The organism is Streptococcus parasanguinis (assembly GCF_047463195.1).
GTDB lineage: Bacteria > Bacillota > Bacilli > Lactobacillales > Streptococcaceae > Streptococcus > Streptococcus parasanguinis_R.
In genome coordinates, this window is sequence record NZ_JASHEI010000004.1 from 115,344 (window position 1) to 230,686 (window position 115,343).

Annotated in this window: 97 protein-coding genes, 1 pseudogene and 1 riboswitch (2 of these 99 cut by a window edge); of the genes and pseudogenes, 60 read left to right on the plus strand and 38 right to left on the minus strand. The window is 44.0% G+C overall.

What is annotated here, in order from left to right:
• The 4 genes in view from larD to larA are tightly spaced (at most 20 nt apart) and all read right to left on the minus strand, a layout consistent with a single transcriptional unit that may run on beyond the window.
• On the minus strand, positions 1-528 hold the 5' portion of the coding sequence (gene larD / locus QM870_RS04825; protein ID WP_024056458.1) for a D/L-lactic acid transporter LarD. It extends 186 nt beyond the left edge of the window; 528 of the gene's 714 nt are visible here — the first part of the coding sequence; it begins with the start codon at positions 526-528; the stop codon falls past the left edge of the window.
• 20 nt (positions 529-548) lie between these two features.
• The gene (gene larC, locus QM870_RS04830; RefSeq protein WP_414368843.1) at positions 549-1,850 is read right to left on the minus strand and encodes a nickel pincer cofactor biosynthesis protein LarC; all 1,302 of its coding nucleotides are present in this window, start codon (positions 1,848-1,850) and stop codon (positions 549-551) included.
• Entirely contained in the window at positions 1,850-2,617 is a 768-nt protein-coding gene (gene larB, locus QM870_RS04835) for a nickel pincer cofactor biosynthesis protein LarB (protein ID WP_023919185.1), read from the minus strand. The genes larC and larB overlap by 1 nt, the downstream gene beginning before the upstream one ends.
• A gap of 8 nt (positions 2,618-2,625) precedes the next feature.
• A complete protein-coding gene (larA, locus tag QM870_RS04840) occupies positions 2,626-3,900 on the minus strand; it encodes a nickel-dependent lactate racemase (protein WP_070594486.1) in 1,275 nt (424 codons plus the stop codon).
• 160 nt (positions 3,901-4,060) lie between these two features.
• Here larA and QM870_RS04845 point away from each other — a divergent pair, with 160 nt between their 5' ends.
• The 4 genes from QM870_RS04845 (at position 4,061) to QM870_RS04860 (ending at position 6,566) form a co-directional block, all read left to right on the plus strand.
• Positions 4,061-4,726, plus strand: a complete 666-nt coding sequence (locus tag QM870_RS04845) for a Crp/Fnr family transcriptional regulator (RefSeq protein ID WP_021153951.1) — start codon at positions 4,061-4,063, stop codon at positions 4,724-4,726.
• 1 nt (position 4,727) lies between these two features.
• On the plus strand, positions 4,728-5,576 hold the full coding sequence (larE, locus tag QM870_RS04850; protein WP_023919180.1) for an ATP-dependent sacrificial sulfur transferase LarE: 849 nt from the start codon (positions 4,728-4,730) through the stop codon (positions 5,574-5,576).
• 3 nt (positions 5,577-5,579) lie between these two features.
• Complete coding sequence (locus QM870_RS04855) at positions 5,580-6,104, plus strand: DUF924 family protein (RefSeq protein WP_049471959.1); 525 nt, start codon at positions 5,580-5,582, stop codon at positions 6,102-6,104.
• 162 nt (positions 6,105-6,266) lie between these two features.
• Positions 6,267-6,566: a YbaB/EbfC family nucleoid-associated protein gene (locus QM870_RS04860; RefSeq protein WP_021153902.1), complete on the plus strand. Its 300-nt coding sequence runs from the start codon at positions 6,267-6,269 to the stop codon at positions 6,564-6,566.
• A 207-nt stretch (positions 6,567-6,773) separates the two neighbouring features.
• On the opposite strand, the gene QM870_RS04865 is transcribed toward QM870_RS04860, so the two are convergent.
• The 3 genes from QM870_RS04865 to QM870_RS04875 form a co-directional block, all read right to left on the minus strand.
• Positions 6,774-7,367, minus strand: a complete 594-nt coding sequence (locus QM870_RS04865; protein WP_414368845.1) for a 3'-5' exonuclease — start codon at positions 7,365-7,367, stop codon at positions 6,774-6,776.
• Between the two features lie 53 nt (positions 7,368-7,420).
• Positions 7,421-7,915, minus strand: coding sequence for a DUF536 domain-containing protein (locus QM870_RS04870; protein ID WP_125826623.1), 495 nt, complete (start codon positions 7,913-7,915; stop codon positions 7,421-7,423).
• Positions 7,916-8,019: 104 nt separating this feature from the next.
• On the minus strand, positions 8,020-10,308 hold the full coding sequence (locus tag QM870_RS04875; protein ID WP_414368848.1) for a Xaa-Pro dipeptidyl-peptidase: 2,289 nt from the start codon (positions 10,306-10,308) through the stop codon (positions 8,020-8,022).
• Positions 10,309-10,409: 101 nt separating this feature from the next.
• On the opposite strand from QM870_RS04875, the gene QM870_RS04880 reads away from it, so the two are divergent.
• The 9 genes from QM870_RS04880 to QM870_RS04920 all read left to right on the plus strand — a co-directional run bounded on the left by QM870_RS04880 (position 10,410) and on the right by QM870_RS04920 (position 20,289).
• Positions 10,410-11,687: an HdeD family acid-resistance protein gene (locus tag QM870_RS04880; protein WP_023919173.1), complete on the plus strand. Its 1,278-nt coding sequence runs from the start codon at positions 10,410-10,412 to the stop codon at positions 11,685-11,687.
• A 106-nt stretch (positions 11,688-11,793) separates the two neighbouring features.
• Positions 11,794-12,561, plus strand: coding sequence for a CppA N-terminal domain-containing protein (locus QM870_RS04885; RefSeq protein ID WP_024055030.1), 768 nt, complete (start codon positions 11,794-11,796; stop codon positions 12,559-12,561).
• Between the two features lie 10 nt (positions 12,562-12,571).
• On the plus strand, positions 12,572-13,513 hold the full coding sequence (locus QM870_RS04890) for a serine hydrolase domain-containing protein (protein ID WP_037613944.1): 942 nt from the start codon (positions 12,572-12,574) through the stop codon (positions 13,511-13,513).
• A 172-nt stretch (positions 13,514-13,685) separates the two neighbouring features.
• Positions 13,686-14,564, plus strand: a complete 879-nt coding sequence (gene mvk, locus QM870_RS04895) for a mevalonate kinase (protein WP_049498558.1) — start codon at positions 13,686-13,688, stop codon at positions 14,562-14,564.
• Positions 14,546-15,496: a diphosphomevalonate decarboxylase gene (mvaD, locus tag QM870_RS04900; RefSeq protein ID WP_414368850.1), complete on the plus strand. Its 951-nt coding sequence runs from the start codon at positions 14,546-14,548 to the stop codon at positions 15,494-15,496. Before mvk ends, mvaD begins: the two co-directional genes overlap by 19 nt.
• Positions 15,486-16,493, plus strand: coding sequence for a phosphomevalonate kinase (locus tag QM870_RS04905; protein WP_414368852.1), 1,008 nt, complete (start codon positions 15,486-15,488; stop codon positions 16,491-16,493). Before mvaD ends, QM870_RS04905 begins: the two co-directional genes overlap by 11 nt.
• Complete coding sequence (gene fni, locus QM870_RS04910; RefSeq protein ID WP_414368854.1) at positions 16,490-17,494, plus strand: type 2 isopentenyl-diphosphate Delta-isomerase; 1,005 nt, start codon at positions 16,490-16,492, stop codon at positions 17,492-17,494. The genes QM870_RS04905 and fni overlap by 4 nt, the downstream gene beginning before the upstream one ends.
• Before the next feature lie 313 nt (positions 17,495-17,807).
• The gene (locus QM870_RS04915) at positions 17,808-19,469 is read left to right on the plus strand and encodes a C69 family dipeptidase (protein ID WP_414368856.1); all 1,662 of its coding nucleotides are present in this window, start codon (positions 17,808-17,810) and stop codon (positions 19,467-19,469) included.
• Complete coding sequence (locus tag QM870_RS04920) at positions 19,462-20,289, plus strand: PrsW family glutamic-type intramembrane protease (RefSeq protein WP_414368858.1); 828 nt, start codon at positions 19,462-19,464, stop codon at positions 20,287-20,289. Before QM870_RS04915 ends, QM870_RS04920 begins: the two co-directional genes overlap by 8 nt.
• 308 nt (positions 20,290-20,597) lie before the next feature.
• On the opposite strand, the gene QM870_RS04925 is transcribed toward QM870_RS04920, so the two are convergent.
• The 6 genes from QM870_RS04925 to pflB all read right to left on the minus strand — a co-directional run bounded on the left by QM870_RS04925 (position 20,598) and on the right by pflB (position 27,520).
• Entirely contained in the window at positions 20,598-21,860 is a 1,263-nt protein-coding gene (locus tag QM870_RS04925; RefSeq protein WP_070507060.1) for a hydroxymethylglutaryl-CoA reductase, degradative, read from the minus strand.
• Positions 21,860-23,032 (minus strand): hydroxymethylglutaryl-CoA synthase, encoded by a 1,173-nt coding sequence (locus tag QM870_RS04930; RefSeq protein WP_414368860.1) that lies wholly within the window; start codon positions 23,030-23,032, stop codon positions 21,860-21,862. Before QM870_RS04930 ends, QM870_RS04925 begins: the two co-directional genes overlap by 1 nt.
• Positions 23,033-23,218: 186 nt before the next feature.
• Positions 23,219-23,449, minus strand: a complete 231-nt coding sequence (locus QM870_RS04935) for a hypothetical protein (RefSeq protein WP_101770620.1) — start codon at positions 23,447-23,449, stop codon at positions 23,219-23,221.
• A 106-nt stretch (positions 23,450-23,555) separates the two neighbouring features.
• On the minus strand, positions 23,556-24,023 hold the full coding sequence (locus QM870_RS04940; RefSeq protein WP_003005049.1) for a threonine/serine exporter family protein: 468 nt from the start codon (positions 24,021-24,023) through the stop codon (positions 23,556-23,558).
• Between the two features lie 4 nt (positions 24,024-24,027).
• Positions 24,028-24,786: a threonine/serine exporter family protein gene (locus tag QM870_RS04945; RefSeq protein WP_023919150.1), complete on the minus strand. Its 759-nt coding sequence runs from the start codon at positions 24,784-24,786 to the stop codon at positions 24,028-24,030.
• Positions 24,787-25,204: 418 nt separating this feature from the next.
• A complete protein-coding gene (pflB, locus tag QM870_RS04950; RefSeq protein ID WP_003005386.1) occupies positions 25,205-27,520 on the minus strand; it encodes a formate C-acetyltransferase in 2,316 nt (771 codons plus the stop codon).
• Between the two features lie 259 nt (positions 27,521-27,779).
• Between pflB and dinB the strand changes: the two genes are divergently transcribed.
• Positions 27,780-28,886: a DNA polymerase IV gene (gene dinB, locus QM870_RS04955; RefSeq protein ID WP_342983319.1), complete on the plus strand. Its 1,107-nt coding sequence runs from the start codon at positions 27,780-27,782 to the stop codon at positions 28,884-28,886.
• 231 nt (positions 28,887-29,117) lie between these two features.
• Here the strand turns inward: dinB and recD2 are convergent, their stop codons facing one another.
• From recD2 to rnhC, 3 genes are all read right to left on the minus strand, one after another.
• Positions 29,118-31,550, minus strand: a complete 2,433-nt coding sequence (recD2, locus tag QM870_RS04960; protein WP_414368914.1) for an SF1B family DNA helicase RecD2 — start codon at positions 31,548-31,550, stop codon at positions 29,118-29,120.
• A gap of 67 nt (positions 31,551-31,617) precedes the next feature.
• Complete coding sequence (lepB, locus tag QM870_RS04965) at positions 31,618-32,268, minus strand: signal peptidase I (RefSeq protein ID WP_003008799.1); 651 nt, start codon at positions 32,266-32,268, stop codon at positions 31,618-31,620.
• A 3-nt stretch (positions 32,269-32,271) separates the two neighbouring features.
• On the minus strand, positions 32,272-33,171 hold the full coding sequence (rnhC, locus tag QM870_RS04970; RefSeq protein WP_118227825.1) for a ribonuclease HIII: 900 nt from the start codon (positions 33,169-33,171) through the stop codon (positions 32,272-32,274).
• Between the two features lie 136 nt (positions 33,172-33,307).
• On the opposite strand from rnhC, the gene QM870_RS04975 reads away from it, so the two are divergent.
• From QM870_RS04975 to QM870_RS04995, 5 genes are all read left to right on the plus strand, one after another.
• A complete protein-coding gene (locus QM870_RS04975; protein ID WP_003005477.1) occupies positions 33,308-33,598 on the plus strand; it encodes a hypothetical protein in 291 nt (96 codons plus the stop codon).
• A gap of 10 nt (positions 33,599-33,608) precedes the next feature.
• Complete coding sequence (locus QM870_RS04980; RefSeq protein WP_021153876.1) at positions 33,609-34,163, plus strand: CvpA family protein; 555 nt, start codon at positions 33,609-33,611, stop codon at positions 34,161-34,163.
• Positions 34,164-34,236: 73 nt separating this feature from the next.
• Entirely contained in the window at positions 34,237-36,576 is a 2,340-nt protein-coding gene (locus QM870_RS04985; protein ID WP_414368864.1) for an endonuclease MutS2, read from the plus strand.
• 381 nt (positions 36,577-36,957) lie between these two features.
• Positions 36,958-38,376 (plus strand): C69 family dipeptidase, encoded by a 1,419-nt coding sequence (locus QM870_RS04990; protein WP_195189344.1) that lies wholly within the window; start codon positions 36,958-36,960, stop codon positions 38,374-38,376.
• A 129-nt stretch (positions 38,377-38,505) separates the two neighbouring features.
• Positions 38,506-38,600: riboswitch (glycine riboswitch) on the plus strand.
• Between the two features lie 102 nt (positions 38,601-38,702).
• Positions 38,703-40,034, plus strand: coding sequence for an alanine/glycine:cation symporter family protein (locus QM870_RS04995; RefSeq protein WP_195189345.1), 1,332 nt, complete (start codon positions 38,703-38,705; stop codon positions 40,032-40,034).
• Between the two features lie 53 nt (positions 40,035-40,087).
• On the opposite strand, the gene sstT is transcribed toward QM870_RS04995, so the two are convergent.
• Positions 40,088-41,305 (minus strand): serine/threonine transporter SstT, encoded by a 1,218-nt coding sequence (gene sstT, locus QM870_RS05000; protein ID WP_195189346.1) that lies wholly within the window; start codon positions 41,303-41,305, stop codon positions 40,088-40,090.
• A 137-nt stretch (positions 41,306-41,442) separates the two neighbouring features.
• On the opposite strand from sstT, the gene QM870_RS05005 reads away from it, so the two are divergent.
• The 3 genes from QM870_RS05005 to QM870_RS05015 all read left to right on the plus strand — a co-directional run bounded on the left by QM870_RS05005 (position 41,443) and on the right by QM870_RS05015 (position 44,217).
• Positions 41,443-42,291 carry a mechanosensitive ion channel family protein gene (locus tag QM870_RS05005; RefSeq protein ID WP_195189347.1) on the plus strand — a complete coding sequence of 283 codons (849 nt, stop codon included), beginning with the start codon at positions 41,443-41,445 and terminating at the stop codon, positions 42,289-42,291.
• Between the two features lie 205 nt (positions 42,292-42,496).
• Positions 42,497-43,438: a hypothetical protein gene (locus tag QM870_RS05010; RefSeq protein WP_195189348.1), complete on the plus strand. Its 942-nt coding sequence runs from the start codon at positions 42,497-42,499 to the stop codon at positions 43,436-43,438.
• 8 nt (positions 43,439-43,446) lie between these two features.
• Positions 43,447-44,217 carry a hypothetical protein gene (locus QM870_RS05015; protein WP_195189349.1) on the plus strand — a complete coding sequence of 257 codons (771 nt, stop codon included), beginning with the start codon at positions 43,447-43,449 and terminating at the stop codon, positions 44,215-44,217.
• Positions 44,218-44,439: 222 nt separating this feature from the next.
• On the opposite strand, the gene QM870_RS05020 is transcribed toward QM870_RS05015, so the two are convergent.
• Together QM870_RS05020 and gdhA are read right to left on the minus strand one after the other, a co-directional pair.
• On the minus strand, positions 44,440-44,757 hold the full coding sequence (locus QM870_RS05020; protein WP_070659438.1) for a hypothetical protein: 318 nt from the start codon (positions 44,755-44,757) through the stop codon (positions 44,440-44,442).
• 281 nt (positions 44,758-45,038) lie between these two features.
• Complete coding sequence (gene gdhA, locus QM870_RS05025; protein WP_049485485.1) at positions 45,039-46,385, minus strand: NADP-specific glutamate dehydrogenase; 1,347 nt, start codon at positions 46,383-46,385, stop codon at positions 45,039-45,041.
• A 299-nt stretch (positions 46,386-46,684) separates the two neighbouring features.
• Between gdhA and QM870_RS05030 the strand changes: the two genes are divergently transcribed.
• From QM870_RS05030 to QM870_RS05100, 15 genes are all read left to right on the plus strand, one after another.
• Positions 46,685-47,620 carry a dihydroorotate oxidase gene (locus QM870_RS05030; protein WP_049474144.1) on the plus strand — a complete coding sequence of 312 codons (936 nt, stop codon included), beginning with the start codon at positions 46,685-46,687 and terminating at the stop codon, positions 47,618-47,620.
• Between the two features lie 124 nt (positions 47,621-47,744).
• Positions 47,745-48,101 carry a helicase BlpT gene (locus QM870_RS05035; protein WP_367998127.1) on the plus strand — a complete coding sequence of 119 codons (357 nt, stop codon included), beginning with the start codon at positions 47,745-47,747 and terminating at the stop codon, positions 48,099-48,101.
• 274 nt (positions 48,102-48,375) lie between these two features.
• Complete coding sequence (gene msrB / locus QM870_RS05040; protein WP_414368869.1) at positions 48,376-49,311, plus strand: peptide-methionine (R)-S-oxide reductase MsrB; 936 nt, start codon at positions 48,376-48,378, stop codon at positions 49,309-49,311.
• A 431-nt stretch (positions 49,312-49,742) separates the two neighbouring features.
• Complete coding sequence (locus QM870_RS05045) at positions 49,743-51,086, plus strand: CapA family protein (protein ID WP_155167305.1); 1,344 nt, start codon at positions 49,743-49,745, stop codon at positions 51,084-51,086.
• Between the two features lie 3 nt (positions 51,087-51,089).
• A complete protein-coding gene (locus tag QM870_RS05050) occupies positions 51,090-52,754 on the plus strand; it encodes a MutS-related protein (protein ID WP_155124638.1) in 1,665 nt (554 codons plus the stop codon).
• Positions 52,755-52,776: 22 nt separating this feature from the next.
• Complete coding sequence (locus QM870_RS05055) at positions 52,777-53,493, plus strand: DUF554 domain-containing protein (RefSeq protein WP_070675372.1); 717 nt, start codon at positions 52,777-52,779, stop codon at positions 53,491-53,493.
• A 310-nt stretch (positions 53,494-53,803) separates the two neighbouring features.
• Entirely contained in the window at positions 53,804-54,382 is a 579-nt protein-coding gene (locus tag QM870_RS05060; protein ID WP_023919112.1) for an HD domain-containing protein, read from the plus strand.
• 136 nt (positions 54,383-54,518) lie between these two features.
• Positions 54,519-55,367 carry an HAD family hydrolase gene (locus QM870_RS05065; protein WP_257738890.1) on the plus strand — a complete coding sequence of 283 codons (849 nt, stop codon included), beginning with the start codon at positions 54,519-54,521 and terminating at the stop codon, positions 55,365-55,367.
• Positions 55,368-56,000, plus strand: coding sequence for an SGNH/GDSL hydrolase family protein (locus tag QM870_RS05070; RefSeq protein WP_414368873.1), 633 nt, complete (start codon positions 55,368-55,370; stop codon positions 55,998-56,000). It abuts the gene before it with no gap.
• 420 nt (positions 56,001-56,420) lie between these two features.
• Complete coding sequence (locus QM870_RS05075; RefSeq protein WP_414368875.1) at positions 56,421-56,816, plus strand: CopY/TcrY family copper transport repressor; 396 nt, start codon at positions 56,421-56,423, stop codon at positions 56,814-56,816.
• Positions 56,817-56,834: 18 nt separating this feature from the next.
• Complete coding sequence (locus QM870_RS05080) at positions 56,835-57,206, plus strand: cupredoxin domain-containing protein (RefSeq protein WP_070675360.1); 372 nt, start codon at positions 56,835-56,837, stop codon at positions 57,204-57,206.
• A gap of 10 nt (positions 57,207-57,216) precedes the next feature.
• On the plus strand, positions 57,217-59,439 hold the full coding sequence (locus tag QM870_RS05085; RefSeq protein WP_070665605.1) for a heavy metal translocating P-type ATPase: 2,223 nt from the start codon (positions 57,217-57,219) through the stop codon (positions 59,437-59,439).
• Between the two features lie 348 nt (positions 59,440-59,787).
• Entirely contained in the window at positions 59,788-61,563 is a 1,776-nt protein-coding gene (spxB, locus tag QM870_RS05090; protein WP_223345297.1) for a pyruvate oxidase, read from the plus strand.
• Positions 61,564-61,671: 108 nt separating this feature from the next.
• Positions 61,672-62,019 carry a VOC family protein gene (locus QM870_RS05095; protein ID WP_023919094.1) on the plus strand — a complete coding sequence of 116 codons (348 nt, stop codon included), beginning with the start codon at positions 61,672-61,674 and terminating at the stop codon, positions 62,017-62,019.
• A gap of 188 nt (positions 62,020-62,207) precedes the next feature.
• Positions 62,208-63,647: a 6-phospho-beta-glucosidase gene (locus QM870_RS05100; protein ID WP_414368878.1), complete on the plus strand. Its 1,440-nt coding sequence runs from the start codon at positions 62,208-62,210 to the stop codon at positions 63,645-63,647.
• Between the two features lie 114 nt (positions 63,648-63,761).
• Here QM870_RS05100 and QM870_RS05105 read toward each other — a convergent pair whose 3' ends face one another.
• Positions 63,762-64,025 (minus strand): hypothetical protein, encoded by a 264-nt coding sequence (locus tag QM870_RS05105; RefSeq protein WP_414368880.1) that lies wholly within the window; start codon positions 64,023-64,025, stop codon positions 63,762-63,764.
• Positions 64,026-64,498: 473 nt separating this feature from the next.
• Here QM870_RS05105 and QM870_RS05110 point away from each other — a divergent pair, with 473 nt between their 5' ends.
• Together QM870_RS05110 and QM870_RS05115 are read left to right on the plus strand one after the other, a co-directional pair.
• Positions 64,499-65,188: a response regulator transcription factor gene (locus QM870_RS05110; protein ID WP_031574616.1), complete on the plus strand. Its 690-nt coding sequence runs from the start codon at positions 64,499-64,501 to the stop codon at positions 65,186-65,188.
• Positions 65,188-66,075, plus strand: coding sequence for a sensor histidine kinase (locus QM870_RS05115; protein ID WP_223345295.1), 888 nt, complete (start codon positions 65,188-65,190; stop codon positions 66,073-66,075). The genes QM870_RS05110 and QM870_RS05115 overlap by 1 nt, the downstream gene beginning before the upstream one ends.
• Positions 66,076-66,095: 20 nt before the next feature.
• On the opposite strand, the gene QM870_RS05120 is transcribed toward QM870_RS05115, so the two are convergent.
• The 4 genes from QM870_RS05120 to pabB form a co-directional block, all read right to left on the minus strand.
• A complete protein-coding gene (locus QM870_RS05120; protein ID WP_021153840.1) occupies positions 66,096-66,848 on the minus strand; it encodes an ABC transporter permease in 753 nt (250 codons plus the stop codon).
• A gap of 54 nt (positions 66,849-66,902) precedes the next feature.
• Positions 66,903-67,811 carry an ABC transporter ATP-binding protein gene (locus QM870_RS05125; RefSeq protein WP_070505273.1) on the minus strand — a complete coding sequence of 303 codons (909 nt, stop codon included), beginning with the start codon at positions 67,809-67,811 and terminating at the stop codon, positions 66,903-66,905.
• A gap of 285 nt (positions 67,812-68,096) precedes the next feature.
• Entirely contained in the window at positions 68,097-68,711 is a 615-nt protein-coding gene (locus tag QM870_RS05130) for an alpha/beta fold hydrolase (RefSeq protein WP_414368883.1), read from the minus strand.
• Positions 68,711-70,438 (minus strand): aminodeoxychorismate synthase component I, encoded by a 1,728-nt coding sequence (gene pabB, locus QM870_RS05135; RefSeq protein WP_272144834.1) that lies wholly within the window; start codon positions 70,436-70,438, stop codon positions 68,711-68,713. The genes QM870_RS05130 and pabB overlap by 1 nt, the downstream gene beginning before the upstream one ends.
• A gap of 118 nt (positions 70,439-70,556) precedes the next feature.
• Here pabB and QM870_RS05140 point away from each other — a divergent pair, with 118 nt between their 5' ends.
• The 6 genes from QM870_RS05140 to QM870_RS05165 all read left to right on the plus strand — a co-directional run bounded on the left by QM870_RS05140 (position 70,557) and on the right by QM870_RS05165 (position 80,642).
• The gene (locus QM870_RS05140; RefSeq protein WP_195623648.1) at positions 70,557-71,612 is read left to right on the plus strand and encodes an acyltransferase family protein; all 1,056 of its coding nucleotides are present in this window, start codon (positions 70,557-70,559) and stop codon (positions 71,610-71,612) included.
• Positions 71,613-71,914: 302 nt separating this feature from the next.
• The gene (locus tag QM870_RS05145) at positions 71,915-77,314 is read left to right on the plus strand and encodes a Cna B-type domain-containing protein (protein WP_414368885.1); all 5,400 of its coding nucleotides are present in this window, start codon (positions 71,915-71,917) and stop codon (positions 77,312-77,314) included.
• A 335-nt stretch (positions 77,315-77,649) separates the two neighbouring features.
• Entirely contained in the window at positions 77,650-78,252 is a 603-nt protein-coding gene (locus tag QM870_RS05150; RefSeq protein WP_414368887.1) for an ECF transporter S component, read from the plus strand.
• Positions 78,252-79,043 carry an energy-coupling factor transporter transmembrane component T gene (locus QM870_RS05155; RefSeq protein ID WP_171963570.1) on the plus strand — a complete coding sequence of 264 codons (792 nt, stop codon included), beginning with the start codon at positions 78,252-78,254 and terminating at the stop codon, positions 79,041-79,043. Before QM870_RS05150 ends, QM870_RS05155 begins: the two co-directional genes overlap by 1 nt.
• Positions 79,019-79,855, plus strand: coding sequence for an ABC transporter ATP-binding protein (locus tag QM870_RS05160; RefSeq protein WP_045759846.1), 837 nt, complete (start codon positions 79,019-79,021; stop codon positions 79,853-79,855). Before QM870_RS05155 ends, QM870_RS05160 begins: the two co-directional genes overlap by 25 nt.
• On the plus strand, positions 79,842-80,642 hold the full coding sequence (locus tag QM870_RS05165; protein WP_024054603.1) for an energy-coupling factor ABC transporter ATP-binding protein: 801 nt from the start codon (positions 79,842-79,844) through the stop codon (positions 80,640-80,642). Before QM870_RS05160 ends, QM870_RS05165 begins: the two co-directional genes overlap by 14 nt.
• 81 nt (positions 80,643-80,723) lie before the next feature.
• Here the strand turns inward: QM870_RS05165 and QM870_RS05170 are convergent, their stop codons facing one another.
• Positions 80,724-80,852, minus strand: a complete 129-nt coding sequence (locus QM870_RS05170; RefSeq protein ID WP_014713855.1) for a hypothetical protein — start codon at positions 80,850-80,852, stop codon at positions 80,724-80,726.
• Positions 80,853-80,866: 14 nt separating this feature from the next.
• Positions 80,867-81,028, minus strand: a complete 162-nt coding sequence (locus QM870_RS05175) for a hypothetical protein (RefSeq protein WP_001062367.1) — start codon at positions 81,026-81,028, stop codon at positions 80,867-80,869.
• A gap of 224 nt (positions 81,029-81,252) precedes the next feature.
• Here QM870_RS05175 and QM870_RS05180 point away from each other — a divergent pair, with 224 nt between their 5' ends.
• On the plus strand, positions 81,253-82,191 hold the full coding sequence (locus QM870_RS05180) for an AEC family transporter (RefSeq protein WP_049486440.1): 939 nt from the start codon (positions 81,253-81,255) through the stop codon (positions 82,189-82,191).
• Between the two features lie 49 nt (positions 82,192-82,240).
• On the opposite strand, the gene QM870_RS05185 is transcribed toward QM870_RS05180, so the two are convergent.
• Genes QM870_RS05185 through QM870_RS05195 form a run of 3 tightly spaced genes read right to left on the minus strand, consistent with a single transcriptional unit; the run spans position 82,241 to position 83,633 of the window.
• A complete protein-coding gene (locus QM870_RS05185) occupies positions 82,241-82,573 on the minus strand; it encodes a hypothetical protein (RefSeq protein WP_049522539.1) in 333 nt (110 codons plus the stop codon).
• Positions 82,574-82,607: 34 nt separating this feature from the next.
• Positions 82,608-83,078 carry an HXXEE domain-containing protein gene (locus tag QM870_RS05190; protein ID WP_414368890.1) on the minus strand — a complete coding sequence of 157 codons (471 nt, stop codon included), beginning with the start codon at positions 83,076-83,078 and terminating at the stop codon, positions 82,608-82,610.
• A gap of 15 nt (positions 83,079-83,093) precedes the next feature.
• Entirely contained in the window at positions 83,094-83,633 is a 540-nt protein-coding gene (locus QM870_RS05195) for a TetR/AcrR family transcriptional regulator (RefSeq protein ID WP_414368892.1), read from the minus strand.
• A gap of 282 nt (positions 83,634-83,915) precedes the next feature.
• Here QM870_RS05195 and QM870_RS05200 point away from each other — a divergent pair, with 282 nt between their 5' ends.
• Both QM870_RS05200 and QM870_RS05205 read left to right on the plus strand, forming a co-directional pair.
• Positions 83,916-84,821, plus strand: coding sequence for a cation diffusion facilitator family transporter (locus QM870_RS05200; protein ID WP_414368893.1), 906 nt, complete (start codon positions 83,916-83,918; stop codon positions 84,819-84,821).
• A 78-nt stretch (positions 84,822-84,899) separates the two neighbouring features.
• Entirely contained in the window at positions 84,900-85,937 is a 1,038-nt protein-coding gene (locus QM870_RS05205; protein ID WP_414368895.1) for a zinc-binding dehydrogenase, read from the plus strand.
• A gap of 55 nt (positions 85,938-85,992) precedes the next feature.
• On the opposite strand, the gene QM870_RS05210 is transcribed toward QM870_RS05205, so the two are convergent.
• From QM870_RS05210 to QM870_RS05225, 4 genes are all read right to left on the minus strand, one after another.
• Positions 85,993-88,707: a DEAD/DEAH box helicase family protein gene (locus tag QM870_RS05210; RefSeq protein ID WP_414368897.1), complete on the minus strand. Its 2,715-nt coding sequence runs from the start codon at positions 88,705-88,707 to the stop codon at positions 85,993-85,995.
• A 149-nt stretch (positions 88,708-88,856) separates the two neighbouring features.
• Entirely contained in the window at positions 88,857-90,275 is a 1,419-nt protein-coding gene (locus tag QM870_RS05215; protein ID WP_414368899.1) for a VWA domain-containing protein, read from the minus strand.
• A gap of 301 nt (positions 90,276-90,576) precedes the next feature.
• Positions 90,577-91,452 carry a LysR family transcriptional regulator gene (locus tag QM870_RS05220; protein ID WP_023919063.1) on the minus strand — a complete coding sequence of 292 codons (876 nt, stop codon included), beginning with the start codon at positions 91,450-91,452 and terminating at the stop codon, positions 90,577-90,579.
• A 111-nt stretch (positions 91,453-91,563) separates the two neighbouring features.
• Positions 91,564-91,914, minus strand: coding sequence for a helix-turn-helix domain-containing protein (locus QM870_RS05225; protein ID WP_023919061.1), 351 nt, complete (start codon positions 91,912-91,914; stop codon positions 91,564-91,566).
• Between the two features lie 392 nt (positions 91,915-92,306).
• On the opposite strand from QM870_RS05225, the gene QM870_RS05230 reads away from it, so the two are divergent.
• Positions 92,307-93,932, plus strand: coding sequence for a malolactic enzyme (locus QM870_RS05230; RefSeq protein ID WP_247919918.1), 1,626 nt, complete (start codon positions 92,307-92,309; stop codon positions 93,930-93,932).
• 83 nt (positions 93,933-94,015) lie between these two features.
• Entirely contained in the window at positions 94,016-94,963 is a 948-nt protein-coding gene (locus QM870_RS05235; RefSeq protein ID WP_023919058.1) for an AEC family transporter, read from the plus strand.
• Between the two features lie 90 nt (positions 94,964-95,053).
• Here the strand turns inward: QM870_RS05235 and QM870_RS05240 are convergent, their stop codons facing one another.
• Both QM870_RS05240 and QM870_RS05245 read right to left on the minus strand, forming a co-directional pair.
• Positions 95,054-95,863 carry a Cof-type HAD-IIB family hydrolase gene (locus QM870_RS05240; RefSeq protein WP_125826582.1) on the minus strand — a complete coding sequence of 270 codons (810 nt, stop codon included), beginning with the start codon at positions 95,861-95,863 and terminating at the stop codon, positions 95,054-95,056.
• Between the two features lie 12 nt (positions 95,864-95,875).
• Positions 95,876-96,619 carry a DeoR/GlpR family DNA-binding transcription regulator gene (locus QM870_RS05245; RefSeq protein WP_070449325.1) on the minus strand — a complete coding sequence of 248 codons (744 nt, stop codon included), beginning with the start codon at positions 96,617-96,619 and terminating at the stop codon, positions 95,876-95,878.
• Between the two features lie 177 nt (positions 96,620-96,796).
• Between QM870_RS05245 and QM870_RS05250 the strand changes: the two genes are divergently transcribed.
• From QM870_RS05250 to QM870_RS05295, 10 genes and pseudogenes are all read left to right on the plus strand, one after another.
• Positions 96,797-97,366, plus strand: a complete 570-nt coding sequence (locus QM870_RS05250; RefSeq protein ID WP_049474101.1) for a sugar O-acetyltransferase — start codon at positions 96,797-96,799, stop codon at positions 97,364-97,366.
• Positions 97,363-98,127 (plus strand): nucleoside phosphorylase, encoded by a 765-nt coding sequence (locus QM870_RS05255; protein ID WP_070466515.1) that lies wholly within the window; start codon positions 97,363-97,365, stop codon positions 98,125-98,127. Before QM870_RS05250 ends, QM870_RS05255 begins: the two co-directional genes overlap by 4 nt.
• Positions 98,128-98,158: 31 nt before the next feature.
• A complete protein-coding gene (locus tag QM870_RS05260; protein ID WP_070449318.1) occupies positions 98,159-99,541 on the plus strand; it encodes a TrkH family potassium uptake protein in 1,383 nt (460 codons plus the stop codon).
• A 9-nt stretch (positions 99,542-99,550) separates the two neighbouring features.
• The gene (locus tag QM870_RS05265) at positions 99,551-100,216 is read left to right on the plus strand and encodes a potassium channel family protein (RefSeq protein ID WP_023919047.1); all 666 of its coding nucleotides are present in this window, start codon (positions 99,551-99,553) and stop codon (positions 100,214-100,216) included.
• A 353-nt stretch (positions 100,217-100,569) separates the two neighbouring features.
• Positions 100,570-100,665, plus strand: a pseudogene (locus tag QM870_RS05270) (CPBP family intramembrane glutamate endopeptidase); the annotation flags it as partial.
• Positions 100,666-100,785: 120 nt separating this feature from the next.
• Positions 100,786-103,017: a glycoside hydrolase family 31 protein gene (locus tag QM870_RS05275; RefSeq protein ID WP_414368903.1), complete on the plus strand. Its 2,232-nt coding sequence runs from the start codon at positions 100,786-100,788 to the stop codon at positions 103,015-103,017.
• 68 nt (positions 103,018-103,085) lie between these two features.
• Positions 103,086-104,693, plus strand: a complete 1,608-nt coding sequence (locus QM870_RS05280; protein ID WP_414368905.1) for an alpha-glucosidase — start codon at positions 103,086-103,088, stop codon at positions 104,691-104,693.
• A 576-nt stretch (positions 104,694-105,269) separates the two neighbouring features.
• Positions 105,270-107,519, plus strand: a complete 2,250-nt coding sequence (gene metE, locus QM870_RS05285; RefSeq protein ID WP_251458379.1) for a 5-methyltetrahydropteroyltriglutamate--homocysteine S-methyltransferase — start codon at positions 105,270-105,272, stop codon at positions 107,517-107,519.
• Positions 107,520-107,632: 113 nt separating this feature from the next.
• Positions 107,633-108,508, plus strand: a complete 876-nt coding sequence (gene metF / locus QM870_RS05290; protein ID WP_003008657.1) for a methylenetetrahydrofolate reductase [NAD(P)H] — start codon at positions 107,633-107,635, stop codon at positions 108,506-108,508.
• A 132-nt stretch (positions 108,509-108,640) separates the two neighbouring features.
• Positions 108,641-111,577 carry an AAA family ATPase gene (locus QM870_RS05295; RefSeq protein WP_414368907.1) on the plus strand — a complete coding sequence of 979 codons (2,937 nt, stop codon included), beginning with the start codon at positions 108,641-108,643 and terminating at the stop codon, positions 111,575-111,577.
• 140 nt (positions 111,578-111,717) lie between these two features.
• Here QM870_RS05295 and hutG read toward each other — a convergent pair whose 3' ends face one another.
• The 3 genes from hutG to QM870_RS05310 form a co-directional block, all read right to left on the minus strand.
• A complete protein-coding gene (gene hutG, locus QM870_RS05300; RefSeq protein WP_024054987.1) occupies positions 111,718-112,710 on the minus strand; it encodes a formimidoylglutamase in 993 nt (330 codons plus the stop codon).
• Between the two features lie 83 nt (positions 112,711-112,793).
• Positions 112,794-114,335 (minus strand): histidine ammonia-lyase, encoded by a 1,542-nt coding sequence (gene hutH / locus QM870_RS05305; RefSeq protein WP_003013255.1) that lies wholly within the window; start codon positions 114,333-114,335, stop codon positions 112,794-112,796.
• Positions 114,336-114,550: 215 nt separating this feature from the next.
• On the minus strand, positions 114,551-115,343 hold the 3' portion of the coding sequence (locus QM870_RS05310) for an APC family permease (protein WP_031576513.1). It continues 551 nt past the right edge of the window; 793 of the gene's 1,344 nt are visible here — the last part of the coding sequence; the start codon falls outside the window, past its right edge; it ends in the stop codon at positions 114,551-114,553.

A 115,343-nucleotide genomic window follows, 5' to 3' on the forward strand; every position in this document is an offset into this window, starting at 1 on the left:
ACCAAGACCCATACCGATAGCCCAAACGATCAAACCAACAGTGAATGGAAGCATTGCTTCGTTGGCATGTTCAGCAGCCATGATAGATGTCAAGAAGATAAATGTTGCGAACGCTTCGACGAAGTAGTTACGTGGAAGGTTACGGCAGTTAGGGTTAGTTGAGAAGATGTTACGGATAGCAACACCATCAATTTGACCTTCAGAAATCTTGAAGTGGTCAGCATACATAAAGTAAGCAATCAAAGCTCCAAGGAAGGCACCGATCATTTCAGCGATTGCAATTGGGAAGAATTGAGCGATTGTCAATTTACCAAGAAGGACTTTCAACAAAGCCATAGCAGGGTTCATTGAAACGCCGCCAAAGACGAACAAGCAGACAGTGATACCGAATGCCCATGTAGTGATCGCGAATAAGTGTCCAGTTCCAGCATATTTTGTTTTCTTCAAAACGTCGTCACAGTGTACGCCAACCCCGAAGATAATCATCAAAGCTGTACTCATAACTTCTGCAAGTAATTGATGTGTCATGTTAATTAATGTCTCCTAAATTAATAAATGTATTTTTGTAATTGGTGATAAACTTCTTGAATCGGCAACTGCATCTCCGTAGCAATACGCTGACAGTCTTCGTATTCAAGTGTTTTTTTAGTGGTAGATCCGTACTGGTTAATTTTTACCGTAACGGGTCCAAATTCTGTATCGATTTGTTCAAATCGACGTTGCATGACCTTTCGGTCGACTTGTTGGTATCGAAAACCAATGGTACTGGTTTCTTTGAACAAGAGGGCTGAAAAATCTTCCAACTGACTTCCTTGAATCAAGAGAATCAACTCAAAGCCAGGGCGATTCTTTTTCATAACGACGCTACGATAGTAGACATCTAAAGCTCCAGTATCCAGGAAACGGTGGATAATATAACCGAGTTGCTCTGGTGTTTGATCATCAATCGTAGTGGTGATCTCAATAATTTGATCTTCCGTGCGATGAACAACAGTGGTGCTGTGAGAGGTGTCTTCTTTCAATAGCGAACCGCGTAAAGCATTGAATTTTCCAGTCTCTCTTTTACCAAATCCATATCCCACACTTTCGATGGAAAGGTGAGAGGGGATTGGTTCAAAGATTGGTGACAATGCTTTAAGGAGGGCTAACCCTGTCGGAGTAATCAACTCCGTTTTAACTGTGAAGTCTTGAGTAATCGGAATAGTCGTTCCTTTTCTCAACTGCATCACAGCGGGAACCGGAACAGGCATTTCTCCATGGGCAACTGAAATGGTCCCACTTCCCTCAGTGAGAGGAGTAGAGTAAACTGTATCGATACCGAGCGATTCCACTAGGATGAAAAAGCTAACGATGTCGACAATGGAGTCAATTGCACCAATTTCATGGAAATGAATCTGTTCGACAGGCATGTTATGCACAGCTGCTTCGGCCTTTGCGATATCAAGAAAGACTTCAAGACTTTTTTCTTTCACAAAAGGACTCAACTGTGAAGCGACAATCAAATCGTGGATATCCGCATAACTGCGAGCATCCGCGTGGGAATGGTGATGATGGTGTTCATGATCGTGATGGTGTTCGTGATCGTGATGATGTTCGTGATCGTGATCGTGATCGTGATCAAAATCACCTTCAATCCCCGTATCTTTCTCCCCGTGGTGAAGGTGAACATCGAAATCAGTTCCCCAAATTGCGCTTTTTGCGACGCGATGAACGTGGAGGTGGAAACCATCCACTCCCAGTTTCTCGAGTTCTGTGTGAAGAAGCTCGACATCTGCCCCAAGGTCCACAAGAAGACCATTGAGCATATCGCCACTTATTCCAGAAAAAGGTTCTAAAAATAGACTGGTCATCAGTTTTCCTTTCGATTGTGGTTGAGTCGATTGATCATACATGCTGAATAAGCTGCACCAAATCCGTTATCAATGTTGACGACCGTTACGCCAGAAGCGCAAGAGGTCAACATACTCATCAAGGTTGTTAGTCCTTGAAGGTTGCTTCCGTATCCAATGCTGGTCGGAACGGCAATAACGGGGACATCCACAAGGCCTCCTACGACACTGACAAGAGCTCCTTCCATACCGGCAATCACGATGATCACACTGGCTTTTTGGATCTCTTCTAAGCGATTGAAGAGGCGATGGATACCGGCGACTCCCACATCATAGATTCGGCGAACCGAATGGCCAAAGGTTTCTGCAGTGACTGCAGCTTCTTCTGCAACAGGAACATCACTTGTCCCTGCTGTGACGACCGCAATGTAGTGTTCAGGATCGGCTTCTTCCTTTTTAGAGTTGAGAACGAAGCAGCGGGCTTCTGGATAATAGTGGCCAGTCGGAAAGCGCTGAGAAAGAGCCTCTCCCTTTTGGAGAGAGACTCTTGTTGTGAGGATCGGCAATTCTTTTTGTGAAAGAAATTGCAGGATTCCTTCAATTTGCTCAACTGTCTTTCCTTCGCCGTATACGACTTCAGGGAAGCCGTTGCGACGTTGCCGGTCAGTATCAATTGCTGCATACCCTAGTTCTTTAACCCCGTTGATTTGCTCCAGCGCATCCTCTACTGAGAGATGACCTGCTTGCAAAGAACGGAGTGTCTGTTCTAGATTGGGTTGAAAATCCATGTTTGATTCTATTCAACAACGACAGAAAGTCCGTCGCGGATAACTGCTACTTTAGCATCTTTTCCTTCACGAGCAAAGGCTTTTTCAAGCGCTTCGTCAAATGAAGTTGCAAGTTCCATATGCATACCTGTGATCAATTCAGGATCTACAAGGTCAGATACAAAGATAACATGGTGGTGTACCAAAATACGTGCCAAGATTTGAGAAGTCCATTGGTCTGGGACAGTCTCTAAACGAGGTGTATTGATGGCTTGTTCCAAGAATTCTTTTGGATCTTCTACGTCAGCAAGGTTGCGATAGAAACCTTCTCCACCGTGACCATCTGCACATCCAGCCACCATGATGATTGTTCCGCCTTCTTTGTTAGAAGCTTCGGCTGCAGTCATCCCTTTAACAGCTTGGTAGATGTTTTGGTCAAGTGGGAAACCACCGTTTGTTGAAATTGTGATGTCGCTTTCGATCTTAGACACATGTGCCAAGTCTGCAACGAATTCACAACCAACTTTGTGGGCTTCAACCATGTCCCCAGCGAAAGATCCGATGATGTGTTTTTCGCCGTCCAATACAACGTTGACGATGAAGGCCAAGTTTGCAGTACGAGCAGCGTAAAGCATATCTTCGTGGATTGGGTTGTGGTCAAGGTTACCAGTACGTGCCTTATCAGAATTGATGAAGTCACCTGAGTGGTTCGCCATGATAGTCTTGTATGAAGCAATACCTGGAAGGACTGATTTACGTCCACCTGAGAATCCAGCAAAGAAGTGAGATTCGATGAATCCTTCTGCTATCAACAAGTCAGCTTCAGCAGCAATCTTGTTGATGATACAATCCCCACCTGAAGGAAGTTGACCGATTTTAACCATGTCATCGTCGTTTGTTGAAATGTGCATAACGATTTCTTCATTGTCAACGATTTCTTGGCCGTATTTGTTGATCAATTCTTCACGAGTTGAAGGACGGTGGAAACCAGTAGCAACCAAGATACGCACGCGTGCATCAGGGTTAACTGAGCGAATACGACGCAAAATGATTGGAGTGATGATGTGAGAAGGAACGGGACGAGTGTGGTCAGAACTGATCAACACGATGTCTTTTTTGCCTTTAGCAAGTTCTTCCAAAGTAGGGCTGCCGATAGGGTTGTCCATTGAACGTTCAACAGTTTCTTCTTCAGACAGTGGGTTATGGAAGTTTTCCGCCTTAGACTCTAACAATCCTGCAAAGTTTTCATCTGGAATCTTTGCAACAATCGATTTTTTGTCGTACGGTAATTTAATTTCTACCATTATTTGCGATCTCCTTTATTAATACTGATACTTATAGTATAATTCTTTTTAAAAAGAGGTGTGCATCAATTGATGTCAACAAATGTTAACTATATTATTTAAGAACAGGTGTATCATTAGTGTGATTTCAAGAAAGAGCAGATGGGGAGGAAAAACCGTCGTGAATTCAGAATTTTTAGTGAAATTTTTGGAAGAGAGGCGAACGCCGATCGTCAAGAAAAAATACCATAGTTACCTCTCCTATCGTGGGATCAAAGAGGATTACATCTACATCTTGAAAGAAGGTGTGGTCAAGACAAGTGTCATCATGCGTGATGGGCGTGAGTTTAACTTTTCCTATCTAAAAGCCATTGACATTGTCTCTTTGATTCGTGATGAGGTGTCCAACTATACAGACTCACCTTTCAATGTGCGAGTGGAGACAGAAGAAGCAAGTTTTTATCGTATTCCTCGGGTCAAGTTTTGGAATTTTGTCAAAGAGCATAAAGAGCTGCAGGACTATGTGAGGGACTATTATCGTAATAAACTGTCTGAAAGTATGGAGTCTCAGCAGTATATGATGATGAATGGTAAAAAAGGGGCGGTTTGTTTTCATTTGCAAAAACTAAGCAGTTTGTTTGGTGTGGAGCAAGAAGACGGCTTCTTGATTGATTTCAACATTACCAATGAAGATATTGCCGGTTTTTGTGGGATTTCGACGCGAAACAGTGTCAATCGCATTCTCAATGAATTAAAACGAGAAGGTGTTTTGGATATTCGACAGCAAAAGATCGTGATTTTGGATAATGAACGGATTGAAGAATTTATCGGAAGGGAGCTATTCTAAGATGGCAACAGAAGCACAAATCAGAAAAGAAAAAGAAGAAAAATTACAAGATATTTTACGAAAAATCGGAAAGGTAGCCGTTACCTATTCAGGTGGGATTGACAGCTCTTATCTCTTGAAGGTGGCCTTGGATACCTTGGGACCTGACAATGTTATTGCGGCCGTCGTGAACTCTGAGATGTTTTCAAATGAAGAATTCGATCTAGCGCTCGACTTGGCCGATCAGCTAGGAGCACCTGTGCTTGGACTGGAAATGAGAGAATTGAGTGATCCACGGATTGCTGCCAATACGCCCAATATTTGGTATTACACCAAACAATTGATGTACCAAACTATTAAGGATTCAGTTACAGAACTGGGCTTTAAGCAATTGGTAGACGGCAATATTATGGATGATATCGACGATTTTCGCCCTGGTATCAAGGCTCGGGACGAAGCGGGTGTCCGCAGTGTCTTGCAAGAAGCCGGCCTCTATAAGACAGAAATTCGTCAATTGGCCAAGGAAAGAGGGGTCTCCAATTGGAATAAGGTGCCATCTTGTAGCGTTGCCTCACGCTTCCCATACGGAGTGAAAATCACTTCAGAAAATGTACAACGGGTTTTTGAAGGGGAAGAGTTCCTTGTAGGACTTGGCTTTGAGCAAGTCCGTGTGCGTGTGCATGGAGACTTGGCGCGCATCGAAGTGGAAGAAGACCATCTGCTTAAAGCCATCCAACTGCATGACAAGATCAATGACTACATGAAAAAAATCGGATTTACCTATGTAGCCTTGGATTTGGCTGGATATAAGTACGGCCGGATGAATGATGCATTGGATGAAAAAACAAAAGAAAAAATTATGGCAGGTTAAGCAATGAAGGAAGTGATAAGGTTCTGGTTCGAAGAGTTGAAGCCAGAGGATTGGTTCAAAAAATCAGAAGCACTGGATCAAGAAATGCGGGAGCGCTTTGAGGAACTTTATTGGAAGGCCAGTCGTGGGGAATTGTTTCACTGGCGGGCTACGGCAGAAGGGCGTTTAGCAGAGATTTTGCTCTTGGACCAAATTCCTCGCAATATTTTTCGAGGGACTGCCCAAGCTTTTGCGACAGATTCCCTGGCCTTGGTCTTGGCCCAAGAAGGCCTAACACAAGCTCAAGAATTACCAGTTGTACAAAGAGGCTTTTTCTACATGCCCTTTATGCATTCGGAATCTTTAACCATTCATGAAGAAGCTCTGCGCCTATTTGATCAACCGGGCTTAGAAAAGCGTTTGAAGTATGAGAAGATGCACATGGACATTCTTCAACAATTTGGGCGTTATCCACATCGGAATGCCATCTTAGGACGGCCTTCGACCAAGGAAGAAGAGGAGTATTTGAAAGAACATTCTGGCTTTTAAGGGAAGATGAGGCCCACAGATTTCAAAACTCTTTTCTCTCTTCATGAAATTGCCTGAAACATCAGGCATGATGTCAGAGTTCCCTCACCTAGGCTTTTCCAAGCGTCTAAAAAATGGTATAATGAACTGTAAATTTCAGAAGTTGGAAGGAATGTAATTGCTATGATGAATATGCAAAATATGATGAAGCAAGCTCAAAAATTGCAAAAGCAAATGGAGCAAAGCCAAGCGGAGCTAGCTGCAACTCAATTTGTCGGAAAATCTGCTCAAGATTTGGTTGTCGCGACTCTTACAGGTGATAAGAAGGTCGTCTCCATTGATTTCAATGTTGCAGTGGTCGATCCTGAAGATACAGAAACTCTTTCTGATATGACGGTTCAAGCCATCAATGCTGCCATTGAAGAAATTGATGCTGCAACCAAGAAAAAACTCGGTGCTTTCGCAGGGAAATTACCATTTTAAGCAAAGGAAGTTTTCATTAACTCAAAAGAGGCTGGGACAAAAGTCCTAGCCTCTTAATTGTTTTTGGATTGTTGAGCAAGACGCAGTGGTTGAGTGGGCTCTACTACGCTGATTTCTTCAGCTTTTACAGCCCTACTCAACTGTGCGGAGGTGGGACGACGAAATCGAATTCTAACGAATTACCGATTTCTGTCCCACTCTCTCTTTTTATTCATCAAAAAATCCGGATAAGTCCAAGCCTCCGAAGGGGTTGGTGGAGAAGTTCTCTTGCTCGTCAAGGAGGGTGCGGCCTTGATCAAATTCGAGGAATTGTTCGTAGACAAGGGCTGTCATGCGGGCGTCCTCTAAGCTATCGTGTGATTTTCCTGCGACTCCTAAAAATTCTGCAACGGTGTGGAGTTGGAGATTTTTAATGCCATGAAGGTCAGATGGACGACGTTCGAAGGCTTGGTCAAAGACATCGACAGCGTACTGGTCTTCTAAATCCAAGCCATTTTCAAGTAGGATGGGAAGGTCGCTCTTTTTGGCATTGTATCCGATCAAGGGGCGGTCTCCAATGAAGGCCTTGAATTCGCCGAGGACCTGCTCGAGTTGTGGGGCATTTTGGATCTTGTCCTGGGTAATGCCAGTCAGGCCGTTAATAAAGCTTTTTAGAGGCTTATCGGTGTAGACGTAGGAGTCATAGTGGTCGACTTCTTTACCGTCCGTAAAACGCACGGCAGATACCTGGATGATCTGATAGGCACCTTCGTATTGGTTAAATTCGAGATCGAAGGCGATATAATCTTCTAATGTTTTCATGGGAAATCTCCTGTGGTAGAAAAGAAAAGGGACTGGTAGGATCCAGCCCCGGATTATCGACGGAAAACGCGTGCCCAGAAACCTTTGCTTTCTTGCTCTTGAACTTTTTCATTGGCTTGTTCGAGTTCAAGTTTCAAGGTATCGCGGTCGTTCATTGCTTGTAAAGTCAATTGTTGTTGTTGGTCCAATTGCTTGTCTTTTTCAGCAATTTGAACGTCTTTCACGCGCAACTGTTCATCTTTCTTAGCGAGTTGCTCGTCTTTGGCTTTGAGTTGCTCGTAGAGACGGACGATTTCAGAATTTTTTTCATCCACCAGAATTTCCATCAATTCGCGTTGCTTCACATCATCGCTGACTGGCTCATCTTCAAAAATAGTTTTTTTGTAGATTTCTTCGAGCTTGATCAAGCCACTACGGGTTACAACGGTAACCCCTTTTTCGTTTTTTTGTGTATCTTCTGGAGCCAGCGCCTTGACACGGTTATTGACCGCCTGGCGGCTGACTCCTAAAATTTCAGCAATTTCGCTGACAGTTTTTTCAATCGCCATAACTTCCTCTAATATCTTTTTCTATGAAATACTCTATTAGATAGTAACATAAGTAGGCTAAGCTGTCAAATGAAGCCGAGTAAGGGCAAGCCTTGAGACCACGATTAGCGGGTCTCTGTCATTTCAGGAAGATGGAGGCTGGATTGTGCTAAATCAATGGTCAGTTGGTAATCGGTTTGATCGCGCACAGTGATTTCAAAGTCTGTCGTGTAAAGGACCAGGCGAAGAGTTGTGCCTTTTTCGAGCTTGTAGATGGTTGGTTGGAGATCAAAGTCAAATTCCATCCACTCGCCTGGTGTTACGGCCTCAACCTCTAAGAGGTCATGCCGGTTTTGGAGGTTGAGATAACCTTTCGAAATCACTCGCTGGCCGGCTTCCTTGAATGGCAACTCGGTCAAGTTGTCTAGCATATGGTAGCGACCGTTATCCAGCGTACGGACCGATAAGACTGCAGGATAGGGTTGGAGGTATTTCTTGCTTCCAAGCTCTAAGAGTTGGGCTGAGAGAAGGCCTTTATTGGTGCTGGAGTGAAGTCGCAGGTGAAGGCGAGCTTTCCCGTTGAGGTGCAGGTCTTCTTCGATTGGAAGATCAATCGTCACCTGTTGCGCCTTGTCTTGATAGAGATCGCTTAAGAAGGTCGGATAAGCCTTGCCATAGCGCTCGTAATCTTTTGTCTCGTAGCGGTTTTGGATGACTTTTTCACCATCTCCGAGTAGGAAGGTCCGCTGACTTGTTTGATTGCCAAAATCATCCAAGGAAGTCCAACTTTGTTCTCCTGTATTGTCCTGCCAGATAACAGTAGGCAATTCATAGCTTGAAGCATAGCCCAGCAATTTTTTAGAGAGAAGGGCGTTCATGCTCTCACGGAAGTCAATGGATTGCCAGTTGTTGAGGTAGACATGGGCACCATTGTGGTAGAAGAGGTGTTTCTTGATGCTTGCTGGAAGGGCTTGGAACATGTTAAAGACGTGAAGTGGTTTGACGTTCCAGTCTTGGGAGCCATGGGTAAAGACCACCTCTGCCTTGACACGATTTGCGTTTAAGAGATAATTGCGATCGTGCCAGAATTGGTTGTAGTCTCCAGAAGCTCGGTCCAGTTCTTTTTTGACGCGATCAAGATCGGCTTGGTGGGCCGCATTGTGGTGTAAATAATCCCCACCTAAAAGGTTGCGCGAATAGGTTAATTCAGCAAGGGAATCGAAATCTTCACCTGGATAGCCACCAGGACTTGTCACGAGGCCGTTTTCGCGGTAGTAGTTGTACCAAGAAGAGATCCCAGCCTCTGCAATGATGACTTCAAGACCGTCCACACCTGTGGTTGCAAGACCGTTAGACATGGTTCCAAGGTAAGAGATCCCGGTGGTTGCGACCTTTCCATTAGACCAATCGGCCTTGACTTGACGCTTGCGTGTATGATCTGTAAAGGCCCGGCAACGGCCATTGAGCCAGTCGATGACATTCTTATAGGCTTCGATTTGTTGGTAATTTCCGTTGGTCATCAGCCCTTGCGAATCTTTTGTCCCCACTCCAGATACGTAAAGATTGGCGTAGCCGCGTGGAAGCAGGTAGTCATTGAGGGTATAGCTGGAGTTGATATGGGTCAGGAGCTCTTCGGCTTCCTCCACCTCTTCAGCTTGACCGACAGGTTCGACTACTGTTAATTGAGGTGTTTCTACTTGAATGGTATGAGGTTCTTTAACCTCGAGGTCGACATTCATATTGTAGAGGGCCTTGTCGCTGGCCTTGTCGTTAGTCCCTTGGTGGTAAGGGCTAGCGGTCATTACAGCTGGAATCTTGCCTTCGTAGCGAGGACGGATGATGCTGACCTTGACCAAGTCTGGCAAACCATCCTTATCGGTATCGACCCGGCTTTCGACATAAACGACCTCACGGATGGCATCCTGGCTCGTAAAGGTTGCGAGGCTCTTGCCATTAAAATAGTGATACTGGTTATCTTCAGGAATCAAGCCATCGCTGACCAACTGATCGATGAGTAAATTTCCTTTTACTGTTCGAGTATTGAGAAGGTGATAGAGGTTTTCTACCAAGTTTCCATACTCAATCGGAAATTGGACTTCTTTCAAGAAGCTATCCGTATCTTCAAAATCAATAAAATAGCGGAAACCGAGTAATTGGAGGGCTACTGTGTAAAAAATGTTCGGAGACCATTCGCAGTCAGATTGGATATACGTTAAAAAGTCTGTTTTAGAATCCACCACTAGGTTAGAGAGGGGATAATCTGTATCTTTATAGGTGAAGTAAACCTTGCGGACAAACCATTCAAACAGTTCTTTTTCTGGGAGGTGGGTGGGAAGGTCAAACCCAATTTCTTTTAGTTCCTTAAGAATGTCTTTTTGGTCAACAGATAGATAGCTATATTGATTGTATTTCATAGACTGCTCCTTTTATCAGTTTCTTTTTTCTTTACTTCTTATATTATACTTGATAAAATAGTATTTGTCTAAAGACCTTTCGTCTATAAGGAGAAGGAATATTGAAAAAAATATCTTTTGAACAAGTTGCAAGAAGACGGACCTTATTGTTTGGGGTTCTTGCCGTCATTTTTGGGATTCTCATTTTTCGAAACGGCGTTGGTTTCACCAAATTTTCCTTGGATCTATTAGCCATTTACTTTTTAGTTGATGGACTAGGAAGCTTTCTTCTTCGCTTTTTGTTACGTAGCAAGTCTATTTCCTATAGCCACTCTATTTGGTTTATTTTTCTTTCACTTGCGTTGATCTGGTTGAATCGACTGAGTAGTCTGCCCGTAAACTTAGTTGTGATTTGTTTAGGGGCATATCAGTTGGGGAGTGCCATTGTCTATGGGATCACATTTTGGCTTTATAAGGCCAATCGGGTAAAAGGAGGCTGGCTCTATTTATGGGATGCGCTTTTAAACGGTGGGCTTGGTCTAGCAACTGTCTTGGAACCTGGTTCAGATGGGCACTTCCAATTTATCCTCTTGGGGGCTTATCTGGTCTTGTTGGGGATTTCTAATATTCGAGATGGTATTTTATTTGACAAAGACCAACAAGGCCAAGAGTTAAAACGTCGCTTTCGTATTAGCCTACCGGTTATCTTTGCAGCCTTTATCCCTGCTAAGGAGTTAAAACGGTTTAACCAGTTTCTTCAAAAAGGGAGCTCGGCGGGACACACAGGCCCTTATCGATTGGTGAAAAAAGAAGAAGAGGCAAGGGAATTAGAAATTTTGGTTCATACTTCTGACAGCAACTTATTTGGAGCGATTGGGCATGTAGATATTTGTTATCAGGGGAAGGTCATTTCTTACGGAAGTTACGATCCCTTTTCAGAGCGTCTATTTGGGACGATTGGGGATGGCGTACTGTTTAAAGTGGATAAGGAACCATACATCGAACTATGTAAAAAAGAGAGTCAAAAGACGCTGTTTGGCTACAGCCTATCCCTTACCGAAGAAGAGAATCAGGCAGTAGAGAAGCGTCTAGCTGAAATTGATCAGTTGTTAGAACCTTGGGATCCACCTAGGAGGTTACTGGAAGACGGTCAGCCGACCTACGCTTACAAATTGAAATATGATTTAGGGGCTGAGCTATATAAATTTACTTCTTCGCGTTTTAAATCTTACTTTGTTCTGTCTACTAATTGCTGCCTGTTAGCAGATTCCATTGTGGGACAGGCAGGAACGGCTGTATTAGATGTGCGTGGAGTGATTGCACCAGGGACCTATCAGGATTACTTAGAATACGAATTTGAAGCTCCAAACGGGCGGGTCCATACACGAACAGTATACTAAAAAAAGAAAGACAGATTTTTATTTTTGAAAAATCTGTCTTTTTTGCACAAGATTTCTTGTAAAAAGCCAGAAAATCTTTTACAATAAAAAGTGCTTGGAGGAAAGTATGACAGCAAATCAGATCGTAAGAGTGATCCCAGTCTTGAAAGTGAATAACCGAAATGTCAATCAACGCTTTTATGAAGAGACATTGGGAATGAAAGTATTAGTGGAAGAAGGAGCTCTCCTATCTTTAGGAGATGCCTCAAAAGTAGAGAAAATTGTCTTAGAAGAGTCACCGAGTATGCGTTCGCGTAAGGTCGAAGGTCCAAAGAAATTGGGTCGCATCGTGGTGAAAGTGGCACAAGCTCAAGAAATTGATTATTTGTTGGCCCGCCAGCCAGAAACAAGCGCCCTTTACCAAGGAGCTAATGGTCGCGCCTTTGAAGTTGTGTCTCCTCAAGGAGATACCATTTTCGTGCATGCTGAAGAAAATCTTGAAAGCCTAGAACCGTTGGAGAAAGCGCCTCTTGTTGACGTGCCAGAAGATTTCAAAGGTTTGACCAGCTTTGATGTGGACTTTCTTGAGGTCAATGTGGCCGATTTTGCTGAGGCTGAGAAGTTCTATAGCAACTTGCCAGCTTTGGCCCACTTTATCCATTTGCAGGAAGCTCAAGGAGAAGATCTCCAAGTGGAGAACAAGGTGACTTGGGATTTGAGCATGATCAAGGTCGAATTGGCATCTTTTGATGTGGAAGTCGTGAAAGAACGCTTGGGAGAAACTGTCGATTTTGTGCACCGTAAGGGAACTTTCTTGATTGCCAAGGATCCAAGCCAGATTGAACTCTGGTTTGAAGCCAATCAAGATCAGGTCCATATTTCTTATGAAGAATAAGAATGGAGTGATGAGCGTGAATGCAATCATCGAAAAAATTACCGAACAAATCCAAGAAGGCATCTATCCAGGTGCCTCTCTTGCGCTTTACCGCAAGGGTCAGTGGAGTGAGCACTATCTGGGACTAGCGGATCCTGAAAAAGGAGAGTCAGTAGTGGCTGACCTGGTCTATGATTTGGCCAGTGTCAGTAAGGTCGTCGGAGTCGCTACCATCTGTGCTTTTTTGTATGCGAAAGGGGAGCTTCCGCTCGATCGTCCCTTTAAAGAGTTTTACCCGCGTTTTGCTCATGAGAAGACGACCATCCGGGAACTCTTGACCCATACTTCTGGGCTGGATCCTTTTATCCCCAACCGGGATCAATTGGATGCGAGACAGTTGAAAACAGCTCTTGAAAATTTGCAGTTGAAAGAAGACAAGAGTTTTCATTACACCGACGTCAATTTTCTTCTGCTGGGCTTTTGGTTAGAAGACAGGTTTCACCAGCCCTTGGATCGTTTATTTGAAGAGCTGATCTTTACACCTTGGAAGATGACAGAGACACGGTTTGGACCGGTCGAAAAGGCGGTGCCAACGGTCCGTGGCCTTGCTTCTGGAAGTGTTCATGATCCCAAAGCGAGAGTATTGGGCTGTCATGCGGGAAGTGCTGGACTTTTTTCAACTGTTGCTGATCTAGAGCGCTTCTTAGAGCATTATCTGAAGGATGATTTTGCGCGTGACTTGTCTCAGAATTTTGCGCGTGAAGAGGGCAAGACCCGCGCTCTCGGATGGAATCTAGAGGGTGACTGGTTGGATCATACGGGCTATACTGGAACCTTCATCATGTACAATCGAAAGAGGCAGGAAGCTGTGATCTTTTTGTCTAACCGGACCTATGAGAAGGACGAACGGGCCCAATGGATCTTAGACCGCAACTCTTTGATGGACTTGATCAAACAAGAATGTGAAAAATAGAAATGGATGGCTGGGATGACGGATCCCGGCCTTTTCTTGTCTGTCCATAAGAAGGAGCTCTTCTGGGTGATTCATTTTTGGACTCCGTCTTAGGTTGGATTTCCTTCAAAAGCATCGCTTTTTTGGCTGATTTATATTAAAATAGTAATGACCTTAGTAGAGCGAGATGAATATGCATAAAGAGATAGGCGTCGGAAAGGCGCATAGTAAAATTATCTTAATTGGAGAGCATGCGGTGGTTTATGGTTATCCGGCTATTGCCCTGCCACTCCATCATATCGAAGTGATCTGCCAGATCATCCCGGCAGACAGTCCATGGATTTTGTTTGAAGATGACACATTGTCCATGGCGGTTTTTGCGTCTCTTGAGCACCTCGGGATTCGTGAGGCCCGGATTCGCTGTCGGATTCAGTCTATGGTACCGGAAAAACGGGGGATGGGGTCCTCTGCGGCGGTCAGTATCGCAGCTATTCGTGCAGTTTTTGACTATTATCAAGAGGAGCTGGACGATGAGACCTTAGAAATCCTGGTCAATCGAGCAGAAACCATTGCCCATATGAATCCAAGCGGTCTGGATGCCAAGACTTGTCTGAGCGATCAAGCCATTAAATTCATCCGGAATGTCGGCTTTTACCCGCTGGAGCTGGGTATAAAAGCGAGTTTGGTGATTGCGGATACGGGGATTCACGGCAATACCCGTGAGGCGATTCAAAAGGTTGAAGCTAAAGGGCAGGAAGTTTTGTCCCATTTCCATGAGATTGGTCAGTTGACCCAGCAGGTGGAAGAGGCTCTAAAAATGAATGATCTAATGAGCCTAGGACAGGCTCTGACTACTTGTCATGACCACTTGAGAGCCGTAGGGGTCAGCTGTGAAAAAGCAGACCACCTGGTCGCCGTTGCCCTTGAAAATGGGGCCTTAGGTGCTAAAATGAGCGGAGGCGGCCTTGGAGGCTGTGTGATTGCCCTCGTCAAGGATTCTCGTGAAGCAGCAACCATTGCCCATGCATTAGAAAAAGAAGGAGCGCACCATACATGGATCGAAAACCTGTAAAGGCTAAGTCCTATGCCAATATCGCGATTATCAAATACTGGGGAAAAGAAGATGCCAAACAGATGGTCCCTTCGACCAGTTCGATTTCGTTGACCTTAGAGAATATGTATACAGAGACGAGTCTCTCTCCCTTACCAGCAGATGCGACTGCGCATGAATTTTACATCGATGGGGAATTCCAAAATCCAGCTGAGCAAGCCAAAATTGGAGCTGTGATTGATAGCTTGAAGCCAGCAGATGAAGCAGGATTTGTTCGGGTGGATACCAGCAACAACATGCCAACTGCAGCCGGTTTGTCCTCTAGCTCAAGCGGCCTCTCTGCTCTCGTCAAGGCTTGCAATCAGTACTATGATTTGGGCTTGAGTCAGGAGGAATTAGCTCAAAAAGCCAAGTTTGCTTCGGGTTCTTCTTCACGTTCTTTCTTTGGACCCTTAGCAGCTTGGGACAAAGAAAGTGGAGAAATTTATAAGGTCAAAACAGACCTAAAACTGGCTATGATCATGCTGGTCCTCAATGACAAGCAAAAGCCCGTTTCCAGCCGGGAAGGGATGAAACGTTGCATGGAGACCTCGACTAATTTCAAAGAATGGATCGAAGAGTCTCGACAAGATTACAAGGACATGCTGGACTATCTAGCTGGCAATGATTTTGAACGGGTCGGCCACTTGACAGAGCGCAATGCCCTTGCCATGCATGGAACGACCAGGACAGCCACTCCAGCCTTTAGCTACTTGACAGAAGAAAGCTACAAAGCCATGGATTTTGTCCGTGAGCTTCGCGCAACGGGCCATGCTTGTTACTTTACCATGGATGCAGGGCCAAATGTTAAAGTCCTCTGTCTAGAAGAAGACTTGGATCAGCTGGTGCCTTTATTTGACGCCCGCTATCGGACCATCGTATCTAAGACAAAGGACCCTCAAGATGAAGACTAAGTATCAGGTACAGACCGGAGGCAAGCTCTATCTAGCCGGAGAATACGCGGTGCTAACCCCTGGGTGTGGAGCCGTGATTCAGTTTATTCCCATTTATCTGTCAGCTACCATTCAAGAAGCTAACACTTACCAGTTGGTCTCAGATCTCTTTGGTTACAAGGTGGATTTGACCCCAAATAAGGACTACGCCTTGATTCAAGAGACTATCCAGCTCATGGAAGAATGGTTGAAAGATCAGGGAATAGCCCCGAAACCCCTTGATCTTCACCTTAGGGGGACACTGGGTGAAGAGGGGAAGAAGTATGGGATTGGTTCCAGCGGAAGTGTGGTTTTGCTCGTGATCAAGGCCATGGCCGCCCTGTATGAAATAAACCTAAGCCCCGATCTGCTTTTTCGACTAGCAGCAGTCGTCTTGGTGCAAAGAGGGGACAATGGTTCCATGGGCGATTTGGCTTGTATTGCCTACGAGGATTTGATTTATTACCAATCCTTTGATCGGGCTTGGTTGCATGAAGTCTTGACTTCCCAGCCTCTCTCACAAGTTTTAGACCTGGATTGGAACTACCAGATCCGAGTGATCCAGCCAGCCGTCTCTTATGATTTTTTGGTTGGTTGGACCAAGGAACCAGCGATTTCAAGTGATTTGATCCGCCAGATCAAGGGAGCGATCAAGGAAGCCTTTCTCAAGGAGAGTCAAACTGCAGTGAAAAATCTTGAAAAAGGTCTCCGTGAAGGAAACCAAAGGGAGATCGAGGCCAGTATCCAACGTGCAGATCAGAACCTAAAATCCTTAAACCATCTGATCTATACCCCGGCTCTAAAAGTCCTGCAGCAAGCGACAGATGGCCTAACGGCTTGCGCCAAATCTAGTGGCGCTGGAGGAGGCGACTGTGGGATTGCCCTTAGTTTTGACCCAGTTGAGACTCAGACCTTGATAGACCGCTGGAAGGAAAAGAATATTGAAGTCATTTACCAAGAAAGGATGGGAGATTCGTGAGCGAAAATCGAAAAGACCAGCATATTCGCTATGCTTTGGAGCAAAGCTCCTCCTATAATAGCTTTGATGAGATCGAGCTAATTCACCGTTCCCTCCCACTTGTGGATCTAGCGGAGATTGATCTAACGACCCATTTCTCAGGCCGTGATTGGGAGGTCCCTTTTTATATCAATGCCATGACAGGCGGGAGTGAACGGGCCAAAGAGATCAATCAAAAGTTGGCAGCAGTAGCCCAAGCCTGTGGGATTCTCTTTGTGACTGGTTCTTACAGTGCAGGGCTGAAGGATCCGAGCGATCAATCGTACGCTGTTAAAAAAGGCCATCCTCAGCTTCTGTTAGCGACCAATATTGGCCTCGATAAAGAGCCAGACTTGGGCTTGCGAACAGTGGAAGAACTACAACCTCTCTTTCTTCAAGTTCATGTGAATCTGATGCAAGAGTTACTCATGCCAGAAGGGGAGCGGATCTTTCATACTTGGAAAGACCATCTCCAGAGCTATGGGCAGGCCTTTCCTGTGCCGGTAGTCCTGAAAGAAGTCGGCTTTGGTATGGATCCTAAAACAGTTCAGCTGGCACTAGAGGCTGGGATTAAAACCATTGATATTTCTGGCCGTGGTGGCACTAGTTTTGCTTATATTGAGAATCGTCGTGGTGGCAATCGCGCTTATCTGGATGATTGGGGACAATCAACTGCGCAGTGTCTCTTACAGTTACAGGATCAGATGGATCAGGTTGAGATCCTCGCAAGTGGGGGCATCCGTCATCCCCTTGATATGGTCAAGGCCTTGGTCCTTGGAGCGCGAGGCGTAGGACTTTCCCGCGTTTTTCTTGAGATGGTAGAGACTAAGAGTATTGAAGAAGTAATCGCTATCGTCCAAGGCTGGAAAGAAGACCTCAGATTGCTCCTATGTGCGCTCGGTTGTCAGAACCTGAAAGAGCTCCGTGAAGTCGACTATCTCCTCTATGGAAAATTGTGGCAAGCAAATCAACAGAGAAAATGAAAGAGAGTGGGACAGAAATCGGTAATTCGTTAAAATTCGATTTCGTCGTCCCACCTCCGCACAGTTGAGTAGGGCTGTAAAAGCTGATGAAATCAGCGTAGTAGAGCCCACTCAACCACTGCGTCTTGCTCGACAATCCAAAAATAATTGAGAGGCTAGGACTTTTGTCCCAGCCTCTTCTTTTTTGAAAAAGTGTTTCCCTCAAAAATTCTGATAGTTTACGAATCGTTTACGGTTGGTGGAATCGCTTGCAAAACAGGATCGTAAAAGAGTATACTAAATAAGGAAAAACAATTTTAAAAAGGAGTTTAGGATGAAGAAGCACTATTTTCGCTCAGCTGTAGCAGCCTTGCTTCCGCTTTTGTTGATTGCTCAACCTGTTGAGGCCTGTACGGGGTTCATCATCGGGAAGAAACTGACGGCCGACGGCTCGACCTTGGTAGGGCGTACCGAAGATTTAGAGCCCAACCATAATAAAAATTTTGTGGTCAGAGAGCGCGTCTACAATAAAAAAGGTGCCATCTTTGAGGATGCTGCCAACGGTTTTCAATATCCCTTGCCAGAGATTAGCTATAAGTATACAGCGGTCCCAGATGTCACCCCAGATCAGGGAATTTTTGATGAAGCAGGATTCAATGAATATGGGGTTTCCATTTCTGCTACTGTGTCTGCTTCAGCAAATGACAAGATCCAAAAAGTGGATCCCTACGTCAAGGATGGCCTTGCAGAATCGGGCTTGACCAGTATCGTTCTCCCTAGTGTGAAAACCGCAAGAGAAGGGGTTGAACTCATTGCTAAAATTGTCGAAGAAAAAGGTGCTGCAGAAGGAAATATTGTGACCATTGCCGATAAAGAAGGCGTCTGGTATATGGAAATCCTATCTGGCCACCAATATGCGGCAATTCTCTTCCCAGAGGATCGGTTTGCTGTCTTTCCAAATACCTTCTTCTTAGGACATGTAGATCTGTCAGATACTGAACGCACGATCGCTTCAAAAGATCTTGAAAAAGTCGCCAAAGAAGCCAATAGCTATAAGGAAGTGGACGGAAAATTCCACGTTTCTCAATCCTATAATCCGCCTTTGCAAGAAGCAGATCGCTCACGGGTTTGGTCGGGAATCAAATCGCTAGACCCAAGCTCTCCTGTTAAATATGACGATGCGTCCTTTGACCTTCTTCATACAACCGATCGAAAATTAACCCTCCGCGATGCCATGAATCTGCAACGCAATCGTTTGGAAGGAACCAAATATAAACCACAGGATCAAATGGAGCTGGATGGAAAAGGCATTCCGAAAAAAGGAGAGTTTGATGCGGTTTATAAATACCCTATTTCCAATCCAAATGTCATGGAGGCCCATATTTTCCAACTGAAAGACGATGTCCCAGCGAGTGCGGGTGGAGGCACCATGTGGCTGTCGATGGGTAGTCCACGAAATGCTCCGTACCTACCCTACTATGGCAATATTCTCAACACCTATCAAGCCTACCAAGAATTAGGGGATCATTACAATGATCGCTCCTGGTATTGGACCATTTCAAGAATCAACGACCTTGTGGCCAAGTATCCAGATTTATTCGAAGATGGGGCGATTCGCACTGAAATGGAACGGTTGGAGTCTCAGTGGATGGTCGAACAAGATCTGAGTGATAAGGAACAAATTGCCCTTGCTTCTCAGCCTGAAGAAGCTAGTGAGAGAGCAACAGAGGAAAGCTTGGCGAGAGCTGAGAAAACCTTCGAACGCTTGCAAGAAATCAGAAAAGAAGCAGAACAAAAGGTAGCAGATGAACACGGAAAAAGTGCCCTGCAAGATCTAGATGACGAAGAAGATGCTGCTTATGAAGAAAAGATTGATCTCGTTGAATTTGACTATGATTACATTCTAGCAGCAGGCTTGTTCGGGGCAACCCTTCTAGCGATTGTGATCTACCTGATTCGCTCAAAGAAACAAAAGGGAGGAAAACAAGATGACTAAAATTCAAAGAGCCTCTATCTATCTTTTTCTACTGTTTGCAGGAATTGGCTTGGAGTTTGAACTCGGTCATCTTTCTCAACAAGAATTTAGCCAGACTGCAGGCAGAGACTTGGTCTTAAACTTGTCTGTTTTAGCTGCTATTATTATCCCCCTCTATCTCTTTTCAAAACGATTGGCCAAGCAGTTGACTGTCCCAACATATCTCTTATGGATTGCCATGTTTGGAGGAGCCTTCGTAGCAGGCTGGTTGAGCTTTTCAGGCAATAGCTTGATTGATATTATAAATAGCCATGTGATCAAGGATGCCACTGTCTTTAACAAGTGGACCGATGCTTTGACGGCCCCATTTTCAGAGGAATTCTTTAAGGCTCTGGTTGCCTTTTGGGTTGTCTTGATGGTTGGCAAGAAAGATCTAAAAGCGATTCTAATTGCAGGCTTGGGCTCTGGCTTTGGTTTTCAAATCATTGAGGATTTAGGATACGTTGCCCGCCAAACCAAAACCAGCCAATTAGCCGCGGTTACTGAGGCTATTAACCGGATCTCTGGTGGATTAGCTTCACACGCCCTCTATACGGCTGTTGTATCCGTTGGTGTCTTCCTCTTGTTGTCTCAAGTAACCCAGCAAAAGGAAAAACTCTTTGGGCTCTGGTGTGTTGTCTCGACAGTAGCCAATCACTTCTTATGGAACTCTCCGTTTTATGAAACAGACCATCGGATTAATCTTCTCGTCGGACTGCTCTTTGCCGTCCAAGTAGGGACCTTTATCGAAGTGGTGCTCTATACCAAGAAAAAGCCCGATCTGCCATTTTTAAAACAATAAGAAAATTTTTTCAAACACAAAAGAACTAAGACGTGGGTCTTAGTTCTCAAAGTGAAGATAAAATCATCTTAGAAACTTTCCTTAGGTGAAGACGGACGTCAGCGAACTTCGAAGAAGTTCCATGACTAATTATTGAGCCTAAGGTCTCAATAATTCCGAGTGCTAGAAACAAAAGTGTTTCTAGCACTTTTTTCACGGCGGAAAGTTTCATTATATTCTCGATTCATTTAAAAAATTAGAACTCATTTTTATTTCTTTGCAGAATCACTTGACCTAATTTACTAAAGAATTAGTTTGTCTTAGTTCTTTTATTTTCTCAATTCTTGTAAGAGTGTTTGTGCCTTCTCTAAGTTAAAGGGTTTGTTTTCAAGGAGTTGGCTGACCAATCGGGGAACTTCCTCTTCCTTTGCTCCTGCTAGAAGGGCTAGGGAGCGTGCTTGGAGTTTCATATGTCCTGCTTGAATTCCTGTGGTGACTAGGGCTTTGAGGGCCGCGAAATTCTGCGCCAAACCGAGCGACGCAATGATACCTGCTAATTCAATAGCAGAAGGCTCTCCTAGCAAACGGTTGCTGACTTGAACCGTTGGGTTGAGGCCAATCGAGCCTCCTTTTGTCGCAACCGGCATTGGTAGGGTGATCTCTCCATAGAGTTTTTTCTCTTCCGGCTGACTTGTCCAGTGACTCAAACCCTTGTAAGAACCACTTTGTGCAGCATAGGCATGGGCTCCTGCTTCGATGGCCCGCCAGTCATTGCCTGTCGCAAGGACTAGGGCATCAATCCCGTTAAAAATTCCCTTGTTATGAGTAGCCGCACGGTAAGGATCCACTTGAGCCAGTTGGCTAGCTAGCTCCATCCGGTGGGCAATCTCAATGGCTTCATCAGGATTTCGACTCAGTGCTTTAAAATCGATGGCACACCGTGCACTCACTAAAGAGCGAGTAGCCAAGTTGGATAAAATTGCCATCAAGGCCTGACCACCAGAGAGTTCCTGGATGCGATCGGTCAGAGCTTCCAGCATGGTGTTGAGCATATTGGCTCCCATGGCTTCTTTGGGATCGACGGCCAAGTAGACAATAAGAAAATCCCCCTTGTTTTCGACCCAAAGATCTCTCGCTCCACCTCCACGCTTAACGATAGAAGGATAGGCTTCATTAGCGAGCTGAAGAAGGGTTTTCTTGTCTTCTAGGATACGCTTGCTAGCAACTTCCATGTCTTCAACATCCGTCAGAGCAATCTCACCGATCATTTGGCGTTGGTACACCTGGGTGGTGAAACCGCCTGAATGTTGAATGAGCTTGGCCGCAAAGCTGGCAGCTGCTACCACGGAAGGCTCTTCTGTGACCATGGGAAGGACATAGTCACGACCATTGATCAGGAAATAAGGAGCAAGGCTAAAAGGCAAGTCAAAAGTCGACAAGACATTTTCTGTCAATTGATCTGCAATAGAAAGGGGAAGTCCCTTTTGTTCTTTTAAGATCTGTGCTTCATCCCAAGTTAAGAGGCCTTCCTTCAGTAAGGCCTCTATGCGTTCTGTGGGAGAAAGTTTTGCAAAACCTGGTAATCGTGCCATTATTTTTCTACTTTCTGGTAAGTGCGTTGGTGTTCCTTGATCTCTGTCAAAGCAAAAGTTTGATGCGTAGCAGGCTCAAACACTTGATTGCCACTAGGATCTAGATCTACTTCCTCATAAAAGAGTCGTTCGTAGTCAGCAACACTAAGAACCGTACGTTGGTCCAGTTTTTCCATGCGTTTGTGATCTAAGAGTTGCTCAAAACCAGGAACAAGGTTGGCACTAAAGATCTCAGCAACCGCTCCACTTCCATAGCTAAAGAGGGCGATTCGGTCCCCAGCTTTGAGTTGGGGGTCATTTTCCAGTAGTGACAGCAAGCCTAGGAAAAGAGATCCAGTGTAGATATTTCCCACGCGTTGGCTGTATAGAATCGATTGATCAAAGTTGTATTGTAATTGATCTTTTTTCTCTTCGGATACTGACTTATCCAGGATTTTTTTCAAGCCCTTGAGAGCTAATTTCGGATAAGGCAAGTGGAAGCAGACGGCCGCAAAGTCTGTCAAGGCAAGGCCAGTCCGTTTCTGGTATTCCGCCCAGGTTGTTTTCAGAGAATCTAGATATTGTTGCGTTGAATAAATCCCATTCACGAAGGGAGTTGTCGCGTAATTTGGACGCCAAAAATCCATGACATCGCGTGTTTGGGCAACATTATCATCGTTAAAAGATAGAATACGAGGATTTTGGCTGATCAGCATGGCAACCGCTCCGGCACCTTGTGTTGGTTCACCAGGAGTCCCAATTCCGTATTTAGCAATGTCACTGGCAATGACCAAAACCTTACTCTGAGGGAATTTTTCAACATGGAGTTTAGCATAATCCAAGGCAGCAGTCGCAGCATAGCAGGCTTCTTTCATCTCAAAAGAGCGGGCAAAAGGCTGGATATCTAGTAAGCCATGGACAAACACAGCAGCAGCCTTACTTTGGTCAATTCCAGATTCTGTCGCAAGAATCACCATGTCGATCGCTTCTTTATCTTCGTCTGTTAAAATATCATCTGCTGCAGTAGCAGCCAATGTGACGATGTCTTCTGTGATCGGTGCCACACTTTGTTCTTTTAAGAGAAGACCCTTGCTCAGTTTTTCGGGATCAGTATCACGAGCAGCAGCCAAATCTTCTAAACGCAAGACATAAGGGCTCGTCGCAAAACCAATCTTATCAATCCCAATTGTCATTCTTAACCTCTTTTTTATTTGATATCTACTAGTATATTTCGTTACTATTTTACCATATTTAAGGGTAAAACTCCCTTGAAAAAGCTAGATCAGCAAGGAAATCATTCTCGGGACCGATTTTGCAATGTTTCAAAGAAAAATAGAGAATCTATAAGAAAAAGCCATCCTCAGATGGCTTTTCAACTCTTATCCTTGCTTATCTTTTTTAGGATTGCTCATGATTCGTATGAAGAGTTCTTTGCATTTGTCTCTTAGAACTTTTTCGTAGAAGACGATTAAAGCGATGTACACAATCAGAAAGTTCAAGGTCAGATAGAACAAGTCAAATGAATTACGGGCATAGTAAGTCGCTGATTGATAGGAGGGGAAGGCTCCTAGGATCATCCAAGGAAGATACTTGATATACTTGTTTACCATCCTACAGCACCTCGCATCCTTTAAAGGATTTGTTATTTCACTATCATTGTACTACTTTTAAACAAAAATACAAGCGATTACATAGATAAGTTTTGAAAAACCAATGCTAGTTGGCATTGGTCATTTTTCTTTTTTGATGGCGTTGGTAAGAATGGTAGAGTTTCAAGACAACGGAGCCGCTAGCCATCCCGATGGAGATCACCAAGGCCAGAATAACCACCAGTGTCACGCTGGTTACTGCCTGGCGATATTGCCCACTGACAAAGAAGGAAGTGGTTCGATAGGAAATATATCCAGGAACCAATGGGGCTAGAATGGACAACATAAAGACCACGACAGGCGTCTTGAGAATAATACTTAAAATCTGACTGATACAGGAGCCGACAATGGCTGCGATAAAGGTTGCAACGATGACATTGGTAGGCCCTTTCAGGATATAGTAAAGTAGCCAGATGCCCATACCGAGGATTCCTCCAGGAATCAACATGGAGCGCTGCACATTTAGGACGATTAAAAAGGTGATGATGGCAATCAAACTGGCCACCGCTTGGATTAAAAATTCAGTTAGGTTCATCATTTTATTTCATAAGGACGAGGGCGACCGTTGTACCGGCACCAAGTGCAAGAGTAATGAGGAGAGTCTCAAAGAGTTTGCTCATCCCAGAATTGAGGTGGTAATTCATCAGATCTCGGACGGCATTGGTCATAGCGATTCCAGGAACGAAGGGCATGACACAGCCTGCGATAATGAGATCGGTATTGGAAGGAAAACCACTATAGCGCGTCCAGATATGGGCCAAAAAACCAAAGACAAAGGCGGCCGCAAAGGCAGTGGCAAAAGGAATGCGAACGTATTTCTCAACGACAAGAGAAAAAGCAAAGGCAAAGACAGTCGCAATACCCGCTCCAATCGCATCATAGAAATTTCCTCCAAACATGATGGAGAAGAAAGGAGCACTGAGGGTTGCCGCAATGGTCAACTGAAGATTGGTATAAGGAACTCGCTTCATTTTCAACTCGCTCAGGGCTTGGTAGGCTTGCTCGAGATCGATCTCTCCAGAGACGAGTTGACGAGAGATCTGATTGACATCACAGACCTTTTCGATATTGTAATTGGTCCGCAAGATCCGTTTCATGCGCGTGACATTGGCATTCTCAATTGAAAAGAAAATAGCGACTGGCATCGCTAAAACATTGCAATCGACGATTCCCTGTGAATGGGCGATCCGGATCATGGTATCTTCGACCCGGTGAATCTCAGAACCACTCTCTATCAGGAGGGTTCCAGCTAACATCAGGACGTCGATCACTTGGTTGATCTGTTTTGACTCTTCCATAATTTCCTTCTTACTAAATAATCTGTTTCTATTATAGCAAAAAAGGACGAGAGACAGAACTAAAATTTGACAATTCTAGTTTGTTTCTTATCCTTTCTGAATTCGTTTAGAATAGCTATTGTTTAGGCTTATCATTCGCTAACTCGGGTGGTGGTGCTGCACGGTGCTATCCTGGACTAGAAGGGTTGCTAAAAAGATCAGTGCAATCAGGATAAAGAGCCAAATAATAGCGAAAATAAATGTTAAAAACATAGGATCACCCCTTCTATATTATTTACAGCTCTACTATAACACTTGGAGAAAGCGCTGTCAAACTCTATATGGTAGGCTCTTAAACTCTTTCAAAATTCAGAATACTCTTGCGATGGGGATGAAAAAACCAGCCGTTTCCGACTGGTTTTTAAGACCTATTTGAATCTTAGTTCAAGGCATCATCCATTGAAAGAACTTCGTGGAAGACACGTTGTGTCAATTCAGTTTTTTGTTCTGGAGTGAGGTATTTAGTGTTTACACAGTATCCAGAGATACGAACGATAACGTCTTCACCTGACATGATCTTTTCGTAAACATCGTTCAAGTCCATAACGTTCAAGTTACAGTGTTGTCCACCGTTTTCGAAGTATCCATCAAGGATGGTTACCAAGTTATCAACTTGTTCGTCACGAGTTTTACCAAGAGCACGTGGTGATACTTGAGTAGTGAGTGAGATACCATCAGCTGCGTAACCAAAGTCAAGGCTAGCAAGTGAGTTCAAGTTTTGCAACCATCCACCTTTAGCTTTGTTAGATGGGTTAGCACCTGGTGAGAAGAATTCCAATTTAGACAAGTTCACAGAACCATCTTCGTTGAGGTATACCCCTTTGTGGACTGGTGAGTTACCAGTTTGTTTAGAGTAAGCAACGTTAGAAGTGATGGTAAGAAGTGAAACAGTTGCTTCAGCGTTCTTGTAAAGTTTGTGGCTGCGAAGACGAGTAGTGTAAGCTTCGATCAACCATTCTGCCAATTCGTTAGAACGTGGGTCATCTTCACCCCAACGTGGGTATTCACCGATTGTTTCGTAATCGTAGATGTAGCCATCTTCGTCACGGATTGGTTTAACAGTAGCGTATTTGATTGCTGACAAAGTATCAACAGTGTTAGCGAATCCACAGATACCGAATCCCATGTTAGCGCGTTGGTGAGTTGGCAAGAAGGCCATTTGAACAGCTTCGTAGTTGTACTTATCAGTCATGTAGTGGATGATGTTCAAAGCATCTACGTAAGTGTCTGTCAACCAGTCAAGAGATTTTTCGAAGTTTGCTTTAACAGATTCGAATTCAAGAACTTCGTCACGGATTGGATCGATGTCAAATACTTTATAGTCTTTATGAACATCGTCGTAACCACCGTTCAAACCAGTAAGAAGAGCTTTAAGAACGTTAACACGAGCACCGAAGTATTGGATGTTGTGGCGTTGTTCTTCATTTTCTGGGTCAAGTGGAGATACACAACATGAGATACAGCTCATTTCACCGTATCCGTCTTTCGCCATTGTTGTTACACCTTCGTATTGGATAGAAGAGTGTTTATGGCTCATGTGCATACAGTAGCGACGGAAGTTGTATGGCAATTTGTCAGTCCAAAGAACTGTCAAGTTTGGTTCTGGAGAGTTACCGATGTTGTCCAAAGTGTTCAAGAAACGGTAGTCCATCTTCGTAACACGGTGACGACCGTCGTTACCCATACCAGCCATTGATGTTGTGATGAAGGTTGGGTCACCTGAGTACAATTCGTCGTAAGCTTTTGTACGAGCAAATTTAACAGTACGCAATTTCATAACGAAATCATCAACGAATTCTTGGATTTCTGACTCAGTGTAAGTACCACGAGCTAAGTCACGTTCAGCGTAGATATCCAAAACGATTGGCACACGTCCAAGAGAAGTAGCAGCACCGTTGATCACACGGCAGACAGCCATGAAGGCGATGTTTGTCCATTGGATCGCTTCTTTTGTATCGAAGGCAGGACGACGTACGTCTACACCATAAAGGTCACCCAATTTAACAACTTCTTGAAGTGCTTGATATTGAAGGTTTACTTCTTCACGAAGACGGATTGATTCTTCATCGATTTCAGTAATAGAGTTCCAGTCGTTTGCTTTTTCAGCCATCAAGTAGTCGGCACCGTAAAGAGCAAGACGTGCATAAACCCCGATGATACGTCCACGAGAGTATGCATCTGGAAGACCAGTTACAGTGTGAGCGTGACGAGCGCGACGGATGTTAGAAGTGTAAGCGCGGAAGATACCGTCGTTTACAGTTGTAACGTATTTTGTGAAGATTTCATGAACTGCTGGATCTGGTTCGTATCCATTTTCTTTCAAAGTAGTTTCCGCCATACGGATACCACCACGAGGCATAAAGTTCAATTTGAACAATTCATCATTTTGGATACCGAAGATCACTTCGTTTTCTTTGTCGATATATCCAGCTGCGATATCAGCGATAGATGTTGGACGGTTATCGTATGGGAAACGAGTTTCTTCGTAATGAGCTTTTGTTTCTTCAACAATCTTCTTGATGTGAAGAGAACGTTCAGTTGGACCAGCTAGGAAGCTTTCATCTCCATCATAAGGTGTGTAGTTAGCTTGAACGAAGCGAGAAACGCTTGCTTTTTCTTTCCAATCTTCACCTTTGAAGCCTTCCCAGGCTTTGTCAAAAATATCTTGTGCTTCAACGACTGTTTTAACAACCATTTTTATTTTCCTCTATTGTCTTTCTAGCAACTATATCTGTTGCACTTACAATAGTAGTATACCATACAGAAACCGGTTACACAAAGACAAATTGCGAAAAATAGCAGATTCTTTTATAATACAGTTTCAACTCTTCTGCGATACTGTACTACATTTTTGAAAATGAACACGAATTTCCATCAATTTTCATGTTTTTAGGAAGGGCCGATTATTGCAATTCTAAAATTTTCTTCTTATAATAGAAAAAGGAGGGTGAAAAATGCTGATATTTCCATTAGTGAATGATACCAGTCGCAAGATTATTCATATTGATATGGATGCATTTTTTGCTGCCGTCGAAGAAAGAGATAACCCTAGTTTAAAGGGGAAGCCTGTCGTAATTGGCCAGGACCCACGTCAGTCAGGTGGGAGAGGTGTGGTCTCGACCTGTAACTATGAAGCACGGAAATATGGCATTCATTCGGCTATGAGTTCCAAGGAAGCGCTGGACCTTTGTCCCCAAGCGATTTTTATCTCTGGAAATTATGAAAAATACCGAGAAGTGGGCGAGCAGGTTCGTGAGATTTTCAAGCGCTATACAGATCTGATCGAGCCTATGAGTATTGATGAAGCCTATCTAGATGTGACGGAAAATAAAATCCAGAGTAAATCAGCTGTCAAAATCGCTCGCTTGATTCAGCATGCGATCTGGGAAGAGTTGCATCTCACAGCTTCAGCAGGTGTTTCTTATAATAAGTTTTTGGCAAAGATGGCGAGTGACTACCAAAAGCCCCGTGGTCTAACGGTGGTCTTGCCGGAGGACGCTGAAGATTTCCTGAGCCAGATGGACATTGCCAAATTTCACGGGGTAGGAAAGAAGACAGTGGAGCGACTGCATGAGATGGGGGTCTATACTGGAGCGGATCTTTTAGCTATCCCGGAGATGACCTTGATCGATCGGTTTGGGCGCTTTGGCTATGATCTCTTTCGTAAGGCGCGAGGGATTCACAATAGCCCTGTCAAGAGCCATCGTATCCGCAAGTCGATCGGAAAAGAGCGGACCTACCGCAAGCTCCTTTATGCTGAAGATGATATTTTAGAAGAAATTACCAATCTGTCCAGTAAGGTGGCCCAATCGCTGGAAAAACACGGCAAGCAAGGAAAGACCTTGGTCTTAAAAGTGCGCTATGGAGACTTCACCACCCTGACCAAGCGAATGACACTGACGGAGCCAACACGAGAGGCTGAGCGGATCAATCGTTCCGCTCGCCATATTTTTCAAGAAATTGAATCGACAAATACTGGAATCCGCCTCTTGGGTGTCACCATGACCAATTTCGTCGATCATACCGAGTTGCCTTTGGTGGAAGAAAAAGAAAACGACTAGTTTGTTCACTAGTCGCCTAAGATTTATGACAAAGTCATCTTAGAAACTTTCCTTAGGTGAGTACGGACGTCAGCGAACTTCTACGAAGTTCCATGACTTAGTTTTGAACCGAAAGTTTCAAAACTCCCGAGTGCTAGAAACCACAGTGTTTCTAGCACTTTTCTCACGGCGGAAAGTTTCAGTTGTATTTGAATGAGCCTTAAAAAATATATTATTTTAATTTTTGGGGTATCAATTAAGTTGTTTGACATCAAAAAAGGCTGCAATCTCTTCTTCAGTCAGTCCGATCATAGGAGAGATGGTGTGAAGATTGTCTTCTGTCAGTCGATAGACAGTCGGTTCATCAGGCTCAGCCTTCCTTTCAACAGTCCCTTCCTTGCTTCGTGTAGACTCGACTGTAGCAGAAGCGTTGGCAACGGCTGAAGAAGAGTCTTTGGTCGCCTCGCATCCGTCCAGGTCCTTGAAGCGCTCCACCAAGTAGGTCTTGCGCGCAGTACCGGTATTTTTAGTAGCGTAATCAAAGGCGCTGTATTCTCCTAAGAGGATCAGTTTGCTCTTGGAGCGCGTGATGGCGGTATAGATCAAATTGCGCTGCAACATCCGGTGGCTTTGATTGGTTATGGGTAAAATCACCACTGGAAACTCGCTCCCTTGAGACTTGTGAATACTCATGGCGTAAGCTAGGCGAATTTTGTACCATTCATTGCGCGGGTAGACGATTTCATTGCCATCAAATTGGATGGTCAATTCATCTTGCTTGGATTCCGTATATTTTCCTGATAGAAGATCGGTAATGTAGCCGATATCTCCGTTAAAGACATTGCTTTCTGCATCATTGACCAGATGGATGACCTTGTCTCCATCGCGGTATTGGCAGTCTGGCGTGTCAAAGACCACCTGATCTTTAACAGCTGGATTGAGAAGGTCTTGCATGAGCGTATTGATATTGTCAATGCCGGCCTGGCCCTTGTACATGGGTGCCAAGACTTGGATATCTCGAGCAGGGATTTGACTGCGAAGGGCAGCGGAAGTGATTTGTTCGATCATCTTAGGGATGTGTTCACTTCCGGCTTCGAAATAAGAGCGGTCAGCTTTTCGTTCTGTGAAATCTTGAGGAAGCTTGCCTTGGCGAATGTCTCCTGCTAGTGAGACAATGGTCGAGTCCTCACTCTGACGGAAAATATGTTCCAGTTTGGTCTGAGGGATGCTTGGGATCTGCAAGAGATCAGCCAAGACCTGACCAGGGCTGACGGAAGGTAATTGATCAGCATCTCCCACAATCAAGAGTTTGGTATCTGTTGCAATATTGCTGAGTAATTGATTAGCCAGCCAGGTATCGACCATAGAAAACTCGTCCACAATGATAAAGTCTGCGTCCAGATAGTCCTCTAAGTGGCTGGTGTCATCATCTCCTGTCATCCCCAAATGGCGGTGAATGGTGGCGCTCGGAAGTCCTGTCAGCTCATTCATGCGCCTAGCTGCCCGTCCCGTTGGAGCAGCCAAGAGGATCGGCAGGTCTTGTTTCTTGCGAAGATCCAGTTGGTGGAGTTGGGCATAGACACTGATCATCCCATTAATAACGGTAGTCTTTCCTGTCCCAGGACCCCCAGTGAGGATAAAGACCTTGTTTTGGATAGCCTGGTGAATGGCCTCTTTTTGAATGGCATCGTAGCGAATCCCCAGATCTTTTTCAACCGCCTCGATAGCCCGGTTGATTTTCTCGGCTTCAAATGAAGCTTGCTTTCCTTTTTCCAACAATCGACCAATATGGCTGCGAATGCCTTCCTCCGCAAAGAAGAGGCTGTTGTCAAAGATCTTGGTGTCCACATTTTGAACCTTGTCTTCCTCAATGAGGCGTCCTAATTCTTGGGCGACAGTGGAAGGATCCAATTCTATTGGCCGAGCTGATTCTAACAGGTCAATGGTATAGCGCAGGAGATCCTTGGCTTCGATATAGGTATTTCCAGTCTCGATAGAGTAGCTAAAGAGGCTGTGGATCAGACCCGCGCGGAAACGCTCAGGAGCGTCACTAGCAATGCCCAATTCTTCTGCCAATTGGTCCGCGATTTTAAAGCCCATGCCTTGGATATCTTCCACCAATTGGTAGGGCTGTTGCTCCACGATCTGGAGGGTTTCTTCTTTATAAAAGTCTTGGATCTGAAAGGCCAATTTATTGGGAATGCCATAGTTGGCTAGTTGGGCGAGAATGCGCTCTGTCCCGTAATTCTGACGGAGTTTTTCTACAAAAGCCAGGCGGTTTTTCTTGGAGAGGCCTGTGATTTCTTCTAATTTTTCAGGGGCCTCCAAAATTTTGTCAATGGTATCGTCCCCATAGAGGTCCACGATTTTTTGGGCTGTTTTGAGACCAATTCCTTTAAAGTGATCACTAGAAAAATATTTCACTAAGCCCTTGCTAGAGGGTTTGGCACGTTCATAGCGACTGATTTTGAGCTGCTCTCCGTATTTAGGATGATGGACCAGCTCCCCCCAGAAGGTGTAGTCTTCGCCTTCCATGATATCTGCCATGGTGCCCGTCACAATAATCTCAAAATCATTAAAGTTTTCGGCATCGGTATCGCTGATATCGAGCAAGAGGATTCGAAAAAAACTGCTAGGATTTTCAAAAATAATGCGCTCAATAGTACCAGAAAAATAATATTCCATCATTTCTTTCCTTTTTATAAAGCAAGGCTGGGACATACTTGTCTCAGCCTCAGTCTGTTAATCTATACTAATAAGTTTTGAAAGGGTAGATCGGCCATAGTCTAAAGACGGCTTGCCCTTTGATTTGTTCTTTCTTGAAAGCTCCGACCTGACGGCTATCTTTTGAAACGATCCGGTCATCTCCAAGTAGGAGGTATTCATCGTCGAGCAACTTCAAGGTAAATTTAGGATTGCCATCCTTGTCTACTGTAAAAGCTTGGGCTGTATTGGCCAATTGGCGGAAGAGTTCTCCGTTTTCTTCGAACCCTTTTCCAGTGTAGGTCGATTGCAATTTATCTTTTTTAAAACGAGCAATGTAGTCTTTCAAATAGGGCTCATTGGTCTTTTTCCCATTGATGTAGAGGGTATCGTTATCGTATTGGATGGTATCTCCAGGAAGACCGATGACCCGCTTGACAATGTCCTTGGTTTTGCCGTCGTCGTCTTTTTCATTGGCAACGACAATGTCGAAACGATCAATTGAGAGGTGGTTGACCACAAGGAGATACTCGCTATCTGCTAGGGTTGGATCCATCGAATGGCCGTCCACCTTGACCGGAGCCCAGAGGTAGATGCGAGAGGCGATAATGAGACCAACAATAATACTGAAGAGGCCCCATTCTTTAAGGAATCTCACCACTGGTGAGCTAGATGACTGTTTTGAACTTCTTTTTGACATAACTTATCTTTCTAGTAATTTCTTTGCTTTTTCTGTGTTTTTAAAATGGAGTTTGGCACAATAACCCAGAGCCTTCATCCCGTAGGTCTGAAGCAATTTAGCAGCGACTTGGTCTGACTTCGCCCCTGCTCCACTAGGGAGATTAAAGCCCAGTTCCTTGCCCAGATCTTCTAGATTTTGAAGGAAGAGATTGCGGGCGATGATGGAACTAACTGCAACCGCTAAATATTTGCTTTCTGCTTTTTCTTCCAACTCAATGGCTTGGGTGACCTGATTTTTTTCAGCTTTCACGTATTTTTGGTAGTTTTTAGCCGTCGTAAAGGCATCGATCACAATTCGTTCTGCTTGGATTCCTTTATTCAATAGAAGATAGATAGCCTGATTGTGCAGGGCCACTTTGACCGAAACAGCATTGTAGCCAGAAGCAATGACTTCATTGTACTTCTTTGGAGACAATAAGAGTGCTTGGTGCTGGATGTTTTCCTCAAGGAGAGGAGCCAATTGCTGAATTTTTCGATCATCCAAGGTCTTTGAATCCCCAACACCGAGCTTTTTTAGCCAGTCGTGCTGGTCAGGTGTGACAAAGGATGCAACGACGGTGAGTCCACCAAAATAAGAGCCGTTTCCAACCTCGTCGGTTCCGATCATGGCTAAATCTTGTCCTGCAGATGAAGTAGTAGAACCTTTAGGGTTCTCAGCATCTTGCCCGAAAAAGGCCAGGTAAGGAGTCAGGTCATTGCCCTGAAGCAAGACTTTTCCAGACTTGTAGATCGAAACGGTCGCTCCCTCTAGTCGAAAGAAATAATCCATATGAGGATTCTTGCTTTGAGAGAGAGAACGGCGATAGGTATGGACAAAATCAAGGATTTGCTCCTGTGTTGGAGTGAGTGTCATACTTTCCATAACCACTATTGTACCACAAATTCAGGGAGAGAGGGAGCAAAAAGAAAGAAAGAATCCACTGGAAAATCCCTGTGAAGAGGGGCTTTGCTACTGACAAAGCTAGCCATTTTTGATATAATACCGTGAGGTGATTTTTATGGCGAGCTTAAATAGATATAAATTTACATTTGGAAACAAAGCGCTCACTTTAACAACCAACCATGATAATTTGTTTATGGAAGAAGTCGAACGTGTTGCGAAAGAAAAATACCAAGCAATTAAGGAACAAATGCCAGAGGCAGATGATGAAACCATCGCGATCCTATTGGCAGTAAATAGTTTGTCCATGCAACTAAATCGCGAGATCGAGTTTGACGACAAAGAAAAAGAATTAGATGATTTTCGTCGCAAGGCTTTAGACGACTTAAAGGATAAATCATCCAAATAAGAGGAGATACATGTTAACTTTCTTAATCTTATTGATTTTGGCATGGAGCTTTTATATTGGCTATGCAAGAGGGATTATCCTCCAGTCCTATTATTTTCTAGTGACCTTAGTGGCCCTCTTGATTGCAGGTGGCAGCTACAAGGGACTGGCCAAGGTGTTGTCTCTATGGGTTCCTTTTTCGAGTCCCACCCAGCAATCGGTGAATTATTTTTATGCCAACCGCTACCTATTTCAATTAGATGACATCTTTTATGCAGGTTTAGCTTATGTGTTGATTTTTGCGATGATCTACCTGATTGGTCGTGTGATCGGGATCTTTATGCACTTGGTACCCCAGCCAGAAAAACTGGAGGATCGCAAGTATCAAATTGGAGCGGGGGTGATCGCCGTCGTGATAACTCTTTTGGTCATTCAAATGGGCTTGACTGTCCTCTCAACGGTTCCCATGGCTTCCATCCAAAATAGACTCAATGCAAGTGGATTGATCCGCTTTATCATCCTTCATACCCCGATCAGTTCCAGTCTGTTCCACAACTTGTGGGTGACTGCGATTATCGGAGCTTAAGGAGCAAAAATGAAGAAAGGAGTGAGACAAGTCCGATTTAAAGAAGGACGCTCACTTTTTTTGTAGGAGAAATATGAACAAAAAAATCTTAGATATTCTGGAGTTTGACAAGGTCAAGCAACTCTTTGAACCCTATCTACAGACAGAACAAGGGGAGATGGAGCTAGCAGCCCTTACTCCAACTGATAAAAAAGAAAGCATCGAAACGGCCTTTATGGAGCTAGAAGATATGGAACAGATCCTCTTGGAAGAGCCTCGCTTTGCCGTGTCGACCATTCAAGATGTCCGTCCAGTGGCCAAGCGTTTGGAGATGGAGGCATCCCTCAATATCGATGAATTACTAGCGCTAAAAGCTGTTCTTCGGGTGACACATGAGCTTAAGGATTTCTACGACAACTTGGAAAATGTCCGTCTGGAAAGGCTCAATCGCCTCTTTGACAACTTGGTGGATTTACCACGCCTACAAGGTGGGCTTCAAGCTATCAACGAAGGAGGTTTTGTCGAGTCTTTTGCCAGCGAAAAATTGGCCAAAATTCGTCGTCGAATCCAGGAAAATGAACACCAGGTCAGAGAGATTCTACAAGATCTGCTGAAAAGCAAGGCCGATATGTTGGCGGATGCTGTGATTGCTAGTCGGAATGGCCGCAATGTTCTACCCGTAAAAAATACCTATCGCAACCGGATTGCAGGGGTGGTCCACGATATCTCAGCCAGCGGGAATACTGTTTATATCGAGCCTCGAGCAGTCGTCAATCTTAATGAAGAAATTGCCAACCATCGAGCAGATGAACGGTATGAAATCATTCAGATTCTGGAGGAATTGTCTGACACCCTGCGCCCTCACGCAGCAGAGATTGCTAACAACGCTTGGATTATCGGTCATTTGGACTTGATCAAGGCCAAGTATCGCTTTATGCGCGATTGTAAGGCAGTGGTACCAGAGGTTAGCAGCAATCGCTCTATTCAGCTCTTGCAACTACGTCATCCCTTGATTGAAAATGCCGTCGCGAATGACCTGCATTTTACTGAGGACTTGACAGAAATTGTGATTACCGGTCCCAATACAGGTGGTAAAACCATCATGCTAAAAACGCTGGGACTAGCGCAAATTATGGCCCAGTCTGGTCTTCCCATCCTAGCGGATCAAGGTAGTCGTGTGGGCATCTTCTCACAGGTCTTTGCAGATATTGGAGATGAACAATCGATCGAGCAGAGCTTGTCGACCTTCTCCAGTCATATGACCAATATCGTATCTATCTTGAATCAAGTGGATACCGCCTCCTTGATCCTTCTGGATGAGTTGGGGGCTGGAACCGATCCTCAAGAGGGGGCGGGCCTTGCGATTGCTATCCTAGAAGACCTGCGTTTACGCGGGATTAAGACCATGGCGACAACCCACTATCCAGAGCTCAAGGCCTACGGAATTGAGACTGCAGGAGTGCAAAATGCCAGTATGGAATTTGACACAGCGAGTCTGCGTCCAACCTATCGCTTCATGCAAGGAGTTCCTGGTCGCTCCAATGCCTTTGAAATTGCCCGCCGTTTGGGCTTGTCTGAGACCATTATCCAGGATGCCATGAAGATGACCAATACGGATAATGATGTCAATCAGATTATTGAAAAATTAGAGGCGCAGACCTTAGAAAGTCGCAAGCGCTTGGATACCATTCAAGAGGTCGAACAAGAAAATCTCAAATTCAATCGCGCTCTTCGAAAACTCTATAACGAACTGACCCGAGAGAGAGAAACAGAGCTCAATAAGGCGAGAGAAGAGGCCAAGGAAATTGTGGACATGGCCCTCTCAGAGAGTGACCGTATCCTTCAAGGGCTTCACGCTAAATCCCAGTTAAAACCACATGAGATCATTGAGGCCAAGGCTCAGTTGAAAAAACTAGCGCCTGAAACCGTCGACCTTTCTAAAAACAAGGTCTTGAAAAAAGCCAAAAAGGCGCGTGCTCCTAAGGTAGGAGATGAAATCTTGGTTATCAGCTATGGCCAACGCGGAACCCTGGTCAAGCAACTCAAAGATGGTCGCTGGGAGGCGCAAGTCGGCTTGATCAAGATGACCTTGGAAGAAAAAGAATTCAACCTCATCAAGGCTGAAAAAGAAGCGGCTCAACCTAAGAAACGCCAGGTGAATGTCGTCAAACGTTCGAACACGAGTGGGCCGAGAGCGCGTCTGGACCTCCGTGGAAAACGCTATGAAGAGGCCATGCAAGAGCTAGATGGCTTTATCGATCAGGCTCTGCTCAACAACATGGCCCAAGTCGATATCATCCACGGGATCGGGACGGGAGTTATCCGTGAAGGGGTGACCAAGTACCTCCGCCGCAACAAACACGTCAAAAGTTTTGAATATGCCCCCCAAAATGCAGGTGGAAGTGGCGCAACCATTGTCACGTTTAAAGGATAAGTTAAGTAATTCTGCAAAGAAATATAAATATGTTCCAATTCTTAGAATGAATTAAGAAAATACTGAAACTTTCCGCCGTGAGAAAAGTGCCTGAAACAATACAGTTGCAGGCACTCGGAATTATTGAGACCTTAGGCTCAATAATTAGTCATGGAACTTCTTTGAAGTTCGCTGACGTCCGTGCTCACCTAAGGAAAGTTTCTAAGATAACTTTTTCTTCAATCTGAAACTAGCTGATAAACAGCTAGTTTTTTTAAAATCTTACATAATGAAAATATTTGAAAGTTGTTGAAAAGGATTCGCTTTTAAATCTGATTTTCAGTAGGTCCTCCCTTTTAAAAGTGCTATAATAGAGGCAATGAATGATTTGGGAGGATACGCATGCGTAAACGTGAAAGTGCAGATTCGTGTACAACGATTCTAGTCGGAAAAAATGCTAGCTATGATGGTTCGACCATTGTAGCTCGAACAGAGGATTCTCAAAATGGCGTTTTTACGCCCAAGAAATTGATCGTGGTCAAACCAGAAGATCAACCGCGTCATTACAAGTCTGTTTTATCAACTTTTGAAATCGACTTACCAGATACTCCAGTTCGCTATACAGCGGTTCCAGATGCGATTCCGAAAGACGGGATCTGGGGAGAAGCTGGGATCAATGTCTACAATGTAGCTATGAGTGAGACAGAGACCATTACGACCAATAGCCGTGTGCTAGGGGCCGATCCACTTGTAGAGAGTGGCATCGGTGAGGAAGACATGCTGACCTTGGTCTTGCCTTATGTCAAGACCGCCCGAGAAGGGGTCTTGCGTCTCGGAAAGATTTTGGAAGAGTATGGAACCTATGAGTCTAACGGGATTGCCATTTCAGATGTCCATGAAATCTGGTGGTTGGAAACCATCGGAGGTCACCACTGGATGGCGCGCCGTGTTCCAGATGATGCCTATGTGACTAATCCGAACCAACTGGGAAGTGATTATTTTGAATTTGGCAATCCAGATGAGTTTCTTTGTGACCCGGATCTTGAACATTTTGTCACAGAGCACCATTTGATTCTGGATCAAGAAGGGAAAGGTTTTAATCCACGCTATGCCTTTGGTAGCCAAAAAGACAAGGACCGCCACTACAATACACCGCGGGCTTGGGCCATCCAGCGTTTCCTCAATCCTGAAATCGAGCAGGATCCACGGAGTTTTGAGATTCTTTGGTGTCAAAAACCCTATCGCAAGGTGACGATTGAAGATGTCAAATATGTCTTGAGCAACCACTACCAAGACACTATCTACGATCCTTATGGCCCTGAAGGAGATCAGGTGAGTCAGCGAACTTTCCGGACGATCGGGATCAACCGGACCAGTCAAACAGCGATTCTACAATTGCGTCCCAATAAACCACAAGAAACGACAGGCATCCAATGGATTTCTTATGGCTCCATGCCTTACAATACAGCTGTTCCTTTCTTTGCCCAAGTGGATACAACGCCAGACTACTTTGCCAATACGACGGCTAAGGTAACAACGGATTCCTTCTACTGGGCCAACCGGATTATTGCGGGACTGGCAGATCCTCACTATGCTCACCATGTTGGTGATTTGGACGATTACCAAGAAATGACAATGGCCTGGGGACATGCGCGCATCAATAAAGTCGATCGTGCACTTGCAGCAGCTGAAACCGTTGATTTTGAGGCAGAAAACCAAGCTATGAGTGATCAAATCCAGGAAGCGACAGATCAACTCTTGGACAAGATTTTGCTCGATGCTAGCAACCTCATGACCAATCACTTCTCCTTGAGTGATTAAAAAGCGTAAATTTTCAGGTTGCTTGCAAGATGATTTCAGAAACGATTGACAAACTTTTGAAAATCAAATAAAATAGAGAAAATTACATACGACCGAATGAAGTTTGCAGGAGCGCGAGTGACTGTGAATGGACGGAACTCTGGAGAGACCAGAAATGGCACCGAAGGGGCAAGGTAGAGGATGCATCTACTCAAACTCTCAGGTAAAAGGACAGAGCGAAAGATAGGGAAAGTCCCCTATTTTAAGCAGGACCAGAGTACATGTTTGACATGTGCTCTTTCTTTTTCTCTTTTCTGTCGAGCGGTCGATGAAAAAGGAGACAGAAAATGGATCATGTATTGCAGTTTTTTCAACAACTCGATAATCTAGTGTGGGGCGCCCCGTTGTTGGTGCTCTTAGTAGGAACAGGGATCTACCTGACCCTTCGCTTGGGTTTGCTTCAGATACGCTACCTTCCAAAAGCTTTTCGCCTGATCTTTACAGAAGATGAGGGACACGGGGATATCTCGAGCTTCGGAGCCCTTGCGACAGCTCTAGCAGCTACTGTAGGGACAGGGAATATTGTAGGGGTGGCTACAGCGATTCAGACGGGTGGCCCAGGTGCCCTCTTTTGGATGTGGATGGCAGCCTTCTTTGGAATGGCGACCAAGTATGCTGAAGGGCTCTTAGCCATTCGTTATCGGACCAAGGATGACAACGGTCATATCTCAGGTGGTCCCATGTACTACATTCTTCACGGGATGGGAGAGAAGTGGCGACCACTGGCTATTTTCTTTGCGGTTGCAGGAGTGTTGGTAGCCCTCTTTGGGATCGGAACCATGACCCAGGTTAATTCCATTACGGGATCTCTTCAAGCAAGTTTTGGCACAGCTCCAGAAGTGGCTAGTGTAGTGATTGCGCTAGTGGTTTCGACCATCATCTTTGGTGGGATTCACTGGATTTCCAAAGTCTCTGAAAAAGTGGTTCCTTTTATGGCTACTGCCTATATCTTTGCGACTGTCACGATCATTGTCTTGCATCTGGACCAATTGCTTCCAGCCTTGAAATCGGTCTTTTCGGGTGCTTTTACAGGGACTGCAGCCATGGGAGGTTTCGCAGGAGCAACGGTCAAAATGGCTATCCAAAAAGGGGTGGCGCGTGGGGTTTTCTCCAATGAATCTGGTCTCGGATCTGCACCCATTGCAGCAGCCGCAGCGAAGACCAATGAGCCCGTCGAGCAAGGGTTGATCTCCATGACAGGAACCTTTATTGATACCATTATCATCTGTAGTTTGACAGGACTTTCGCTCTTGGTTTCAGGTGAGTGGATGGCTAAGGGCAGCACTAGTACCTTGACTCAGGATACGTTTACAGGTGTCTTTGGCCCAGTCGGAGGCATCATTCTGACCCTATGCTTGGTACTTTTTGCGACCACGACCATTCTTGGATGGTCTTATTACGGAGAGCGGTGTTTCGAATTCCTTTTTGGCGTCAAGCATATCAACCTCTATCGGACCTTCTTTGTTTTTATGGTTGGACTAGGAGGCTTCCTTAAGCTGGATCTGGTCTGGGTGATCGCGGATATTGTGAATGGGCTGATGGCTTTGCCTAACCTAATTGCCCTTTTAGCTCTCTCACCTGTCATCATCAAAGAAAGCAAACAATACTTTAAGAAATAAGAAAACCCAGATCGCGAGGTCTGGGTTTTCTTGTCTATGTGAGATAGGAACATTTAATAGCGTTTTTCTTTTGGCCAGCTACTCATTTCGGCGATGGCGGTGAAGAGCACATCTGTCGAAGAGTTGAGGGCTGTTTCGCAAGAGTCTTGGATGACCCCGATGATAAAGCCGACGCTGACGACTTGCATGGCCAAATCATTGGTGATGCCAAAGAGGCTACAAGCAACAGGAATGAGAAGGAGAGATCCTCCCGCAACTCCAGATGCTCCGCAAGCAGAGATAGCCGCTACGACACTCAGGATGAGCGCCGTTCCAAAGTCAACCTGAATGTGCAAGGTATTGGCAGCAGCGAGCGTCAAAATATTGATCGTCACGGCTGCACCTGCCATGTTTACAGTTGAACCAAGTGGAATGGAGACAGAATAGGTGTCTGGATTCAGCCCCAACTCTTCACAGAGACGCATATTGACAGGGATATTGGCTGCAGAACTTCTGGTGAAGAAGGCTGTTACCCCGCTGACACGGAGGCATTTAAAAACAAGGGGATAGGGATTCTTGCGGATCATGAAAAAGACGATCAATGGATTGATGACCAGGGCTACAAAAGCCATGGTACCAACCAAAACAAGTAAGAGAATCCCGTAGTTGCTAAGGGCACTGAGTCCTTGGCCAGCGATGGTCGTGAAGACCAAGCCTAAGATCCCAAATGGAGCTAGGTTGATAATCCACTCAACGATTTTTGAAGTGATGTCTGCTAGAGTTTGGAGGAGGTCTTTACTATGTTCACTCGCCTCTCTCATGGCGATCCCAAAGACAGTAGCCCAAGAAAGGATTCCAATGTAGTTGGCTTGCTGCAAGGCGTTGACCGGGTTGTCGACGATCTTGAGCAAGAGGTTACTAATCACTTCGCCAATCCCGTTTGGAGAGGATCCTTCAGCGGCCTTTCCAGTCAGGGTAATGGTGATCGGGAAGATGTAATTGACCAAAACAGCAACGAAGGCAGCAGCAAAGGTTCCTAGGAGATAGAGGACGATGACTTTTTTCATATTAGTCTCTGTCCCTTTTTGGTGTTGGGAGAGGGCGTTTGCGACGAGTGCAAAGACCAAAAGAGGTGCGATCGCACGGAGCCCCCCAACAAAGAACTCTCCTAAGAGTCCAATGCCAGTTGCTTTCGGGAAGAGAAGGGCTAGGATGACACCAAGTACAATCCCGATTGCGATCCTTTTCATAAGGTTGGTTTTATTCCAAGTGGTAATCAATCGATGAATCATGTAAGACCTCCTTAAAAAATAATTAAGGAATATTATACGATAGTTAGGGGGGGAAAGCAATGAAATTTTCAAAAAATAGCCTTATTTCCGAATATTTGATATAATCATACTATTCTTTGATAGAAAGGCCCGAATAAATGAGTCAAGCTTTCCAACGTTATTTCAGTAAAATAGACTGGACGAAGATTTTTGATGATCTGATATCAAAATGTATCTCTCTGATTTTTGTCTTTCTTTTATTTTTTATCGCGAAAAAGGTCATCCATAGCCTGGTTAAGCGGATATTAACACCATCCTTTAAGTATACGGTGCAGGATGAAGCCCGTAAAAATACGATTCTCCGTTTGGTTGAGAGTCTCTTAAACTATTGTTTGTATTTCATCTTGATCTACTGGATTTTGTCGATTCTGGGCCTTCCAGTCTCTAGTCTCTTGGCTGGTGCTGGGATTGCTGGGGTGGCTATTGGGATGGGAGCCCAGGGCTTTCTTTCCGATTTGGTCAATGGTTTCTTTATCCTTTTAGAACGCCAGCTGGATGTGGGAGACAATGTTCGTCTCACGAATGGGTCTATTAATATTGCCGGAATCGTCAGTAGTGTCGGGATTCGGACGACCCAGGTGCGGGATTTTGATGGGACTCTCCACTTTGTCCCGAATCGCAATATCACCGTCGTCAGCAATCTCTCACGTGGCGATATGCGCGTGCTAATCGATATTCCGCTAGATGCAAATACCGATCTCGACAAGATCTATCAGGTGATTACACAGGTCAATCAGTCTGAACAAGACAAACACCCAGAAGTGTTGACAGGTCCTACGATTTTAGGCCCACAGATCGAAAAAAATGGTCGTTATTCCTTCCGCATTGCGATGACTGCTCAAAATGGCACCCAGACGACTGTCTATCATACCTACTATAAACTCTACCATGATGCCTTGATGGAAGCAGGGATTAACCTACCGACAGGAAAGAACGGGATCATGTAATAAGAAAAGCTCAGAAAAGTTTCTGAGCTTTTTTGTGTAGAAAATCCTTATTTAACTGAATATTTTTGGGGTTAGTAAATTTTAGTATTGAGCTAATTTAATATGAAAATGTATGATATAATTATAACTAATTGGTAATAATCTGGAAGCTATCCAGTGAGTATAAATTTTTAGTTTAATATTTACATTTAATCTAGGGGGATTTATGATGAATGGAATTATAATTAAAATTACAGACAAAAATATAGTAATTGGTTTTGAGAATGGAACAGCCAAAGAGTTTCCAATAGAGAATTTGAATTTTGAACCATATATAAATGCACAGGTACTGATTTTTGATGACATTATTACGTTGGCTCAGAATTCTAAAAGAAGAAAGTCACATACAGGAGTTAGATTTAACAATACTTTACTGATTACTAAGATTAATATTTCTTTAATTTTTCTTGTTTTTTTAATTGCTATAATATTTTTTACATTCTCAGTTGTACAACATGGAAAAATCTATTTTGAAGATTTGTTTAACCTATTTTTCCTAGTTGCCATAGTGTTTAGTGTCTTAAATCTATTCTATCTATTAATTACATTATTTAGAAAGAAATTGAAAGATAGAAATGCAACGATGGTATATCTAATTTTTTCTTTGTTATCATTCATTGCAACACTTATCATTGCTTTGATTATTGTTTCTGATAAAGATGTTTTTCCTATGAGAAAGGTTACCACCGAATCAAGTAGTCAAATAAAAACAAGCGACTATGAAGAAACAGCCTCAGCTAGTGAAGAAGAAAATGATGTAGATAAACTTTCGGAAATCGATGTAGATGATGATAAGTCACATTATACTGATGTAGATTATGATGCATGGAATCATGATGAAATTGAAAATGGAACCAAAATAAAAATTAAGGGTAAAGTATTACAAGAATTAGAAGAAGACGGCTCACATCTTCTACGTGTCTCAATTAATGACGACTATGATAAAATTGTATTAGTTGTAATATCAGATTCTCATTATGATAGGGTTATTGCAGAGGGTGATCAGATAACACTTTACGGATTATCAGCTGGAAGACAATCATATACAACGGTTTTCAATAGTTCGAAAACACTTCCATCTATGGTAGCACTAATGTATGAAAATTAGGAGGGGTTATGTATAATAAAATAATTAGTGTTACAAAGACTCATGCGTACATTTTGTTAAATTCAGATGAGACATTGAAAATTCCATTAAGCGAACTAGATTTTAAGCCTAAAGTAAAAGATAAGGTAGAAATATATCGTTCTAAAGAAAAAATTTATGTGACAAAGTTAAAAACTTCTTCAAAAAAATGGCCGTACATCTTTTTATCTGTTATTTTTATTACAATTTGTTGTTCACTTATTTTATTTTCTACTTTAAAAAAACATGGTGAGGAAAATAATATTACAGAGTCAAAAGTGAGTAATCGAAATTCATTTCGAAATAAAAATTCCCATTCAAACAAACCAAGTACTGCATCGTCAAAAGAAGATGGAACTTCAATTTCGGAATCTTCATCTTTATTAAATTCATCTTCGCAATCTTCACAACAGGAATCTTCAGTTTCAAGTACATCAAGTCAAACTTTAGGTTCATCATCTCAACAATCTTCATCAACAGGTAATTTTTCAGGAGTTGTAGGCACTTGGGAGAATGCCAACGGATTAAGGATTGTTTTTGATGAGAATGGATTAGTTAATGGTGGAACTGTTATTAGTTCAGGTCAACATAATGGCATAACGTCATATAATGTAAGTGCAGGCACATCAGGCTACGCTATTTCGTTCTATCCAGCAGGGACTTCCCTACCTTATGTTAATTCTGATATTAACAGAGACCGGATAATAGCTGGTCAAGTTGCTCCATCGAGTGAAAATGAAGTTTTTTATCGAATAAATTAATTTATGAACCAATTTTTTATATTTTTTAACACAAAAAAGAGGCTGGGACAAAAGTCCTAGCCTCTCAATTATTTTTGGATTGTCGATCAAGACGCAGTGGTTGAGTGGGCTCTACTACGCTGATTTCATCAGCTTTTACAGCACTACTCAACTGTGCGGAGGTGGGACGACGAAATCGAATTCTAACGAATTACCGATTTCTGTCCCACTCTCTTTTTTAGTCTATTTTAAGTGGCAGTATTTGAAATCCAGCTTTTTAATCTGGTCCCAATTTTTTCGAGCTTCTGGTGGCAAGACGATGAGTTGCTGGCGCAACATAGTCGTGATTTCGAGATTTAAGGATTCGATCGGGAGGGCAATGGCTACGGAACTTTTTGCCCTCTGGATCTTGTCCATGCAATATTCAATATGATGGCAAGCTGCGCCGGTCTGTGATTGACGGCTAGATGCGATTTCTTGTCGCATATTGGAGAGTAATTGGACCAATTCAGACTTAAGGAATTTGATCGTATCTGATTTTTCTTGAGCTAAAAGAAACATAAGCACACCTCCTTTTGCTATAGTTTAATACTAATTTATTAAAAATGCAAGGGGATAAAGTAAAAAAAATAAAATTTTTTTAGAAAAAGATACAGAAAAAGAGATGGCTCAAATCTCTCACCACTAATGATGGTTAAGATTCCTTTCTTTAAAAATGATTTTCCTCCCTTGGGACCAATTGTCCTTAAAGAGATCAGTAGCTACAAAAAACTCCTGAAAAACACTGGTTTCAGGAGTTGAGAGGCTTTGACCCGAAGGTCTCAAAGAAAAATATCGATTGATTATACAAGACCTTGTGCAATCATCGCGTTTGCGACATTTTCAAAGGCAGCGATGTTGGCACCTGCAAGGTAATCTTTACCAAGTCCGTAAGTTTCTGCAGTTGTTTTAGCAGTGTTGAAGATGTTGGTCATGATGTCTTTCAAACGTCCGTCCACTTCTTCGCGTGTCCATGAAAGACGTTGGCTGTTTTGGCTCATTTCAAGAGCAGATACAGCAACCCCACCAGCATTGGCTGCTTTAGCAGGTCCGTAAAGGATACCATTTTCTTTGTATACGTTGATGGCATCGATGTTACTTGGCATGTTTGCTCCTTCAGAGACAACTTTCACACCTTGAGCGACCAAACGTTTAGCAGCATCGCCATCGATTTCATTTTGAGTTGCACATGGAAGAGCGATGTCATAGTTACCAGCGTAAGTCCATACAGAACCTTCGTAGTATGTAGCAGTTGGTTTTTCAGCAGCGTATTCAGTCAAACGAGCACGACGTTTTTCTTTCACGTCTGTAAGAAGGTCGAAGTCAATACCGCTCTCGTCGATCACGTAACCGTTTGAATCAGATACAGAGATAACAGTTGCACCAAGTTCAGTTGCTTTTTGAAGAGCGTATTGGGCAACGTTACCAGAACCTGAGATCACGACTTTCTTACCAGTAAAGCTGTCGCCGTTAGCTTTGAGCATTTCTTCAGTGTAGTAAACCAAACCATAACCAGTTGCTTCTGGACGGATCAAGCTACCACCAAAACCAAGAGGTTTACCAGTCAAGACACCAGCATCAAATTGGCGAAGGCGTTTGTATTGACCGTAAAGGTATCCGATTTCACGTCCACCAACCCCGATATCACCAGCTGGGACATCAAGAGAAGGACCGATGTGCTTTTGCAATTCAGTCATGAAGCTTTGGCAGAAACGCATCACTTCAGCGTCAGTTTTTCCTTTAGGATCGAAGTCAGATCCACCTTTACCACCGCCGATAGGAAGACCAGTCAAGACGTTTTTGAAGATTTGTTCGAATCCGAGGAATTTCAAGATCCCTTGGTTAACAGTTGGATGGAAACGAAGACCACCTTTGTAAGGACCTACAGCAGAGTTGAATTGAACACGGTATCCACGGTTTACTTGGATGTTTCCTTCACGGTCAACCCAAGGAACACGGAAGGAAATCACGCGTTCTGGCTCAGTGATACGGGCCAAGATGTTTTCTTCAATGTATTCTGGATGTTTTTCAAATACAGGCTCCAAAGTGCTGAGGAACTCTTCAACAGCTTGAAGGAATTCAGCTTCATGGCCGTTACGAGCTTTTACAGTTTCGAAGGTACTTTGGATATATTCTTTAGCAGTTGTCATGTTAATTCTCCTTTGTGAATGAAACGAAAACCAGCAAACCCGCTAGGGGATTGGCTTTGAGACAGTTGACAAACAATGTCACGTTTTATTACATGGATCATTATAGCAGACTTTTTTTGGCTTGTAAAGAAAAAAGTTGAATTTTCTGAAAATTTTATCGTGACTAGGAAAGTCCGAATGTTTGGAAGAATTTTTAGCTTTGATTGTCCGGAAGCTTCCAAGTGATGGTATAATGAAAGAAGAAAATATAGAGCATCCCGAACGATTCTGTTGGTGGTGTTTCAAAAAAGGAGTACAAGATGGTATCGACAAAGACGCAAATTGCTGGTTTTGAATTTGACAACTGCTTGATGAATGCGGCAGGTGTAGCCTGTATGACCACTGAGGAATTAGAAGAAGTGAAGAACTCAGCTGCGGGAACCTTTGTGACCAAGACAGCGACCTTAGAATTCCGTGCTGGTAATCCAGAGCCACGCTACCAAGATGTGCCGCTTGGTTCGATCAATTCGATGGGGCTACCTAACCAAGGGTTGGACTATTATTTGAATTACTTATTGGAGTTGCAAGAAACGGATCCTGACCGGACCTTCTTCTTATCTCTCGTCGGCATGTCTCCTGAAGAAACTCATACCATCTTGAAAAAGGTGCAAGACAGTGATTTTAAAGGCTTGACAGAGTTGAACTTATCCTGTCCCAATGTCCCTGGGAAACCTCAGATTGCCTATGATTTTGATACGACTGACCGGATCTTGTCTGAGGTTTTTGCTTATTTCACCAAACCTCTAGGGATCAAGTTGCCACCTTATTTTGATATCGTTCATTTTGATCAAGCAGCAGCGATCTTTAACAAATACCCGCTCAAGTTTGTCAATTGCGTCAATTCGATCGGAAATGGCCTCTACATTGAGGATGAATCCGTGGTGATTCGTCCTAAGAACGGCTTTGGTGGGATTGGTGGAGAATACATCAAACCAACGGCTCTTGCCAATGTCCATGCTTTTTACCAACGTCTGAATCCAGAAATTCAGATTGTGGGGACAGGGGGTGTCTTGACTGGTCGCGATGCCTTTGAACATATCCTTTGTGGGGCTAGTATGGTGCAAATCGGAACGACACTCCATAAAGAAGGAGTAGGAGCTTTTGAACGCATCACTGCGGAGCTCAAAGCCATCATGGAAGAAAAAGGCTACCAAAGTCTAGAAGACTTCCGTGGGAAATTGCACTACATTGACTAATCTTTCGAAAAGAACTTCCTCAAGTGGAAACTTGGGGAAGTTTTTTATGGTTTCTCGTCAAGAGAAATCATTCTGTTCCTAGTTTTAGGGATTTTCCATTTTTATAGAGAGAAAAAGGTGTACAATGGAGGTGAAAAGGAAGGTGATTTATATGGAAGAAAGGGATGTGATTCAAGAGGCAAGAACGACGATCACCCTTCTTCAAACAGCCTTTTCTAAAGGATTCACCCCCAGTCCAGATGCCCTTCGGTTTCGAGAGAATCTAGATCAGATGTTGAAAGGTTTACGAAAGGCTAGGCGGGTTGACAATCGTCTGTTGATTGAGTTAGAAAAGTTTTATCAGACCGCCAGTTTATTGATTGGTCTGGGTGGGCTAGCTTTGAACGAAGAGGCCTTTCAAGCTTGGCGAGCTTATGATCACTGGCATTACGAGGTTGTGAAACCTCAGTTACAGGTCTACGGACCGACGGTGGTGTTGTAGTTGATACTAGCCTGGTGCTTGTCCACAGATATTCAGAGGAGGTGTTGGTCATGGTAGTCCTTCATGATTTTCTACATCAGTTAACCCTATCGTTTTGGAATTTTTATTACTCGCTCTTTTTTTTATTTGAAAAATAAGAAGGATTGAATCCCTTTTACATATAGTAGAAGGGATTTTTGATGCAGAATCCTTGAAAATCTGAGGCTCTTGGATTATGATGGAGCTAATAGTAAGAAGCGTTCCTTGTAGGGAATGCAGGAAGCGAGGAAAAAAGATGGCAGAGATTTATTTAGCAGGTGGCTGTTTTTGGGGCTTAGAGGAATATTTTTCACGGATCCCTGGTGTAGAACAGACGACGGTGGGCTATGCCAATGGCCAGGTAGAAACGACCAACTACCAACTGATCAAGGAAACGGATCACGCAGAGACTGTACAAGTCATCTACGATCCAGATAAAATCACCCTACGGGCGATTCTGCTCTACTATTTCCGGGTGATCGATCCCTTGTCCGTTAACAAGCAGGGAAATGATCGAGGACGCCAATATCGAACCGGTGTCTATTATACAGACGAGGCAGATCGTGAGGTGATTGCCCAAGTGTTTGCGGAAGAAGAGAAGCAACTGGGCCGCAAAATAGCGGTTGAGCTAGAACCTTTGCGCCACTACATCCTAGCTGAGGACTACCACCAAGACTACCTCAAGAAGAATCCTGGAGGCTATTGCCATATCGATGTGACGGATGCTGAGCAGCCCTTGATTGATCCAGCAGCTTATCAGAAGCCAGATCAAGAAATCCTAAAGGCGAAACTGACAGCAGAGCAGTACCAAGTCACTCAAGAAAGCGCGACGGAACGTCCTTTCCACAATGCCTATGATCAGACCTTTGAAGAGGGGATCTATGTGGACATTACGACTGGGGAGCCTCTCTTCTTTGCCAAGGATAAGTTTGCTTCTGGCTGTGGATGGCCAAGTTTCTCTCGTCCCATTGCCAAAGATGTTATCCACTATTACCAAGATCAAAGCCACGGTATGGAGCGGATCGAAGTTCGTTCCCGCTCAGGCAATGCCCATCTAGGCCATGTCTTCACAGATGGACCAAAAGACCAAGGAGGTCTTCGCTATTGTATCAATTCGGCCTCTTTGCGCTTTATTCCAAAAGAGGAAATGGAGCAAGAAGGTTATGGATATTTGTTAAATGCTTTGGAATAAGTAGGTCTTTCTCGCAGATCGAAAAACGGAGTTTATGATGAAAAATAGAAATTTGTGGCGAATGATTTTTACGCTTTCAGCTATGGTAACTCTGATTGGATTAGGATTTACTGCCTATAATCATTTTATATTCCATCAACCTTTTATGAATTGGACGACAAAAGGGTTACTTTCGGCCTTTTTCCTAAGTCTTGTCATGGTTGCAATCAGCTTGTCCAAATCAAACGATAAGAAGTGATGATCGATCATTTACATGAATCCATCAACTGTGCAGGAGCAGGACGATGAAGCGTTTCTAAACAATAGCGCTTCTGTCCTGCTCTCTTTTTTCTCTTCTTAAAAATTGTGATACAATGAAGAGAAAGTATTTCAATGACAGCTCAATTTGTTGGCGGATCATTGGAGAAACTAGGTACGAAGAAGAGGTAGGAATGTTAGAGAAGTTGGAGAGTGTGAAAGGGACCATCAAAACGATGGGGAAAGAGCTATCGGCGGCCTTTGATTGGGCTTTTGATCGTCTCTTTTCAAAGATTCAGCTGACCAATGAACAGTTTGTCTATGTGCTCTTGTCAGTCGTTTTTATCGTGGCCAATGCCATCTTGTGGGTGCAAAAGTTCCAAGGCTTTCCGATCACCGCAACCGAACGGCCAGAGGTTGTGTACAAGGCCAAGACACCGGCTGATCAGATTCCTCATACAGCTCGGATCATGGCCAATGGAGATCAGCTCTATCATGATCTGGTCTATATGAGTGCACAAAAAGAAGATGGGACCTATGATTTTCATGAAAATTATGAGTATGTCAAACCCTGGCTACAAAAAGCGGATCTGGCCTTGGGCGATTTTGAGGGAACCATTAACCCGAATTATTATTTGTCAGGTTATCCTCTCTTTAATGCGCCGAGCGAAGTCGTACCAGCCATCAAGGATGCTGGTTATGATGTCATGGATTTGGGACACAACCATATCTTGGATTCCGGTCTAGAAGGGGTCTATTCGACAGCCAAGGCCTTTGAAGATGCAGGCATCACACCTGTCGGTGTCTACACGCATGAAAAGAGAGGACAAGCTCCCTTGGTGATCAAGGAAGTGAATGGCATCAAGATTGCTATTCTAGCCTATGCTTACGGCTTTAATGGGATGGAAACGACCCTCACTCCAGAGGAGCAAGCAGATGTCTTGTCTGATTTGGATGAAGAGCGGATGAAGGCGGAGATCCAAAAGGCAGAGCAAGAGGCCGATATCACCATTGTCATGCCCCAGATGGGAATCGAGTACCAGTTGGAGCCGACAGAAGAGCAAAAAGAGCTCTACCACAAGATGGTTTCTTGGGGGGCTGATATTGTCTTTGGCGGGCATCCCCATGTTGTAGAGCCTGCTGAAGTGGTCAATAAAGATGGTCAAAACAAGCTTATCATCTACTCAATGGGGAATTTCCTGTCCAATCAGCGTCTGGAAACCATGGGAGATGTGGAGACTGCTCAATGGACAGAGCGAGGGGTCTTGATGGATGTGACCATTGAAAAGGTTGGCCGCAAGACAAAGATCAAGACAGCTACTGCTCATCCAACCTGGGTCAGTCGGACTCTGAAGGGCACCTATTCTCCTGAAGGTTATGAGTTGTACAAGTACCAGACCTATATTTTGGAAGATTTTATCCAGGGTGGCAAATACCGCGACAAGCTGGATGAGGAGACCAAGGAGAGAGTGGACACGGCTTACCGAGAAATGAAGGAACATGTTCACTTGGACTGGCCTCAGAGTGGAAAGGAATAGAGCATGGAAGGAAATGTGAACTGGATCCCGCTTGGGATCCTAGGATTGATCGTGGTGATTTGGGCAACCAAATTTCTTTCGGCCATCCGCCTCAAGCAAAAGCTGAAGAAGGCTTGGGATGGAGCTCCTTTCTTTCGCAAGAAAGATACAGAAGAAAGTTTGATAGACAGTCTGGCTTATCCGGCTAAGGGACAGACGATCGACAGCCAAGTGGATGATCAGACCTGGCATGATTTGGCTTTGGATGCGGTCTTTGATCAGCTCAACTATACCCAATCGAGCCTTGGAGCAGAGGCTCTCTATCAAAAAATGCGCCTGCTGGAATTCCAACCTCAGGACCAGCTTCATGACTTAGAAGCCTTCTTTGAAGAGCATCCGGATTTGCGCCTCAAGGTCCAGGTCATTTTCAACCAACTGGGCAAGAAGAACCACAACATGGCGCGAAGCATTGTCGCAAATCCCGGCAAGCATTATGCAGGTTTGCCCATCTATCTAGTCTTGGCCTGTCTTCCTATTGTCTGTCTCTTTGCCATCCCCTTTGAGCCAGTCGGGGCCATTACCCTCTTGGTGATCAGTGTGGTCTTTAATATTGTCTTTTCGAGTTTGCGCAATTGGTCCAATAAAATCCGTCTGGACAATGTTAGCTATCTGGTCCGCATCTTTGCTTCGGCAGAACGCTTGAGCCATCTAGCCTTGCCACAACAAGAAGAACTCAAGCAGGCAGTCAAACCCTTTAAGAAAACGCGGATCCTTGCCAGTGTCTTGCAGAGTCCAACGGGGACTTCGGAAATGGAAATTATTCTCCTCTACCTCAATGTCCTCTTTTTACTCCCGCAGATCGCTCAGGTTTATATTTACAATCAGGTGAAAGCTCATCAAAAAGAGGCCCAGAAGCTTCTGGATCTCCTTGGAGAGATGGAAGTCGCCATTAGTCTCTTGCGCCATAAGCGGGATCTAGAAGTGGTCTGCCAGCCAGTCTTTACAGAGACGGGTGGCATTGAGGGCGAGACGCTCTATCATCCTTTGCTGTCCAATCCGATTGCGAATGATGTGCATTTTCAGAAAAATATGGTCATCAGTGGGGACAATGCCTCCGGGAAATCGACCTACCTGAAAACTGTCGCCATCAATGCCATTCTGGCTCAAGGGTTAGGCTTTGCCTATGGAGAAAAATTAGCCCTTCCCTATGGTCATGTGCTAACGGCTATGGATGTGAGCGATGACATTGAAGTTGGAGATAGTTACTTCATCACCGAAAGTAAAGCTATTTTACGTATGATTCAGCATCTGAAAAAGCCTGGTTTTCACTATTTCTTTATTGACGAGCTCTTTAAGGGGACCAATACCATCGAGCGGATCGGATCAGGCCTTGGGATTGTCCGCTGGTTAGCTGCCCAAAACTGTCTCTACATGATTTCCAGCCATGATATTGAGCTGGTCGCAGCCTCCGGTGAAGTCAATGATAATTACCATTTTGACAGTCGCTATGTGGATGGCAAGATCGTCTTTGACTACCAGATCAAGCCAGGGTCAGCCGTGACCAAGAATGCGGTCAATACGCTAGAAAGCCTGCATTATCCAGAGGAGATTACGCAAACAGCCAAGGACTTGATTGACCAGTATGAAGAGACGGGCCACTGGTCTTTGAAAGAAATTGAAAAAGAATGAAAATGAACGAAGGAGTTTGTAAATGATCGGTTTAGGGACCTTCTATAATGCCTTAGGGGTCGTATTTGGTGGGCTTTTAGGATTGCTCATCGGTCAACGTTTGTCAGAAGATTTTCATGAGACCCTTCTGAAAGTGACGGGAGTTGCTGTATTTGTCTTGGGCATCGCAGGGACCTTGGAAAAGATGCTGGTGGTGCATGGAAGTCATGTGGAAAGTCACGGCAGTATGATGTTGATTCTGAGTCTAGTGATCGGGACCGTTATCGGGGAACTCTTGAAGATTGAGGAGGGCTTTGAGCGACTGGGAACCTGGCTAAAGGAAAAGACGGGCAACCAAGGCGATACCAGCTTTGTCGATGCCTTTATGACCACGGCCTTGACCATTTGTATCGGGGCTATGGCGGTGGTCGGAGCTGTCCAGGATGGCCTGACGGGTGACACCTCAACCTTGTTGGCCAAGGCTATTCTCGATATGGTTATCGTTCTAGTCTTGACCGTTTCAAAAGGAAAGGGCGCAATCTTTGCGGTGGTACCACTCGTGATCCTTCAAGGTTTGATCACGCTGTTGGCTCATTTGATCGCACCGATCATGACTCCACAAGCCCTTTCGAATCTGTCACTAGTTGGCTCCAGCCTCATTCTCTGTGTAGGGATCAATCTCATCTGGGGTAAACGGATCAAGGTCGCCAATCTCCTTCCAGCAGTGCTGATTGCCATTATTTGGGCTTTTGTTGGGTGAAAAATAGAAGCTAAGCAGTAGTTTCAGATTTAAGACAAAGTCATATTAAAAACTTTCCTTAGGTGAGTACGGACGTCAGCGAACTTCTAAGAAGTTCCATGACTAATTATTGAGCCTAAGGTCTCAATAATTCCGAGTGCCTGAAACGTTATTGTTTCAGGCACTTTTCTCACAACGGAAAGTTTCTAAGATGATTTTGTATCCAATCTGAATTATTTTCCTTTTCTTTTGCAAATACGGGAATTCATTTATGGAAAACCTGATTTTTGGTATGATAGTCGTAATTTCGAATAGGGAGGTTGGAGTCGCCATGAGTGATTTGAATCAGACAGTTGAATTTATTAAAGAAATAGAGAAATTGAAGTCAGTAACAAGGTTTAATAGAACTCTTGATGGACGGTTTGAAAATAGTGCCGAGCATTCTTGGCAGGGTGCGATAGCTGCGATGGTTCTGCAAGATTATTATCCTGAAAAATTGAATATGGAAAAGGTGATTTCTATGTTACTGATCCATGATTTAGGTGAGATTTATGCCGGAGATACTTGGGTGTTTGATGATGAAAAAAAGCTTCATGCTCATGATAGAGAGCTAGCATCTATAGAAAAAACAATGAGCCTTCTTCCAGAAGTAACATATGTGAGTATGAAAAATTCGTGGTTGGAGTTTGAAAAAGAGCAGAGTCCTGAGGCAAGATATGCAAGAGTGATTGACGCATTGGTACCACTGATCAATCACTTGGAAGTGTCAGAAGTCGATTATAATCCCGATCATATCCGTTCAGAGATGGTATTAGAAAAGAAAAAGTTCATAAAAAGTGAATCCAAAGAGTTGTGGAAACTGACGGAAGAGTTAATTCAGGAAAGTGTGGAGAAGGGCTTATATTCATAAGATCCCTTGGCCATCAGTAGCAACCTTCAGCCCAAGAGGAAGCCACCTGTTTTCGCGGGTGGTTTTGACTTGCTTGATCTGTGGTATAATGGAACCAGATAATTTACACCCTTTGAAAGGGAAAAGGTTAGATTGTATGATTAAGTTGATTGCTACAGATATGGATGGAACCTTATTAGATGAGCGAGGAGAGGTGGATCTTCCGCGTCTGGAAAGGCTTTTGGACCACTTGGATCAAAAAGGGATTCGCTTTGTCATTGCGACGGGAAATGAAATCCATCGCATGCGCCAGCTCTTGGGTCCTTTGGTCAAACGGGTGACTCTAGTCGTAGCCAACGGAGCTCGGATTTTTGAAGATGATCAGATGATTCTAGGAAAATTCTGGGATCGAGAACTAGTAGAGGCGGTTCTTGCTTATTTTAAGGGGCGGGAAATTTCAGACCAGCTGGTTGTGTCAGCTGTCAATGGTGGCTTTGTCAAGGAAGGAACGGTCTTTACAGAAGTTGAGAAATTCATGCAGCCAGAAGTGATTGAAGCCTTGTACAAGCGGATGAAGTTTGTTCCGGAATTGACAGCAGATCTATTTGATCAGGTGCTTAAAATGAGCTTGGTGGTTGGCTTAGATCGTCTCGATCAAGTGAGCCAAGAAGTCCAGCGGGCTTTTGGAGATCAGCTGATGGCGGTTTCGAGCGGTTTTGGCAGCATGGATCTCTTACAAGCAGGCATTCACAAGGCTTGGGGTCTGGCTCAATTAATGGAGATGTGGCAGCTTGATGCCAGCCAGGTCATGGCCTTTGGGGATAGCGGAAACGACATCGAAATGCTTGAAATGGCGGGTCACTCCTATGCTGTGGCTAATGCAGAAGAAGCTGTCAAAGCTGTCGCCAATCATCTAGCGCCTAGCCATCAAGAAGGCGGTGTCTACCAGGTGATCGAAGAGTATCTAGGATTGACCCCCTGGGAACAAGTGAAGGGAGAGAAATAGATGGCGGTACAACTGTTAGAAGACTGGCTCTTAAAGGAGCAGGAGAAGATCGTAACAACCTATCGGGAGCTCAATCAAGCCCCTCTGAAGGAGCCTGGTTTGATCTTTATCGGAGACTCCATCGTGGAGTATTTCCCCATTCATGAACTATTACAAAGTCCCAAACACATGGTCAATCGAGGAGTACGAGGCTATAAGACGGATCTTCTTCGTAAACATCTAGACGCCCATGTCTTTGGAACGGCGGTGGATCAGATCTTTCTCTTGATCGGGACCAATGATATCGGAAAAGAAATTCCTCAAAAGGAAACCTTAGACAATGTAGAAGCGGTCTTACAAGCAATTATGAGGGACTTTCCGCTGACCCACATCAACCTGATCTCGGTTTTACCGGTGAGTCAAGAAGAGCGCTACAAACAAAAGGTCTATGTGCGGACCAATGAAAAAATTCAGGCCCTCAACCAGGCCTATCGCGAATTGGCCCAGGCCTACCACCAGGTCAGCTATATTGATGTGTATTCGTCTTTATTGGATGAAAAGAGGCAGTTGGCAGAAGCCTATACGACAGATGGCCTCCATTTAAATGTAGCCGGTTACCGCATCCTAGCCCAAGCTCTGCAGGAGACATTATAGAGACAAAAATAGGAGCGAAAAAAGCCCAATCAGACAAATCTTCAAAGAAAAATTTCAGATCGAAGATAAAGTCTTCTTAAAAACTTTCCTTAGGTGAGTACGGACGTCAGCGAACTTCTTTGAAGTTCCATGACTTAGTTTTGGACCTAAGGTTCCAAAACTCCCGAGTGCTAGAAACAATAGTGTTTCTAGCACTTTTCTCACGGCGGAAAGTTTCAGGAAATATTTGAATGGTTCTTATAATTGATATCAATTCTATTTCTTTTTAGATTTCCTTAGATGATTTTTTGTAAAAACAGATTGTCACCCTTCCTCTATTTCCAAGAGGAAAATTTTTTGTCTTTTTGGTTGACAAATGTAAATCTTAGGAGTAGAATAACACCATAAGATTTACAAATGTAGATTTAGAAAGGAGAGGCCATGCAAATTTCCAATGCGGAATGGCGTATCATGAAGATTATCTGGATGGAAGGCAAGCAGACCAGCACGGATTTGATCGCAGTCTTGTCCGAGCGCTTTGACTGGTCCAAGTCGACGATCAAGACCCTCTTGATGCGCTTGGTAGAAAAGGGGTGCTTGACTAGAGAAAAATCTGGTAAAGCCTTTGTCTACTCGGCTCTGTTGACGCAGGACCAGAGTTTAGACTTGGTCGTTGAGGATGTGAAGGACAAGGTTTGCTCCAAAAGGATTGTCCAGGTGCTTGAAAACTTGATTCAGGCGAGTGACTTTACGCTAGCAGATCTTAATCAGCTGCAGCAGGTCCTTGAAGATAAGAAAGCGGAGGCTGTCGAAACAGTCCCTTGCAATTGTATGTAATAGAAAGAAGGAAATTCAATGTTTGGATTATTGATTAGTATTGTTTGTTTACTTGTGGTTGTCTTTATTGCTTGGTGGTTCTTTGCAGAACATGAAAAGATGAGTGACCATGCTCGTCAAAAATCAGGTTATCAAGAAATTGAAGTCGAAGTCATGGGGGGCTATTCGCCTGAAACCATTGTCCTGAAAAAGAATGTTCCAGCCCGGATCATCTTTAACCGCAAGGATCCCTCTTCATGTCTTGACCAAGTGGTCTTTCCAGACTTTGGGGTGCATGAAGATTTGCCTTTGGGTGAAAAACATGTCATTGAAATTACGCCAGAAAAAGCGGGCGAATATGGGTATTCATGTGGTATGAACATGATGCATGGTCACATGATTGTGGAATAAAGGAGTAGGTATGGCAGAAAAACAAAAAGCAGTTGTGGAAAACGGAGTGCAAAAGATCCGTATTACAGCAGAGAAGGGCTATAGTCCCAAAGAATTTCAACTTCAAAAAGGGATTCCTGCTGAAATCACCTTCCATCGGGTCAATCCATCCGGCTGTTACAAGGAGATTTTGTTTGAAGATCAGGGAATTTTAGAACCTTTGGAAGTTGGTGTGGATAAGGTCATTTCCTTTACCCCAACAGAAACAGGGGACTTTGAGTTCTCTTGTGGAATGAAGATGCAAAAGGGTTCCTACACGGTTGTGGAAAAACGCCGTCGTGTCTTGAGTTTGCTGGATCGTTTTTGGATCACCAGTATCTTCACCTTGCCGTTATTGATCTTGATGATTGGGATGGTAGCAGGTTTTGTGTCGCATCCAGTTAGTCACTGGGGGACCTTTATCGCGACAACGCCGATTATGCTAGTGGCAGGTGTGCCGTTTATCAAGAGTGCCTGGGCCTCATTTAAGAAGCACCATTCCAATATGGATACCTTGGTAGCTCTTGGAACCCTGGTAGCCTATGTCTATAGTGTATTTGCCCTTTTTACTGGTCAGCCAGTATACTTTGAGGCTGCGGGTTTTATCATCTTCTTTATCCTCTTAGGGCAAATCTTTGAGGAACGGATGCGTAACAATGCCTCCGAGGCTGTGGAAAAGTTGTTGGATTTGCAGGCAAAAACGGCTCAAGTTCTCCGTGATGGGAACTATGTCGAGGTGGCGGCAGAAGATATCCAAATTGATGACTTGATTCGGGTCCGTCCTGGGGAAAAGATCGCGGTTGATGGGACGATTGTAGAAGGAAGTACGACCATTGATGAGTCGATGGTGACAGGTGAAAGCTTGCCTGTGGAAAAATCAGTTGGTGATGCAGTTATCGGCTCCACTATCAACAGCAATGGGACCATTCTCTTTAAGGCTGAAAAAGTCGGTAGTGAGACCCTCTTATCTCAAATTGTGGACTTTGTCAAAATGGCCCAATCCAGTCGTGCTCCTATTCAAGATTTGACGGATAAGATTTCAGGTATCTTTGTTCCAGTGGTGACGATTTTGGCCATTGCGACTTTCTGGGTTTGGTCCGTGCTTCTGGGTGCGTCGCTTCAAGAGGCCATGCTCTACGCAGTCTCTGTCCTCATTATTGCCTGTCCTTGTGCCCTTGGTTTAGCAACCCCAACAGCTCTGATGGTCGGAACCGGCCGTAGTGCCAAGATGGGGGTTCTGATTAAAAATGGAACAGTTCTTCAAGAAGTGCAAAAGATTCAAACCGTTGTGTTTGATAAGACAGGGACTATTACCATTGGCCAACCACTTGTAACCGATGTTGTAGGAGATGAAGCGCGTGTCTTGACACTGGCTGCTAGTCTTGAAACTTTTTCAGAACATCCCCTAGCGCAAGCGGTTTTATCACGAGCAGAAGAAAAAGGTTTGGTGCTAACCCCTGTGGAAAACTTCCAAGCGATTGAAGGAAAAGGGGTCCAAGGTCAGATCGACCAGCAGTTGGTGACCTTGGGAAATGGCAAACTTCATGACGGGACAGCGATGGATCCGGAGCTTGAAAAACGGATGGTAGAGTTGCAAGAGCAGGCCAAAACAGTGATCAGTTTGTCTGTGGATGGGCAAGTGATTGGCTTGATTGCCATTCAAGATGCTCCGAAGGCCAGCTCAAAAGAAGCGATCAAAAAGCTCAAAGAACGGGGCTTGAAAACGGTCATGTTAACAGGGGATAATGAACGGGTGGCCCAAGCTATTGCTAAGCAAGTGGGAATTGACACCGTGATTGCTGATGTCCTTCCTCAAGAAAAAGCCAGCGCCATCCAAAAACTGCAAGAAAGTAGTAAGGTAGCCTTTGTTGGAGATGGGATCAATGATGCTCCAGCTCTCTCGATCGCGGATGTGGGGATCGCTATGGGATCTGGAACGGATATTGCGATCGAGTCCGGTGGCATCGTGCTCACGCAAAATGATTTGCTTGGCGTTGTGCGCGCCTTTGACATGAGTCAAAAGACCTTCCGCCGGATCTTGCTCAATCTATTCTGGGCCTCTATCTACAATATCCTTGGAATTCCAATTGCTGCTGGAGTCTTTGTAGGACTGGGATTGACCCTCAATCCAGAACTAGCAGGTCTTGCCATGGCCCTTAGTTCTTTGTCTGTTTTGACTAGCTCTCTGCTCCTCAATGTCGCGAAGATTGATTAAAGAAAATAAGAAGTGGTACAGAATTCTGTATCACTCTTTTTCTCTTTTTCCTAGAACGACAAGGAAAAGGGATAGGTATAAAACTATAGTAAAATACCCTATTGTAGGATAGTTTGTGAAAATTTCTCAAAAAGAGGATCTGTTATGGAATAGGGATTGAGCATCTCTGAGCAGATCCTTATACATGTGAATCTCTTTGTGATAAATTAATACTGTAATCGTTTTGTAAATCGTTTTCATGAGAAAAGTCAGAAAAAACTCATTTTCAAGGCGAGATGATCGCAAAGATGAAGTAGAAGCGCTATGCTGCATTTTAAGGGATCAAAATAGAATTAAAGGAGAGTTAGAATGACTCAAGGGAAAATTACTGCATCTGCAGCAATGCTTAATGTATTGAAAACATGGGGCGTAGATACGATCTACGGTATCCCATCTGGAACACTTAGCTCACTGATGGACGCTTTGGCTGAAGACAAAGATATCCGTTTCTTGCAAGTTCGTCACGAAGAAACTGGTGCTCTTGCAGCGGTTATGCAAGCTAAATTTGGTGGCTCTATCGGGGTTGCAGTTGGTTCAGGTGGACCTGGTGCGACTCACTTGATCAATGGTGTTTACGATGCAGCTATGGATAACACTCCATTCCTTGCTATCCTTGGATCACGTCCAGTTAACGAATTGAACTTGGATGCCTTCCAAGAATTGAACCAAAACCCAATGTACAACGGTATCGCTGTTTACAACAAACGTGTAGCTTACGCAGAACAATTACCAAAAGTAATCGACGAAGCTTGCCGTGCTGCCGTTTCTAAAAAAGGTCCAGCCGTTGTTGAAATTCCAGTAAACTTTGGTTTCCAAGAAATCGACGAAAACTCTTACTACGGATCAGGTTCTTATGAACGTCACTTTATCGCTCCTGCCTTGAACGAAGTGGAAATCGATAAAGCTGTTGAAATCTTGAACAATGCTGAACGCCCAGTGATCTACGCTGGTTTCGGTGGAGTTGGTGCGGGTGATGTGATCACTGAATTGTCTCGTAAAATTAAAGCACCAATCATCACAACTGGTAAAAACTTCGAGGCCTTCGAATGGAACTACGAAGGTTTGACAGGTTCTGCTTACCGTGTTGGTTGGAAACCAGCCAACGAAGTGGTCTTTGAAGCAGACACTGTTCTTTTCCTTGGTTCAAACTTCCCATTTGCTGAAGTTTACGAAGCCTTCAAGAACACTGAAAAATTCATCCAAGTCGATATCGACCCTTACAAACTTGGTAAACGTCATGCCCTAGACGCTTCAATTCTTGGTGATGCAGGTCAAGCAGCGAAAGCAATCCTTGATAAAGTGAATCCAGTTGAATCTACTCCATGGTGGCGTGCAAACGTGAAGAACAACCAAAACTGGCGTGATTACATGAACAAACTCGAAGGTAAAACTGAGGGTGAATTGCAATTGTATCAAGTTTACAATGCTATTAACAAATACGCTGACGAAGATGCGATCTACTCAATCGACGTCGGTGACACTACTCAAACATCTACTCGTCACCTTCACATGACACCTAAGAACATGTGGCGTACATCTCCACTCTTTGCGACAATGGGGATCGCCCTTCCTGGTGGTATTGCTGCTAAGAAAGACAATCCAGATCGCCAAGTATGGAACATCATGGGTGACGGTGCATTCAACATGTGCTACCCAGACGTTATCACAAACGTTCAATACGATCTTCCAGTTATCAACGTTGTCTTCTCAAATGGTAAATATGCCTTCATCAAGGACAAATACGAAGACACAAACAAACACTTGTTTGGTTGTGACTTCCCTAATGCTGACTATGCGAAAATCGCTGAAGCTCAAGGTGCTGTAGGATTCACTGTAAACCGTATCGAAGACATCGACGCAGTCGTTGCTGAAGCTGTTAAATTGAACAAAGAAGGTAAGACAGTTGTCATCGATGCTCGCATCACGCAACACCGTCCACTTCCAGTAGAAGTTCTTGAGTTGGATCCAAAACAACACTCAGAAGAAGCCATCAAAGCCTTCAAGGAAAAATACGAAGCAGAAGAACTCGTACCATTCCGTCTCTTCTTGGAAGAAGAAGGGTTGCAATCACGCGCAATCAAATAATCCTGCTCGTCGAAAATCAAATGTAAATATTGTAGATTATATTCTTTGATTTTGTAGAGAGAAACTTAAAAGATCGGAGCAATCCGGTCTTTTTATGGAGGATAGTAAATGAATTTAAATCAGTTAGATATCATCGTTTCAAATGTTCCTCAAGTCTGTGCTAGCTTGGAACGTATCTTGGACAAAAAGGCGGACTATGTTGACCAAAATTTTGCTCAGTTCACGATTGGCAGTCACTGTCTCATGTTATCCCAAAACCATTTGATTCCTTTGGAAAACTTTCAGTCAGGAATCATTCTTCATATCGAGGTTGAGGATGTAGAGCAGAGCTACAAACGGTTGAAAGATCTTGGTATCCAGGTTTTAAACGGTCCAGTTGTAACCGATTGGGGAACCGAAAGCCTGCTAGTTAAAGGCCCAGCTGGTCTAGTGCTTGATTTTTATCGTATGAAGTAGGTAATTCTATTATCAAAAAATTTAAACGTTCTTGGAGTGGAATATAAACAGATCGGAGCAATCCGGTCTTTTTATGTTCCCAAGTGTAGGAGTTACCTTAAAATAGTATCAGTTTTTCATAGGATCTTGTAGGATTTTTTGGAAAGAGAAGGGTATAATAGAACTATCAAATCAAGTGAGGTAGAGAGATGACCGATAAACTTCAATTTCCAGATGGTTTCCTTTGGGGTGGGGCGACGGCTGCTAACCAGTGTGAGGGAGCTTATAATGAAGACGGCCGTGGCTTGGCTAATGTGGATGTAGTGCCGATTGGGCCTGATCGGCCCGCCATTATTACGGGTCAGAGAAAGATGTTCGACTTTGAAGAGGGCTATTTTTATCCGGCTAAGGATGGCATTGATATGTACCATCGCTACAAGGAAGACATTGCTCTCTTTGGGGAAATGGGCTTTAAAACCTATCGCTTGTCCATTGCCTGCTCTCGGATCTTCCCAAAAGGGGATGAACTGGAGCCAAACGAAGCGGGTCTCCAATTTTATGAAGATCTCTTTAAGGAGTGCCACAAGTACGGCATTGAACCCTTGGTGACCATTACCCACTTTGACTGTCCCATGCATTTGATTACTGAGTATGGTGGCTGGCGTAGTCGCAAGCTGTTGGAATACTACGAACGCCTCTGCCGAACGCTCTTCACTCGTTACAAAGGCTTGGTCAACTACTGGCTGACCTTTAATGAGATCAATATGATCCTCCATGCGCCTTTTATGGGAGCGGGCCTTTGCTTTGAAGAAGGGGAGAATGAGGAGCAGGTCAAATACCAGGCAGCTCACCATGAATTGGTCGCTTCAGCCATTGCTACCAAACTTGCCCATGAGATTGATCCTAACAATAAGGTGGGCTGTATGCTGGCGGCAGGGCAAAACTATCCGCATACCTGTGCTCCGAGAGATGTCTGGGCTGGTCTAGAAGAAGACCGCAAGAACTATTTCTTTATCGATGTGCAGGCGCGTGGGGAATACCCAAACTATGCTAAGAAAGAGTGGGAGCGTCAGGGAATTACGGTTGAGATGACCGAGCAGGACCTTCAATTATTGAAAGAGCATACGGTGGACTTTATTTCCTTCTCCTACTATGCTAGTCGGGTCGCTTCAGGTGATCCAGCTGAAAGGGAGAAAACAGCGGGCAATATCTTTGCCTCTCTGAAGAACCCCTACCTAGAAAGCTCGGAATGGGGGTGGCAGATTGACCCTCTTGGTCTCCGCATTACCCTCAATACCATCTGGGATCGTTATCAAAAGCCGATGTTTATCGTGGAAAATGGACTTGGTGCAGTGGATACTCCAGATGAAAATGGCTATGTAGCTGATGATTACCGGATTGACTACCTGGCTGCCCATGTCAAGGCCATGCGGGAGGCCATCAACGAAGATGGTGTTGTCCTCTGGGGCTATACGACTTGGGGCTGTATTGACCTGGTCTCTGCTGGGACTGGAGAAATGAAGAAACGCTACGGTTTTATCTATGTCGACCGGGACAACGAAGGCAAGGGAAGCTTGGCCCGCTCACGTAAGAAATCCTTCTATTGGTACAAAGAAGTCATTGCGACCAATGGGGCTTCTGTTAAATAAAAGTTTTCGGTACTTGCTCGCCAACTCTCTCCTATAAACGAAAAAGCTTAGAATCCCAACCACAAGTTGGGGTCCTAAGCTTTTTGTATGTAGTTTAGCCAAGTCATTACGGATTTACTGGTCGTAGTCTAAGACATTGTTTTCGATGACAAACTTAGATTCAGCGGAAATGTTGGCTTCTCCTAGCTGCAACTGCGAACTTCCGTCTGGTTTCATGATGTGCCACTGACCGTCCTTGTGGGCAAAGATAGCCTGAAATGTGACGTTATCACTCTTGTCTCGAATAGGTAGAACAAATGCTTGATCAGTATTCTCTAAGAGAATCTCTTCTTTTTTTTCAAAGTTATAGATATAAAATTGCCCAGTTCTTTGTCCCAAACCATGAAGTTCATCGACTTTTTGCCAATTCTCAAACTTATTCCGAACAAGGGATTCATTATAAATCTTGTTGAAGGTTTCGTTGCGTTTCTTCGTTTCTTCCTCGTCTAGTGTTTTCTGAAACTCTGCAACCTTTTTATTCGTTTGTATGGTTTGTCTGTTTTGCTCCCTGATTTGCTGGCGGTGGATGACTCACATCATTCTTGCAGCAACCCCCAGGATGACGAGAATGGATACAAGGCTGATTTTAGTTTTGGCATTATTTTTCATAGATGAGTCTCCCTATTGTGTCATTGGTCCTATTATACCTTTTGAAAGAAAGGATAGTCAAGTTCATCTTGTGATGACCTAACATGCAGATTTGCAGGGGGACTATAGGATTTTATCAGATTTTCATTGACGAAGGTCCCTTTATTTGATAGGCTAGAGGAATAGAAATGATTTGGAGTTCAAAGGAAAAAGGAGTGAGGCAAGTGGCACGAGTTTTATTAATCGAGGATAATAATGATATCCAAGAAATTTTATACAGTCTCTTAAGTGAAGACTATGAGGTCCTTCAGGCTTTTTCAGGTACAGAAGGGCTGCGGCTCTTCCAGCAAGAAAGCATTGATTTGGTCCTTCTCGATATCATGCTTCCAGGGAAAAATGGCGATCAGGTCCTGGAGGAGATCCGTTTGCAGAGTCAAGTGCCAGTCATCATGATGACCGCTCTTGGAGACAAACACCTCATTAGCCAGTATCTCCTTGCAGGTGCCAATGATTATATTGTCAAACCCTTTAATCTGGATGAAGTAGCAGCTCGAGTGACGGTGCAGCTGAGAAATCACGTCTCTCCGGCACAGGAAGCTCAAGCGTCGCAAAAGCTATCCTTTAAGAATCTGGTCCTGAATCCAGAAACCTTTGAACTGGAGTCTGGCGAACAGACGCTTCGCTTGGGCAAAAAAGAATTTCAAATTTTTGAGACCTTGCTGGCGCATCCAAAGAAGATTTTTACCAAAGAAGAGTTGTATGAAGCGGTCTGGGAAGAAGTCTATCTGCCTGGAGACAATACCCTCAATGCCCAACTGAGCAATCTCCGAAAGAAAATTGCCCAGCTTGATCCAGATGAGGACTATATTGAAACGGTCTGGGGCTTGGGTGTTCGCTTGAAAGGAGACAAGTAATGTGGGTTTTAGTTCTAATTCTTGTCGTCCTTGTCCTTTTCTTGGGTTTGGGCTATGCTCGCTTGCTTTCTGCCTTAAAGGATTTGCGGGAGCAGATTCAAAAGAAACTTCAAAGCGGAAGTGGGGTACGGCTGACCTCTCAGCTCTCAAAAAAAGAATTGGTCGCCTTGACCAAGCAGGTCAGTGATCTCTTTGATCAGATCGAGCGGACCAATCGGATTGCCTTTCAAGAGAAAAAGACCTTGGATATGGCCATCAGTAATATTGCTCACGATATTCGGACACCTTTGACCATTGCGTCGGGCTATACCCAACAAATCATTAAGGGTGGGACGCAGGAAGAGGAGAAGCTGAAGAAAATTGCTTCCAATCTTCAAGTCGTCTCAAAACGTTTGGAATCTCTCTTGGAATACAGACGCTTGATGGAGGGAGCTATTCAGCCTCGGATTTCAAACGTTAATCTCAGTCAAGTCTTAACCCAGCAGTTGTTCCAGTATTATGATAGCTTGTCTGAGGCGGGGATTACCTTAGAGGTAGAGCTAGAAGAGCATCTTCATTATGCTACGGATCCTGAGCTTTGGGAGCGCCTCTTGCAAAATATGCTCAGCAATGTCCTCAAACATGGAAAGGAGCAGGCGCGTTTGACCTTGATGTCGGACGCGGACACGATTCGGGTAGAGCTGCGCAATATTGTGCAACAACCGATCCAACATTTAGACCAACTGGCTAGTCGATTCTACTCTGAAAATCTGTCGGATACAGAAGAGTCTTCTGGCTTGGGTCTCTACATTATTCAAAATTTTGTAGAGATCTTGGGGGGCGACTTGCAACTGGCAACGGAGGCAGATTGGTTTGTTTTGACCATTACATTAAGAAAAAAGGCTTGAGCATTGCTCAAGCCTTTTTGTTATAAATCTTTGTGTTTAAAAGTAGCCAGTCCTAGGAAGCCGAAAACAAGGATGAATCCAAGGGCAATCGAGAGAGTGTTGTTCGTTGCTGTCGTACTTTGGACCATGGAATATTGGAATTCCAAGTTTAGATAGTGGAGAATGTCAATATCTTTAAAGAAAAGTGCAGGCAGGCTTAAGAGGATATTTCCAATGAAGTAGCCAACGAAGGCTAGGGTGATGGATTGGCTAGCGTAGAGGAGGAAGGAAATGATGCTGACCCAAGCCAAGGTGGAGAGGAACTGAATCAGCACGGTCAGTCCAAAATGAGCCAAGAAGTGTTCTGGCATGGTGCCAAGTCCATTGTAGAGGGTCGCGATCAAGAAGACGAGACCATAAGAAACGAGAAATTGGAAGAGCGCAATGGTTAGGACAACAGCACTTTTGGCAAAGTAGTAGCTGGTGCGCGAAACGCCATAGGCCAGGCTATTTTTGTATAAGTTTTGTGTTAAGTCTGTTCCCAGGACCAAGGTGATGACAATAATGGTAAATAGGATGGTCACACTGATGCTGGAAGAGTAGTTGGTCAAGGCTTTAAAGCCCGTCCAAACTTCGGTCGCTTGGGGTAATTTGGATTCCGTATTGACGCCGACGTGGCCGGTAGCTCCAAAGATGACTCCAGACAGGATGTTGAGAACGAGAATGGCTTCTGTAATCCAAAAACCTTTGGAGCGAAAAAGTCTGTAAAAATCAGCTTGAATGGTATGCAACATGATAAATCTCCTAAATGAAATATGTGGGATAAGTAAAACAAGACGGTGGTTTGACTAGTCTACCAAGTCCGTAAAGAATTTTTCCAGATCTTGGCGGGCATAGTAGATTTCGTCCACGTCAATATCTGCTTGAACGAGGGCTTTGACAATGACTTTAATATCGTGAGTCTGTCCGAAGATATGGATTTCTCCATCCTTATCGATGACCTTGATGCGGTGATGGAGTTGATCCTGAATCAGTTGACTCGCAAGGGCTAGCTGGCTAGTCTTGAGGATGATGTAGTCTTCTCCTTGTTCTTCGAATTCAGCCTTGCTAATTTCTTTGATCAGGCGTCCTTGGTCGACAATACCAAAGCGATTGGCAACCAGATAGAGTTCGGAGAGGATGTGACTGGAAATGAGGATGGTCATGCCGAGTTCATCATTGAGGCGTTTGATCATCTGACGGAATTCCTTGATTCCGACTGGATCAAGGCCATTGATGGGTTCGTCCAGAATAAGGAAATCTGGCTTAGCAATGAGAGCAATCGCAATTCCCAACCGTTGTTTCATTCCTAGTGAGAAGTCACGGAATTTCTTCTTACCCGTATTATTCAGGCCAACATAGTTCAGGGTTTCTTTGATGACCTGGTCGGGATTGGGGATATGGCGAGCCTTGCAATAGTAGACCAGGTTTTGATAAGCGGTCATATGCTTATGGGCCACGGGACTCTCAATGACGGATCCAACCCGTTTAAGCGCTTGGGTCCACTGGGAGCGATTTGTAGAAGCAAAGAGAGAGACGCTTCCATCAGTTTCTTGAATCAGCTGGGTGATGACCTTGATGAGGGTGGTTTTCCCTGCACCATTTTTGCCGATCAGGCCGTAGACGTCGCCTTTGCGAATGGTGAGATTCACATCATTTAAGGCGTATTGATGACCAAATTTTTTACTCAAATGGGAAATTTCTAATACTTTTTCCATGGTTTTCTCCTTCGTCCAAATGACTAGTTGTTTTCTTTACACTCTTAGTATACAGCTTGCTTTTCAAATAACTATCAAGCAATTCTCAAATATTTCTAAAAAAAGAGAGTGGGACAGAAATCGGTAATTCGTTAGAATTCGATTTCGTCGTCCCACCTCCGCACAGTTGAGTAGGGCTGTAAAAGCTGATGAAATCAGCATAGTAGAGCCCACTCAACCACTGCGTCTTGCTCGACAATCCAAAAATAATTGAGAGGCTAGGACTTTTGTCCCAGCCTCTTCATTTTAAAACCCAGCGACAAACTCCTTGATGGCTTGGGCCAGTTCATAGGGTTTCTCGGTATTGAGTAGATGACCTCCGTCTGCGATTTCTTGATAGCGGCCTTTTGGCAGGAGCTTGGCCAATTTTTTAGAAGAAGATTGATTGGCCCAATCTTTGCTGCCACAAATAACCAAGCTAGGGAGAGAGCAAGCTTTAACGGTATCGGTTAAATTGAGCCCTTTTAATTCGGTCAAAATTTGAAGCATCTGTTGTTTATTGGCATCTTGTTTTTCAAAGACATGCTTGGGAAGTAGACGAAAGAGAAGGATCTGGAGCCGATAGAGGGGGTTGGTGTTGAGTTTGTATTGAGTTCCTGCAAGGACCAAGCCCTTGAGTTGCGGGAAGTCTTGTCTGGAGAGATCCAGAGCGAGCACGCCACCTAGTGAGAGTCCTACCAGAATAAAGGGTTCGCTTTCTTGCTGGAGGCGCTCCATCAACCTTTCTTTGACTTCCTGATAGCTTTCTTTTGGCTGGGAGAAAATATCAAAAGTTTTGGAGTGCAAGGGTGAAAGTGCAAATTGGACTCCTTGCCAAGAGAGGACATCTTGCCCTAGTCCATGTAAAAAAATTAGTTTCATCAGGAATCCTTTCTTTGAAAATCGAGTTCGTAGAGACCACGAAGAGCATTGCAGGCATAAATACGATCAGCGTCTGTTAAATCGTTCAGAGTCAAGAGTTTTTCTTCAACCTGCTGGGTCTCAAGAAGATGGCGCCGATAAATGCCATCGAGTAAGGGGAGGTGAGCTGGTGGGGTATAGAGTTGTCCCCCTATCTCCAGCACCAGATTGCCAATCGTCGTCTCTAGCAAGGTTCCGTCTGGCAGATGGAAAATTTGCTCGTGATCTGACTGGTTGAGATGGTCTCTCTGACTCGTTTTGAAATAAGTAAATGGCGTCGCTAAATCAAGCTTCTGCTCTGTCAGTTGGGCCTGTAGATAGCTAGCGGGCAAGTCGGTCAGCTCCGTGATCTCTAGGTGGAAGGTCCCGTTTTTTTGCAAGGCAATCCGACAACGATAGTCAAGGTTGAGATCTAAATGAGCGAGTTCTTCTTGAAGTTCTTTCAGGAGCTTCGACTCATCATAAGGATAGGCAAAGTAGCGACTAGCTTCTCTCAAGCGTGTTACATGTTGGTCGAGGAAAGTCAACTCTCCTTGGTGGATGCGGCCAGTTGTCAAAAGCTCAAAGCGAGGCTCTTGCCGGTAAAGGACAGCCGATTTTTGCTTGGTTTCCTGGTATTCACTTTCCCATTTGCTGTCCCAAGTGATGCCTCCTCCCACGCCATAGATGGCTTGATCTCCCTGCATTTGAAGGGTCCGGATGGCTACATTAAAAATCCGTTTTCCTCTTGGAAGAAGGATGCCGATCGTTCCACAGTAGACACCTCGAGGAGCCTTCTCCGTCTTTTGGATGATTTCCATAGTGGAGATCTTCGGTGCTCCTGTAATCGAGCCACAAGGAAAGAGAGCTCGGAAGGTTTGGACCAGGTCGACCTCAGCTTGTAAGCGACTTTCAATGGTCGAGGTCATCTGCCAAACAGTGGAGTATTGCTCGACTTGGCAAAGGCGGGTCACCTGCTCACTTCCAATCTCCGAAATCCGGTTCATGTCATTGCGGAGGAGATCCACAATCATCATGTTTTCTGCTCGATTTTTGGGATCAGCTTTTAGCCAAGCAGCCTCTTGAAGATCCTCTTGGTTAGTGAGACCACGGCCCGTCGTTCCCTTCATCGGGCGCGTGGTCAGTAGCCGGTCGTCTTGCTCAAAAAAGAGCTCAGGACTGATGGAGAGGATGGAGACATCATCGTGCTGGATGAAGGCATTGTAATGGGCTTTCTGCTCAACCACTAAGCGGTTGTAGATAGCCAAAGGGTCAGACTTTAGCTCTTGAGAAAGCTGGACGGTGTAGTTGACCTGGTAGGTATTTCCCTGGCGGATATGGTGATGGATGGTCTCGATGGCTTCTTGATAAGCAGGTGCCTCTACCTCTTCCTTCCAATTGGCTGGAAGATCCACAGCTTCATAGTCCTCTGGAAAAGGAAGGGTTTCGACATCCTCGTGGATCGTAAAATAGAGGAGATACTCTCCCATGAGAGGTGCTGGATGGACAGCAAACTTCTTCTCAAAAGCAGGAGCAGCCTCATAGCTGACATAGCCGACTGCATAAAAGCCTTTCTCTTGGTAGGCTTCGACTTCTTTAAGAAGAACCTCTACCTGGTCGAGGTTTCTAGTTTTTAATTCCTTTATGGGCTTGGTGAAAAGGTGGCGTAAACCAAGCTCTTTAAAATCAATGATGGTTTGTTTATGCATGCTTTGAGTATATCAAAAATAGAGGAAAAAAGGTAGATAAGGATGTAAGATTCCTTGCTTGGCCTTCCCTTTCATGCTAAAATAACCATAGAAACTGCTTTGGGCAAGGAGTAGGACTATGCAAAAGAATCCCCTCTATAACACCTCTAGTATCAGCTTTTTTCAATACCTCTTTGCGATTGCAGTGATTTTGGTGCATAGTGGTCGCTTGACCTCCTATGAGCCACTGCATTTTGGTCTTAAGAGTATGCTCGGCCGGCTAGCGGTGCCATTTTTTATCGTCTGTGCCAGCTTTTTCCTCAAGCAATCCCTAGGGAATTCTCAGAAAATGAAGGCCTATCTGGTCAAAATCGTAAAAACCTATTTGTTTTGGAGTTTTGTTTACCTTCCTTATGCCTGGCTCTTTTTCTCTAGTCTCCATCTTCCTATCTATCTTTTTCCAGCAGGTGTTCTCATCGCACTGATCTATCTGGGAATGTGCTACCAACTCTGGTATATCCCGGCCTTTTTGCTGGGTTTGTTTTTGGTCAATCAATTGGTCAAACACCTAGGTATGGTTTGGACGGGGTTGATCACCTTTCTTCTTTACTGCTGGGGCTTGATCGAGACCTATTCGGCTTATCTGGACACCACAAGTCTTCTCAAAGGTTACCAGCTCTACAGCAATTTATTTTTTACAGCGCGAAATGGTCTCTTTTACACGCCCATTTTTATCTATATGGGTTACTATCTGTATGATCATTTTCATGCACAAACTTTTAGAATTCACCGTTGGCAAAAGCTAGCTCTTGCCTTTGGGTTGTTCTGTATGGAAGGCATCATTATTTTTCAACACGAAGGAATTGATAAGAACTTTTTCTTTCTTCTTCCTTTTGTGACCGTTTATTTTGTCAATGCCTGCCTGCAATCGTCCTTTTTGAAAAGCTATGATTTACAGTATTTAAAGCAAATGAGTATAGCTCTTTACTTTTCGCATCCGATCTTTATCGAGTGGGCTCGCTATGGCTTTAGCAGCCTCCCTCTCTCTTATCCAGACAGGGGCAAGCTGATTTTTGTGACTGCCTTGTTTGGTAGTCACCTTTTTGGACTAGCTATGCTGTGGGTACGAGAGAGAAGGGAAAAACAAAAGATTCCTTCAAATGGTGAAGAGTTAGATAAAATAATCAACCAATAGTAGGGTGTACAAAACTCAAGCAGATGTGTTTGAGTTTTTTTGTATGAAGAAAATCAAGGAAGAATAAGAATTGGCAGACTGCTCCTCCTTGTTTATAAATGTTTTATTTTCTTGCCCTTGGATATAAGAAAGGGGAAATCAGTACCAGATAGTGATTTATAATATAGACATCATTGTAAATAATGTCTATATTATTGAATAGTGATGATTTAATTTGAAAAGCAAAGGATATTTTAAAAAATAAGTGATAAAATTAAAGGGAGGGCCTTTTGGAAGGCTAACAAAAGTAAAGGAGATAAGACATGAAAAAGCTTCGTTCATTATGGAAAGACTTTTTGAAAAAAGGTTTTGCCATTTTAACAATTTTCATGATGCTAGGCCAGCTTGGCCAAGGGGCGATCACAGCCTTTGCCAATGAGCTAGCAGTCGGGGATAATGGGGCCTTGGATGTTGCCCTTATGTATGGGGATAAACAGAACCATCCAGATGGGATGTCCTATTACACAGGGGATACCATGTCTGGTTATATCCAGATCACCCCTAAGAATTTGACAACGGATATTAATGAAGTAACGGTGACCTTGAAGGTTCCTGGAAAGTACTTACGAGAAGTTAGTTTCCCTGACTTCAATAGTGCTTCAGAGCATGACAAACCAACGGTTACAAAAGTTGGAGATGATTATCAAGTCACACTTCACTTTAACAATTACCAAAAGTCAGAGGTCCTGACTTTACCATTTATTGGAAAATTTAAAGTCGGTTATGCACCGACCAATTATTCATTGGATATTACGGGTACCTTGAATATCAATGGTCAAGAAGCAAAACTCAATGATATCATTTGGAAACCCAAGTACAATGACTATCGCTTAACCAAGTATATCAACCAAAACTTGAACGAAGCCATGTCCAAGGACTATGCGGAAGCCATGCCTGGTGTTGTCAAAGGGGCTGACGGAAAAAATTATATTGAAACCCCATCATCTGTTCCATTTGCATTTCAATTGGAGGGAATGCAAGGACAGTATGGGGGACAATATCGTCAATTAGAATCAGTAACGCTTACCGATAAGTTGCCAACCTATACAGATAAAAATGGCAATACCCGGACAGCAGTTCTAGATACAGCTAAGTCTGAAGGTTGGGTAGACAATGGAGATGGAACGGTTTCGAAGACATTTACAGCCGTAGCAAATGATAATCCAGCAACGTATCACATAGATCTGATGACTCAAATCAAGAATTCAAGTTACCTCTACTTGAAATTCCCGGATTTGGTATTAGAAAAGGATCAAACGCTGAAGGATGTTCTCAGTAAGGATTTGACAAATGCAGGTAGTGTTGTTGGGATCCCTGCTAACCGTGGAGAGGGAGAACCAGATATTACAGCTGAAGATTCTCTCATTTTCCGCTTGACTTCTCGTGACCTGGAAGGGGCTGGAAGTTTTGCCAAAAAAGCAGATGGTGATGTCTATGATTCAACTGAATATAAAGCAGCAAACTATAAGTGGATCATCGCTTTTGATAACAAAACTCCTTCACCACAAAAGAATTTTGTTTTCTATGATGAGACAGTGGACTCTCGGTTAAAATTTACCAAAATTGATTACGCTCGTCTCATGCAAGGGAATTATGGAAATGGCGAGTTTGTTAGCAAATATGTGAAACGCTTGATCCTTACTTTGGACGATGGTAGTAAAAAAGAAATTCAGCCAGAAACTGATAAAGACGGCAATGGCTTGATCGATTTAACCAAGTATGGAACAGTTGTCGGTTGGCGGATGGAAATGAAGGATGACTTTGTCCTTCAATCTGGTCAAGGAATTCGCCTCAATACCTATACAAGCTTCAAAGATCCAGAAAAGACTCGTTACGATGAAAATGATGCGACCAAGAATGAATTCAAGAATACGGGTCGTGTCACTTATCAAACACAATCAAATGTTGCAAAAGACCAAACATCAAATTGGACCTTTAAGCTGATTCCTTTGAAGGAAAGCTTTGAGATTTCAAAAACGACGGATTATAATAATGTTCGTTATACTGATGGACAAAATATTCGTTTTGGTTTGATGGCAACCAAAGTGGTCTTGGATCCTGATAAGGATTATGGAGACCTGCGAATCATTGATCTGTATGATCCAAATACCCTTAAAGTCGACTATAAAGATTTTGAAAGAAACCTTGCCTCTAATGAAAAAGGTATGAAATTCTTAAAGAGCTACGATGTCATTGAAAACTACCACAATTCTGGACGGACAGCTCTCATCATGCATTTGGATCAAAAAGAGTTTATTAAAGCTTCTCTTAAAGATCTTAATCGCGTGCGTCTACCGTTTATCGTGGCTGATCTGAAAGGGAAAGATGATGGTGGTACCTTCACAAATAAAGTCTATGTCGCTGGAAACGGCATCCACGATCTTGAAAATGCCAACCCTGATCGGGTAACGGAAGACGTTTACGATCTGAATGGGAATGGTTCAACAACAGATAAGATTCCATATGCCCAATCAAACTATACAATTGTGGCTGCTGAGGGAATCTATGCACGGAAATACATTGCTAAAAATGATGACCTTTCAGATGCTTCTACGGTTACACGTACTTTCAAACCAGGTGAAACCTTTAACTATAAACTGACCATTAAAAATAACACTGACAAACCAGTAGAAGATGGAGTCATCTATGATATATTGCCAAAAGTCAAAGATGTCAACACTTTAGATGGATCTGGTCGAATGACAGAATATACGGTTAGTCTTCGTGGACCAGTAACTGCTCCAGAAGGATGGACGGTCTACTATACAACTGATACAAGCGTTACGACAGATACCATGGCACAGGCTGCTGACAAGGATATCTGGACGACAGCTGTGTCTGATTACAGTCAAGTAACAGGAATCAAGTTAGTTGCAAATGCTGGTACTACGATTCCTGCGCGTGGTGAAGCCAGCTTTGGTGTCCCAGTCGTGAATCCAAGTGAATTGACCGATGAAGTCAAGGCCTTGATGCAAAAACGCACCAAAGATAATGAAGACAACGGCGGTCGTTCCGGTCTTGTTCAAGCTCATAACCAGTTTGGTTACAAGGCGAAAGGTCATGAAGGAAATCGTGAGTCTAATACCGTCACTGCACAAATCTTCTCGGCTGCTTTCCAAGTCAAGAAGGTGGACAAGGATGATCCGAAGAAAGTCCTTGAAGGTGCTGAATTTACCTTAACTGATGCAAATGGTGCGGTTGTTGCGACGGCAACTTCTGATAAAAAAGGGGAACTTTCCTTTAACACCTTAACAGAAGGAACCTATACGCTCAAAGAAACCAAAGCACCTGAAAACTACAAGTTGGATGAAACAGAACATGCTGTGGTTGTCACCTATGATGCGGACAAACAAATCTACCACGTCACGGTGGATGGAAAAGCGGTTGGATCAAAAGCAGTCCCAGTTGAGATCGCTAATGAAGCAGATATCAAGTATATCGATCTTGAAGCTTCAAAAGTTTGGGATGACCAAGACAACCAAGAAGGGCTTCGACCAGCAAGTGTGGAATTCCAACTCTACAAGAATGGCAAAGCTCAAGGAAAACCAGTCACGGTTTCAGCCGCAACAGACTGGAAAGCCCACTTTACGAATCTTCCAGATAAAGACAGTGACGGCAAGCTCAATACCTACACTGTTAAAGAAGTGAAAGTTCCGACTCATTATACAGTCGATACAGAAGAAGCCAGCTTCACAGATGGAAAAGCCACCATCACCAACAAGCGTACTCCTGAAACAACGACTATCACAGTCAAGAAAGTCTGGGATGATGCACAAAACCAAGATGGTCTTCGCCCATCTACCATCAAAGTTCACCTCTTGGCAAATGGAACAGAGGTGCAAGCTCTTGATCTGACTGGTGAAGGAGATGAATGGACTCATACCTTCACAGACCTACCCGTCTATAAAGATGGTCAAAAAGTTGTCTACACAGTGACGGAAGACAAAGTGGACAATTACACCACTAAGATTGATGGAACTATGATTACCAATACTTACAAACCAGGTAAGACAAGCCTTACTGTTACGAAAAACTGGAAGGATGCCAATAACCAAGATGGCCTTCGTCCAAAAACAATCAAGGTTCAATTGTATGCTGGTGATCAAAAGGTTGGTAAGGCTGTTGAATTGTCAGCGGATAACAAATGGACCCATACCTTCTCAAACTTAGACGAGAAAAAAGCTGGCCAAGTTATCAACTATACAGTCAAAGAAATTGATGTTCCAGAAGGCTACACACAAGCCGTCGAAACAAGCAACCCAGGTCAAGTAGTCGTGACCAACACGCACGAACCAGAAAAGACCAAAGTAGAAGTGAGCAAGAAGTGGGAAGATGGAGACAACCAAGACGGCCTTCGTCCAGCCAGCATTCAAGTTCAGTTATACAAAGATGGACTTGCGACGGATCAAGTGGTAGAACTCTCAGCAGCGAATGACTGGAAAGGTGCATTTGAAAACCTTGATGCCAAGGCAGATGGAAAAGCCATCACTTATACGGTGAAAGAAGTGACTGTCCCAGATGGTTACAAGGTGACGGTAAATGATAAGGACAAGGCCAATGTCGTCTTGACCAATACGCATGAACCAGCTCTTACAGAGATGAAAGTCACGAAGAAATGGGAAGATGCCAATGACCAAGATGGTCTTCGTCCAAAATCGATCAAGGTTCAGCTCTATGCTGGTGATGAAAAAGTAGGAGATCCAGTGGAGTTGTCAGCGGACAATCAGTGGACTCATACCTTTAGTAAATTAGCCGAAAAGAAAGCTGGTCAAGCTATCAGCTACCGTGTGGAAGAAGTCTCTGTTCCTGAAGGCTACCAAGTCACTGCTGATACCTCTGATGCTGCTCACACGATCTTGACCAATACCCATACGCCAGCGGTGATCGATATTCCAGTGACTAAGATCTGGAATGACCAAGACAATCAAGATGGTCTTCGTCCAGCAAGTATCGTGGTGAATCTTCTTGCCAATGGTGAAAAAGTTGCTCAAAAAGAACTCACCAATGCGACAGATTGGAAAGAAAGCTTCACAGGTCTACCAAAATTCAAGGATGGAAAAGAAATCGTCTATACCCTTCAAGAAGAGAAGGTAGCTGAATATACGACTACAATTGATCAGGCTGCTTATACCATTACCAATACCCATGCACCTGGTAAGACAAGCGTCACAGTCACTAAGAAGTGGGATGATGAGAATGACAAGGATGGAATTCGTCCGAAGAGTATTCGCGTTCAACTCTATGCCAGTGATCAAAAAGTCGGTCAAGAAGTAGAATTGTCAGCTGAAAACAAGTGGACCCATACCTTTGCAGATTTAGATGAAAAAGCAAATGGAAACACCATCACTTATACAGTGAGAGAAGTCAGTGTTCCAAAGGGCTATGAAGCTCGTAACGACGAGGATGGTAAAGGAAATGTTGTGATTACTAACAAGCATGTTCCAAAAGAAACTCCAAAACAACCAACTCCTCCAAGTTCATCTGAACCGAAAAAGCCGGGTCAACCTGAACCGAAAAAACCAAGCCAACCTGAGCCAAAGAAACCAGGCAAGATCTTAGGATTCTTACCAAATACAGGTACGACCATCTCTATTATTAGCTTAGTTTTAGCCTTTGTCTTGGCAAGCATTGCAGCTTATATTTTGAAGAAAAAGAAAAAATAAGCTAGTGCTTCCTTTATAAAATGAAACAAACACCAGAGATGGTGTTTGTTTTTTTATAGTGGCCTCTTATAATTGTTTAGCGATCGTTCTCATGGGCGCTCGCTCTATTTTTCAATTCCCGAACGTTTTCAAGAAAACTTCAGAAAATTCTTGACTTCTGATGAAATAGGCGTATGATTAGTTGTGAACTGTTGAACAATTCTTTTCAAGAGAAACCCTGATGTCGACTAAGGGGATTCTGCTAGAATGAAGGCAGTTCAACCATAAAAATCTATAGAGCGTTGCGTCCGAAAGTCTAAACAGACACGGCTCTTTAAAAACAAAAGGAGAAGATTATGAAAACAGAACCGATTCATCGTACCAGTATGTGGAAATTTAAGTTAAGTGCTGCCACCATGACTTTGATTCCCGCTGCCGTGGGGATTAACTATGTTGCCAAAGCCTTGGCGGAGGGGTTAAAGTTGCCCGTTTGGCTGGGGTCTTTGGGAACCTTTCTTGCCAGCATGTTGGCTGGGCCGGTTGCCGGTGCCATCAGTGGTTTCATCAACAACGTGATCTATGGGCTGACCTTATCGCCAATTTCAACCGTGTATGCGATTACCAGCATCGGAATTGGGATTGCTGTCGGAGTTTTGCACGCCAATGGGTGGTTCTCGTCAGCGCGACGAGTATTTGTTTCTGCTATTATTATTGCCATCGTTTCAGCTGCCATTTCAACGCCACTCAACGTCATCTTTTGGGGTGGTCAGACCGGTATCGCTTGGGGTGACTCATTGTTTGCGGTAATGGTCGCCAATCATGCACCAGTGTGGCTGGCCTCATTTATCGATGAGTTTGTCTTGGATATTTTGGATAAAGTCTGCGTGGCCTACCTGGCATTCTTCATCTATCGTCAGCTGCCGAAGCGGATGGTGCACTTCTTTAGCGGTGATAAATGATGACTGATCAAACATTGATTTCTGGAGCGCCACGGGTCAAGCTCAAGTGGTACCAGGTGATCGATCCGATTACTAAGCTCTTGTTCATCTTGGACATGACGTTGTTGAGCTTTGCCAGTATGAATTTATTGCTTCAGGCCGGATTAATTCTTGTCGCAACACTGCTATTGTTATTTTCCAAATTGAGTTCTACCATCTTTAAGGCGCTGGGATTCAGCCTGTTTCTAATTTGCACCATGCTGATCATCCAAGGGTTATTTTACAGTCGGAATCAAACTGTGCTGTTTTCTGTGCTTGGGGTGTCGTTCTACAAAGAAGGCCTGATTTACGCCACCACACTGGGTTGTCGAGTATTGGTGATTATTTTGACCAGTGGCTTTTTTATGGTGACCACGAGTATTTCAGAAAACGCGGCCTATTTGGAACTGTCCGGATTGTCTTATAAAACTGTCTACGTTCTGATGTCGGTGTGTTATATTTTGCCGGAAATGATGCGCAATATGCGGAAAATCCAGCAGGCACAAAAAGTTCGCGGAACCAATCCGCAAAAAACGTTGATTCAGAAATTAAAGTCAGTCCTGCCGGTTCTAATTCCATTGGTGATTAAGACCTTGGATCAATCGATGGCGCGGTCGATTTCTCTCCAACTGAGAGGTTTTGATAATCCCAACCGGACTGTCAGAACCTCCCAGCGCGTGTATCGCCTGTCGCGGACGCTGCACATTGGTCTGACTGGATTGGCAATTTTATTGATTGGGTGGAAGATATGGACGAAGATAAACGGATTGTAATTGAAAATTTGACCACCCGTTATCCGGGTACTGAGCAACCACAACTGCGTCAGATTAACGCGGAGGTTCATACCGGCCAGGTGGTTGGGATTATCGGGAATAGCCACTCCGGCAAATCGACTTTGTGCCGTGTGCTGGCAGGGGTCATTCCCAAAATGGTGTCTGCTGAGATTGAGGGCGACTGGCACATGTTTGGCCAGCGCGTGTCCGACAATTGGCCCGTTTATAATGCCATGAATGGAGTTGTACTGCAAAATCCAGCTGGCCAACTAAGCGGGTTGGCAGACACGGTTGCCGATGAAATTGCCTTTGACTTGATTAATCAGGGAATGGCTGAAGGACTGATTCAAAAACGGGTTGAAGAAGTTGCGACGCAAATGGGGCTGATTGAACAGCTGAATTTGCGTCCCGAGAGCCTTTCCGGTGGTCAGAGCCAGCGGTTGGCAATTGCCACGGCGATTGCGGCTAACCCGGCTGTTTTGATTATGGATGATCCGACCAGTCAGATGGATCCCCTTGGCCGCCGACAATTTTTCCAATGGCTGGCCCAAGTCAAAGAGACGACTGTCTTCATTGTCACCAGTGAAATTGACGATTTGTGCGAAGTCGCCGACGTTGTGTGGGTGCTGCACGAGGGTCAAATGGTAGCCCAGGGCAGGCCGGGTGAGGTGTTTAATCATTTGGAAGCTGACTGGCAGATTCCAGCCCCGACAATCCAGCAACTTGCTCAAAAAATGGATTGGCACTTGGCTGATGGCCGGTATCCGGTGAATGACGCTGAACTGAAGGAGGTTTGTTATGTCCACAATTGAACTGAACCACCTGACGTTCACTTATCCGGAACGGTCCTTTAGCTTGGATGTTGAAGACAAACTCTTCGCCGATCCGATGGTGGCGATTGTCGGCCAAAATGGTGCCGGCAAATCAACGCTCTTCAAATTGTTGACGGGCTTGCTGACACCACAAACCGGTGTGATTAAGATCGATGGAGAAAATTTTAATGATCTTAAACCAGTCGAAAAGTTACTGAAGGTTGGGATTACTTTTCAGAATCCTGACGATCAGCTTTTCAACCCGACCGTTCAACGAGAGGTGGAGTGGAGTGTCGCGCAGGTCATGGATGACCACGACACGATTACGAGGCGGGCTTTAGCGGCTCTAAAAAGAGTTGGCTTGGATGATAAAACAGCTGAAAGTCCATATGACCTGTCATTGTCGGAACGCAAGCTGTTAAGCGTTGCCACAGTTTTGGCAGTGGATCCGGCGATTTATTTATTTGATGAGCCGATGATGTCGCTTGATTGGGAAAGCCGGCGCAAGTTGACCGCAATTTTCCATCAGTTGGCTGATTCGGGCCACCAAGTTGTGACCATCACCCATGACATGGATTGGGTCGCCGCCGAGTTTGAGTCGGTGTATGTTATGGAACACGGGAAGTTTGGCTTCGCCGGCAGTCCACGGGAATTGTTCAGCGATCACGAACTTGTCCAGCGAGTGGGATTACTACCACCGCGGATTATGGACATAGCGGAGTCGCTGGGTGATTCACAGACATATTTATCGGTTAATGATTATTACCAGAAAAATCGAGATGTATAGAAAAAGTCACCTCTGCGGGTTTTCCAGGTTGAAGGATTAACTTCAGCTTCTGGCAAGAACTCACATGGGTGACTTTTGTGTTTAATAACGTTTCATGATCATCGGGTGCTTCCTCAGATCACTCGGTTTGGTTTTACTTTGTTTCATGGTCATAATCATATACCATTTCTTTTGGATCTTTTGTTTGACTAATACAAAATAGGTCTTCATAGGTCTTCGCATTTTTAGCGCCCATTAGGATCATCAGTATAATTTTCTGAATTAGGAGACTGTCCCATCACTATTCGAACTTCGTCTCCCAACTTACGCTGTTCCCATTCATCCGTGAATCCTTTAAATCGCAATTCTGGAACTTTCTTTTTAACTGAATCATCTATTTTCGCCATAGTCCCCACCATTTTATTGGTTTTTCTTGATTTACCTTATCAACAGTCTGGTTGGTTGGTACCAATGGACGAAAGCTGCTAAGAAGGGGTATTAGTGACAATTAATAAAATGCATGAGGTTGGGCATATTGCCCCACCTCTTTTTATGATATACTAGAGTAGTTTTTGAGATTTGTAAAAAATGTGATTTTCTAGTTCAAATTTAAAAAAGAAAAGGGGAGAACATGGACATCTTTTTGAAGAGCATATCAGGGATCCTGGTCATCCTGGGCATGATTTTAGTGGGCTTTGTCATTGGTGAAAAAGGTTGGTTTGACGACAAGTCACGTGGCCTACTCGCTAAATTGGTCACTCAAGTTGCTCTTCCCTGCTATATGCTCTACACCATTACGCAACGCTTCACAGCAGCAGATCTACTTAAAATGTTGCCAGCCTTGCGTTTTCCTGCCCTGTCTATGGTTATTTTGCTTGGCATCGCGACAGCAGTAGCCAGAATTTTTGCAGTGAGACAGGACCGCCGTGGCCTCTTTATTTCCATGTTTTTTAATTCCAATACGATTTTTGTGGGTCTTCCCATCAACCAGGCCCTCTTTGGGGATGCCAGCATTCCCTATGTTTTGATCTATTACATGTGTAATACGACCTTTTTCTGGACCTTGGGGACCTATCTCATCCAGCGGGATGGTGAGGGAGAAGCTCGGTTTGATCTCAAAACGAGTCTGAAAAAAGTCTTTTCTCCGCCACTCATGGGCTTTCTCTTGGGACTAGTCTTGGTGATGCTGCAGATCAAGTTGCCAGCCTTTCTAGCCAGTGATTTGCAGTATCTGGGTAATTTAACAACCCCTTTATCCATGATATTCATCGGTTTGTCAGTGTCTCATGTAGGTGTGAAGCAGTTGGTTCTGGGAAAAGATCAGCTATTGATTCTACTAGGTCGCTTCCTGGTTGCCCCTCTTTTGATGGCTTCCATCGTCTACTGGTTGCCTCTTCCAAGCCTGATGAAGCAAGTCTTTATCATCCAGTCTGCCATGCCTGTGATGACCAATGCGCCAGTTGTTGCCAGACTCTACGGAGCTGATAGTGATTATGCAGCAGTCATGGTGACAGAGACGACCCTTGCAACCATGGTGGTGATTCCTTTTCTCATGCTGTTGATGGCTTAACAAATAGAAAAAACAAAAGCTCAAGTTTTTCTGTAAACTTGAGCTTTTCTTATAACAAGGCTAACAAGATGGTAAGGACCAGAACGATGCCCATCCGAATCAGGTGGTGGGCTGGATGGAGGTTTCCTTTGTGTTTCCCATTCCAATAGGCCCCGTAGCAAATCAAACCACAGCCGATCAGCCAAAGGACTAGAGCGACAATCGGTAAAAAGAAGTAGAGGATGAGTGATAAGGTCGCAAGGCTACTTCCAATGAGGAGAAATGTATTTCCTAGAGTGTGATTCCCTTTTTTAACTTCAGAAAGAGAAGCCAATAAGTGAAGAAGAACAAAAGCAAGGGCAAAGAAGGCTGTAAAAAAGTCGAGAAGAATGGGGAAGAACATAGGGTTTCCTTTCTAAGATATGATTGCCTGAGTACTATTTTTTATGACTGATTTTATGAAGAATCATAAATGATACTACAAGATTTAAAATAATAACCAATAAGGTAAAAAGAGAGTAACCATAAAGTTTAATTGGAAATTCATTTTTGAGATTGCAAAGAGCAAACAAACTTGTTAAAATGCCCGTTAACAACCCAGGCACATATTTTCGAATAACGACTGTCTGAATCAGATGTCCGAACACATGGTAGATATAAGCGATTATGATGCTTGCGTAAATGCTATATTTATTAAACTGGTAACTAAGATATAGCGACGTCATTAGGATGAGAAATTGTTCCAAGACAATAAAGTTGAAAGCAAAAGGAGTGTAATAAGTTAGGATTCGATTGTTTGGATACTGGATTGATATTTTTTTGACAAAGGATGGCATCCAAACGATTTCTTCGAGTTCGTGAAGCATGAAGAGTGATGGAAATAGAAAGTAAAATTGCACGCTGGTCATTGAAAATACTCCCTTCTAGTTCGAGCCCACTTTTAGAATCTCCAAATAAAATTGGATGACTTCTTGTTCGGTGTAGGACTTGCCTTTTTTCAACCACCAGCTGAGGGTTTCGATGAAATGGCTGACGACCAGGTGTTTGAGATAGGAGTGGGGAATGTTAGGGTACGATTGGATGAGTTCGTCGGCTACCATTGGGTAGACATCGTGTTCTAGTTCTTTTCGCAGTTGCCGGATGAAATAATCATTTTTAGAGAGCAAGAGACTGGTCACATGGTCTTGATTTTTCTTGAAATGCTGAAAGATATGAGACAGATAGTCTTGTGGTGAGAGGTGTTCAGCACGCTCAAAGAGATGGTGAAAGAGTTTTTGACAGAGTTCATCTAGCAATAATTCCTTACTCTCGTAATGGCTGTAAAAGGTTGATCGCCCCACATCGGCAAGGTCAATGATTTCCTGAACGGTGATGGCCTCGTAGTCTTTTTGGTTGAGTAATTGTAAAAAAGCTTGATAGATAGCTTTTCGAGTTTTAGTAATACGACGATCTTGTGCTGTCATATGGACACTTTGAACAAACTGTTCAGTAGCGGACACCCTAAACAGTTTGCCCCTACCCTTTCTGTTGATAGTAGTGGATAATAGATCATGAAGGGAAGAGATAGTAGTCTCATCTCTCAGAAAATCTATAGAAATAAATGTGTGACGCAGTAGCTGATTGGTCTCTTTTTCGCTCTTTAACTCCAAAGAGTACCTAATCAGTCTTGCGGGGGTGGGAATACGAATAAATTTTTATAAAAATTTATTCTGTCCCACTCCCATTATAACAAAGGATTAAGGATTATGAAGACAAAACATGCGGTCTGGATAGCTTTTTTCTTGAATTTGAGTTATGCCGTTGTTGAGTTTATTGCAGGAGGGATTTTTGGATCCAGTGCAGTCCTTGCGGATTCGGTCCATGACTTGGGGGATGCAATCGCTATTGGGATCTCCGCCTTTTTGGAGAGTATTTCCAATCGTGAAGAAGACAGCCACTATACCTTGGGCTACAAGCGCTTTAGCCTTTTAGGGGCCATGGTAACAGCTGTGATTCTCATGACAGGGTCCGTTCTGGTTATTTTGGAAAATATAACGAAATTGGTTCACCCACAACCTGTCAACGATGAGGGCATTCTCTGGCTTGGAATCATAGCCGTCAGCATCAATGTGCTAGCGAGTCTCGTCATTCGCAAAGGGCAAACCAAGAACGAATCCATTCTCAGCCTGCACTTTCTGGAAGATACCTTAGGTTGGGTGGCTGTCATCTTAATGGCCATTGTTCTCCGATTTACCGACTGGTATATCCTGGATCCGCTCTTATCTCTTGCCATTTCCATCTTTATTCTGTCCAAAGCCATTCCACGTTTTTGGAGCACGCTCAGGATTTTCCTGGATGCCGTGCCAGAAGGAGTAGATATCCAGCAAGTCAAGAGTGATTTGGAACAGTTGGACCATGTGGCTAGTATCAATCAGCTTAATCTCTGGACCATGGATGGGCTGGAAAAGAACGCCATTGTCCATGTTTGTCTAGAGCATGTCAACCACATGGAGGTTTGTAAAGAAGCGATTCGTACCTTGCTCAAAGATTGTGGCTTTCAAAACGTCACCATTGAGGTTGACGAAGACTTAGCAACTCATCGAGCCCACAAGCGCAATATCGAGGAGCTGGAAGTGGATCAACATCATGGGCATGATCATCACCACCATTAATGACGACTTGGTATGAGCAGAAGCCTAAGAAAAAGTGTATACTGTAGGTAAGTAAGCAATAGAAAGTAGGTTGTTCCTATGAAGAAAACAGTCTATACAAAAGCTGGGCAAGTGGGCCTTGTAGAAGTGGAGCGTCCACACATCGAAGCACCGGATGATGTCATTCTCCGCATCGTTCGTACCTGTGTCTGTGGATCCGATCTATGGAGCTACCGCAATCCTGATATTGAAGCAGGTCATCAAAATAGTGGTCACGAAGCTATTGGTATCGTCGAAGAAATCGGAGAAGCCATTACAACGGTTAAACCAGGAGACTTTGTTATCGCGCCTTTCACCCATGGTTGTGGGGAGTGTGATGCCTGTCGTGCTGGTTATGATGGGACTTGTGACCGCCATATCGGCACCAACTGGTCTGACGGGGCGCAAGCAGAGTACATCCGTTTCCACTTTGCCAATTGGGCCCTTGTCAAGATTCCAGGGCAACCATCTGATTATACAGAAGCCATGCTCAAATCCTTCTTGACGCTGGCTGATGTCATGCCGACGGGCTATCATGCAGCGCGTGTAGCTAATGTGCAAAAAGGTGACAAGGTTGTCGTTATTGGTGACGGTGCTGTTGGCCAATGTGCTGTCATTGCAGCTAAGATGCGTGGTGCATCGCAAATCGTCCTTATGAGTCGCCACCAAGACCGTCAACAAATGGCCTTGGAGTCAGGTGCGACAGCTGTTGTGGCTGAGCGTGGTGAAGAAGGGATTGCCAAGGTCCGTGAAATCCTTGGAGGCGGAGCAGATGCAGCTCTCGAATGTGTCGGTACAGAAGCAGCTGTTGATCAAGCCCTTGGGGTGCTTCATAATGGTGGGCGTTTAGGTTTTGTCGGTGTCCCTCATTACAATAATCGTGCCCTTGGTTCGACCTTTGCCCAAAACATTTCGGTGGCAGGTGGGGCAGCCTCTGTTACTACCTATGACAAGCAGTTCTTGCTCAAGGCTGTACTTGATGGCGACATCAACCCAGGTCGCGTCTTTACTCATAGCTATAGCTTGGATGAGATTGATCAAGCCTATAAAGATATGGATGAACGTAAGACGATTAAGGCTATGATTGTACTGGACTAACGAAAAAATTCTAGTAGAGGCTGTCTACTAGAATTTTTTGTAGTGAAATAAAATCTTATTTCAAATCCGACATCACTTGTTTCTTGGTGAAGGTGCGCTCTTGTTTGTTGGCTAGGGCCTTGATGCGCGCATCAAGGAGAATGGCACGGCCTTCGGCACTTCGGGTATAGACGAGGTCATACTTGCCCAGACTCTTTCGGATTTGTTCCACAAAGGCTTGGGCATCTTCTTTACGTTTGTCAAAGAGGCTTGGCACGGCGAAATATTCTGTCTGATCGGATACCTTTTCTTGTGCTTTCAAGATATAGCGTTGATTTTCAATCGGTGCGAAAAATTCGATCATGGTTTGCGAGAAGAGTTCTTTCTCTCGCATGGTTCCGCCCTTCATATAGATCAGCGTGTTGATGGCATCCTTCCTATCTCTGACCACTTGGATACGGGTCTCTTGGGTTTGAATCTGTCCAGAAGCTAATAAGGCTTGACGGACAGCTTCTCCAAATACTTCCATGCGTTTATAAGGACTCTTATAGAGGTAGTAACGGAGCCAAGCAAGGAGTGCGAGAACAGCTAAGACGAATAGAAGAATAAGAGAAGCTGTATTCCATCCACCTCTATGTGAATAGTAAATCAGGTTGGCGAAAGAATCGGTCAAAGTAGCGGCCGTCAGCCAACGAGCTAGTTTTCTAGCATCAAAAAATAGGGCCAGGGGCAGGAAGTGTTTATCCACTTGGACCTCGTTTGCAATCTCCATATTCTCCAGAATCGGAAGAGCTTTTTGCCACCCATCCCTGAGTTCTTGACGATGGGTAGAGCGCTCCAAGGTCTCTTCATTTAGTTTTTGTAACTGTTTTTTAGTATAGCGGATATTGTCAAAGGCTAGACGCTCGATACCGGATTCGATAAAGGGTTCCTCGTAGTGGAGGCCTAAAAATTGCTTCATCCGTCTTTCTAAGAGCTCCAAATCTGGACTGTATTCTTTCAGCTGATCAGTGATGGCTTCGATCTCTTCTTTTTCAAGATCGGACTTTTCATACCATTTCTTCAGGGAAAGGTTGATAGAGACCAGATGCCAGATGTTACTGGTCTTGTCTGGATCCTCAGGCCACACTCGAATGGCACGGCCTCGCATTTGGTTGCTGAGCATAAAACTGCCGACAAAGCTCGCTAGGATCAAGGAGTTGACACAAGGAGCATCCCAGCCTTCTCCTAGAAGAGACTTGGTTCCAATTACGACTTGGATGAGCCCCTCTTGAAAGAGCTGGGTCACAGCTGTCACCAAATCATGTTGAGAACCTACCAAGCGAACCTTGAGAAAGTCATCAGGAGATAATTGGCCGACATTTTGGTAAGTCAGTCGATCTGCTCCTAGAAGCTCTTCTAGTCTTGACTTAGCGACTGTTGGGATGATGACGATACTACCTGTTAAGACAGCGATGGCAGGAGGAGTCGTTAGCTCTAAGCTTTCCCTGCGAATGGATTCAAAATACGAGAGAACTCCCAACTGAGTGAATTGGGCATCCTTATCCCCGAGATGGGCTTCAAAGTCTTGACGAATGTAGTCTGTTAATACCAGTTGTCGCAGTTGGCTTCCAAGAGCCTGGTATTCCGCCTTGAAAATCTCTCGAACCGCATTGAGTTTTCCGAGGGATTGGTTGAGTAGGAGATCTTGTTTTTTGTTGCGGACCAGTTTGACTTGTTTTCGATCGATTAAACTAGCTGCTTTTAATTCATGGAGGACTTGCTTTTCGTATTCTTCTGGTAGATTGTACCAGTGGGGAACTTGAAAGAGCAGGCCTTGCAGGAGAATTTCTAGCCAATCCATGGTGAAAGCAGGAAGTTTTTTAGCTCCTAAAAGGTCCTGGAAACGTTTGGGAAAGGCGATTCCCTTGCTCCGAAGAAAGATCAGGGTAGCAGAGAGATATTGGGGATCATTGAGCAATTCATCATCGCTGATCTGACCCGATAAGGCCTGACAGGATTGCAGGTATTGACAAAAGAGGGGATCGGAAGTCAGTTGTTGCAAGAGAGCATTTTTTTGTTGGCTAAAATCGTCCAACTGCTCTTGCTCTTCCTTGGTTGGAAAGGCAAAGTAGACATAGTCTTGGTGGGGACAAAGGGTATCTTCCTTGACCAATTCGGGAACCGTAATTTCCTCATCGATCTCACCACACATGCGGATATAGCGATCCCAAAGGGCAGGATCCCCTTCATAGGGCGGGGTGGCGGTAAGGGAGATCATCTTTAAGTCTGGGAAGGCCTGACGAAAGGCTTCCAAACTCTTCCACCATTCATTGCGCAGGTGATGACACTCATCTAAACAAAGGGTCCCGAGTGAGATGGATTTGAAAGTAGTAAAGATATCAAAGCCTTTGAAATCAAATGTTTCAATCTCTGCCTGGTCATCGGTATCCTCAGCTTGTGATTGACCGACGACTTGGTTCACGGCGCTGTGTAGGGCCTGATAGGTAGCCACTGTAATCAGCTTAGGATGTTTGAGGTCCTGAGAGATCAATTGCTCCGCTTGGCTTTCATCACTCAAGAATGCTTGGATAATCCGGTCCACCCATTGCTGACGAATGGTGACCGTAGGAGCCAAGATCAGGGTTGGCTGGCCAAAGCGTCTGATAAATTCGATTCCCAGGGTTGTTTTTCCAGAGCCAGGAGCTGCTACCAAATGCAGGTGGCCATCCGCCATAAAAGCGTCACTCTTATCGAGAACGCGTTTTTGATAGTGTCTCCATTGGCCTGTAAAGGCTAGTTCTTGTAACATTGGTTTCCTCCCTTGTACTGTCCCCATTATATCATAGCGGGGGACAAGAATCTCTTGGTAGAAGTTGAAGATTTCCGCTTTCTAATGAAAATAGCAAAGGGGAAATTTTGAGTGATAAAAAGCCCAATCAACGGATTAGGCTTTTCATGTTAGTCTTTCTTTGTTTTACGAGAGAGGCCAAAGGCAGCACTCATGCTAAGAAGACCAAGGCCAAGAGTTGTCAAGGCAATTGAGGTCTTGCTTCCTGTATTTGGAAGACTTGCTTCTTTTTGAGGAAGAGCTGCAGGTGCGATATAGACTGCTGTTTTGGCAGGCTCGTTTTTAGCAGGTGTGAATACAGTCGGTTTCGCAGGGGTTACAACAGCCGGTTTTTGAGGAGTAGGAGTCGGTGTTGCAGGCGTTTGGATGCTAGGAGTTTGTGGTTTTGCTTTCGCCACACGATGAGTTTTTGAGATCAACTCATACTTGTCTGTTTGGACTTTGAAGACACGACCTTTTTGGACAGTTTCAACGACTTTATTGGCAAATTGAACGTTCAACAAGTTAGCAAAGTTTTTGTCGATATCTAAGTAGAGACCATTTGTTCCATTGACCAATGGATCAAAGTCTTTTTTTTCACGTGTTTCACCAACCACTGTCAAAGAGATACCAGCATCTTTAAGGGCTTTCAGTGTCGCTTCTTTTGTTGGTGTATCCTTTGTAAGATCAATGTCCTCATCTGTAATCAAGAAAGCAAAGCGATGGTTGTTTGCCCCAGTCCCCCAGTTGTAGTCTCCTGAAGTAGCGATATGATGCAATGGAACAGTAGCATTTTCATAGTAGCCTTTAGTTTTAATGGTTTTCAAAGCAGAAATGAAACTTTCTGTATCACTTGTGAACTTAGATCCATTGAAATCATGGTATTTAACTTCACTAGCTCTTTCGTATTCAACCAATCCTAAACGAGCTTGAATATTTTTTGCCGATAGATTGCGAACGAAGGTCTCGACATTCTTCATCGTATCCCTGATGTGAGAATCCATTGAAGTTGATTTGTCGATGACAAAGACGATGTCGGATGTTCCTTGAACTTCTTTTTTATTGACGATATCGGCTTCTTTTGTAACTTCGACCACAGTTGTTTTATTGACTGTTTCAGTTGTTGTCTCAGTGTAGTCAGCTGTTTCTTTAGTGGATGTAGCTGTCTTGGTAGAAGAGACTGGTTTTGAAGTGCCAACAGGTGTGTCTTGATCTGCTAAGCTAGTCGTTTTGATGGTTGCTGTTGAGGTAGTGGTTGTATCTGCACCGTCTGTTTTAGCAGATGGGCCAGTTTTTTTAACGTCCACAGCGATAACATCCCCAGTTTTTGCTTTATCAACAGGAACAACTGGTGTATTGGCTTTGGCGTTGATTTCTTCGGTTGCAGCCGTGATAGGCGATTTTGCTGCTGTAGTAGCTGCAGGAGTAGCTTGGGTTGTTGCAGGTGCAACGTCATCAGCAGAAGCAATAGTCGTTCCTGTGAAGACAGTTCCTAAAACAACAGAAGCTAAAGTTAAAGTTTGTTTACGTGAAATAGTATATTTTTTCAAAATACGTCCCCTTTTTAATAAACTTTTTTCTATCATACAGGTTTTTGAAAAACTTGTCAACGGTATAATAATCAAGGGTTTTACCGGCTTTTATATCCCTAATTATTGATAAAAAGCTGAGTAAGAAAAACATACACAAAATAATTTAAATATACAAATTGAGCAAAAGAAAATAGGATTCCCACAAATTTGCAGGAATCCTTATTTTATCGGCATTTCTACTATATTTTTTAGTCGTAAAAAATACTAGCTAGTCACTTTATTTATGTTTCTAAATCAGGACAAAGAATGGAGGTTGTGATTAGCTTAGTAATTTTTCAAAGAATTGGATGACCTCCGGTTTGAGATTACTTTCCCTCGGTTCAACTAATGAAACGTAAAAGCTGATCCGTTCGTCTTCATCCATCGGAATGGCAATCAATTCCTCTTCATCATCTGTTAGTGCAAGATCTGCTAGTAAACTGATCCCCACTTGTTTACGAAGAAGTTGTTTTAGGAGCTGAATATCATCCGTCTGAAAGAAGGGCGTAGCCTCATGGTGATAGCGCTCATTCAACAGTTCAAAGGCTTTTAAATGAACAAAGTGCTCATCTGGAATGATAAAATCTTCATCGATGACGTCTGAAAATTGTAATACTTTTTTTGAGGCTAGTGGATGGTTGTGATGAAGGATATAGAAGAGATCTCGTTTGGCCATTTCTCTTACCTGGAAGCGATGATCTTTAATCGGTTCTAAACTCCCTAAAAAACTAGCATCTAGTTCTCCTTTGGAAAGTAATTCCAAAAGTTCGACAGACCCTTCTTGAACAGGATGGATACTTTGAAGAGCTGCAACATTACTGATAAAGGCGGGTTGTTTTCGGACAAGATAGTCAATGATGATTGGTGGGAAACCAATCGTATTGAATTGAGAGAGACTCCGGAGGATCTCTTTTTTAGCTCCTTGAATCTCAGGTAGGACCTTTTGAATATGTCGTAGCAAGATTTCTCCTTGGGGCGTTAATTTGAAAGTACGGTGAGAAGGATCGTGCGCGATTAATGGGCAGTGAAATTCCTTTTCTAGTCGTTTAATCGCATAGGAAACGGATGGTTGACTGATCCCGTGTTTTTGGGCAACCCCAGTAAAGGATTGCTGTTGACTAAGATCAAAAAAATAATAAAAGTCCTTAAGATTCATTGGGCTCCCTCTTCTAAATAGACAGACATGGATAAGCAAAAATTATCCGTGATAGCTAATTTGACTATATGATTTTTTGTTTGTTACAATCTGAGGTGAGTCAGAGGACAATTAAAGGCTATCTAAAAGATCTTCAAAAATCGTTAGGATCTTTTCCCTTTTTCCAACTGGAAGTTGTTTAATTTTCATGTTTACTCTCTTAAGTGAAAGGCTGTCAGTAGGATCTGAAGACGCTTCGAGTGAATCAAAATTGAAGAATTCTTCAGGCGTTAACTCAAGAGCAGAAATGACTTTTTCAAGACTGTGAATGGTCAGATTCACGTTTTGATTTTCCAATTGATTGATGTATTTTAATCCAAGATCTGCCCGTTCCGATAGCTCCTCTTGACTCATGTTTTGTTTTTTTCGCAAATATTTGACCTTTTGCGCTATATACCGTTGTAAATAATGTTTTGTTTTCATGTAACCAGAATACAAGTTTTAAATGACAAAAATAACACCTTAAACAAAACAAAGTATTTTATAACAAACATATTTTAGATTTATTATCTATGGTTTTTATAGGTATTGATCATCATAAGTGGAAAAAAGAGTACCTGAAAACAGTGGATCTTTTGATGAGAATAACCTTCTAAAAGGTGGAAAGGAACAGGCTTTTTTAAGAGATGACCGTGACTATCTAGGAAGTGATGGATAAACCTATTATTTTGTTATCTATTGAAATCGCATCATTTTCGGTTGTATCGCCTGAACTTTCATTGAGTGATTCATTCATATTGTATCATATATAGAACAAAGTGTCATTTAATGCAAATAAGTGGTATAATAAATTAAACTAATAAGGAGGTCACATGATGACTGCACATGATATTTTAAACAACCCTTTCCTCAATAAAGGAACTGCCTTTACTTTAGAGGAACGTAAGCAACTAGGTCTCATTGGCCTCCTACCACCTTACGTTCAAACCATTGAAGAACAAGCAGCGCAAACTTATGCGCAAATGCAAACAAAGGTTAATGATTTGGAAAAACGTTTGTTCCTAATGGAAATTTTTAATACAAATCGTACTCTATTTTACTACCTATTTGCTCAACATTTGGAAGAGTTTAATCCCATTGTTTATGATCCAACTATTGCCGATACCATCGAAGGCTATAGCGATCTTTTTGTAGACCCACAATATGCGGCCTATCTTGACATCAATCACCCTGAAAATATCGAAGCGACTTTGAAAAATGCAGCGGGTGATCGTGAAATTCGTCTTATTGTTGTGACAGATGCAGAAGGTATTCTCGGTATTGGTGACTGGGGTACAAATGGTGTCGATATTTCTGTTGGGAAACTGATGGTCTATACTGGAGCTGCAGGAATTGATCCTTCAATGGTACTTCCTTTGGTCATTGACGCAGGTACCAATCGTGAAGAACTTCGTAACAATCCTAATTACTTGGGAAATCGCCACGAACGTGTGCGTGGTGATCGTTACTATGATTTTATCGATCAATTTGTCCAAACTGCAGAACGTCTTTTCCCTAAACTCTACCTTCACTGGGAAGATTTCGGTCGCTTAAATGCTGCCAACATCCTTGAAAAATATCGAAAACAAATCCCAACCTTTAACGATGATATCCAAGGAACTGGTATTGTAACCCTTGGTGGGATCTTTGGGGCATTGGATATTACAGGTGAAAAATTAACGGATCAAGTTTATCTCTGCTATGGTGGTGGGACTGCTGGTGCAGGGATTGCTTCTCGTGTCCTTCGTGAAATGGTTAGTGAAGGTCTGCCTGAAGAAGAAGCTTATAAACGCTTCTTTATGGTCGACAAACAAGGTCTCCTTTTTGATGATATGGATGACTTAACGCCGCAACAAAAACCATTTGCTAAGAAACGTTCTGATTTTGCCAATGCAGATCAGTTGACGGACCTTCTTGAAGTAGTGAAGACGGTTAAACCAACCATTCTTGTGGGAACTTCAACTCAGCCAAATACTTTCACAAAAGAAATTGTAGAAGCTATGTGTGAAAACACTGAACATCCTATCATTTTCCCATTGTCAAACCCAACCAAACTAGCTGAAGCAAGTGCCAAAGATTTGATCGAATGGTCAGACGGAAAAGCATTTGTTGCAACAGGAATTCCAGCTGGTACAGTTTCCTATAAAGGTGTGGACTACGTGATTGGTCAAGCGAATAACGCACTGATTTATCCAGGTCTTGGACTTGGTATGCTGGCTTCTGAAGCGAGTCTGTTGACGGATGAAATGATTGGAGCTGCCGCACATTCATTGAGTGGTATTGTCAATCCAGGCGAACCAGGAGCACCAGTCTTACCTCCATTCAAGTATGTAGCTGATGTGTCTATCAAAGTAGCAGAAGCAGTTGCTAAAAAAGCGCAAGAACAAGGTCTTGCGCGTGCTCAAGAAACAGATATGGCTAAAGCAGTTCGTAATTTAAAATGGTACCCAGAATATAAATAAGTAAATGGGAATGGGGTGTACGAGTGCGACTGGATGCCTCGTACACCTTTTCTTGTATATCCTGTTAGATAGAAAGGGAGACTATGGAAATCTTTTTAACTTCAATTCAGAGTATTGTGCCCATTATCGTCATCATCATTCTTGGTTATTTCTTGCAAGTCCGTGGTTGGTTTCAAGAGAGCTTCGGAAATGACTTATCTAAACTGATTATGAACGTGGCCATGCCTGTTGCAATTTTTACCTCTGTTCTTAAATATTTAACTTTAGATAAATTGATTAGCTTGTCTGGCGGTTTGCTCTATACGTTTATCGCCTTCATTCTTGGTTACCTAGCGGCCTTTATCGCAGTGAAAGTTTTTAAAGTGCGCCCAGGACGCCGAGGAACCATGATTAATACCTTTGTTAATGCCAATACCATATTTATTGGTTTGCCTTTAAATATCGCTTTGTTTGGAAATCAAGCCCTTCCTTACTTCTTGGTTTATTATATTACAAATACAGTATCTACTTGGACATTAGGTGTCTATCTGATGACTTCTGATAGTAAAGAAGGGGCTTCAAAACAGGCTCAAAAATTTAATTGGAAGAAGCTTTTCCCAGCTCCTTTATTAGGTTTTCTCGTAGCCCTCGTCTTTTTGGTGTTACGTATTCCTGTTCCAAGTTTTGCGGAAAGTACCTTGACTTATATTGGTAGTTTAACAACGCCCTTATCTCTTGTCTATATCGGTATCGTCCTAGCTAAGGCAGGACTTAAGACAATTCGCTTTGATAAAGATACCATTATCACACTGGTTGGTCGTTTTATTCTTGCACCGGTCATCATGCTCTTGGTTCTGAAGTTCTTCTCTCCAAATATGGTGGCACCAGAATTTAGAACCTTTATGATTCAATCAGCAACACCAGCCTTGGCAGTTCTTCCTATCCTTGCCAATCAAGGTAAAGGCGATGTTGAGTTTTCAACGAATGTGGTCACTCTCAGCACAGTCTTATTTGTGATTGTGGTTCCAATTCTGCAGACATTGTTGGGATAGCATTTATATGAAAATGATGTAGTTTTAGTGCTATACATTCGTCAAAAAGGACGTCGGGTATTATACTCGACGTCCTTTTTAAACGGATGACTAGATCAACACATAGGTTTCAACCGCTTGCCCAGCCCCGTTTTCATTATTGTCCTTTGTCACGACTGCTGCTTCGTCTTTCACCTCTTGAGGAGCGTTGCCCATAGCGACACCGATGCCTGCTTTTTTGAGCATAGGAAGGTCATTGAAGTTGTCCCCCATGGTGAGGACTTCTTCTAAGCTCAAGTGGTAGTGGTTGGCGAGTTCAACCAGAGCATCCTCTTTAGAGACGTGCTTAGCAGTAACTTCTAGGTAGTTGGCTTTGGAGAGATAAAAGGCGGTAGAAGGGAAGTCATCGGCAGAAATAGCACGATAGAGGGCTTGGATCTCTTCTGCATCTCCAATTAAGAGCAATTTGTGGAGGGGCTTTGTCATATCCAGCAAAGGATCCAATAGGGGAAGAATAAGAGGTTTTTCCCCTGTAATCCGGGCTTCCTCTCGGCTCCATTGGTCGAGATGATCGGTCATCCAGTCTTTTCCGCTATAGAGGTTGATCGAAACTTGAGGGAAGTGTTGGTTGGCCCAGTCGATAAACTGACGAGCTTCATTCTTGTCTAAGGGATGCTCAAACAGAACCTGCTCGCCTTTTTGAATCAAGGCCCCGTTGTAGCAGGCCATGGGGCAGTCTTCTATACCGAGTTCTTTGGCAATGGGTGCCATTCCTTTGGGGGAGCGAGCAGAGGCTAGCACGAAAGGGATCTCTTCACGCTTTAAATCTGGGATCAATGCTGCCAACTCTGGGTCAATCTGATGGTGGTCATTTAAGATGGTGCCATCGATATCGCTGATGATGAGACGAATGTGAGACATAAAGATTACCTCCTAATAGAGAATAGTGGTTTCGTTGCCGACTTGTTTAAGGATGTCAGGGCTTGGTTTTTGATCAGTAATCCAATAGTCAAATTGTTGGAGACGAGCGAGATAGTAGTTGGCATGTTGGTGGAACTTGGTACTTTCTGCCACCAGCACCTTGGTACGAGCTCGTTCAAAAACGAGAGACTTGACGGCAACGTCTTCAGCATCCTCAAAGGTGACTTCGCCATTGGCTAAGCTACTCGCTCCAAAAAAAGCGAGATCAAAGCGAAGATTGTCCAGTATTTGTGCTTGATTCGCGTCATAGTAGAAGCGGTTTTTAGGGTAGAATTTTCCTCCTAAAAGATGAAAGTCAACCTGGGAATGGCTACTGAGCTGGATGGTATTGTCAAGGGAATGCGAATAGACTGTGACTTCCTTATTAAGCAAGCCAGCAAGCAGGGTCATCGAGGTAGAAACGTCGAGAAAGATCACTTGGCCATCTTGGATCAATTGCAGGGCCTTTTGAGCCATAGCAGTCTTTTCCTTGTTGGCTTTCTGACTACGGTCTAGGTAAGAAGGGCCGGGTTCTTTGTTTAAGGGGAGGAGTCCACCATGGGTCCTGCGGACCAGCTGGCGCTGACTAAGGAGAGCGAAGTCTCGACGGATGGTATCTTTTGAGACCTTGAAATAGTCGACCATTTCTTTAGCCGATAGCTGTTTTCGCTCTTCTAAGAGTTCTAATATTTTTTCGAGTCGTTGTTCCTGATACATGAGCTCGCTCCTTGTTTCTGTTCTTGCCTATATTCTACATCATTTATTAAGTTAATGCAAGTGTTTTTAATTATTTTTAAGCATTTATGATCTTTTTCCTTGTAAAGCCTTATTCTGACGTTTGTTTTAAAGGGGAAATTCTGCTATAATATGTCAAAATAACGTGGAGGTTTCCTTATGGCCAGTGAATATGAAAAAATGATTGCGGGTGACTATTATAGACCTGCGGACCCTGAATTACGGGCTTTGGCAAAAGCCTCTCGGGAGAAACAAGAGGCCTTTAACCAAGAGGTGGATCCTAAAAAGGGGGCATCCATCATCAAAGAGTGGTTTGGATCAACCGGTGAAAACCTCTATCTCAATCGCCAGGTTCTTGTGGATTATGGGGGCAACATCCATATAGGAGAAAATTTCTATGCCAATTACAATTTGACCATGTTGGATATTTGTCCCATTACGATCGGAAAGAATGCCATGATTGGTCCCAATTGCCAATTTTTGACCCCCTTACACCCGCTGGATCCAGATGAGCGCAACTCGGGTCTTGAGTACGGAGCTCCGATTACGATAGGGGACAATTTCTGGGCAGGAGGAGGGGTCACCATCCTTCCTGGTGTCACGCTGGGTGATAATGTGGTCGCTGGCGCTGGGGCAGTCGTGACCAAGTCTTTTGGTGACAATGTGGTCCTTGCAGGAAACCCAGCCCGTGTCATCAAAGAAATACCCATTAAAAAGGAGAAGGGATGATCCAAAAACATGAAATTCCTATTTTAGAGTTTGATGACAACCCGCAGGCAGTCATTATGCCGACCCATGAGGGACTTGATCTGCACCTACCTGAAAAATGTGTGTATGCTTTCTTGGAGGATGAGATTGATCGCTTTGCCAAAACTGTTGGAGCTGAGCAAGTGGCTACCTTTGTTTCAGCTACCAAGGCTTATCCAGTCTATGTTCTGGAGCACCAAGGGGAGAAAGTCTGCTTGGCACAAGCGCCAGTTGGATCTGCACCTGCTGCCCAATTCATGGATTGGTTGATTGGCTATGGGGTGAGGAAAATCATTTCCTCAGGAAGCTGTGGCGTCTTGGTGGACATAGAAGAAAATGCCTTTTTGATCCCGACCAAGGCCTTGCGAGATGAGGGAGCCAGTTACCATTATGTAGCGCCTTCTCGTTATATCGAAGTGGACAGTCGTGCACTGACCGCCATTGAAACTGTCTTGAAAGGAAAAGATATTCCTTATCAAGAGGTCATGACCTGGTCGACGGACGGTTTTTATAGAGAAACACCTGACAAGGTGGCCTATCGCATTGAAGAAGGGTGTCGTGTTGTGGAGATGGAGTGTGCCTCACTTGCAGCAGTCGCCCAGCTTCGTGATGCAGTTTGGGGCTTGCTCCTATTTACCGCAGATTCTCTTGCAGACCTAGAAAATTATGACCAGCGTGACTGGGGGGCTGAAGCTTTTGAGAAGGCCCTAGAATTGTGCCTAGAGATGGTTCATCACTTGTAGGTCTTTTCACTTTTTATGATACAATGAAGCTATGTTAGTCAAATTATTTTTTAAACAATGGCAGGCCAAAATTAAAAGCCTGTCTCCGGCAAGGCGAATCTTTCTCAGCTTTGCCTTGGTTATCCTGGTGGGCTCGCTCTTATTGAGTCTGCCTTTTGTCCAGCAAGCGAGCTCAAAAGCAGGCTATATCGACCACCTCTTTACAGCGGTCTCCATGGTCTGTGTGACGGGGCTCTTTACCCAGTCGGTGGCTTCGACCTATAATGGTTTGGGGCAATTGATCTGTATGCTCTTGATCCAGATCGGAGGCCTAGGGATCTTGACCTTTATCGGTCTCTTCTTTATGGAAGGTCGTCAAAAGCTCAGCTACAAGGACCGACAGACCATCCGGGACAGCTTTAGCTTTAGCAATAACCAGAGCTTAGCCCGTTTTGTCCGCTCCATCTTCATTACCACCTTTACCATCGAAGGGGTGGGGGCCTTGCTCCTCATGACCCGCTTTATCCCTCGCTTTGGCTGGGGGCATGGGATCTTTAACTCCATCTTTGTTGCGGTCTCGGCCTTTTGTAATGCGGGCTTTGATAATTTTGGAGGCGATAGTATGATGAGCTTCCAGACCGATTGGTTGGTCAATCTGACCTTGTCTGCCCTTATTATTACTGGGGGCTTGGGCTTCATGGTCTGGTTTGACCTAGCCACCAAGGCCCGCAATCAATCAGGGCGGCGAACTCTTCGCTTCCATACCAAGGTGGTTCTCTGGTTAACGGCGGCGATCCTTCTCTTTGGGACAGTGACTAGTCTTATGACCGAGTTTAATAATCCAGCAACGATTGGGTCCCTTCCGTTAGGAGAGAAGATCTTGGTCAGCTTCTTCCAAACTGTCAGTATGCGGACGGCTGGTTTTGCCTCGTTGGATTATACAGCAGTCCGGCCAGTGACGCTCTTTATCTATCTCTTACAGATGTTCCTAGGTGGGGCACCAGGCGGGACAGCAGGGGGGATGAAGATCACCACCTTCTTGGTGCTGATTCTCTTAGCGCGCAAAGAGTTGCTCGGCTTGCCACATACCAACCTGGGTAAGCGCACCATCGCACCAGACTTGGTCCAACGCTCTTTGGGGACGGCAGTGATTTTCCAGTTGACTTTTCTCCTTGGACTCTTTGGCCTTTGTCTCGTGACTCCGGATGGTCAACGCTTTTTGTACCTGGTCTTTGAGGTAGTATCGGCTCTAGCGACAGTAGGCGTGACAGCCAATGTGACCTCGACCTTAAATGGAGCAGGGCTGGGGATCATCATGGTGCTTATGTTTATCGGTCGGATCGGCCCCTTGACCCTCATGGTCAGTTTGAACAATTACAAAGCTAAGAAGGCAGATGCCTTGCAATATGCTAAAGCAGACATCATTATCGGATAGGAGAAACTTATGGCAAATCGAACCATTGGAATTTTAGGATTAGGAATTTTTGGACAGAGTGTCCTGAAAACCCTGCAAGACCAGGATGTGGATATTGTTGCGATTGATGATCACGCAGATGTGATCAACCAATATGAATCCATGATTACGACTGGAATTGTTGGAGACATTACGGAGTTGGACCTCTTGGATGCAGCAGATATTGGGAACTGTGACACAGTCGTGATCGCGACGGGTGAAAACCTGGAGTCCAGTGTGCTGGCTGTCATGCACTGTAAGGCACTAGGTGTCGAGCACGTCATTGCCAAGGTCAAAAATGAAGTGACCAAAGAAATTCTGGAAAAGATTGGGGCTGATTTGGTCATCCTGCCAGAGGTAGAAGCAGGCATGTCCCTCGCCAAAATGGTTCTTTTCCAACACCGGATTGAAGTTTTCCAGTTGGATGAAGAAGTGGTAGTAGTCGAGTTTACGGTTCCATCCAGCTGGGTAGGAAAAAGTCTTCAGGACTTGGCTGTCAGAGAGGAGTACCATCTCAACATTATTGGTTATCGAGATGCGGAAGATCAACCGCTTCATATTCAGATTGCTCCCGACTTTATCTGGCCAGAAGGGGTGCGCGTGATGGCGGTGACAGACAACCAGTATCTGGATAGAATCCAAGACTTGTTAGACTAATCGTGTAATTGAGAGTGGGACAGAAATCGGTAATTCATTAGAATTCGATTTCGTCGTCCCACCTCCGCACAGTTGAGTAGGGCTGTAAAAGCTGATGAAATCAGCGTAGTAGAGTCCGCTCAACCACTGCGTCTTGCTCAACAATCCAAAAACAATTCTGAGGCTAGGACTTTTGTCCCAGCCTCAGAATGTTGATCACCTATTTTTTAACTGAAATAGGTGAAATGATTCTGCAGAAAAATGATTTTTAATTTTTACTCCGCAGACGCCCTCTGTATCTTAATTTAGTCATAGAACTTCCTGGATTGCTGAAATCATCCACTGGATAATTTCACCTAACGTCCGTCCTCAAGGTCGTCAAGAATCTCTTGCCATTTTTCCTCATGCATGCCTTGGCAGATATGTTTGGATCGAGTCTCATGTATCTCTTGATTCATTGGGGAAGTTGATCTTATAAAATTTTAGGAAAGGCTCTGTCAGGTGTTGACAGGCCTTTTTTTGAGTGCTATAGTAAAATCGTAAACGTTTACACAGTAAGGCGAAGTAGATAAAAAGAGGAGGAAAGACAAATGGCAGGATCAGTGATACAGGGAGAGAACTACCGAATCTCCGTATTAACGGAATCTTTGGTGCGCTTGGAATACTCAGAGGATGGTGTTTTTGAGGATGGTCAGACGCAAGTTGTGCAAAATCGTGATTTTGGACCTGTAGCCTGTGAGGTCGTAGAGACAGAAGAGGTCCTCGATCTTCATACGGAGCATCTCCACCTCCATTTTGAAAAGGGACCTTTTACACCGGATCGGCTTTTTATCGAGCTCAAGGGTCAGTATGCAGTCTATGGGAGCCGGTGGCACTATGGAGATCAGCCGGAGACCTTAAAGGGGACCAGTCGGACACTTGACGAGGTCGATGGGGCTATGGAGTTGCAAGATGGGATCTTGAGCAAGGCCGGTTATGCTCTTTTAGACGATTCCGCTTCCTACTTGTATGATGACGAAAGCGGCTTTAGAGCACGCCCCTATCCAGAAGTGGATCTGTATTTCTTCGGTTATGGGCGCGATTATCTAGGCGCCTTAAAAGATTTTTACCATCTGACAGGACAGCCACCCCTCTTGCCACGTTATGCTCTGGGAAACTGGTGGAGTCGGTATTGGCCTTATACCAGTCAGGAGTATACAGATTTGATGGATCGTTTCAAAGCAGAAGGGGTGCCTCTTGCAGTCAGTGTGATCGATATGGACTGGCACAAGACGGCGATTCCTGCTCGCTTTGGAAGTGGTTGGACGGGCTATAGTTGGAACCGGGATTTGATTCCCGATCCAGCTGCCTTCTTAAATGGCCTGCATGAGCGTGGTTTAAAGGTGACCTTAAATGTCCATCCGGCAGATGGAATTCGCGCCTTTGAAGATGCTTATCCCATGGTCGCAAAACGCTTGGGACTGGATGCTGAAAAAGAAGAAGCGGCTAGCTTTGACTTTTATAGTCCAGCCTTTCGCGAAGCTTATTTCGAAGATGTCCACCATCCTTTGGAAGATCAAGGAGTGGACTTTTGGTGGATTGATTGGCAGCAAGGTAGTCATGGCAAGATGGATCCCCTTTGGTTGTTAAATCACTATCATTATGTAGATAATTGCCGAAAAGGCCAAGCTGGTCTCATCTTATCACGATATGGGGGTCCCGGCAGCCATCGGTATCCGATTGGTTTTTCAGGGGACACTATTGTGACTTGGGAATCCCTAGCCTTTCAACCCTATTTTACTAGCACAGCTTCCAATATCGGCTACACCTGGTGGAGTCATGATATCGGTGGCCATATGCGGGGCTACTATGATGAAGACTTGGCTCTTCGTTGGTTGCAGTTTGGGGTTTTTAGCCCGATCAATCGTCTTCATAGTTCTTGTAATGCCTTTAACAGCAAGGAACCGTGGTTTTACTCGTCTGAGACCTGTCGCTTGATGAAGCAGTATTTGCGCCTGCGCCATAGCTTACTGCCTTATCTCTACACCATGAATGTGGCGACGCACGAAGAAGGCCTGCCTTTGGTTCAACCTCTCTATTACCACTATCCAAACGAAGAAGAGGCTTATGAAGCGAAAAATCAATATTTCTTTGGCAGTGAACTCATGGTGGCACCAATTACCGAAGCGCTGGATCCTGTCTTTCATAGTGCTTCTGTGAGTGTTTGGTTCCCAGACGGCGTTTGGTACGATTTCTTCCATGATTGGAAGTATGAAGGAAGAGGCAAGCTTACGGTCTTTAGGACCAGCCAGGATATTCCGGTCTTTGCACGTGCAGGAGCCATCATCCCTATGGATGCACAACCACAGACAGGAGTAGACCTTCCAGAAATGCTGGACTGGCATCTCTTCCCAGGTGACAATCGTTCCTTCGTACTCGTCGAAGGAGAAGGAGCTAGCAAGGTTGAAACCCGCCTAACAGTCGATTGGGATGAAAAAAAGATTAGGATGGATCTGTCAGGTGATCTAGCCTTGCTTCCTGAAAAGAGACAGCACCGTTTCTTGCTCCATACCTTTGAGACGGACCCTATCATAGTGGACAATCAAAGTCAAGAAATTGCGATGGGTGAGCTGCAATTGCATCCTATTGCCAAAGAAGATCGGATGTTTGAGCTCTTAAAATCTGCCAACCTGGCCTACGATAGGAAAAATGAATTATTTGCGGCTTGTTCAAGAGCCAAGGATTGGAAACAGTTGATGAAGGTCATCACACCTTTGGAGGAAGGCTTGCGCCAACGTCTCTTTGAAGTGATTTATTCCAGTGAAGAGGGAGAAGACTTGTAAACTCTTGCAATTTCACCCCTATTTTTGTATGATGAAAGTGATTTCACAATCATAAAGGAGAAGAAAAAATGGAACAAAAATGGTGGCATAATGCCGTAATTTACCAAGTTTATCCAAAAAGTTTCAAGGATAGTAATGGCGATGGCATCGGGGATCTCAAGGGGATCACGAGCAAGCTAGACTATCTGGAAAAGCTTGGGATTACAGCCATCTGGCTCTCGCCAGTCTACAAGAGTCCTATGGATGATAACGGCTATGACATCTCGGATTACGAGGATATTGCCTCCATCTTTGGTACCATGGAAGATATGGAAGAGTTGATCGCAGAAGGTCAGAAACGCAAGATCAAAATCATCATGGACTTGGTGGTCAACCATACCTCTGATGAGCATGCTTGGTTTATTGAGGCGCGTGAAAACACAGACAGTCCAAAGCGGGATTTCTATATTTGGCGCGATGAGCCCAATGGCATTATTTCTGCTTTTAGTGGCTCTGCTTGGGAATTCGATGAAGCTTCAGGCCAATACTACCTGCATAACTTTAGCAAGAAGCAACCAGACCTTAACTGGGAAAATGAGGAGCTTCGCCATCAGATCTATGACATGATGAATTTCTGGATTGACAAGGGAATTGGTGGCTTCCGTATGGATGTGATCGATATGATCGGTAAGATCCCAGATCAGGAAATCATCAGCAATGGTCCCATGCTCCATCCTTACTTGAAGGAAATGAATCAAGCGACCTTTGGCGATAAGGATCTGCTCACAGTAGGAGAAACTTGGGGGGCGACTCCAGAGATTGCCAAGCAATACTCCAATCCAAAAAATCAAGAATTGTCCATGGTTTTCCAATTTGAACACATCGGTCTTCAATACCAACCGGGTCAACCAAAGTGGCACTACGCCAAGGAATTGGATGTGCCTAAATTGAAGGAAATTTTCACCAAGTGGCAGACGGAATTAGGAGAAGAGGAAGGCTGGAATTCCCTCTTTTGGAACAATCACGATTTGCCACGGATTGTGTCAACTTGGGGGGATGATGGGAACTATCGTGTCAAATCTGCCAAGGCTTTAGCGATTCTGCTTCACTTGATGAAGGGAACTCCTTATATCTATCAAGGGGAAGAAATCGGGATGACCAATTATCCATTTAAGAGCCTTGAGGATGTAGAAGATATCGAGTCGATCAACTATGCTCATGAAGCCTTAGAAAAAGGGGTTCCGCTCGAAGTGATCATGGACCAAATCCGCCATATTGGTCGGGACAATGCCCGGACGCCGATGCAGTGGAATGATGAAGCAGAAGCCGGCTTTACGACAGGTCGTCCATGGCTTGCGGTCAACCCAAACTACAAAGAGATCAATGTTGAGGCTACCCTAGCAGATCCAGACTCTATTTTCTATACCTACCAAGCCCTCATTGCTTTGAGAAAAGAACACCCTTGGCTTGTGACCGCTGATTATGAATTGGTGGACGCAGCAGACAAGGTTTTTGCCTACAAGCGGGTAGAAGGAGAGCAAGCCTATCTGGTGGTTGTCAATCTCTCCAGTCAAGAGCAAGACTTACCGCTCGTCAATGGGGTTGAAGAGGTTCTCATTGCCAATACCAAGGTAGAACAAGTCCTCGAATCAGGCAAGTTGGCCCCTTGGGATGCCTTCTGTGTCAAACTAGCCTAATGAAAGTAAGAAAAATAGAGGAAATTACTTCCTCGTAGAAGCAGGTCTTTCTCAGTAGAGAAGGCCTGTCAGAATGAGGACGAAATCATCAAAAAAACTTTCCTTAGGTGAGTACGGACGTCAGCGAACTTCGAAGAAGTTCCATGACTTAGTTTTGAGCCTATGGTCTCAAAACTCCCGAGTGCTAGAAACAAGTGTTTCTAGCACTTTTCTCACGGCGGAAAGTTTCAGTAGATGATAGAATCATTCTAACGAATACATTTTTATAGAATTTCTTAGATTTGTAAACAGAAGCAGTTTGTTTATGCTTGCACAGGTCTTTCTCAATAGAGAAGGCCTGCTTTGCTTTTTAGAGGCTGTCCTTCTAGCGAAATCCGCTCAAAAATGGTTCAGGGACGCTTGGGCTATAGGAAATATTTATAAGAAGTCCTAGTTTTTGCTTTTGATTTCTGCTCTCAAGGCCCATTAAATCTGTGTTATAGTTTTTGGCTATATCAAAATTCGTGTAAAAGCAATTATACAAGACGGCTATCTTCTGATATGATAGTGTCAATTAGAATTTTTGGAGGACACAACATGTCAACTACAATTATCGGTTTCCCACGTTTGGGTGAATTCCGTGAATTAAAATTTACAACTGAAAAATACTTTAGAAAAGAAATCTCAGCAGACGAGCTCTTGGCAGCTGCTAAAGACTTGCGTGCTAAACACTGGAACATTGTTAAAGAACAAGGCATCTCAGAGATTCCTTCAAACGACTTCTCACACTACGACAATTTCCTTGATGCAGCCTTCCTTTTCAACGTCGTGCCTGCATCTGTTCAAAACTTGGATTTGACAGACCTTGAACAATACTTCGCTTTGGCGCGTGGTTACCAAGGTGAAAAAGGGGATGTGCGTGCCCTTCCAATGAAAAAATGGTTCAACACCAACTACCATTACATCGTTCCTAAATTTGAAAAAACAACAGAAGTGAAATTGGCTGGTCACAAGATTTTTGATGAGTACCAAGAAGCCAAAGAATTGGGGATCAACACTCGTCCAGTAGTGGTTGGACCATTCACTTTCCTTCAATTATCTGACTTTGAAGATGGTGTGAAAGCTGAGGACTTCGTAGACAGCTTGGTTGCTGCTTATCAAGAAGTTTTTGCCAAATTGGCTGAGCTTGGTGCGACTCGTATTCAACTCGATGAGCCAGCTCTTGTTAAAGATTTGTCAGCTGAAGAAAAAGCTCTCTTCTTGGACCTCTACAACAAACTCTTGGCTGATAAGAAAGGCCTTGAAGTCTTGATCCAAACCTACTTTGGTGATGTTCGTGATGTCTACAATGACCTTGTGAACTTGCCAGTTGATGGTATTGGTCTTGACTTTGTTGAAGGCAAGAAAACACTTGAATTGGTGAAAGGTGGCTTCCCAGCTGATAAGACTCTTTATGCAGGTATTGTAAATGGGAAGAACATCTGGCGAAACAACTATGAAAAGAGCTTAGAAATCTTGGATCAAGTTCCAGCTGAAAAGGTTGTCTTGACGACTTCTTGCTCTCTTCTTCATGTGCCATTTACAACTGCTAATGAAGATTTTGAACCAGCTATTTTGAACCACTTCGCCTTTGCGGTTGAAAAATTGGGTGAATTGCGTGACTTGGATGCCATCCGTAACGGTCAAGGTGCAGAAGCTCTTGCTGCTAACAAAGAACTCTTTGCAACAGAACGCGTTGGAGCAAATGCTGAACTTCATGCTCGCATCGCAGCTTTGACAGAAGCAGACTACACTCGTTTGCCAGCTTTCGCAGAACGTGAAGAAATCCAAAAAGAAGCCTTCAAGCTTCCAGCACTTCCAACAACTACCATCGGTTCATTCCCTCAAACTAAGGAAGTTCGTGCTAAACGTTTGGCCTTCCGTAAGGGTGAATTGACACAAGAAGAATACGATGCCTTCCTTGCTGAAACGATCGACGAATGGATCAAATGGCAAGAAGAAGTTGGATTTGACGTACTTGTACACGGTGAATTTGAGCGGAACGACATGGTTGAGTACTTCGGTCAAAACTTGTCTGGTTACCTCTTCTCTAAAAACGGTTGGGTACAATCATACGGTATGCGTGGGGTGAAACCACCAATCATCTGGGGTGATGTGACTCGTCTCAACCCAATCACTGTGAAATGGTCTAGCTACGCACAAAGCCGTACGGACAAACCTGTTAAAGGGATGTTGACTGGACCTGTTACCATCCTTAACTGGTCATTCCCACGTGAAGATATCTCTATCAAGGATTCTACTCTTCAAATCGCTCTTGCCATCAAGGATGAAGTTCTTGACCTTGAAGCTGCAGGCGTGAAGATCATCCAAATCGACGAGGCTGCTCTTCGTGAAAAATTGCCACTCCGTCGTAGCGACTGGTACGAAGACTACCTTGACTGGGCGATTCCAGCCTTCCGTTTGGTACACTCAACTGTTGCACCAGACACACAAATCCACACTCACATGTGTTACTCAGAATTTACAGATATCATCCCAGCTATCGACAACTTGGATGCAGACGTCATCTCATTTGAAGCTAGCCGTTCAAACCTTGAAATCTTGGATGAGTTGAAAGCCAAAAACTTCCAAACAGAAGTTGGACCTGGGGTTTACGATATCCACTCACCACGTGTCCCACAAGACGGTGAAATCGATCACACTATTGAAGCAATCTTGGCAAAAGTACCAAGTGGCAAAGTTTGGATCAACCCTGACTGTGGTTTGAAGACTCGTGGAATTAAAGAAACAAAAGAAAGCTTGATCAAACTCGTTAATGCTGCTAAAGAAGCGCGTGAACACTTGTAAGAAATGTTTCGAGGACCTTCTATCATCGTGTAGAGGGTTTTCGAATCGTTCCCTTATCCTAGAAATAGTGGCTCAGAGTTCTTGATCAAAGAAACAAAAGAAAAGGATAGAATATGTCACAACACACACCGTCTCTGTCATTTGAAGTTTTTCCTCCAAATCCTGAAGTAGGCAATGCCAAACTCTTACGTGCTTTGGCAAATATGCAGGAGCTAGCTCCTCACTTTATTAGTGTGACCGCTAGCAATAATAAATACAATATCAAAGAGACGACGGTTGCTTTAGCCAATTACATTCAAAATGAATTGTCTATTCCGACGATTGCTCACTTGCCAGCCGTCTATTTGAGCAAGGAAAAAGTGGCCGATACTCTTCATGAGTTAGATGAAGTAGGAGTTCATCGGATTTTGGCTCTGCGTGGGGATATTATCCCTGGTGTGGAACCTTTAAAAGACTTTCGTTATGCAACGGATCTGATTGAATTTATTAAAACAGAAGCTCCCCATTTTGAGGTGATTGGTGCTTGCTATCCTGAGGGACATCCGGATTCTCCAAACCAAATTTCAGATATTCAAAATCTTAAAAAGAAGGTAGATGCAGGGTGCTCTAGTTTGGTCACTCAACTTTTCTTTGACAATGAGCGTTTCTATGATTTTCAAGATAAGTGTACTTTAGCTGGGATCAATGTTCCTATTCATGCAGGAGTGATGCCGATTCTCAATCGCAATCAGGCCCTTCGTCTCCTTAAGACTTGTGAAAATGTTCATATCCCACGGAAGTTTAAAGCGATTTTAGACAAGTATGAGCATGATCCAAAGTCTCTTCGCGCAGCTGGCTTGGCTTATGCAGTCGATCAAATTGTTGATTTGGTTACTCAAGATGTGGCAGGTGTCCATCTTTACACCATGAACAATGAAGATGTCGCTTACCACGTCTACCAAGCAACAAAGGCTTTATTTGCTCATCAACCGAATTTTGAAGTGAATTAATCAACACTTTTAGTAGGAAGTGTAGAGATTGAGAAAGAATCGTTCTCAGTCTCTTTTTATTTGGATAAATTACTTGCTAAAAGCCAACTTTTTTTTTATAGTATTAATATGAAGTTTTTGGAGGCGCTTGCAATGAAGAAAAGTCTGAAGTTGAAGTTATTTGGACCCCCTAAGGTTGTTTTCAATCAGAAAACTATTCGGTTTTCTTTCTCGAAGATGGAGGCCTTGCTTTATTACTTGGCAGTCATGGGCCAGGTCAACCGAGATGAAATCGCCGGTATCCTTTGGGGAGATAAGGAAAACCAAGTAGCTCGCAAAAACTTACGGAATACGGTTTACCAAGCCAATAAAATCTTTGAAGGAGATATCATTGTCTCTCCAAGTCGGAGCAGTTTGGCCCTTAATCCTGATTTGAGCCTTTCTTTGGATGTCAAACTCTTTGAAAGAGATCCACTAAGTGCCTTGGATCTTTATCGGGGAGACTTTTTAGAGGGCTTCTATGTCAAGGATGATGAAGACTTTGATCAGTGGGCTTCTCGAAAACGGGATGCTTATAGGAAGCTCTATGTCGAAAGTTGCTATCAAAAAATTGAGCAGGTCGGTTTTGGAGACTCTAGTATAGAACTCTTGCTCCATCATTTGGTAGAGCTGGATGAATTTGAAGAGAAAAACTACCAGCTCTTGATGGAATATTATAGCTTTCATCATCAGCTAGGAAAATTTTTTGAGACCTATTATAAGCTAGTCGATTTATTGGATCGCGAGCTCAGTGTGCGTCCCAGTCGAGCGATTGAGGAACTTTATCACTCCGTTTTGGAAGCCAAACGAACTCATAAACTGACCAATCGCTTGAATATCCGTGAACTTTCCTTTTTTGGTCGGAAACAAGAACTCTCGCAACTCGAGGAATACCTTTCCTTAGTCGAGACGGGTGAAGCGGTTGGTCCTTTTCTCGTGATGGGGCAATCTGGAACAGGTAAAAAACGTCTGTTGCGGCAGTTGGTCTTGATGTCCAATCGCAGTTTTAACTTTATCAAGGTGGAAGGAAAAGCTACCAGTCAGCGCTATGAAGGAAGCGCCTGGAATGATCTCAGACAAGCGCTAGAGAAAATGGGGGATGAGATGGGAATTTCCCTTCTGGAAGAGGAGGATGATCTCATTTCGGTATGGAATCAGCTTCAGAGCCTTAGCAAAGAAAAACCGCTCCTGATCCTGCTTGAAAACGCCCAGTGGTTCGATGCAGTGTCTCTAGAAAAAGTGAAACAACTAGAGGAGCGAAGAAACCAGGAGAAATGGCAACTGATTTTTACAGCTGAAGAGCCTCTGCCAGCTTTCTTCGTCAACTTCTTGGGGAACTTAAAGGTAGAGAAACGGCTGTCTCAACTAGAGTTGACCAATTTTGATCCTAGTGAAAGTCGTGCTCTCTTGAAAGGGGAACTGGGAGCAATAGAGCCGGCAGTGATGGAGCAGATGGTCGAATGGAGTGAAGGCAGTCCGTTCTTACTATCCAGCTATATCGAAGAGTGGAAAGAAAATGAAAATTTAGAACCCTTGCCTGATATCATTCAAGCTTATCTTTCTCAGGAGCTTGGGGATATGAGCAGCGAGGAAGAGGCTCTTCTACACTACCTATCGTGTTTTCATAAGCCAATTTCTCTGTCTATCTTGGCGGAATTGACGGCTACAGAGCTTCCTGTTTTGACAGAATTAATCGAGCCTTTATCTGAAAGAGCGATCGTCTCAATCGTAGAAGAAGGAGAGGCTCTCATGGTTCAATTCTGCAAGCAATTGGTAGCTATGTACTTTTACCATCTTCTTTCGCCAGCTAGACGGCGCCTCTTCCACCAACAAATTGCGCAAAAATTGGAAGAAACTTTAGAAGATTCGACGGACCTTCTTCTTTATAAGGAAATTGCCTACCAATACAAGCAATCCCAAAATCTTTTGCGTTCCTTATCGTTTGAGTTGACCTACTTAGAAGAAATTCTTCAGCTGGAGCATGAACTGTTTCCGATATATTCCAAGGTAGATGAGGGGTTCCTATCAGATGGTACAAATAGTCATTTGGACATTTTTGGAGAGCTATCCCGCATTCGCCAAGAATTAGATAACCTCTTTTCAAGGCACCAAAGAGATAGAGAATACAAGTATTTGCAACTGCGTTACTTGTACCTAGAAGGTCGCTATTTTATTCGAAGTGGGGAGTATCAAAAGGGGATTCATGATATCCAAAAAGTCATCTCCTATGCGCGGGAACTCAAGCAATCCGACTTCCTCTTAGAGGGTTATCGGCAAATCATTTATTATTGCATTCAAACTGAAAATATCTCTGAGATGGCCTATTATACAGATTTGGCTCTGGAAGATGCCATCCAAGCCAATAATCATGAGGTCATCGCGATCCAGTTGCGTTTGAAGGGCTTGTATCACCTGATGGTTGGGGATGAGGAGCAGGCGACTCGGCATCTGTATCGCTCTATTGATTGCTTTAGTTTGACCAATAGCATGCAGGCCAAGTATGCCATTCAAATTGCAGCTTCTTTGGCCTACCTCGCTGAAATCGAGCAAATTAGGGGCCATTTCCAAGTAGCGGTCACCCACTTAGAAGAGGTTCTGCGCTTAGTGGGGGATCAAGCTGTTGATTCCGTCCGTGTCGTCTTTGATATTGATCTTGGGATCGCCTATTATTGGAAGGGAGATTTGATCCAAGCTCGCCGCTGTTTTGACAGAGCTCAGAAGATTTTGTCCAGTGTTCGTTTCCCTTGGAAGGAAGAATTGCTCGAATTTTATCAATCCTTAATCGCTTGCCAGCAAGGAGATCAAGAGAAGGTTGCGGCTTATCTGGCTCGAAAAGAAAGGACGATGAAACCATCTGCCAATTCTCGGGATAAGGGAATGGTTCATTATCTATTGGCTTTCTTATCTAATCAAAAGGAGAAGGGAGAAGAGCTCGATCCTGCCCTGAGGACCTTCTTGAAAGAAGATAAGAATTACTACAAGAAGGTGGCAGAGCAACACTTGAATCCCTACAGAGATCGTCAGTTTCTTAAGAAATTAAAAGACCTGTAGTGTCTCTTATCTAAATCATAAGTGAAGGATAAGAGGCCATGCCTCCTTTCAGGCAAAGATCATTGTGCTGAAAATGAAAAAAGCATAGAAATACCCAAGCAATGGGTGTTTCTATGCTTTTTATGTGTGTAGAAATCATTTTAGTTCAGTTTTTGTTGCGCCAATATTTGGGTCAAGTAAAAGATAAAGGTCGCAGCAAGGTTTGAAGTATGGTTGTCAATGTCATGAGGAGGAGAAACTTCCACGACATCAAATCCGATTAGTTTACCACTGGCAGCAATGTGTTGGAGAAGTAGGAGGGCTAGTTTAGGATCGACACCAAGTGATTGGATGGCGCTAACACCAGGAGCAGAGCCGACTGCAAAGCAATCCATATCAATAGACAGATAGATCGCGGTTTGGTTTTCTAAAAATTGATCGATTCGATCCAGAATGGCTTGGTGGCTCATCTGGAAGAGATCTTGGCCAGTTAAAAAATCAATGCTTGGTGTTTTAGCAACGTAATTAAAGAGGAAGAGGTTATTATTGTGCTCTTGGATCCCCAGGATGAGGTAAGGGAAGTCCTGACCTTTTTCTTTCGCATGATCAGCCATTTGACGAAAACCTGTTCCAGAATTGGGACCGGTTTGGTCGTAAGGTCGCAAATCAAAGTGGGCATCCAGATTGATCACAGCCAGTTGTTCATCTTTTTCTAAACTGGATTGAATCCCTAGATAGTGGCCGTAAGCAGTTCCGTGACCGCCTCCTAGGACAATGGGTTGGATCCCTAATTGGTACATGCGCTGGATCGCTTGTGAGAGACTTTCTTGGAGTTCTTCTAGTGAATGGTTAGGCCCGTCAATATTTCCCACATCATACACTGTCACATTGGTTCCCCAGTGCCATGGAAGTTTAGCGATTTGAGAACGGATGGCTGTAGGACCCTCGACTGCTCCTACACGCCCATTATTGATATAGACTCCTTTGTCGCTCTTAAAGCCGATGATCCCAAAGGTCATACCCTCAAATGGAGTGAGGGTCTCGTCGTTTAGGTCTAAAAATTTGGTGACCATTCCCCATTTGGCCGTGTAGGGATTGTCCTCGATACTACCTTGGTAGTAGCTGTAGGTCATTGGATAGTAGTTTGTGAGCAAGCTTGTCGCCTCCCTTATTTTTCTGAAAGCAGGCAGAGGCTGAGAAGATCGCCAGCCTCTGTTTTTGCTTTATCCTTACTGTATCAGTATTGAATCCGTAAGTCAACTGCTTTTTCGATGGTTGCTAAGAATTCTTCGCTTTCGACAACAGCAGATGCTTTATTGAGTTCTTCAAAGATTTCGATATCTTTGTCAAATTCAATGAAGTTCAGTTTTTGACGAATCAGCTCATAAGCTGGTTTTGTCCCTTTACCAAGTTCATGATTTTCTGGTTTGAGATCCAAGGCTTGGCAAGCTGCCATGATTTCAGTAGCAACGATGCGACGGGAGTTTTTAAGAATTTCTGCTGCTTTACGAGCGGCAGTCGTTCCCATGCTGACGAAATCTTCTTGGTTTTCACAAGATGGAATAGAATCGACACTAGCAGGGTGAGCCAAGATTTTATTTTCCGATGCAAGGGATGCACAAGCATACTGGGTAATCATGAAGCCTGAGTTGAGTCCAGGGTGTTTAACCAAGAAGGATGGCAATTTGCTGAGTTGGCTGTTGACCAAGCGTTCCACCCGACGTTCGGATACATTCCCAATTTCAGAAAGGGCGATCCCTAGGAAGTCAAATGGTTGTGCCATTGGTTCTCCGTGGAAGTTCCCGCCGGAGATGACGTGGCCTTCTTTAGTAATAATTGGATTATCTGTCACAGAGTTGATTTCGATTTCAACTTTTTCTTTTACATAAGCAATAGAATCCTTGCTAGCTCCATGGATTTGAGGGATACAACGGAGTGTGTAAGGGTCTTGGACCCGTTGTTGGGTTGCTACCGTTGTGTTCTTGCTTCCTTCAAGGAGGTTGCGGATATTGCGAGCGGTTGCCAATTGTCCACTTTGAGGACGGATGGTATGAAGGTCTTCTTCGAATGGACTGGTAATTCCATTGTGAACTTCCATTGAGAGAGCACCAGCGATATCAGAGAGTTTGAGCAATTGGATACCATCATAAGTCGCAAGAGCACCGATACCGGTTAGGACAGTCGTACCATTGATCAAGGCAAGCCCTTCTTTGGCAGCTAATTGGATCTTTTCAATTCCAGCACGATCTAAGGCTTCTTGACCACTGAGAAGTTCTCCTTTGTAGTAGGCGCGTCCAAGACCCAACATTGGTAAAACCATATGAGAAAGAGGAGCAAGATCTCCAGAAGCTCCGAGAGAGCCTTTTTCAGGGATATAAGGAGTGACTCCTTTGTTGAGCAATTCTAACAGTTTTTCAACGGTTGACAGACGAATGCCAGAATAACCTTTCAATAGTGAGTTAATACGGATCAGCATGATGGCACGAACGGCATCTTCAGGAAGTGGATCACCGAAGCCAGATGAGTGAGTTCGAATCAGGTTTTCTTGCAGTTGAACAGTATCTTCTGGAGAGATGCTGACATTACAGAGGGAACCAAAGCCAGTGGTTACACCATAGACGACTCGTTTTTCCCGGACAATGTCATCAACGATTTTACGGGATGCGATAACGGCTTCTTTGGCTTGTTCATCAAGCTCACATTGGGCACCGTGCCGAGCTACAGCGATGACTTCTTCGAGTGTTAAGCTATTACCATCTAAATGAATCAATTGAGTCATATAAAACCTCCGATTATGAATAGTTGTTCTGTGGAAGTAGTGTTGTTTACTTCGGTTTGAATACCAAACATGGGCCCATTGTCTATTGATCTAAAGAATTGAAAAGAGTCATAGAGAAAAGGGCTCAGGTTTGATATTCGTGGAGTCCTAGATGGGTTAGGGAGCAAAACCGAGCTTCACTCCCGTCTCTGTTCCCATCTAGTGTGTAAAGAAAATTAGTGAGGAAGGGTTTTCGATTTATGTAGTTTATCGCCGTGGAAAACAAAGTAGAGTCCACTTGCGATCACGAGACCGATGGCACCCCAAACAAAGTTCATCATGTTGTCCCCTGCAATCATCAAGATACTGATCACAACAGCTAGAACTGGGATAACAGGACCAAATGGTACTCGGAAGGTAACCTTTTTGTCTGGGTACATTTTTCTGAGTTTGATGGCTGCCAAAGCAGTTGGAATGTATTGGAAGAAACGGAAGACAACACTGAAGGTTGCTAATGTTTCGAAAGAGCCAGATAACAAGAGTAAGAAGGCGAAGATACCAGAAATGATAATGGCAATGACAGGGGCATTCTTAGAGTTTGTTTTTCCAAGCCCTTCTGGCAAGAGTTTTTCAGTTGCTAATGCGGCACCAAAACGAGGGACCATGATGGATTCACCGATGTTTAGACCGGCGATTGAAATGAGGGCTCCGTAAGAAACGAGTGGAGCTCCGATAGGGCCAATCATTTCGACAAATGCGTCTTGTACTGGTGCACCAGTTTGCATAATGCGACCACCAAGCATGGCGATTGTTCCTGCGATGATCAACATGTAGAGAACAGATACAATACTGATAGAACCTAGAATAGCGCGGGGAACGTTCTTTTCAGGGTTGCGCATTTCCCCTGCAACGATAGACATGGTTTCAAATCCGATGAAACCGTAGAAGATGTAGACGGCTGTACTAGAAATAGAACTGAAGAGGTTTGTTCCACTTTCCAATTGAAGGAAAGGTGTGAAGTTGCCCTTG

Coding starts and splice junctions, on each gene's coding strand:
- QM870_RS05050 (WP_155124638.1), top strand. CDS start 51,090: ATGGAAGGAAATGTGAACTGGATCCCGCTTGGGATCCTAGGATTGATC.
- QM870_RS05240 (WP_125826582.1), bottom strand. CDS start 95,863: ATGTCTCACATTCGTCTCATCATCAGCGATATCGATGGCACCATCTTA.
- QM870_RS04915 (WP_414368856.1), top strand. CDS start 17,808: ATGAAGAAGCACTATTTTCGCTCAGCTGTAGCAGCCTTGCTTCCGCTT.
- pflB (WP_003005386.1), bottom strand. CDS start 27,520: ATGGTTGTTAAAACAGTCGTTGAAGCACAAGATATTTTTGACAAAGCC.
- QM870_RS04870 (WP_125826623.1), bottom strand. CDS start 7,915: ATGGCGATTGAAAAAACTGTCAGCGAAATTGCTGAAATTTTAGGAGTC.
- QM870_RS05155 (WP_171963570.1), top strand. CDS start 78,252: ATGACTGATCAAACATTGATTTCTGGAGCGCCACGGGTCAAGCTCAAG.
- QM870_RS05260 (WP_070449318.1), top strand. CDS start 98,159: ATGTTAGTCAAATTATTTTTTAAACAATGGCAGGCCAAAATTAAAAGC.
- QM870_RS05130 (WP_414368883.1), bottom strand. CDS start 68,711: ATGAAACTAATTTTTTTACATGGACTAGGGCAAGATGTCCTCTCTTGG.
- QM870_RS04885 (WP_024055030.1), top strand. CDS start 11,794: ATGACAGCAAATCAGATCGTAAGAGTGATCCCAGTCTTGAAAGTGAAT.
- lepB (WP_003008799.1), bottom strand. CDS start 32,268: ATGTCAAAAAGAAGTTCAAAACAGTCATCTAGCTCACCAGTGGTGAGA.
- QM870_RS05200 (WP_414368893.1), top strand. CDS start 83,916: ATGAAGACAAAACATGCGGTCTGGATAGCTTTTTTCTTGAATTTGAGT.
- QM870_RS05045 (WP_155167305.1), top strand. CDS start 49,743: ATGTTAGAGAAGTTGGAGAGTGTGAAAGGGACCATCAAAACGATGGGG.
- rnhC (WP_118227825.1), bottom strand. CDS start 33,171: ATGGAAAGTATGACACTCACTCCAACACAGGAGCAAATCCTTGATTTT.
- QM870_RS04865 (WP_414368845.1), bottom strand. CDS start 7,367: ATGAAAACATTAGAAGATTATATCGCCTTCGATCTCGAATTTAACCAA.
- QM870_RS05095 (WP_023919094.1), top strand. CDS start 61,672: ATGAATTTAAATCAGTTAGATATCATCGTTTCAAATGTTCCTCAAGTC.
- larB (WP_023919185.1), bottom strand. CDS start 2,617: ATGGATTTTCAACCCAATCTAGAACAGACACTCCGTTCTTTGCAAGCA.
- QM870_RS04890 (WP_037613944.1), top strand. CDS start 12,572: ATGAGCGTGAATGCAATCATCGAAAAAATTACCGAACAAATCCAAGAA.
- sstT (WP_195189346.1), bottom strand. CDS start 41,305: ATGATTCATCGATTGATTACCACTTGGAATAAAACCAACCTTATGAAA.
- QM870_RS04995 (WP_195189345.1), top strand. CDS start 38,703: ATGGATCATGTATTGCAGTTTTTTCAACAACTCGATAATCTAGTGTGG.
- QM870_RS05030 (WP_049474144.1), top strand. CDS start 46,685: ATGGTATCGACAAAGACGCAAATTGCTGGTTTTGAATTTGACAACTGC.
- QM870_RS04905 (WP_414368852.1), top strand. CDS start 15,486: ATGAAGACTAAGTATCAGGTACAGACCGGAGGCAAGCTCTATCTAGCC.
- QM870_RS04980 (WP_021153876.1), top strand. CDS start 33,609: ATGTTAACTTTCTTAATCTTATTGATTTTGGCATGGAGCTTTTATATT.
- QM870_RS05250 (WP_049474101.1), top strand. CDS start 96,797: ATGGCCAGTGAATATGAAAAAATGATTGCGGGTGACTATTATAGACCT.
- QM870_RS05185 (WP_049522539.1), bottom strand. CDS start 82,573: ATGTTCTTCCCCATTCTTCTCGACTTTTTTACAGCCTTCTTTGCCCTT.
- QM870_RS04940 (WP_003005049.1), bottom strand. CDS start 24,023: ATGAACCTAACTGAATTTTTAATCCAAGCGGTGGCCAGTTTGATTGCC.
- QM870_RS05280 (WP_414368905.1), top strand. CDS start 103,086: ATGGAACAAAAATGGTGGCATAATGCCGTAATTTACCAAGTTTATCCA.
- QM870_RS05035 (WP_367998127.1), top strand. CDS start 47,745: ATGGAGGTGAAAAGGAAGGTGATTTATATGGAAGAAAGGGATGTGATT.
- spxB (WP_223345297.1), top strand. CDS start 59,788: ATGACTCAAGGGAAAATTACTGCATCTGCAGCAATGCTTAATGTATTG.
- QM870_RS05195 (WP_414368892.1), bottom strand. CDS start 83,633: ATGACAGCACAAGATCGTCGTATTACTAAAACTCGAAAAGCTATCTAT.
- QM870_RS05205 (WP_414368895.1), top strand. CDS start 84,900: ATGAAGAAAACAGTCTATACAAAAGCTGGGCAAGTGGGCCTTGTAGAA.
- QM870_RS04860 (WP_021153902.1), top strand. CDS start 6,267: ATGATGAATATGCAAAATATGATGAAGCAAGCTCAAAAATTGCAAAAG.
- QM870_RS05120 (WP_021153840.1), bottom strand. CDS start 66,848: ATGTTGCATACCATTCAAGCTGATTTTTACAGACTTTTTCGCTCCAAA.
- larE (WP_023919180.1), top strand. CDS start 4,728: ATGGCAACAGAAGCACAAATCAGAAAAGAAAAAGAAGAAAAATTACAA.
- mvaD (WP_414368850.1), top strand. CDS start 14,546: ATGGATCGAAAACCTGTAAAGGCTAAGTCCTATGCCAATATCGCGATT.
- recD2 (WP_414368914.1), bottom strand. CDS start 31,550: ATGGAATATTATTTTTCTGGTACTATTGAGCGCATTATTTTTGAAAAT.
- QM870_RS05255 (WP_070466515.1), top strand. CDS start 97,363: ATGATCCAAAAACATGAAATTCCTATTTTAGAGTTTGATGACAACCCG.
- QM870_RS05070 (WP_414368873.1), top strand. CDS start 55,368: ATGGCGGTACAACTGTTAGAAGACTGGCTCTTAAAGGAGCAGGAGAAG.
- QM870_RS05160 (WP_045759846.1), top strand. CDS start 79,019: ATGGACGAAGATAAACGGATTGTAATTGAAAATTTGACCACCCGTTAT.
- QM870_RS04855 (WP_049471959.1), top strand. CDS start 5,580: ATGAAGGAAGTGATAAGGTTCTGGTTCGAAGAGTTGAAGCCAGAGGAT.
- QM870_RS05245 (WP_070449325.1), bottom strand. CDS start 96,619: ATGTATCAGGAACAACGACTCGAAAAAATATTAGAACTCTTAGAAGAG.
- metF (WP_003008657.1), top strand. CDS start 107,633: ATGTCACAACACACACCGTCTCTGTCATTTGAAGTTTTTCCTCCAAAT.
- QM870_RS04975 (WP_003005477.1), top strand. CDS start 33,308: ATGGCGAGCTTAAATAGATATAAATTTACATTTGGAAACAAAGCGCTC.
- dinB (WP_342983319.1), top strand. CDS start 27,780: ATGCTGATATTTCCATTAGTGAATGATACCAGTCGCAAGATTATTCAT.
- QM870_RS05220 (WP_023919063.1), bottom strand. CDS start 91,452: ATGAATCTTAAGGACTTTTATTATTTTTTTGATCTTAGTCAACAGCAA.
- QM870_RS05235 (WP_023919058.1), top strand. CDS start 94,016: ATGGAAATCTTTTTAACTTCAATTCAGAGTATTGTGCCCATTATCGTC.
- QM870_RS05085 (WP_070665605.1), top strand. CDS start 57,217: ATGGCAGAAAAACAAAAAGCAGTTGTGGAAAACGGAGTGCAAAAGATC.
- QM870_RS05065 (WP_257738890.1), top strand. CDS start 54,519: ATGATTAAGTTGATTGCTACAGATATGGATGGAACCTTATTAGATGAG.
- QM870_RS05125 (WP_070505273.1), bottom strand. CDS start 67,811: ATGGAAAAAGTATTAGAAATTTCCCATTTGAGTAAAAAATTTGGTCAT.
- QM870_RS04945 (WP_023919150.1), bottom strand. CDS start 24,786: ATGGAAGAGTCAAAACAGATCAACCAAGTGATCGACGTCCTGATGTTA.
- QM870_RS05210 (WP_414368897.1), bottom strand. CDS start 88,707: ATGTTACAAGAACTAGCCTTTACAGGCCAATGGAGACACTATCAAAAA.
- QM870_RS05165 (WP_024054603.1), top strand. CDS start 79,842: ATGTCCACAATTGAACTGAACCACCTGACGTTCACTTATCCGGAACGG.
- QM870_RS05170 (WP_014713855.1), bottom strand. CDS start 80,852: ATGAAGACCTATTTTGTATTAGTCAAACAAAAGATCCAAAAGAAATGG.
- QM870_RS04990 (WP_195189344.1), top strand. CDS start 36,958: ATGCGTAAACGTGAAAGTGCAGATTCGTGTACAACGATTCTAGTCGGA.
- QM870_RS05150 (WP_414368887.1), top strand. CDS start 77,650: ATGAAAACAGAACCGATTCATCGTACCAGTATGTGGAAATTTAAGTTA.
- QM870_RS05010 (WP_195189348.1), top strand. CDS start 42,497: ATGATGAATGGAATTATAATTAAAATTACAGACAAAAATATAGTAATT.
- QM870_RS04920 (WP_414368858.1), top strand. CDS start 19,462: ATGACTAAAATTCAAAGAGCCTCTATCTATCTTTTTCTACTGTTTGCA.
- QM870_RS05175 (WP_001062367.1), bottom strand. CDS start 81,028: ATGGCGAAAATAGATGATTCAGTTAAAAAGAAAGTTCCAGAATTGCGA.
- QM870_RS05080 (WP_070675360.1), top strand. CDS start 56,835: ATGTTTGGATTATTGATTAGTATTGTTTGTTTACTTGTGGTTGTCTTT.
- QM870_RS05055 (WP_070675372.1), top strand. CDS start 52,777: ATGATCGGTTTAGGGACCTTCTATAATGCCTTAGGGGTCGTATTTGGT.
- QM870_RS05115 (WP_223345295.1), top strand. CDS start 65,188: ATGTGGGTTTTAGTTCTAATTCTTGTCGTCCTTGTCCTTTTCTTGGGT.
- QM870_RS04935 (WP_101770620.1), bottom strand. CDS start 23,449: ATGGTAAACAAGTATATCAAGTATCTTCCTTGGATGATCCTAGGAGCC.
- QM870_RS05295 (WP_414368907.1), top strand. CDS start 108,641: ATGAAGAAAAGTCTGAAGTTGAAGTTATTTGGACCCCCTAAGGTTGTT.
- QM870_RS04985 (WP_414368864.1), top strand. CDS start 34,237: ATGAACAAAAAAATCTTAGATATTCTGGAGTTTGACAAGGTCAAGCAA.
- QM870_RS05015 (WP_195189349.1), top strand. CDS start 43,447: ATGTATAATAAAATAATTAGTGTTACAAAGACTCATGCGTACATTTTG.
- QM870_RS05275 (WP_414368903.1), top strand. CDS start 100,786: ATGGCAGGATCAGTGATACAGGGAGAGAACTACCGAATCTCCGTATTA.
- QM870_RS04925 (WP_070507060.1), bottom strand. CDS start 21,860: ATGGCACGATTACCAGGTTTTGCAAAACTTTCTCCCACAGAACGCATA.
- metE (WP_251458379.1), top strand. CDS start 105,270: ATGTCAACTACAATTATCGGTTTCCCACGTTTGGGTGAATTCCGTGAA.
- QM870_RS05140 (WP_195623648.1), top strand. CDS start 70,557: ATGCAAAAGAATCCCCTCTATAACACCTCTAGTATCAGCTTTTTTCAA.
- larC (WP_414368843.1), bottom strand. CDS start 1,850: ATGACCAGTCTATTTTTAGAACCTTTTTCTGGAATAAGTGGCGATATG.
- pabB (WP_272144834.1), bottom strand. CDS start 70,438: ATGCATAAACAAACCATCATTGATTTTAAAGAGCTTGGTTTACGCCAC.
- QM870_RS05230 (WP_247919918.1), top strand. CDS start 92,307: ATGACTGCACATGATATTTTAAACAACCCTTTCCTCAATAAAGGAACT.
- QM870_RS05225 (WP_023919061.1), bottom strand. CDS start 91,914: ATGAAAACAAAACATTATTTACAACGGTATATAGCGCAAAAGGTCAAA.
- QM870_RS05060 (WP_023919112.1), top strand. CDS start 53,804: ATGAGTGATTTGAATCAGACAGTTGAATTTATTAAAGAAATAGAGAAA.
- larA (WP_070594486.1), bottom strand. CDS start 3,900: ATGGTAGAAATTAAATTACCGTACGACAAAAAATCGATTGTTGCAAAG.
- QM870_RS05100 (WP_414368878.1), top strand. CDS start 62,208: ATGACCGATAAACTTCAATTTCCAGATGGTTTCCTTTGGGGTGGGGCG.
- QM870_RS04930 (WP_414368860.1), bottom strand. CDS start 23,032: ATGACAATTGGGATTGATAAGATTGGTTTTGCGACGAGCCCTTATGTC.
- QM870_RS05190 (WP_414368890.1), bottom strand. CDS start 83,078: ATGACCAGCGTGCAATTTTACTTTCTATTTCCATCACTCTTCATGCTT.
- QM870_RS05265 (WP_023919047.1), top strand. CDS start 99,551: ATGGCAAATCGAACCATTGGAATTTTAGGATTAGGAATTTTTGGACAG.
- gdhA (WP_049485485.1), bottom strand. CDS start 46,385: ATGACAACTGCTAAAGAATATATCCAAAGTACCTTCGAAACTGTAAAA.
- QM870_RS05005 (WP_195189347.1), top strand. CDS start 41,443: ATGAGTCAAGCTTTCCAACGTTATTTCAGTAAAATAGACTGGACGAAG.
- mvk (WP_049498558.1), top strand. CDS start 13,686: ATGCATAAAGAGATAGGCGTCGGAAAGGCGCATAGTAAAATTATCTTA.
- hutH (WP_003013255.1), bottom strand. CDS start 114,335: ATGACTCAATTGATTCATTTAGATGGTAATAGCTTAACACTCGAAGAA.
- QM870_RS05145 (WP_414368885.1), top strand. CDS start 71,915: ATGAAAAAGCTTCGTTCATTATGGAAAGACTTTTTGAAAAAAGGTTTT.
- QM870_RS04875 (WP_414368848.1), bottom strand. CDS start 10,308: ATGAAATACAATCAATATAGCTATCTATCTGTTGACCAAAAAGACATT.
- msrB (WP_414368869.1), top strand. CDS start 48,376: ATGGCAGAGATTTATTTAGCAGGTGGCTGTTTTTGGGGCTTAGAGGAA.
- QM870_RS05180 (WP_049486440.1), top strand. CDS start 81,253: ATGGACATCTTTTTGAAGAGCATATCAGGGATCCTGGTCATCCTGGGC.
- QM870_RS05020 (WP_070659438.1), bottom strand. CDS start 44,757: ATGTTTCTTTTAGCTCAAGAAAAATCAGATACGATCAAATTCCTTAAG.
- QM870_RS05075 (WP_414368875.1), top strand. CDS start 56,421: ATGCAAATTTCCAATGCGGAATGGCGTATCATGAAGATTATCTGGATG.